Origin of the sequence: Rivularia sp. UHCC 0363 (assembly GCF_034931125.1) — a bacterium.
In the GTDB taxonomy this organism is placed as follows: domain Bacteria; phylum Cyanobacteriota; class Cyanobacteriia; order Cyanobacteriales; family Nostocaceae; genus Rivularia.
Genome location: NZ_JAYGHM010000018.1, coordinates 1 through 114,714, shown reverse-complemented (window position 1 = coordinate 114,714; position 114,714 = coordinate 1). Strand labels below are relative to the sequence as shown.

At 37.7% G+C, this 114,714-nt stretch carries 116 protein-coding genes and 1 pseudogene; 51 read left to right on the top strand and 66 right to left on the bottom strand.

Annotation, left to right across the window (positions count from 1 at the left end):
• Together VB797_RS12830 and VB797_RS12825 are read right to left on the bottom strand one after the other, a co-directional pair.
• On the bottom strand, window positions 1–1,732 hold a 1,732-nt coding region (locus VB797_RS12830), incomplete at its 3' end, for a peroxidase family protein (protein WP_323238075.1).
• A gap of 134 nt (window positions 1,733–1,866) precedes the next feature.
• The gene (locus VB797_RS12825) at window positions 1,867–2,763 is read right to left on the bottom strand and encodes a hypothetical protein (protein WP_323238074.1); all 897 of its coding nucleotides are present in this window, start codon (window positions 2,761–2,763) and stop codon (window positions 1,867–1,869) included.
• 571 nt (window positions 2,764–3,334) lie between these two features.
• Here VB797_RS12825 and VB797_RS12820 point away from each other — a divergent pair.
• Both VB797_RS12820 and VB797_RS12815 read left to right on the top strand, forming a co-directional pair.
• A complete protein-coding gene (locus tag VB797_RS12820) occupies window positions 3,335–4,609 on the top strand; it encodes a murein transglycosylase A (RefSeq protein ID WP_323238073.1) in 1,275 nt (424 codons plus the stop codon).
• A gap of 549 nt (window positions 4,610–5,158) precedes the next feature.
• Window positions 5,159–5,605, top strand: a complete 447-nt coding sequence (locus tag VB797_RS12815) for a PIN domain-containing protein (protein ID WP_323238072.1) — start codon at window positions 5,159–5,161, stop codon at window positions 5,603–5,605.
• On the opposite strand, the gene VB797_RS12810 is transcribed toward VB797_RS12815, so the two are convergent.
• From VB797_RS12810 to VB797_RS12770, 9 genes are all read right to left on the bottom strand, one after another.
• Window positions 5,598–6,131 (bottom strand): hypothetical protein, encoded by a 534-nt coding sequence (locus tag VB797_RS12810; protein WP_323238071.1) that lies wholly within the window; start codon window positions 6,129–6,131, stop codon window positions 5,598–5,600. The two genes, VB797_RS12815 and VB797_RS12810, sit on opposite strands and share 8 nt — an antisense overlap.
• Before the next feature lie 57 nt (window positions 6,132–6,188).
• The gene (locus VB797_RS12805) at window positions 6,189–6,677 is read right to left on the bottom strand and encodes a hypothetical protein (protein ID WP_323238070.1); all 489 of its coding nucleotides are present in this window, start codon (window positions 6,675–6,677) and stop codon (window positions 6,189–6,191) included.
• Window positions 6,678–6,894: 217 nt separating this feature from the next.
• Window positions 6,895–7,335, bottom strand: coding sequence for a hypothetical protein (locus tag VB797_RS12800; RefSeq protein WP_323238069.1), 441 nt, complete (start codon window positions 7,333–7,335; stop codon window positions 6,895–6,897).
• Complete coding sequence (locus VB797_RS12795) at window positions 7,304–7,639, bottom strand: hypothetical protein (RefSeq protein WP_323238068.1); 336 nt, start codon at window positions 7,637–7,639, stop codon at window positions 7,304–7,306. Before VB797_RS12795 ends, VB797_RS12800 begins: the two co-directional genes overlap by 32 nt.
• A 143-nt stretch (window positions 7,640–7,782) precedes the next feature.
• Window positions 7,783–8,124 (bottom strand): hypothetical protein, encoded by a 342-nt coding sequence (locus tag VB797_RS12790; protein WP_323238067.1) that lies wholly within the window; start codon window positions 8,122–8,124, stop codon window positions 7,783–7,785.
• A gap of 225 nt (window positions 8,125–8,349) precedes the next feature.
• Window positions 8,350–8,721, bottom strand: coding sequence for a hypothetical protein (locus VB797_RS12785; protein ID WP_323238066.1), 372 nt, complete (start codon window positions 8,719–8,721; stop codon window positions 8,350–8,352).
• Window positions 8,722–8,802: 81 nt separating this feature from the next.
• Complete coding sequence (locus VB797_RS12780) at window positions 8,803–9,186, bottom strand: hypothetical protein (protein WP_323238065.1); 384 nt, start codon at window positions 9,184–9,186, stop codon at window positions 8,803–8,805.
• A 118-nt stretch (window positions 9,187–9,304) separates the two neighbouring features.
• The gene (locus VB797_RS12775) at window positions 9,305–9,685 is read right to left on the bottom strand and encodes a hypothetical protein (RefSeq protein ID WP_323238064.1); all 381 of its coding nucleotides are present in this window, start codon (window positions 9,683–9,685) and stop codon (window positions 9,305–9,307) included.
• 113 nt (window positions 9,686–9,798) lie between these two features.
• Window positions 9,799–10,182, bottom strand: coding sequence for a hypothetical protein (locus VB797_RS12770; protein WP_323238063.1), 384 nt, complete (start codon window positions 10,180–10,182; stop codon window positions 9,799–9,801).
• Between the two features lie 434 nt (window positions 10,183–10,616).
• Here VB797_RS12770 and VB797_RS12765 point away from each other — a divergent pair, with 434 nt between their 5' ends.
• Window positions 10,617–10,931: a helix-turn-helix transcriptional regulator gene (locus VB797_RS12765; RefSeq protein WP_323238062.1), complete on the top strand. Its 315-nt coding sequence runs from the start codon at window positions 10,617–10,619 to the stop codon at window positions 10,929–10,931.
• 18 nt (window positions 10,932–10,949) lie between these two features.
• Here the strand turns inward: VB797_RS12765 and VB797_RS12760 are convergent, their stop codons facing one another.
• The 5 genes from VB797_RS12760 to VB797_RS12740 all read right to left on the bottom strand — a co-directional run bounded on the left by VB797_RS12760 (window position 10,950) and on the right by VB797_RS12740 (window position 16,107).
• Complete coding sequence (locus tag VB797_RS12760; protein WP_323238061.1) at window positions 10,950–11,627, bottom strand: polysaccharide deacetylase family protein; 678 nt, start codon at window positions 11,625–11,627, stop codon at window positions 10,950–10,952.
• 182 nt (window positions 11,628–11,809) lie between these two features.
• Window positions 11,810–12,691 carry an FHA domain-containing protein gene (locus VB797_RS12755; protein ID WP_323238078.1) on the bottom strand — a complete coding sequence of 294 codons (882 nt, stop codon included), beginning with the start codon at window positions 12,689–12,691 and terminating at the stop codon, window positions 11,810–11,812.
• A 96-nt stretch (window positions 12,692–12,787) separates the two neighbouring features.
• Window positions 12,788–13,510, bottom strand: coding sequence for a 6-phosphogluconolactonase (gene pgl / locus VB797_RS12750; RefSeq protein WP_323238060.1), 723 nt, complete (start codon window positions 13,508–13,510; stop codon window positions 12,788–12,790).
• A 183-nt stretch (window positions 13,511–13,693) separates the two neighbouring features.
• Window positions 13,694–14,431, bottom strand: a complete 738-nt coding sequence (rph, locus tag VB797_RS12745) for a ribonuclease PH (protein WP_323238059.1) — start codon at window positions 14,429–14,431, stop codon at window positions 13,694–13,696.
• Window positions 14,432–14,517: 86 nt separating this feature from the next.
• On the bottom strand, window positions 14,518–16,107 hold the full coding sequence (locus VB797_RS12740; protein WP_323238058.1) for a hypothetical protein: 1,590 nt from the start codon (window positions 16,105–16,107) through the stop codon (window positions 14,518–14,520).
• Between the two features lie 134 nt (window positions 16,108–16,241).
• Between VB797_RS12740 and xseA the strand changes: the two genes are divergently transcribed.
• On the top strand, window positions 16,242–17,474 hold the full coding sequence (xseA, locus tag VB797_RS12735) for an exodeoxyribonuclease VII large subunit (protein ID WP_323238057.1): 1,233 nt from the start codon (window positions 16,242–16,244) through the stop codon (window positions 17,472–17,474).
• Window positions 17,475–17,892: 418 nt separating this feature from the next.
• On the opposite strand, the gene VB797_RS12730 is transcribed toward xseA, so the two are convergent.
• The 4 genes from VB797_RS12730 to VB797_RS12715 all read right to left on the bottom strand — a co-directional run bounded on the left by VB797_RS12730 (window position 17,893) and on the right by VB797_RS12715 (window position 21,023).
• Window positions 17,893–18,306, bottom strand: coding sequence for a KTSC domain-containing protein (locus VB797_RS12730; RefSeq protein WP_323238056.1), 414 nt, complete (start codon window positions 18,304–18,306; stop codon window positions 17,893–17,895).
• 184 nt (window positions 18,307–18,490) lie between these two features.
• Window positions 18,491–19,027 carry a nucleotidyltransferase family protein gene (locus VB797_RS12725; protein ID WP_323238055.1) on the bottom strand — a complete coding sequence of 179 codons (537 nt, stop codon included), beginning with the start codon at window positions 19,025–19,027 and terminating at the stop codon, window positions 18,491–18,493.
• Window positions 19,028–19,138: 111 nt separating this feature from the next.
• Entirely contained in the window at window positions 19,139–19,474 is a 336-nt protein-coding gene (locus VB797_RS12720; RefSeq protein ID WP_323238054.1) for a DUF4870 domain-containing protein, read from the bottom strand.
• A 268-nt stretch (window positions 19,475–19,742) separates the two neighbouring features.
• Window positions 19,743–21,023: a calcium-binding protein gene (locus VB797_RS12715; RefSeq protein WP_323238053.1), complete on the bottom strand. Its 1,281-nt coding sequence runs from the start codon at window positions 21,021–21,023 to the stop codon at window positions 19,743–19,745.
• A gap of 107 nt (window positions 21,024–21,130) precedes the next feature.
• Between VB797_RS12715 and msrA the strand changes: the two genes are divergently transcribed.
• The gene (gene msrA / locus VB797_RS12710) at window positions 21,131–21,625 is read left to right on the top strand and encodes a peptide-methionine (S)-S-oxide reductase MsrA (RefSeq protein ID WP_323238052.1); all 495 of its coding nucleotides are present in this window, start codon (window positions 21,131–21,133) and stop codon (window positions 21,623–21,625) included.
• A 235-nt stretch (window positions 21,626–21,860) separates the two neighbouring features.
• Here the strand turns inward: msrA and VB797_RS12705 are convergent, their stop codons facing one another.
• Window positions 21,861–22,751 (bottom strand): class I SAM-dependent methyltransferase, encoded by an 891-nt coding sequence (locus tag VB797_RS12705; RefSeq protein ID WP_323238051.1) that lies wholly within the window; start codon window positions 22,749–22,751, stop codon window positions 21,861–21,863.
• A 621-nt stretch (window positions 22,752–23,372) separates the two neighbouring features.
• Here VB797_RS12705 and leuC point away from each other — a divergent pair.
• Both leuC and leuD read left to right on the top strand, forming a co-directional pair.
• Entirely contained in the window at window positions 23,373–24,779 is a 1,407-nt protein-coding gene (leuC, locus tag VB797_RS12700) for a 3-isopropylmalate dehydratase large subunit (RefSeq protein ID WP_323238050.1), read from the top strand.
• A 127-nt stretch (window positions 24,780–24,906) separates the two neighbouring features.
• Entirely contained in the window at window positions 24,907–25,503 is a 597-nt protein-coding gene (gene leuD / locus VB797_RS12695) for a 3-isopropylmalate dehydratase small subunit (RefSeq protein WP_323238049.1), read from the top strand.
• Between the two features lie 198 nt (window positions 25,504–25,701).
• On the opposite strand, the gene ruvC is transcribed toward leuD, so the two are convergent.
• Window positions 25,702–26,193: a crossover junction endodeoxyribonuclease RuvC gene (gene ruvC / locus VB797_RS12690; protein WP_323238048.1), complete on the bottom strand. Its 492-nt coding sequence runs from the start codon at window positions 26,191–26,193 to the stop codon at window positions 25,702–25,704.
• Between the two features lie 192 nt (window positions 26,194–26,385).
• Here ruvC and VB797_RS12685 point away from each other — a divergent pair, with 192 nt between their 5' ends.
• Together VB797_RS12685 and tsaE are read left to right on the top strand one after the other, a co-directional pair.
• Window positions 26,386–27,792 (top strand): gluconeogenesis factor YvcK family protein, encoded by a 1,407-nt coding sequence (locus tag VB797_RS12685; RefSeq protein ID WP_323238047.1) that lies wholly within the window; start codon window positions 26,386–26,388, stop codon window positions 27,790–27,792.
• A 317-nt stretch (window positions 27,793–28,109) separates the two neighbouring features.
• Window positions 28,110–28,607, top strand: coding sequence for a tRNA (adenosine(37)-N6)-threonylcarbamoyltransferase complex ATPase subunit type 1 TsaE (gene tsaE / locus VB797_RS12680; RefSeq protein WP_323238046.1), 498 nt, complete (start codon window positions 28,110–28,112; stop codon window positions 28,605–28,607).
• An 822-nt stretch (window positions 28,608–29,429) separates the two neighbouring features.
• On the opposite strand, the gene VB797_RS12675 is transcribed toward tsaE, so the two are convergent.
• Window positions 29,430–30,749 carry a dihydroorotase gene (locus VB797_RS12675; RefSeq protein ID WP_323238045.1) on the bottom strand — a complete coding sequence of 440 codons (1,320 nt, stop codon included), beginning with the start codon at window positions 30,747–30,749 and terminating at the stop codon, window positions 29,430–29,432.
• Window positions 30,750–31,008: 259 nt separating this feature from the next.
• On the opposite strand from VB797_RS12675, the gene lepB reads away from it, so the two are divergent.
• The 4 genes from lepB to VB797_RS12655 all read left to right on the top strand — a co-directional run bounded on the left by lepB (window position 31,009) and on the right by VB797_RS12655 (window position 37,849).
• Window positions 31,009–31,683: a signal peptidase I gene (lepB, locus tag VB797_RS12670; RefSeq protein WP_323238044.1), complete on the top strand. Its 675-nt coding sequence runs from the start codon at window positions 31,009–31,011 to the stop codon at window positions 31,681–31,683.
• Between the two features lie 909 nt (window positions 31,684–32,592).
• Window positions 32,593–34,452 (top strand): EAL domain-containing protein, encoded by a 1,860-nt coding sequence (locus VB797_RS12665; protein ID WP_323238043.1) that lies wholly within the window; start codon window positions 32,593–32,595, stop codon window positions 34,450–34,452.
• Between the two features lie 444 nt (window positions 34,453–34,896).
• On the top strand, window positions 34,897–36,045 hold the full coding sequence (gene ldpA / locus VB797_RS12660; RefSeq protein ID WP_323238042.1) for a circadian clock protein LdpA: 1,149 nt from the start codon (window positions 34,897–34,899) through the stop codon (window positions 36,043–36,045).
• Window positions 36,046–36,103: 58 nt separating this feature from the next.
• On the top strand, window positions 36,104–37,849 hold the full coding sequence (locus VB797_RS12655) for a R3H domain-containing nucleic acid-binding protein (RefSeq protein ID WP_323238041.1): 1,746 nt from the start codon (window positions 36,104–36,106) through the stop codon (window positions 37,847–37,849).
• A 389-nt stretch (window positions 37,850–38,238) separates the two neighbouring features.
• Here the strand turns inward: VB797_RS12655 and tnpA are convergent, their stop codons facing one another.
• Window positions 38,239–38,652, bottom strand: a complete 414-nt coding sequence (gene tnpA / locus VB797_RS12650) for an IS200/IS605 family transposase (RefSeq protein WP_323238040.1) — start codon at window positions 38,650–38,652, stop codon at window positions 38,239–38,241.
• Between the two features lie 508 nt (window positions 38,653–39,160).
• Between tnpA and bioA the strand changes: the two genes are divergently transcribed.
• Together bioA and VB797_RS12640 are read left to right on the top strand one after the other, a co-directional pair.
• Window positions 39,161–40,438, top strand: a complete 1,278-nt coding sequence (gene bioA, locus VB797_RS12645) for an adenosylmethionine--8-amino-7-oxononanoate transaminase (RefSeq protein WP_323238039.1) — start codon at window positions 39,161–39,163, stop codon at window positions 40,436–40,438.
• A 12-nt stretch (window positions 40,439–40,450) separates the two neighbouring features.
• On the top strand, window positions 40,451–41,491 hold the full coding sequence (locus tag VB797_RS12640) for a DNA cytosine methyltransferase (protein WP_323238038.1): 1,041 nt from the start codon (window positions 40,451–40,453) through the stop codon (window positions 41,489–41,491).
• 3 nt (window positions 41,492–41,494) lie between these two features.
• Here the strand turns inward: VB797_RS12640 and VB797_RS12635 are convergent, their stop codons facing one another.
• Entirely contained in the window at window positions 41,495–42,286 is a 792-nt protein-coding gene (locus VB797_RS12635) for a PhzF family phenazine biosynthesis protein (RefSeq protein WP_323238037.1), read from the bottom strand.
• Window positions 42,287–42,869: 583 nt separating this feature from the next.
• Here VB797_RS12635 and VB797_RS12630 point away from each other — a divergent pair.
• From VB797_RS12630 to VB797_RS12615, 4 genes are all read left to right on the top strand, one after another.
• Window positions 42,870–43,040 carry a hypothetical protein gene (locus VB797_RS12630; protein ID WP_323238036.1) on the top strand — a complete coding sequence of 57 codons (171 nt, stop codon included), beginning with the start codon at window positions 42,870–42,872 and terminating at the stop codon, window positions 43,038–43,040.
• Window positions 43,041–43,134: 94 nt separating this feature from the next.
• The gene (locus VB797_RS12625) at window positions 43,135–43,932 is read left to right on the top strand and encodes a peroxiredoxin-like family protein (RefSeq protein WP_323238035.1); all 798 of its coding nucleotides are present in this window, start codon (window positions 43,135–43,137) and stop codon (window positions 43,930–43,932) included.
• A gap of 44 nt (window positions 43,933–43,976) precedes the next feature.
• Window positions 43,977–44,357 carry a nuclear transport factor 2 family protein gene (locus tag VB797_RS12620; RefSeq protein WP_323238034.1) on the top strand — a complete coding sequence of 127 codons (381 nt, stop codon included), beginning with the start codon at window positions 43,977–43,979 and terminating at the stop codon, window positions 44,355–44,357.
• A gap of 374 nt (window positions 44,358–44,731) precedes the next feature.
• Window positions 44,732–44,914, top strand: a complete 183-nt coding sequence (locus tag VB797_RS12615; RefSeq protein ID WP_323238033.1) for a hypothetical protein — start codon at window positions 44,732–44,734, stop codon at window positions 44,912–44,914.
• Window positions 44,915–45,027: 113 nt separating this feature from the next.
• Here the strand turns inward: VB797_RS12615 and VB797_RS12610 are convergent, their stop codons facing one another.
• Window positions 45,028–46,131 (bottom strand): glutamate--cysteine ligase, encoded by a 1,104-nt coding sequence (locus VB797_RS12610; RefSeq protein ID WP_323238032.1) that lies wholly within the window; start codon window positions 46,129–46,131, stop codon window positions 45,028–45,030.
• A gap of 648 nt (window positions 46,132–46,779) precedes the next feature.
• Here VB797_RS12610 and VB797_RS12605 point away from each other — a divergent pair.
• Together VB797_RS12605 and obgE are read left to right on the top strand one after the other, a co-directional pair.
• Window positions 46,780–47,469, top strand: coding sequence for a Mo-dependent nitrogenase C-terminal domain-containing protein (locus VB797_RS12605; RefSeq protein ID WP_323238031.1), 690 nt, complete (start codon window positions 46,780–46,782; stop codon window positions 47,467–47,469).
• 378 nt (window positions 47,470–47,847) lie between these two features.
• Window positions 47,848–48,894, top strand: a complete 1,047-nt coding sequence (obgE, locus tag VB797_RS12600; RefSeq protein ID WP_323238030.1) for a GTPase ObgE — start codon at window positions 47,848–47,850, stop codon at window positions 48,892–48,894.
• Between the two features lie 165 nt (window positions 48,895–49,059).
• Here the strand turns inward: obgE and VB797_RS12595 are convergent, their stop codons facing one another.
• The 4 genes from VB797_RS12595 to hpf all read right to left on the bottom strand — a co-directional run bounded on the left by VB797_RS12595 (window position 49,060) and on the right by hpf (window position 51,967).
• Entirely contained in the window at window positions 49,060–49,290 is a 231-nt protein-coding gene (locus VB797_RS12595; protein WP_323238029.1) for a hypothetical protein, read from the bottom strand.
• A gap of 162 nt (window positions 49,291–49,452) precedes the next feature.
• Window positions 49,453–49,686 (bottom strand): hypothetical protein, encoded by a 234-nt coding sequence (locus VB797_RS12590; protein WP_323238028.1) that lies wholly within the window; start codon window positions 49,684–49,686, stop codon window positions 49,453–49,455.
• 123 nt (window positions 49,687–49,809) lie between these two features.
• Window positions 49,810–50,970 (bottom strand): acyltransferase family protein, encoded by a 1,161-nt coding sequence (locus VB797_RS12585; protein ID WP_323238027.1) that lies wholly within the window; start codon window positions 50,968–50,970, stop codon window positions 49,810–49,812.
• 337 nt (window positions 50,971–51,307) lie between these two features.
• The gene (gene hpf / locus VB797_RS12580) at window positions 51,308–51,967 is read right to left on the bottom strand and encodes a ribosome hibernation-promoting factor, HPF/YfiA family (RefSeq protein ID WP_323238026.1); all 660 of its coding nucleotides are present in this window, start codon (window positions 51,965–51,967) and stop codon (window positions 51,308–51,310) included.
• Between the two features lie 435 nt (window positions 51,968–52,402).
• Here hpf and lipB point away from each other — a divergent pair, with 435 nt between their 5' ends.
• The 3 genes from lipB (at window position 52,403) to VB797_RS12565 (ending at window position 54,161) form a co-directional block, all read left to right on the top strand.
• Entirely contained in the window at window positions 52,403–53,080 is a 678-nt protein-coding gene (lipB, locus tag VB797_RS12575) for a lipoyl(octanoyl) transferase LipB (RefSeq protein WP_323238025.1), read from the top strand.
• Window positions 53,081–53,484: 404 nt separating this feature from the next.
• The gene (locus tag VB797_RS12570) at window positions 53,485–53,727 is read left to right on the top strand and encodes a hypothetical protein (protein WP_323238024.1); all 243 of its coding nucleotides are present in this window, start codon (window positions 53,485–53,487) and stop codon (window positions 53,725–53,727) included.
• A gap of 41 nt (window positions 53,728–53,768) precedes the next feature.
• Complete coding sequence (locus tag VB797_RS12565; protein WP_323238077.1) at window positions 53,769–54,161, top strand: GFA family protein; 393 nt, start codon at window positions 53,769–53,771, stop codon at window positions 54,159–54,161.
• A gap of 147 nt (window positions 54,162–54,308) precedes the next feature.
• Here the strand turns inward: VB797_RS12565 and VB797_RS12560 are convergent, their stop codons facing one another.
• The 3 genes from VB797_RS12560 to VB797_RS12550 form a co-directional block, all read right to left on the bottom strand.
• The gene (locus tag VB797_RS12560; RefSeq protein WP_323238023.1) at window positions 54,309–54,953 is read right to left on the bottom strand and encodes a DUF3386 domain-containing protein; all 645 of its coding nucleotides are present in this window, start codon (window positions 54,951–54,953) and stop codon (window positions 54,309–54,311) included.
• An 87-nt stretch (window positions 54,954–55,040) separates the two neighbouring features.
• The gene (locus tag VB797_RS12555; protein ID WP_323238022.1) at window positions 55,041–55,940 is read right to left on the bottom strand and encodes a metallophosphoesterase; all 900 of its coding nucleotides are present in this window, start codon (window positions 55,938–55,940) and stop codon (window positions 55,041–55,043) included.
• Window positions 55,941–56,284: 344 nt separating this feature from the next.
• On the bottom strand, window positions 56,285–57,082 hold the full coding sequence (locus tag VB797_RS12550; protein ID WP_323238021.1) for an SAM-dependent chlorinase/fluorinase: 798 nt from the start codon (window positions 57,080–57,082) through the stop codon (window positions 56,285–56,287).
• 505 nt (window positions 57,083–57,587) lie between these two features.
• Between VB797_RS12550 and VB797_RS12545 the strand changes: the two genes are divergently transcribed.
• Entirely contained in the window at window positions 57,588–58,667 is a 1,080-nt protein-coding gene (locus tag VB797_RS12545; protein ID WP_323238020.1) for a glycosyltransferase family 4 protein, read from the top strand.
• A 54-nt stretch (window positions 58,668–58,721) separates the two neighbouring features.
• Here the strand turns inward: VB797_RS12545 and VB797_RS12540 are convergent, their stop codons facing one another.
• The 6 genes from VB797_RS12540 to VB797_RS12515 form a co-directional block, all read right to left on the bottom strand.
• Window positions 58,722–59,084 (bottom strand): hypothetical protein, encoded by a 363-nt coding sequence (locus VB797_RS12540; RefSeq protein WP_323238079.1) that lies wholly within the window; start codon window positions 59,082–59,084, stop codon window positions 58,722–58,724.
• A 70-nt stretch (window positions 59,085–59,154) separates the two neighbouring features.
• Complete coding sequence (locus VB797_RS12535) at window positions 59,155–59,487, bottom strand: STAS domain-containing protein (protein WP_323238019.1); 333 nt, start codon at window positions 59,485–59,487, stop codon at window positions 59,155–59,157.
• Window positions 59,488–59,952: 465 nt separating this feature from the next.
• On the bottom strand, window positions 59,953–60,399 hold the full coding sequence (locus VB797_RS12530; RefSeq protein ID WP_323238018.1) for a hypothetical protein: 447 nt from the start codon (window positions 60,397–60,399) through the stop codon (window positions 59,953–59,955).
• A 1,533-nt stretch (window positions 60,400–61,932) separates the two neighbouring features.
• Window positions 61,933–63,720: an aspartate--tRNA ligase gene (gene aspS, locus VB797_RS12525; protein WP_323238017.1), complete on the bottom strand. Its 1,788-nt coding sequence runs from the start codon at window positions 63,718–63,720 to the stop codon at window positions 61,933–61,935.
• Between the two features lie 526 nt (window positions 63,721–64,246).
• Window positions 64,247–64,639, bottom strand: coding sequence for a hypothetical protein (locus tag VB797_RS12520; RefSeq protein ID WP_323238016.1), 393 nt, complete (start codon window positions 64,637–64,639; stop codon window positions 64,247–64,249).
• A gap of 188 nt (window positions 64,640–64,827) precedes the next feature.
• Entirely contained in the window at window positions 64,828–65,694 is an 867-nt protein-coding gene (locus tag VB797_RS12515; RefSeq protein WP_323238015.1) for a zinc metalloprotease HtpX, read from the bottom strand.
• A 613-nt stretch (window positions 65,695–66,307) separates the two neighbouring features.
• Between VB797_RS12515 and VB797_RS12510 the strand changes: the two genes are divergently transcribed.
• Window positions 66,308–67,165 (top strand): hypothetical protein, encoded by an 858-nt coding sequence (locus VB797_RS12510; protein ID WP_323238014.1) that lies wholly within the window; start codon window positions 66,308–66,310, stop codon window positions 67,163–67,165.
• On the opposite strand, the gene VB797_RS12505 is transcribed toward VB797_RS12510, so the two are convergent.
• From VB797_RS12505 to VB797_RS12490, 4 genes are all read right to left on the bottom strand, one after another.
• Complete coding sequence (locus VB797_RS12505) at window positions 67,157–67,378, bottom strand: hypothetical protein (protein ID WP_323238013.1); 222 nt, start codon at window positions 67,376–67,378, stop codon at window positions 67,157–67,159. The genes VB797_RS12510 and VB797_RS12505 overlap by 9 nt on opposite strands.
• 194 nt (window positions 67,379–67,572) lie before the next feature.
• On the bottom strand, window positions 67,573–67,962 hold the full coding sequence (locus VB797_RS12500; protein WP_323238012.1) for a tautomerase family protein: 390 nt from the start codon (window positions 67,960–67,962) through the stop codon (window positions 67,573–67,575).
• Window positions 67,963–67,983: 21 nt separating this feature from the next.
• Window positions 67,984–68,232: a hypothetical protein gene (locus VB797_RS12495; RefSeq protein ID WP_323238011.1), complete on the bottom strand. Its 249-nt coding sequence runs from the start codon at window positions 68,230–68,232 to the stop codon at window positions 67,984–67,986.
• A gap of 55 nt (window positions 68,233–68,287) precedes the next feature.
• Window positions 68,288–68,743, bottom strand: a complete 456-nt coding sequence (locus VB797_RS12490) for a nucleotidyltransferase domain-containing protein (protein ID WP_323238010.1) — start codon at window positions 68,741–68,743, stop codon at window positions 68,288–68,290.
• Between the two features lie 147 nt (window positions 68,744–68,890).
• Here VB797_RS12490 and VB797_RS12485 point away from each other — a divergent pair, with 147 nt between their 5' ends.
• Window positions 68,891–69,103, top strand: coding sequence for a hypothetical protein (locus VB797_RS12485; RefSeq protein WP_323238009.1), 213 nt, complete (start codon window positions 68,891–68,893; stop codon window positions 69,101–69,103).
• The gene (locus VB797_RS12480) at window positions 69,100–69,384 is read left to right on the top strand and encodes a type II toxin-antitoxin system mRNA interferase toxin, RelE/StbE family (protein ID WP_323238008.1); all 285 of its coding nucleotides are present in this window, start codon (window positions 69,100–69,102) and stop codon (window positions 69,382–69,384) included. The genes VB797_RS12485 and VB797_RS12480 overlap by 4 nt, the downstream gene beginning before the upstream one ends.
• Window positions 69,385–69,485: 101 nt before the next feature.
• Here the strand turns inward: VB797_RS12480 and VB797_RS12475 are convergent, their stop codons facing one another.
• The gene (locus tag VB797_RS12475) at window positions 69,486–70,721 is read right to left on the bottom strand and encodes an LL-diaminopimelate aminotransferase (protein ID WP_323238007.1); all 1,236 of its coding nucleotides are present in this window, start codon (window positions 70,719–70,721) and stop codon (window positions 69,486–69,488) included.
• Window positions 70,722–70,883: 162 nt separating this feature from the next.
• Between VB797_RS12475 and VB797_RS12470 the strand changes: the two genes are divergently transcribed.
• The 6 genes from VB797_RS12470 (at window position 70,884) to VB797_RS12445 (ending at window position 77,687) form a co-directional block, all read left to right on the top strand.
• Window positions 70,884–71,195: a carbon dioxide-concentrating mechanism protein CcmK gene (locus VB797_RS12470; protein ID WP_323238006.1), complete on the top strand. Its 312-nt coding sequence runs from the start codon at window positions 70,884–70,886 to the stop codon at window positions 71,193–71,195.
• Between the two features lie 71 nt (window positions 71,196–71,266).
• Window positions 71,267–71,617, top strand: a complete 351-nt coding sequence (locus VB797_RS12465) for a carbon dioxide-concentrating mechanism protein CcmK (RefSeq protein ID WP_323238005.1) — start codon at window positions 71,267–71,269, stop codon at window positions 71,615–71,617.
• 898 nt (window positions 71,618–72,515) lie between these two features.
• Entirely contained in the window at window positions 72,516–73,688 is a 1,173-nt protein-coding gene (locus VB797_RS12460; protein ID WP_323238004.1) for a HetZ-related protein 2, read from the top strand.
• A gap of 166 nt (window positions 73,689–73,854) precedes the next feature.
• A complete protein-coding gene (locus VB797_RS12455; RefSeq protein WP_323238003.1) occupies window positions 73,855–75,075 on the top strand; it encodes a pilus assembly protein PilB in 1,221 nt (406 codons plus the stop codon).
• 109 nt (window positions 75,076–75,184) lie between these two features.
• The gene (locus VB797_RS12450; RefSeq protein WP_323238002.1) at window positions 75,185–75,868 is read left to right on the top strand and encodes a Crp/Fnr family transcriptional regulator; all 684 of its coding nucleotides are present in this window, start codon (window positions 75,185–75,187) and stop codon (window positions 75,866–75,868) included.
• Between the two features lie 61 nt (window positions 75,869–75,929).
• Entirely contained in the window at window positions 75,930–77,687 is a 1,758-nt protein-coding gene (locus VB797_RS12445) for a M61 family metallopeptidase (RefSeq protein WP_323238001.1), read from the top strand.
• 478 nt (window positions 77,688–78,165) lie between these two features.
• Here the strand turns inward: VB797_RS12445 and VB797_RS12440 are convergent, their stop codons facing one another.
• A complete protein-coding gene (locus VB797_RS12440) occupies window positions 78,166–78,903 on the bottom strand; it encodes a 2-phosphosulfolactate phosphatase family protein (protein ID WP_323238000.1) in 738 nt (245 codons plus the stop codon).
• Between the two features lie 224 nt (window positions 78,904–79,127).
• Between VB797_RS12440 and VB797_RS12435 the strand changes: the two genes are divergently transcribed.
• The 4 genes from VB797_RS12435 (at window position 79,128) to VB797_RS12420 (ending at window position 82,006) form a co-directional block, all read left to right on the top strand.
• Complete coding sequence (locus tag VB797_RS12435) at window positions 79,128–79,544, top strand: BlaI/MecI/CopY family transcriptional regulator (protein WP_323237999.1); 417 nt, start codon at window positions 79,128–79,130, stop codon at window positions 79,542–79,544.
• Window positions 79,544–80,383, top strand: coding sequence for a M56 family metallopeptidase (locus VB797_RS12430; protein ID WP_323237998.1), 840 nt, complete (start codon window positions 79,544–79,546; stop codon window positions 80,381–80,383). Before VB797_RS12435 ends, VB797_RS12430 begins: the two co-directional genes overlap by 1 nt.
• A gap of 203 nt (window positions 80,384–80,586) precedes the next feature.
• Window positions 80,587–81,588: a protochlorophyllide reductase gene (locus tag VB797_RS12425; RefSeq protein WP_323237997.1), complete on the top strand. Its 1,002-nt coding sequence runs from the start codon at window positions 80,587–80,589 to the stop codon at window positions 81,586–81,588.
• A 130-nt stretch (window positions 81,589–81,718) separates the two neighbouring features.
• Window positions 81,719–82,006 carry an antibiotic biosynthesis monooxygenase gene (locus VB797_RS12420; protein ID WP_323237996.1) on the top strand — a complete coding sequence of 96 codons (288 nt, stop codon included), beginning with the start codon at window positions 81,719–81,721 and terminating at the stop codon, window positions 82,004–82,006.
• Here the strand turns inward: VB797_RS12420 and VB797_RS12415 are convergent.
• The 5 genes and pseudogenes from VB797_RS12415 to VB797_RS12395 form a co-directional block, all read right to left on the bottom strand.
• Window positions 81,994–82,326: pseudogene (locus tag VB797_RS12415) on the bottom strand (GNAT family N-acetyltransferase); the annotation flags it as partial. The gene VB797_RS12420 and the pseudogene VB797_RS12415 overlap by 13 nt on opposite strands.
• Window positions 82,327–82,410: 84 nt before the next feature.
• Complete coding sequence (locus VB797_RS12410; RefSeq protein WP_323237995.1) at window positions 82,411–82,770, bottom strand: DUF5615 family PIN-like protein; 360 nt, start codon at window positions 82,768–82,770, stop codon at window positions 82,411–82,413.
• Window positions 82,767–83,054: a DUF433 domain-containing protein gene (locus tag VB797_RS12405; RefSeq protein ID WP_323237994.1), complete on the bottom strand. Its 288-nt coding sequence runs from the start codon at window positions 83,052–83,054 to the stop codon at window positions 82,767–82,769. The genes VB797_RS12410 and VB797_RS12405 overlap by 4 nt, the downstream gene beginning before the upstream one ends.
• 279 nt (window positions 83,055–83,333) lie before the next feature.
• The gene (locus VB797_RS12400) at window positions 83,334–83,855 is read right to left on the bottom strand and encodes an Imm43 family immunity protein (protein WP_323237993.1); all 522 of its coding nucleotides are present in this window, start codon (window positions 83,853–83,855) and stop codon (window positions 83,334–83,336) included.
• Between the two features lie 45 nt (window positions 83,856–83,900).
• Window positions 83,901–84,236 carry a hypothetical protein gene (locus VB797_RS12395; RefSeq protein ID WP_323237992.1) on the bottom strand — a complete coding sequence of 112 codons (336 nt, stop codon included), beginning with the start codon at window positions 84,234–84,236 and terminating at the stop codon, window positions 83,901–83,903.
• 245 nt (window positions 84,237–84,481) lie between these two features.
• On the opposite strand from VB797_RS12395, the gene VB797_RS12390 reads away from it, so the two are divergent.
• Window positions 84,482–84,940, top strand: coding sequence for a protein tyrosine phosphatase family protein (locus VB797_RS12390; RefSeq protein WP_323237991.1), 459 nt, complete (start codon window positions 84,482–84,484; stop codon window positions 84,938–84,940).
• A gap of 289 nt (window positions 84,941–85,229) precedes the next feature.
• On the top strand, window positions 85,230–86,150 hold the full coding sequence (gene rnhA, locus VB797_RS12385) for a ribonuclease HI (protein WP_323237990.1): 921 nt from the start codon (window positions 85,230–85,232) through the stop codon (window positions 86,148–86,150).
• 136 nt (window positions 86,151–86,286) lie between these two features.
• Here rnhA and cruG read toward each other — a convergent pair whose 3' ends face one another.
• Window positions 86,287–87,465: a 2'-O-glycosyltransferase CruG gene (cruG, locus tag VB797_RS12380; RefSeq protein ID WP_323237989.1), complete on the bottom strand. Its 1,179-nt coding sequence runs from the start codon at window positions 87,463–87,465 to the stop codon at window positions 86,287–86,289.
• A gap of 22 nt (window positions 87,466–87,487) precedes the next feature.
• Window positions 87,488–88,402, bottom strand: a complete 915-nt coding sequence (gene cruF / locus VB797_RS12375) for a gamma-carotene 1'-hydroxylase CruF (protein ID WP_323237988.1) — start codon at window positions 88,400–88,402, stop codon at window positions 87,488–87,490.
• 356 nt (window positions 88,403–88,758) lie between these two features.
• On the opposite strand from cruF, the gene VB797_RS12370 reads away from it, so the two are divergent.
• On the top strand, window positions 88,759–89,190 hold the full coding sequence (locus VB797_RS12370) for a hypothetical protein (RefSeq protein ID WP_323237987.1): 432 nt from the start codon (window positions 88,759–88,761) through the stop codon (window positions 89,188–89,190).
• Between the two features lie 123 nt (window positions 89,191–89,313).
• Here the strand turns inward: VB797_RS12370 and rpmA are convergent, their stop codons facing one another.
• The 4 genes from rpmA to VB797_RS12350 form a co-directional block, all read right to left on the bottom strand.
• Window positions 89,314–89,598 (bottom strand): 50S ribosomal protein L27, encoded by a 285-nt coding sequence (gene rpmA, locus VB797_RS12365; protein WP_323237986.1) that lies wholly within the window; start codon window positions 89,596–89,598, stop codon window positions 89,314–89,316.
• Window positions 89,599–89,735: 137 nt separating this feature from the next.
• The gene (gene rplU / locus VB797_RS12360) at window positions 89,736–90,164 is read right to left on the bottom strand and encodes a 50S ribosomal protein L21 (RefSeq protein WP_323237985.1); all 429 of its coding nucleotides are present in this window, start codon (window positions 90,162–90,164) and stop codon (window positions 89,736–89,738) included.
• 377 nt (window positions 90,165–90,541) lie between these two features.
• Window positions 90,542–90,739: a hypothetical protein gene (locus VB797_RS12355; RefSeq protein ID WP_323237984.1), complete on the bottom strand. Its 198-nt coding sequence runs from the start codon at window positions 90,737–90,739 to the stop codon at window positions 90,542–90,544.
• Between the two features lie 259 nt (window positions 90,740–90,998).
• The gene (locus VB797_RS12350; protein WP_323237983.1) at window positions 90,999–92,744 is read right to left on the bottom strand and encodes a GmrSD restriction endonuclease domain-containing protein; all 1,746 of its coding nucleotides are present in this window, start codon (window positions 92,742–92,744) and stop codon (window positions 90,999–91,001) included.
• 211 nt (window positions 92,745–92,955) lie between these two features.
• Between VB797_RS12350 and VB797_RS12345 the strand changes: the two genes are divergently transcribed.
• On the top strand, window positions 92,956–94,047 hold the full coding sequence (locus VB797_RS12345; protein ID WP_323237982.1) for a DNA polymerase beta superfamily protein: 1,092 nt from the start codon (window positions 92,956–92,958) through the stop codon (window positions 94,045–94,047).
• Here the strand turns inward: VB797_RS12345 and VB797_RS12340 are convergent, their stop codons facing one another.
• Together VB797_RS12340 and VB797_RS12335 are read right to left on the bottom strand one after the other, a co-directional pair.
• The gene (locus VB797_RS12340) at window positions 94,048–94,656 is read right to left on the bottom strand and encodes a YdcF family protein (protein ID WP_323237981.1); all 609 of its coding nucleotides are present in this window, start codon (window positions 94,654–94,656) and stop codon (window positions 94,048–94,050) included.
• Window positions 94,640–95,065 (bottom strand): hypothetical protein, encoded by a 426-nt coding sequence (locus tag VB797_RS12335; RefSeq protein ID WP_323237980.1) that lies wholly within the window; start codon window positions 95,063–95,065, stop codon window positions 94,640–94,642. The genes VB797_RS12340 and VB797_RS12335 overlap by 17 nt, the downstream gene beginning before the upstream one ends.
• A gap of 176 nt (window positions 95,066–95,241) precedes the next feature.
• Here VB797_RS12335 and VB797_RS12330 point away from each other — a divergent pair, with 176 nt between their 5' ends.
• Both VB797_RS12330 and VB797_RS12325 read left to right on the top strand, forming a co-directional pair.
• Complete coding sequence (locus VB797_RS12330; RefSeq protein ID WP_323237979.1) at window positions 95,242–95,604, top strand: VOC family protein; 363 nt, start codon at window positions 95,242–95,244, stop codon at window positions 95,602–95,604.
• 113 nt (window positions 95,605–95,717) lie between these two features.
• Window positions 95,718–97,010 carry a recombinase family protein gene (locus VB797_RS12325; protein ID WP_323237978.1) on the top strand — a complete coding sequence of 431 codons (1,293 nt, stop codon included), beginning with the start codon at window positions 95,718–95,720 and terminating at the stop codon, window positions 97,008–97,010.
• Between the two features lie 90 nt (window positions 97,011–97,100).
• Here the strand turns inward: VB797_RS12325 and VB797_RS12320 are convergent, their stop codons facing one another.
• Window positions 97,101–98,618, bottom strand: a complete 1,518-nt coding sequence (locus VB797_RS12320; protein ID WP_323237977.1) for a hypothetical protein — start codon at window positions 98,616–98,618, stop codon at window positions 97,101–97,103.
• A gap of 282 nt (window positions 98,619–98,900) precedes the next feature.
• On the opposite strand from VB797_RS12320, the gene VB797_RS12315 reads away from it, so the two are divergent.
• Window positions 98,901–100,526, top strand: coding sequence for a glycosyltransferase family 39 protein (locus VB797_RS12315; RefSeq protein WP_323237976.1), 1,626 nt, complete (start codon window positions 98,901–98,903; stop codon window positions 100,524–100,526).
• 493 nt (window positions 100,527–101,019) lie between these two features.
• On the opposite strand, the gene VB797_RS12310 is transcribed toward VB797_RS12315, so the two are convergent.
• Window positions 101,020–101,403, bottom strand: coding sequence for a hypothetical protein (locus VB797_RS12310; protein ID WP_323237975.1), 384 nt, complete (start codon window positions 101,401–101,403; stop codon window positions 101,020–101,022).
• 1,145 nt (window positions 101,404–102,548) lie between these two features.
• Window positions 102,549–102,950: an AbrB family transcriptional regulator gene (locus VB797_RS12305; RefSeq protein ID WP_323237974.1), complete on the bottom strand. Its 402-nt coding sequence runs from the start codon at window positions 102,948–102,950 to the stop codon at window positions 102,549–102,551.
• 406 nt (window positions 102,951–103,356) lie between these two features.
• Here VB797_RS12305 and VB797_RS12300 point away from each other — a divergent pair, with 406 nt between their 5' ends.
• The 3 genes from VB797_RS12300 to pyrR all read left to right on the top strand — a co-directional run bounded on the left by VB797_RS12300 (window position 103,357) and on the right by pyrR (window position 105,579).
• Window positions 103,357–103,800: an Rrf2 family transcriptional regulator gene (locus VB797_RS12300; protein WP_323237973.1), complete on the top strand. Its 444-nt coding sequence runs from the start codon at window positions 103,357–103,359 to the stop codon at window positions 103,798–103,800.
• Between the two features lie 85 nt (window positions 103,801–103,885).
• A complete protein-coding gene (gene cbiB, locus VB797_RS12295; RefSeq protein WP_323237972.1) occupies window positions 103,886–104,857 on the top strand; it encodes an adenosylcobinamide-phosphate synthase CbiB in 972 nt (323 codons plus the stop codon).
• Between the two features lie 179 nt (window positions 104,858–105,036).
• The gene (gene pyrR, locus VB797_RS12290; protein ID WP_323237971.1) at window positions 105,037–105,579 is read left to right on the top strand and encodes a bifunctional pyr operon transcriptional regulator/uracil phosphoribosyltransferase PyrR; all 543 of its coding nucleotides are present in this window, start codon (window positions 105,037–105,039) and stop codon (window positions 105,577–105,579) included.
• 86 nt (window positions 105,580–105,665) lie between these two features.
• On the opposite strand, the gene VB797_RS12285 is transcribed toward pyrR, so the two are convergent.
• The 4 genes from VB797_RS12285 to VB797_RS12270 form a co-directional block, all read right to left on the bottom strand.
• The gene (locus tag VB797_RS12285; protein ID WP_416350863.1) at window positions 105,666–106,061 is read right to left on the bottom strand and encodes a nuclear transport factor 2 family protein; all 396 of its coding nucleotides are present in this window, start codon (window positions 106,059–106,061) and stop codon (window positions 105,666–105,668) included.
• Window positions 106,062–106,129: 68 nt separating this feature from the next.
• Window positions 106,130–108,022: a response regulator gene (locus tag VB797_RS12280; RefSeq protein ID WP_323237970.1), complete on the bottom strand. Its 1,893-nt coding sequence runs from the start codon at window positions 108,020–108,022 to the stop codon at window positions 106,130–106,132.
• A gap of 17 nt (window positions 108,023–108,039) precedes the next feature.
• On the bottom strand, window positions 108,040–108,483 hold the full coding sequence (locus VB797_RS12275) for a response regulator (RefSeq protein WP_323237969.1): 444 nt from the start codon (window positions 108,481–108,483) through the stop codon (window positions 108,040–108,042).
• Between the two features lie 305 nt (window positions 108,484–108,788).
• Window positions 108,789–111,314 carry a hypothetical protein gene (locus VB797_RS12270; protein ID WP_323237968.1) on the bottom strand — a complete coding sequence of 842 codons (2,526 nt, stop codon included), beginning with the start codon at window positions 111,312–111,314 and terminating at the stop codon, window positions 108,789–108,791.
• A 565-nt stretch (window positions 111,315–111,879) separates the two neighbouring features.
• Here VB797_RS12270 and VB797_RS12265 point away from each other — a divergent pair.
• Together VB797_RS12265 and VB797_RS12260 are read left to right on the top strand one after the other, a co-directional pair.
• On the top strand, window positions 111,880–112,236 hold the full coding sequence (locus VB797_RS12265) for a hypothetical protein (protein WP_323237967.1): 357 nt from the start codon (window positions 111,880–111,882) through the stop codon (window positions 112,234–112,236).
• A 651-nt stretch (window positions 112,237–112,887) separates the two neighbouring features.
• Window positions 112,888–113,091, top strand: a complete 204-nt coding sequence (locus VB797_RS12260) for a hypothetical protein (RefSeq protein WP_323237966.1) — start codon at window positions 112,888–112,890, stop codon at window positions 113,089–113,091.
• Between the two features lie 236 nt (window positions 113,092–113,327).
• Here VB797_RS12260 and VB797_RS12255 read toward each other — a convergent pair whose 3' ends face one another.
• On the bottom strand, window positions 113,328–113,627 hold the full coding sequence (locus tag VB797_RS12255; protein ID WP_193916655.1) for an RNA recognition motif domain-containing protein: 300 nt from the start codon (window positions 113,625–113,627) through the stop codon (window positions 113,328–113,330).
• 375 nt (window positions 113,628–114,002) lie between these two features.
• On the opposite strand from VB797_RS12255, the gene cobO reads away from it, so the two are divergent.
• The gene (gene cobO / locus VB797_RS12250; protein WP_323237965.1) at window positions 114,003–114,668 is read left to right on the top strand and encodes a cob(I)yrinic acid a,c-diamide adenosyltransferase; all 666 of its coding nucleotides are present in this window, start codon (window positions 114,003–114,005) and stop codon (window positions 114,666–114,668) included.
• Window positions 114,669–114,714: the final 46 nt, after the last annotated feature.

Here is a 114,714-nt window from a genome sequence, read left to right as displayed (position 1 = left end):
GAAAGTTAAAACCATTTTCTACATTGGTAAGTTTTGGTATTAAATCGGGATACTGACGGCGAAGAATTGTGACAAAAGAGTTATTTTCAATCCAGTCAAGTCCAAATTGAGTATAAATCTCTGCTCTGTAATCCTTGGTAAAAAATCGATCACTTTTGAGTCTTCTGGAAGCCATCAGAATAAATACACGAAAAGCAGTATCGCTAAATCCAAAACCCTCTGGCAAATCCTCGGCGAATAAACCAACCATCAAATCTACACTATCTATATCGTTGTTATAGACTTCACGTAGTTCTTTCACCCATTGGGGATTACTAGTAATTTCTTCAAAGGAATCAACTTTACCGCGTCCGAGTAATTCCCGAAAACGATTGTAACGAGGAACACCTCTTTCCCTATCTCGTAGAATATCAACAGCCGCTAAATCAAAAATTTGACCGTTGGTGTGTACAAGTTCCCGCAGAAAACTAGGATAATTGTGTAATGTAATCGCACCGGGATGGGTAACTCCAAAAGAATAAAATAAATCTGACATTCCAATATCTTCAACTAAGGAACGAGTCTGTTTACTAAATCCTTCCTTGAAATTCTTTTTCCCTAATGCAGATCCAGTTTTATGGGAATAAAATTCCAATTCGTCGGGGATTAAAGGATGCATCCGATATACAGATACAAATTCTTCTGTTAAGTAGTAAGGAACAGTATGATGGTCGGTTTCCGAACCAATGATTCCGCTTAAAAGATCGCCGTTACCAAAACGTCCGAAAATCTTTTTGATATCCTTACCTAACAATCCGTACCAGTTAGCATTCAAAGCAATATCAGTAGCAGCAAGCGGTAGTATTGCAGGTGTCCATTCAACGGTGTGAATTTTCGCCATTAATGCAGCGTTGATTAATCGAGCGCGATCAAAAAGGTTTTCGTCCTTCCAATCGGGATAAATCTGTTTGAGATGGTCGCAGATGATGTTATGTTCTTTGACAAACAAAGTATGTAACATACTTAAACCAACCCACCAATTACTCGAAACCCCCACATCGTCAATTCCTGATTCTGGGTTAATAGGTAATAAACCGTCTTCACCCATAAGCATTTTGCCGTTTACATGGGAGCGGAGTTTATTAATAGTCTCTTCATCGCTACCGTAAATCTGCGAACCATCCCACCAATGAGTTTCTTTATTAATGAAAGTGGCAGGATTTGTATTGTCATCGACACGAGTCGGATCGCTCGAAGTTTTGTCTACTTCCAACGAACCGTATTTTTCTTTCCAATAATCATTTTCTTCAAGAGGAATATCAATCTTATCTGGTTGATTATCCCCATGAGAAAACCAGTCGTGGGTTTGAAATTGAATCCAAGAAGCAGCATGGAGATTCAAGATAGTTGCAGGACTAAATTTATCCCTTTTCAACAATACTTTGCTAATATTTCGTGGGTTGGGTTCAAGTAAGTTTTTTTGATCGACTTTTGCATCTTTTAATGGTACATTGCGTCCAAATCTAGTACCAGCCATACCCATTTCTGGATGTTCGAGGTCATTAAAACTACCATCAGCCGTTCGTGCTACTAAATGTTTATTTTCTGGACTTGGAATAGGTGATGGTAATTTGTTTTTGTCCGGTATTTGTGATGTGTCGTGAAGATTATTTTTGCGTAATTTATTCCGAACTTGAACCAGATTTAACAGTGCGAAGGGGGTAGGTAATTTATGCCAAGGTATTCCAAACATATTAATCACTAATTAAATACAAAATGACTATTCAATACGAACTCATATTTATCTTTGCACCCAGATAATAGTTAAACAAAATCTGAAAAATTGTTAATTATTTGGCAATTTACAAATCTTATTTTTTTTGCCGGTTATTTTTTTAATTCCTGTTGCAAATCGCCCATAAATTCTAGGAAAAAATCTTTGAAAACGCAAACTCTTTCCGAGCTTCCGGCTGCAAAAGCAAAATTAATATCTTGAGTTTTTTTCGCAGCTTCGCCAATTTTTAATATTACTACTGTCTTTCCTGGAATTGTAGGTGATGACAGCAAACCATCAAAAGTGGAAGCTTTTATTGCTATTCGAGGCACTTGAGGAGTCAGAGGATGTGATGTAAATATTTCTTCTACTGGCCGATCGAGGTTCTCTTTTAATTTTCTTAATCCACCTGCTGTTGCTTGAACAACTTCTCCGATATTATGTCCAACATCTAAAAGATGAACATCTGGGGAGAGGTTTTTTTCGCAATATTCCATAATTTGCTGCTGCGATTTTCTACCACGGCTATATTTCCAGGGGACGAGAGCTTCGCTAAAACTCTGTACAGTATGTTTCGCAGTTTTGGTAATTTCTAATGGTATTTCTTTGTCAAAAAATCTTTGATTGACGATTTGAACCATTTCATGAGCTATAACCTCGTCTTCAGCATTTGTTTGCAAAAGTTCGGCAATTCTTTTAACATCTTCTTTGCTATAACTTGTAGCTACTTTCTCTTCTAGGTAATTACGTCTTGGCTGATAAGTTGGGTTAGAAGTAGATTCAAAAGGATTAAACCATAAGTCCCGTTTATCGTCGTAAAACTTGGTTGCTCGAAAATAAACTTTCACCCACCCAGGTAAAGATTCGGCATCATAAGAGTGTAAACGGTCAATATCACCGGAATTTTCCACTTTTTTGATAAGTTCTGCTTCCGAGATAATAATGATATCCAATAAAAAGGGAATTTTTATCCGTCGAGGTTTGGCAAACTTTTTAACATTGTTTAACATTTTTACTTTTTTACTTTTTTGGTGGAATGTTTTAACGACTTACGCACTCGCTAGGATTTGTTAGCGTTTGAGATTGCTTCCTTACGTCGCAATGACTATAGCTACGTTACCCGTGCGTAAGCCCTAGTTTTATTCTATTTATTATATGGATGAAGCAAATGCTGACTTATGCAGTTGATATGTAAATTTTTTAGCTACCGAGTGGATAATTGACCGGACATGATATCGCATTAATCAGGGCAAAAAATCTAGTTAATGCTGTTACGATTACGCTTCAACAGTTTTGATCTAGTTTATTGATAGTTGGAACTAAATTTTATTAATTCTAACTAGTAGACTAAATAGTAGTCATGACTCTAAGGTTAGACTTTATATAACCGAACGCAAAGATTTACATTCCGTTACACTATTTGATATATTGATTGTTGGTTGAAATGTAAAAAAAAGTAACGAATAAATTTAGCGACAGCATAAAAAGCTGTTCAAAATCGTATTAAATTATGGAACCTTTCAACTGTAGTTTAAAATAACTTTGATTTTGTAATTTTCTACGTTGAGTCAAGAATTGTGAATGAAAAAGTCACGAACTGCGATCGCATCTAGCTATGCTGTCTCTATCGCGTTACCCATTGCTACTTTGTTAATCACCATTACCCCTCTCGGACGTTTATTACTGAGTCCGGTAGAGTGTCAATTAAAACGGTGGCAATTATCGGTATCGGTTCCGAATCAAAAGTCAACACCACCACTAGTTCCCATTAAAAAAGCACCTTTCCCCTGTTGTGAAGGTGATACTTCTTGTTTGGATGAGCAAATATGGGGAGAAAATGGTCAAAATTTAGATAAAAAAGTTCTTTTAAGTTCCGTAGATAATAGTTTAGGATATTTGCAAACCAAAGCATCTGAAAATACTTATAACAAATATCGCATATCTGGAATTACTAGAGAACGAGTAATCAAAAGTTTACAAAGGTTTCGTCAATTAGTATTGAAATCGAAATCCGCAGCAGAATTAAATCAAGCTGTTGTCAAAGAGTTCGATTTTTATCAATCAGTAGGAAAAGATAAAAAAGGAACGGTATTATTTACCGCTTATTTCGAGCCACTTTATGTCGCAAGTCGTTTCCCTACAGCAGAATACCGCTATCCCATCTATGCTTTACCTCCAGATTTAAAAGATTGGCAAAGACCTCATCCTACACGTTTAGATTTGGAAGGTGCTGATGGTTTACAAGGTGGAGAAGGAAAATTAAAAGGCTTAGAATTATTTTGGTTTAAATCCCGTCTCGAACCATACATGATGCAAATTCAAGGTTCCGCTAAACTGCGACTGCTTGATGGTACTCAAACAAGCGTGGGTTTTGCGGGAAATGTCGCTCATAATTACAAAAGCATTGGAAAAATTTTAATCGAAGCTGGTCAATTACCATCAAGCGGTGTCACAATGCCGACAATTTTAGAATACTTTGAAAAAGATCCCCAAAAGTTAGACGTTTACCTTCCTCGCGACCCCAGTTTCGTATTTTTCCAAGAAAACAAAGGTCAGCCAGCACAAGGTTCTATATCAGTAGGGTTAAGTCCAGAACGTTCAATTGCTACGGATAAATCTTTAATGCCTCCCGGAGCTTTAGCCTTGATACGCGGGAACTTTCCTTTCCCCACACCAAGCAACGACATGAAACACCGAACCGTTAGCCGTTACGTTTTAGACCAGGATGCCGGAGGTGCCATTAAAGGTGCAGGTCGAGTCGATTACTTCCTAGGAACCGGCAAAATTGCTGGCGATCGCGCTGGGGTTACAGTTAGCAACGGACAACTTTATTATCTGTTACTTAAAAATAGATAAATATAATTCACTATAAATCATCTACTTAAAGATAGATATTCTTCAATTAATTGAATTAATTGAAGTAATTTATTCAGGAATGGCCGCAATTGTCACAAGACCGAGGGAACGGTGCGTGACACAAAACCATTATATTGCGTTAGAAATCAAGCAAAGTGTCACAGCACCCTACGACCAAAATATGCCAGTTGCGTAAGTCCTATTATTAATGGTTTTATTAATTTAATTACACTGAATATTAAGTAAAGTAAAGTCTTTGATCAGGAGTTTGGGAGGATTATTCTAACAATAAACTATTTAAAACATGGAACCACTCAATTTATTTGTCGTCAAATTTAAAAAGTATTCTTGAGCTAATTCATAAAATAATATTTTTGTCAATAGCCTAATACTAGTATTGATTTGAGACCAGAAAATATTTTTTTGCGAAATAATTTGTAGAAATCAGAAAAACAAGATTGCACGTTTGTATATACAACTATTCATACCGTACTAATAAGAAAAATCTTATTAGCTGCAAGATATAACGCTAACCCTGGGAGATTACAAGTGATTCGGATTTTAGTTGATACTGACTTAATTTTGGAAGCTTTAATGAATCGCAATACCGTAACAGATGTTCGAGAATTATTAGATAGAGTAAATCCTTGGATTCAGATGTATATTACAGATGTTGGATGGCAGAAAATATACACTTATTTAAGTCATTTACAAAATAAAAAAATTGCGGAAATGGTGATTAATTGGTTGCAAGAAAAAATTAAAATTTGCTCTGTAACCCAAAGTATTTTACAGCAAGCACGTTCCTCACCGATTAAAGATTTTGAATCTGCTGTGGAAATTATTTGTGCTAGCTATCAGCAACTAGACGCAATTGTTACTCATAAACACGATGATTTTGCCGAAGCATCAGATAACTTTTGGATTTGGTCTATGGCAGAATTGTGGATACGTGCTAATTTAGAAAGTCAGCTACAAATAGAGCAGCTTATTTAGATTCTTGTTCCCTATTATTAGAAGAATTAGACGATTTCTGCAAGCGTTCTAAACGAATAGAAGCTTCTTCAATTTGCTTTTGTAACAATGTTAAATTTCCCTCCATGATTTTCTTTTGAGTTTCCAAAACTTCCGTTTCCTTTCGTAAACGAGACATTCTCAAATTATGGTCTTCCGTTCGTCCCGGTTGAAAAATAATCCCCAAATAAACCGTGACATTGGAAGCATCTAAAGTATTTATCCCAGCAGAAAGATTAAAACCGAAGTCGTTTTCTGTATTCACATAAGCATTAGGAACGTAGTTGAGCGGGTAATTGGGGTAATTAAAATTATTTGAGTTATTGTTTGTATTGTTAACGGGTAATTGCGGATTAGATTGCAGTATCTGATTGAAACTAGCGTCATTACCCACATTACTTGTTTGATTGCTAGCTGATGTTTGCGAATATCCAGTTTGAATGTTTACAAATTGTAATCCAACTACAATTAAACCAGGATAAATTAACGGTAACAATCCTTTAATCATCTTCTTAAAACTTATTATCCAGTCATTCAGGTTTGCTACACAGTTTACCTTATATAGTTAGCGCACGGTAATATCCAACTGGTAATTTAATATACCGTTACCGCTGGTTTGCTGAGTTACATTACTATTTGGAGCATTCAATTCAACTTTGATGGGAGATGTTGCAGGAGTATAATTTGCAGAGATTTCAACTTTATGTTCCCCAACTGATAAATAGGGGGATAAATCAATTTCAGTCGTTTTGTTATTTAGATTTTTAACAACTTTTCCATTTACAACTATTTTGCCACTTAACTTAGTGGCTGAAGTCTCAATCTTAAGAAGATGTGGTTGAGATAGGTTTGCAGCGCTGAAGCTGACTGTACCGCGTTGATACCCCGAAGAATTGCTGGTAAACGTAGTAGAACTAGTCGTATTTTTCTGCATATTATTAAGATCCGATTGTGCAATAGTACTTTGATTATTATCAGAAAAATTATTTACAAAAGCTATTGTAATAGTAATTACCATAGCCGTGCTACATATCAAAAATAATGAGCTTTTCATCAGGTTTTTTCAACCATTAATTATCAGGGTATAAAAATTTTAGGGTGCCGTTAACGTGACTGGTAACGCACCATTATTAACTAATTGGTGCGTGATGGCAACATCAAATTATTTCGTTATCTCTTAAATTAATTATAGTCGTCACACACCCTACAATCTCAAATACAAAAGTCCCCAGATAGGGGACAATAATTAAACGTTTGATGATGACAAAAAATTACCGTGCAAAAGAAGGAAGATTAGGTTTTTTTGGCTTCTTTACGTGTACCGGAACATCGATTTTAATACCAATGTTATTAGTATTAACACCAGTACGACGATTGGGGTCTCCATCAAGTCGTTGTCGGTTGCTGCGTGCTTGTTCGCACTGCGAAGAATTACAAACTTGAGTTGATGTAGTAACAGCAGTAGTACCGACACTACCTTTGCAATTCTCTCCGAATTCTTGTTTTACATCATTTCTTTGTCGTCCGGTAGGTGAATCATCGATTGACACTTGGACGTTAACATCGATCGCATTACATCCCGCAACTGCTTTATTCTGTAGAGGAGGAATAAATATTGAAGATAAAGTAGTTAGCGAGAATAAACTTATTGAAAGTAATTTTAGCTTCATAGTTGCATCCTTATTGACAGGTTGTTGTTCTAGTTTGAGCATAAGAACGATTGCTACCAGAACCACTTTGACGAGTGCTACGGTAGGTTGTGCAATTACCCCTGTTGGTTGTATCTTGTGTATCTTGACGGTAGATATTATGTGAAGGAACGCGAATTGCAGGACTACGATAAACACGGGAACGATAGAATCTTCTGCGACCGTTTTTTATTTGAATATCACCGTTGCGGTTGATTTTTACGCTACTGTCACCGTTTTGAACTTGAATTCCTGCTGTAGCAACTCCTGCTGATAATGTCATTAGTATGGATAATGCAAGGATGGAAATCGTTTGTTTGTTAGTCATGGGAACCTCTTGTAGTAGAAAAACCGATTAAGAAAATCGGCAACCCAGAATTAACACCAATTTGAAAAAGAAGATTAAAAATGGATTTTTATTCCTATTTTCGATCATCCAAAATGGTATAACCGCATTTCATCCCATGTAATTTAGTAACAGTAACGAGAACCCAAAATCAGTTGACGCTGGATGTTTACTTGGTCGGCATTTTGGTTAACAACACCACCATTAATAGCAACAGCATTTTGGTCAATCCGCTGATTTGATTGCTGTGACTGTGAGTCTACACCACATCTGCGATTACGGGGACCTAAATTGTCCTGACGCTGGATGCTTACTTGTCTACCATTTTGAATAACTCGACTACCAGAACCAATTACAGTAGATTCTTGGTTTGCTTCTTGAGTTGTGGTTTGTCCTGCAAATGCTGCATTTGGTGCGATCATCAAAGCAGCAGCTAATAAACCGAGGGTGGAAATTTTCTTAATCATCTTATATAGACCTAATTAGTGTTGTGTGTTGTGTGTTGTAATTCGACTGAAAAGTAGTGCGACCATCTTGGTCGCTAGTAATCCACCAAAGGAAGTTTGCAGGGTAATTTTATTTCTACTACTCCCTATCCCCTACTCCCTCACCTCAACCGGCATTGGCTTGGTAGACTACTAGTAAGAAGCAAAATGCTCCCACTACTTGTTAATTTGAAGCAACTGTAAATATTAGCGGTAGCAACCAGTGCTAGTTACTAGGACTTGCTTTTGTTCGCTAATATTGCTGTTAGCTTGAGCATTGTCAGAATAATCTATACCAGCACCATTCTGAACCGATGCTTGAGTAGAGATTTGTGATTGAGTGCTGTAGCTACCGGGACAGTAACGACGCAAACGTTTAGAAGCAGCACTTTGGCGTAATCTCACTTGTTCTTGAATGCTTAAAGCTTCCGAACTTTGAGTGTTTACACTACTATTGATCGCTGCACCATTTTGAGTATTAATTATGACGTTATCTTGTCTTTGCTCGGCGAAAGCCGTACTGGGAGCAATCATTACACCAGCAGCTAATAAGCCAAAAGCTAAAGATTTATTCAACATTGTTATAGGCCTCATTGTGTATCAATTAAAACTGACGCTGCCGATTTTGAACCATCGGCAACATCCTTGATTCAATTGGGATTAATTACAAACACGGCTATTATTTGCAACTTGCTTTTGGTCGTTGACAGTGCTGCTCGATTGACCGTTAACCGAACCAGCTACAGCTGCACCGTTTTGAGATGTTCCCATAGAAGAGTTTTGAGATTGTCCATTGTAGCTAGGAGCGCAATAACGACGACCGAAACCGTGACTACGACCACGACCGATACTATCGCGAGTTTTCTGAATTTGCTGTTGAACGTTGAGAGATTCAGAGCTTTGAGCGCTGGTGCTACCATCGATCGCAGTACTGTTTTGAGTCGTATTTTGAGTGTTATTCTGCGATTGAGAACCGGCGAAAGCCGCACCAGGTGCAACCATTACAGCAGCCAATAAACCCAAAGCTAGAGATTTGTTAAACATTATTTCCTCTTGTAATTAGTAGTGTTGTGTGTTGTGTGTTGTGTTTTTGAATTGAGGTGGCTTTGCATAGATACATCAAAGCCACTTTTTCTATCAGCTAATTGATAATTGACAACCGTTACCGACAAACACGGCTATTACTTGCAACTTGTTTTTGGTCGTTGACAGTGCTGCTCGATTGACCGTTAACCGAACCAGCTACAGCCGCACCGCTTTGATCGGTTCCCACAGAAGAATTTTGAGATTGTCCGTTGTAGCTAGGAGCGCAATAACGACCACCGTAACGACCGCTATAACCACCAACGCGATCGCGAGTTTTCTGAATTTGCTGTTGAACGTTGAGAGATTCAGAGCTTTGAGCGCTGGTGCTACCATCGATCGCAGTACTGTTTTGAGTCGTATTTTGAGTGCTATTCTGCGATTGAGAATCAGCCAAAGCCGCACCAGGTGCAACCATTACAGCCGCTAATAAACCCAAAGCTAGAGATTTGTTAAACATGATATTTTCCTCGTGTAATTAATTGTGTTGTGTGTTGTGTTGTTGAATTGAGATGGCTTTGATGTATATATGCAAAGCCCCTGTTCTATTTGTTGACTGTTGACTGTTAGCTTTTACCGGCAAGTAGTGCTATTACTTGCAACTTGTTTCTGGTCGTTGACAGTGCTGCTCGATTGAGCGTTGTCAGAATAACCTACAGCCGCACCACTTTGAGCGGTTCCCACGGAAGAGTTTTGAGATTGTCCATTGTAGCTACCAGGACAATAACGACCACCGTAACCGTGACTACGACCACGACCTATACTATCGCGAGTTTTCTGAATTTGCTGTTGAACGTTGAGAGATTCAGCACTCTGAGCGTTTACACTACCGTCGATTGCGGTACCGGATTGAGTCGTATGTACGTTACTATTCTGCGATTGAGAACCAGCGAAAGCCGCACCAGGTGCAACCATCACAGCAGCCAATAGACCCAAAGCTAGAGACTTGTTAAACATTATATTTTCCTCGTGTAATAGTGTTGTGTGTTGTGATGTATCTTGTGTGTTGTTACCCAGAGGATGAATCTTTAAAGTTTCAACAGGTATTTATTAAGAACCCTTGATGATTTTTTAAAGATTGTATTTTTCTCTTGTGGGATATACGGGGATACAGAATTGAATTTGTTTATTCCGGATTTCCCCGAATTTTTCTTTTGAAAATAAATATTCGTGCTTTTAATCGGCAACCATTTCTGGCAAATTATCATTACTGATAATTCACGCTTTTTATAATGCACTGCGAACAACTAAATATATAAAGTTGAACCTCTACACATAAATATATTAACCAAAGAACTTGGGTGTGTCAAGTCTTTGGTTAAAAAAATTGGGCGGCTCAATTTTTTTGATGTTAGGATGTACCGCTATAGACGTGATTGAGTTCTTTAGCTGTGAAACAGAAACCAAAACCAAAGATAGCTTTTCTACGTGAAAAAGCGGGTTTAACCCAGCTTGAGTTGTCTCGTCTCGTAGGGGTGACGGAAAGTACCATCCAAAATTGGGAGAGTGGTAGAACGGGTACAAACCATATTCAAAGAATAGTGAAGTTCTGTAAAGCTCTCAATTGTAAAGTAGAAGATTTGCTCGAATCCGAAAGCGACTTCCCAGAAGAAGCATCAATAAAGCCTGGTTCTTTGCAAGAAGTACATAATTTATTAGGTACCGAAGCAGAGGAAGCAAAAGAAGCAATTATCAATGAACAATGAACAATTATCAATAAACTGCTAACTGCCCACTGTTTTTTGCCATAAAGTATCTATTGTCACAAAGGAATATCCTTGATTTAATAATTTAGGGATGATAATTTGTGCTATTTCGGCTACGTCCTGTCCGCCACAAACGCCGTCGTGCAATACTATTAAAGAGCCATTTTCTAAGTTATCCATGACTCTATTGACAACTTTGGGTATTCCCGGACGTACCCAATCTTCCGGTACGACGCTCCACATTACCGGACGGTAATTCCACTGATGAAATAGCTGTAAAGTTTGAGGTGTAAATAAACCATTTGGGGGTCGGATATCGCGCACTTTTTCCGGTGTTAGGTTGCAAGCAGTGTGAATAGCAGCTTGGGTTTTTTCTAAACTTTGTTTGAGTTGAGTTGGAGAAAGTAAAGGGAAATTGTGATGAGAATAGCCGTGTAATCCGATCCAATGTCCGCGAGAGTATACCTGTTGGGCTATGTGGGGAAAACGTTCGACGCAAGCACCCAACCAAAAAAAACTTGCTTGAATTTGATAACGGTCTAAAACTTGTAGTAGCTGCTGTGTGTATTGCGGATGGGGACCATCATCAAAAGTGAGAGCAATAGTTTTGGAATTTGGATTACCACTCCACAGACATTTAGGAAAACTTGATTTGAGGATAGGGTATAAAAGCGGGAACAAAGGATAGAGCTGCATTTTGGGATTTTAAAATTTGGATTCCTCGTTTCTTGGTAGAGCCAAAGAATGCTGTAAGTTAAGGCTCCACCTTCAATTAAATAAAAGAGGCAGAGCCTTTGAAATGGTATTCCCAACGGGATGGAAACGAGTAAAAATAGCTATCCAGCCTATAAAATAAGCTTATAAATACTACTTTAAAGTTAAGAAATTTGGAACAAGAAACTTACCAAATCTCCTTTACCCATACTGATGCGATCGCCAGGTCGCAAACGGTGACGATTACCGGGTAGCAGCGACATTCCGTTAACGTAAGTACCGTTGGAACTGCCGACATCTTCTATATAGTAAGCGTCTCCCTCGACTCGAATATCGGCATGAATCCGCGAAACAACTTCCGAGTTTTCTAATCCAGAAACATCAATATCCGGCGGAACTCGGTCGTTTGCTTTACCAATATGAATTACAGAAAGATTTTGCGGTAGTTCTATTGGTGTATCAGTTTTGGCGTGAACCAAACGAGCGCTAACCTGCTGTAATTGAGTCCTAGAAGGAGAAGAACTTGCTACGGGTGCAGGTGCGGGTTCCGGTTCGGGTTCCGGCTCCGGTTCTTCAAGTAAATCTGGGAAAAAAGAAGCGGATTCTTCTTCCTCTACGGGCGCAGGTGCAGCTTCAACAACATTAACTGGAGGTGGTGTAACTGCTGGAGGTGGAGTTGGTATTTCTTGTTCTCCACTTTCATGTCCAGATGGCATTGTAGGTGGGGGACTACCTTCAGTCGCTGGTGGTTCAAATCCTTGGGGAGCAGCTACTGCTGTTGGTGGTAAAGAAGAAGCTTCCATAGGATTCAAGTTAGCAGTTGGCGGGTCATCTAAAGGCGGTACTTCTATTGGAGCAACGGTTGGCTCTACTCCGGAAGGAGCGGAGCGTAAATTGTAACCACACTGTCCGCAAAAAGCCGCATCTGCCTGCACGGTCGCCCCACAGCCCGGACAGCTAGTAGTTGCCGGTAGGGGGGTGTAGCAAGCTTCGCATTGGACAGCGCCATCTGGATTGGGATGATTGCAGTTCGGGCAAACAATCATGGAATTAAACCTTTTCTCAAGTTCATCGTAAAATAGTGCTGGCAAGCAGACGAGCATTGTCGCTTTTGATTTTAACAATTACTTACAATTTCGCCGTTAAACTTTGATTTCCGCACCAGCAGCCTCATCTAAAAGCCACCAAAGTTGTTTTTGAGGTTGAATTAGACGAGAAGGGTAAGTAGTGGACGATGCATTTGGTGCGAAAACCTCAGCTAAAGCCGGTCTTTTATTTTCACCAGCAACCAAAAATATGACACACTCAGCCGCATTAATAAAAGGATAAGTAAAAGTAAGACGTACAGAACTATCTTTATTGCCTACTGTAACGAGCCGATCGGTAACTTTCAATGCTTCGGTGTTAGGAAACAAAGATGCAGTATGAGCATCATCGCCCATTCCCAGCAAAATCACATCAATTGCCGGAAACTCTCCTGGAGCAGAATTAAACAACTTCTGTAAATCTTGTTCGTACAGTTGAGCCGCTTGTGCTGGTTCGGCTACATCAGTCGGCATCGCGTGAATATTTGCTGGGGGAATATCAACTTTATCCAACCATGCATTACGCGCCATTAATTGATTGCTATCAGCGTGATTTGCTGCAACATAGCGCTCATCGCCCCATAGTACATGAATTTTATCCCAAGGCAATTGTTGTTTACCCAATGCTTCATATAGCGGCTTAGGAGTGCTACCACCAGACAACGCAATAGTGAAACGTCCGCGCTGTTGAATAGCATCATCGACTTTAGACAAGATTAAAGAAAGCGCCCGTTCAACCAGCGCATTCTTATCCGGCAATACTTCAACTTTTTGATTCATCAGCCTTCACAACCTAGCTCACTTCTGGGATAACCATACCGCCGATATCGGAATTTTGCTTTTACCTTGTGAAACTTTTAAGAATGGGGATGGGAATAGGTCAAAGGTTAAAGGTTAAAGGTCAAAGGTTAGGAGTTAGAAGTTATGAATTTTGTCCCCTTGTCCCCTTGTCCCCCCATCTCCCTATCCCCATAATTCCCCCCATTGCGGAATGGCTGCTCGTTGTGCGGTTAATAATTGGTCGATGCCTTTTTCGGCACAATCCAATAAATTATTTAATTGAGTACGGGTGAAGCTACCTGCTTCTGCGGTTCCTTGAACTTCGATGATTCCGAGATTTTGATTCATCACGACGTTGAAATCGACTGTTGCAGCTAAGTCTTCGGGATAGTTTAAATCTAAAAATGCTTCTGCTTCTAATAAGCCTACCGAAACTGCCGCAATTTGTCCGATTAAAGGCGATCGCTCTAGAACACCTTCGTTCATCAACTTGGAAATGGCGATCGCGAGTGCCACAAATCCCCCGGTAATTGCTGTTGTCCGGGTACCAGCATCGGCTTGCAGTACGTCTGCATCTACTGTTAAAGTACGTTCTCCCAATGCCTCGAAATCTAACGCTGCTCGCAAACTACGTCCGATCAACCGCTGAATTTCTTGGGTTCTTCCAGATAACTTGATAGTTTCTCGTTCGTATCGTTGTTGGGTTGATCCGGGCAACATTCGATACTCAGCAGTTAACCAACCTTTACCACTATCTACGAGAAATTTCGGTACTCGTTCACTAACGCTGACAGTGCAAAGAACCTGAGTTTCACCGCACTTTGCCAAAACCGAACCAGCAGCATAACGTGTAAAATCTTTTACAAAAATAACTGAACGAAGTTCATCAGCCTTTCTACCATCGGGACGCTGCCACACCATTACGATTGCCTCAATTTTCCCATAATGTTACCAGCGAACAGTTAGGAGTGAAAATTTTTGCTTTTTTATTTTCCTCTGAAGCCGTTTTACTTTGTAGCTCTGTATCTATTATCTATGATTTTGAATACCATAACTTTTACTACGAATAAAATCCTGGGAATAAATTTTAGTATTGTCCATATAAACCAAATACTAGTTCCTACTAAAAGGCTAAACAAAAAACTATAAAAAATTACTGAAGTATATGGATTTTTGTTAATAAATTCGTGATTAATAAATGGTTGATTATAAATAAAGTTATCTTGTTTTATTAAATTAAAATTAGAGCTAGCTAATTCTGCTGCGCCCAATCCACTGGCTGCTGCAAAAATTAATACATTTTGATTGCGATCGGTTTTTTTCTCTTGAGTATCATGTTGCTTTTCAATTTCATGTAATTCAATTCTTAACAAGCCTTCCGTTGCATTTATTAAATCATCTATATTTTCTAGAATATGTTGATAAGAACTAGAATCTGTTGCTATTTGATCTTTAAAAGCACGACAAGTACTTTCTCCAAAAAATATTAAGAATCCAATACTTTCGCGAGGGAAAATACTTTTTATCTCTCGTATTTTATCAATATAGTTTCGCGTATTATTAGATATAGTATTTTGATGTTCATCTATGTCTCTTACTATAGTTGCATATTTTACCGAAATTTGAGTCAATTCGATTAGATCGTGATATATTTCTGTTAAATTCCAATCGCTTAATTTTGACTTATATGATAAATCTACAGCCATCCCTTCTAATCTTTTTTCTATTTTAAAATTTCTAATTTTTACTTGTTTTGAATATAGACGAGTTTCTTGATATGCATTAATAACTTTAGCTCTAAAGAAAAATAGTCCTAATAAATTTTTGTGAATTTTTTCAATAATATTTTTCTCGTCTGTATTATCGATTAGCCAAACTAAAACATGAATATAATTATCTAATTGTCTATAAATTCCATATTCAAAAATTGGCCTCCCAAATAATTTACCGGCTCTGTTAAAGACAGGCTTTCTAAAATTCCTATCTCCAGAGAATAAAGCTTCTAAGTATTTATCAGCAATATTACTTTTTAGCCACTCTAAAGATTGATTTCTTTGTTTGTAAGTTAATTTAGCTGTAATTAATATTGTTTGCCCTAAAAAATACTTATTGTCTTCTTGGGGTAAAACTAAACAGTTATCTGGATTAAATTGTAAATTTTGCTGTTCAAACTCTTCAAAATAAAACTTTTTATTTTTTAGTTGATTCGTTGGATAAAATTTTAAGCATAAGGCATAGCTATCATAAATACTTCGAGAATAAACTTCCGTTTGTATATTATTTATTGCTTTAATATAAAGAGGAAAATAATCATCAAATTTATATTTTATATCTTTCGTAATATGAATAGAATCTTGTTTATTTTCACTTATTATTTCTTGATTAATTAAGTTTTCCGCTGGTACTTTTGCATTTTCATTCCGCAAGAAAAAATTTAAGCTAAAATCGTATGCTAATTTAGTTTTTATAATATAGTTACACTGTTTCCAAAGCCAATCATAATTTATATTTACAGCATCTTCTTGTGAGTCAGAAAACTTTGGATTGCGAGAATAGGCAAATAGGTGAATTGTGGGAAAATATATTTTACAATCCATCTGAATTCCTATTTTATTTAAAATGTTATAAACTACATTAAACTAGAGTCTTCAGGTGTTGTAAAGCTTATAAAATACATTTATACGAATTTTTAAGTAATACCGTATTTTAGCTCTAACAATATTAATAGAACATGAATTCCGAACCAAAAAACTCTCTAATCCCCGATTCCGCGCTATCAATCGCTGGTTTAACCAACTACATCCAATTGTTGTTGGAAGAAGATCCAACATTACGACAAGTTTGGGTAACTGGCGAAGTTTCTAGCGCTAACAACCATCGTGCGGGATTATTTTTTACCTTACAAGATACCGATGGTGATGCTGCGATTAAATGCGTCACCTGGAAGGGGCAAATCCCGAAACTAGCTCAAATGCCCGTTGTTGGCGAGCAATTAATCGTTTTAGGCAGCATTCGACTGTATCCGGCACGGGGAGAATATCAACTTACTGTGTGGCAAGCTATACCTGCGGGAGAAGGTTTACAGGCTTTGCGCTACAAACAATTAAAAACCCGTTTGATGGCTGAAGGCTTATTTGATGACGAACGAAAACAACCGCTTCCCGAACATCCACAAACGATCGCCGTTGTCACTTCACCGACTGCTGCTGCTTGGGGTGATATCCAAAAAACACTGAAATCTCGGTATCCCGGCTTACATATTTTATTTTCACCTGCAACGGTACAGGGAGAACAAGCACCCAATTCTATAGTCAAAGCAATTCAAAGAGTCGAGCATGATGGACGTGCGGAAGTATTGATTTTAGCGCGGGGAGGTGGTGCTGTTGAAGAGTTAGCGTGTTTTAATGATGAGCGGGTAGTAAGAGCGATCGCCGATTGTTCGATTCCCATAATTACAGGTATCGGACATCAACGGGATGAATCTTTAGCCGATTTAGTCGCAGACCAAAGCGTACATACTCCCACAGCAGCAGCGGAAATAGTAGTACCATCATTAAATGATTTATATAGTCAACATTGCGATCGCGCTGCGGCTTTATCGGAAGTAGTTAATTACTCTATCGAAACCGCTCAAAATCAAGTAGAAACACTGAGGAATAGATTACGACGATCGCGATTGGATAAGCAAGTAGAACAGGAAATACAGGCTTTGACTTGGAAGCGGGAAAAACTCTTGCAAGCTATGAACTCAAATTCACTAGAATCAAAGCAGCGATTGGAAGTATTACGACAAAAATTAATAACTTTAAACCCTAGGGCAGTTTTGCAACGCGGCTATGCAGTAGTAAGAAAAGAAAATAAAAGTATTGCTCGTAATGCTTCGGAATTAGAAATAGGAGAAGAATTATTAATATATTTAGGTAAAGGTACAGCCAAGGTCAAAGTTATAGACATTAAAGATTGAAATTCTCGTTACATTCTATCTTGTAATGCAGTAATTTCTAACAAAATATAGGTTTTAATTGTAACTTTAATACATATAGCAATCCGAATTGAAATATGAGAAAATACGTAGACATGAATTTCAAATAGTAAGTAATATTTGATTTACCTCTGGCGATTATAAATCGCGGCTACACAGGCAAAACCCGCCTGCGCGGGTTATTCTGTAAAGTCCACGGAGGTGGACTTCGCCTGTGTAGTAGCGAATTTTATTCGCCGGAATATATCTAAATTTCTCACAAAGTAAAGGCTAACCGCTTTAAAAAAAGCAATTAGCCGTGGCACCAGGAAAATTTAAAATTTCAATTTAATAGATATGCCTCAAACTCTTATAGAGTAGGGATTATATTCGTTCAAATAATACTGTTTAATATGGCAACTCAACACGAATTATCTACACGTTGTGACTCATATCGACCCTTAATATTCTGATTGAAATACCTACCTACAGCCTCAGATGTATATAAATCCTCCCAGGTATCCTCATCTATATTTGAGAATTGATATACCGCACCGCTATTAAACTCTATCTGCAAAACTTCAGTTTCAGAATCGTATCCAATAGCATTAGCCATCGGCGAAGCTACTGGCAACATAGCAAACGTTTCGTCCTCTAACAATGTTGGAGGTTCCGCAATTAGTTCATTTAAATCCTGCAACCCTTCATAAGCCTGTATTGGTGCCGGAATCTCCAAAAACTCCAGTTCATTACCTCTGTCTAGTAACAATTGTAAGCATCCGTCAGAGTGAGCCACACCCAATAAGTTACTCAAATCAAGCTTGCTAAACTTCATTCATGCTCTCCTACCAAATATTTAAGTGAAACTTCTCAATCCCAATTACCAAATCTGTATCCTAAACTTGCTCTTAGTACATTAGTACCATGAGATTGATGTGAAGTCAACAGCGATCGCAAATTAGTTAAAAATTGGGCATTGTCCCCCTATCTCCCCATCCCCCCATCTCTCCCACCTCCCCTCATAGCGATCGCAAGCAAGGACATTTCTGTAAAAAACTATCGGCTTTACGTTGTGCGTCTGGATTATCTATATTTGTTGGAGTTGGACGGATAATACCGTTAAATAGATCGTCTAAACCGTAAGGGGTGAAAAATTCCCATTCTCCCTGACTATCCAAACGTACACCGATGGCTGCTGTAGTGTGCAGCCAATTTTTAATTCCGTCTTCAGTATTAGTGTAAATTTTTCTACCAGAACGCCAACGAGCAAAGCTGGCTTGATTTTTGATATCGAATAAATAGTCTGGAAATAGATGATTTAAAACTGCTTTGGCGGCTAATTCTTGATCGCGATCGCCATTTTCGTCAAAAAAAGCAATATCAAAATCGTTGATAAATAGTTTACAGTTTTCACCAAAAATCGAACGCCAAACTGTGTTTCGCAAAGCACCCCCGGCTAACCACCAATCAGGAAGGTTGAGTTGAGAGATGGCTGGTAGTACATCACCAATGGGAGAATTACTTAGAATATTTTGTAGGCGATCAATACCGTTCATTATAAATATAAATCTGATTCGTATTTAATTGTCAGAGTATATCAGTTATGTGACAGCAAAAGACGTTGCAGTGCAACGTCTCTACATCTAAAATCTATAGAAATCGGCTATTTATACTAAACGGAAGATAAATGGATAGCGGTAAGGTTGGTCTGGTGAGTTAAGAACTTGAATAAGGGCGATAATTGGCATAACAATACTAATTACACCTAAAATCATTAGCAATGGAATACCGATTAGAACTATGGTCAGCACTCCAGCTATTAATCCATAAATGTAAAGATTAATGTGAAAATTCAAAGATTCTCTAGCATTAGCCTTTACAACTGAATCTTCTGTGATATATAAAATTACAATCGGTATTGCAACAGTTACAATCGTAGAGCTAAAAAATATTGCTCCATGACATAAACCTGATAATAATTTGCGTTGTTGTACGCTTTCCATATTACAAATCCTTACTACAATTTATATACATCTCTACAACCATAATTGTACTAATTTCGTAATGTCATTTAAGTTAAAGTCAGCATCTTAAATGTATAAATTTAATTTAAATATTGCATATAAAGTAAGTAATACCTAGGATTATTTTTTATTTTTAATAAGTAAAGAGCGACTAAAATTGTTTGCAACTTAAATCCAACCCTGACTATTTTTGAGAAAGGGAATATTCTCTTTATTTTTCTATAAACCTAATTTCTTTTTTATTTCTTCAAATTACATTAAAGTGACTTGAATTGAAGGAAGTAGTATTAAATCCTTCTAAAGTTGCTAAAACTATATTTCCAAATAAGATATCGCTATTTGAGAAAGATAAATCGCGGAATAAAAGATTATTGAAGGTAGTAATTTTGTCACCTTCTCCTAAATTAAAATCGGTAATTATATCTGTGGTAAAACTATTACCATCAAGAAAGAACATATCCGCACCCGCACCACCAGTTAAGGTATCTGCACCCGCACCACCATTGAGAAAATCATTTCCTTCACCACCGAGAAGAATATCGTTTCCCTTCTCTCCCTGTATACCATCATTACCCATACCCCCGAAGAGTTCGTCTTCACCGTTACCACCTCTGAGAATATCGTTAGCCTCAAATCCCCGAATAATATCTTTATTATCGGTTCCTTCTAAATTATCATCGCTGCTGGTACCGTTAATAATATTAGGAACTATTACGGTAACTAAACCAATATCGGTAACACTTTGATTGTCGGTGACAGTATATTCAAAACTAGCGTTACCGCTAAAATCTTGACTGGGAACAAAAATTACCATGTCGTCGCTCGAATCATCCGGGGTACTATTGTTATTCAGGGTTACATTACCATCGATCGCGTTACTAACGGCAGTAATAGTTAAAGAATCAGTTTTCGAGTCAGTATCGTTGAGCAGTAAATCCGTAACCGGAATAGCGATCGCCGTATTTTGATCGGTTGTAACAGTATCGTCATTCCTTGCAGCTGTTTCTACGATCAAAGTTGGCATACTTACAGTAACTGGATCTACAGCTAATCCTCCAAGTTCCAAAGCCCGTAAACCGATTCCCGCGAAAGATTCGCCATTGTTAATCAAGTTTTGCACAAAATCGGTAACATCAAAAGAAAGCTGCTGTTCCAAAGATGGGGATGAAGTATTTTCCGTGTCTAAAAGTATTCCAGCTTCAAAATCTGATGCATCAGCAACCCCATTCCCCGCATATCCAAATGCACCAATGCGATCGGGATTATCGCCAAAATTAGCTCCTAATCCACCGACTTCTAAACCAGTAATTTTCACATCGAATCTAGCACTGGTAATAGTTTTTTTATTCAAACCCGATAATTCACTGATATCAAATTCTGCAAATTCCGCCGCTTCACCACTCCTACCAAGTATTACAGTGAAAAAATTACCGGGGAACACACTATCCCCGGTTCCATCAAATTCACCGTTCATACCACCGTCTATTACCTCAAAAGTTGTTTCCGGTTCAAATGAAATATTTGCCATAAAGCCCCTGTGAAAAGTCGAAATGTACTCAACTGCATGGTTCCTTAGTAGTATGGGTAAGGGAGGTTTATTTGTAAAGATGATTACCAAGATTTACAATAATTAATATGAAAGCTACATTTGGTGCGGGTTGTTTTTGGGGTGTAGAAGCTGCTTTTCGCCGATTAAAAGGTATTGTTTCTACCTCAGTTGGATACATGGGAGGACATTTTGAAAATCCCTGTTATCTTGATGTGGTTTCTAGAGTTACCGGACACGCTGAAGTTGCACAAGTTGAATATGACCCTTCAATTATCAGTTATGAAGAATTATTAGAAATATTTTGGAAAATTCACGACCCTACAAGTTTAAATCGCCAAGGACCCGATAGAGGAGAACAATATCGTTCTGTTATATTCTTTCATAGCTCCCAACAAGAAGTAATGGCGAGAAATTCTTTGCAGCAACTACAAGATTCTGGGAAATGCGATCGCGATATTGTGACAGAAATTAAACCAGCTGCGGATTATTGGTTAGCAACTGATGAACATCAGCAGTATTTTGAGAAGAAGAATATCGAAGAAAAGAACCGCAGAAATGCTGATTCAAGACACAGTGGTTGAGAATAAAATTTTGAGAAAGAAAAGGTGTGAATTTATCTGTACCAAGTTATTTCCTCAGATACAAATTAGCTTAGCTTACGTATATTTACTTGAAGAGCGACTTATAGGTAAATATAGGCAATGTCGGTTCTAATTTTAAATCTGAGAATGCAAGCTGGTACAAACTTTTCGAGATGATGGTTTCCCTGATTTTACTAAGAAAGATAAATAATCTTAGTAACCATATTCATCCGGATTAATTGGTACGTCTAGCGATGCACATGATCGATTGTGCTGCTTCGGGTGTGTCGGGGTTGATACCTGATAACCGTTGACTTAATCTTAATCTCCAAGAATTCCGACCATTTTTACCCTCAAGTACCTCAGTACCCAAATCGTGACTGTGAGGGTACAATTTCACGTCAAATCCCAACGGTTCCAAAGCTTTGTAGTACATATCAGAAGTAATTCCGTCCCCCGGTCTTTGGTTTTGAACCTCGGTTTTCCAGCGTGCGGATCGCTCCTCATAGGGAATATAGTGCTTGCTCCTCAGCAGACGATACACAGGATACCTGATATCCCGCACAAATAAACCCGCTCCTTTTAGATTCCAAGCAGTAAGCTGGGGGTCTTGGTCCGTAAATAATAATCCACCAGGACGTACCAAACGCGCTGCTTCTTGCAAAATTCTACCCATATCATCGCAGTGATGAACGGTAGCATTTGCCACTACAATATCGGCGAATCCATCTACGAACGGTAAATGATGGGCATCAGTCAAAATTGGTGTGTAGCCTACTTCACGCGCCATCTTTAAAGCGTTTAGAGAAATATCAACCCCAATTAAAAGCTTAGGTGAACCACCCAGCGTTGCATAAACATTACCCGGACCGCAACCGATATCTACGACAATTTTGTCATCCCAACTACCCATTGCAGCCTGCCAGCGTTGTTTAAATGGTTCGCTGCGGTGACTACTTTCAAAGTACTCCTTACCCCATTTCGGATGTCCAAAAAAGTAACTGTTAGCCTGCATACCCTTCGTAAAAACAGGGATTGGACAGACGGGAATATCCCCTTCTTGCCAATCCACAATTGCATCCGAAGCTAGATAAGGTTGCAACTGCAAATACGCAGCATCCTGCATTCTTTCTCCTTAAGTATTGTTTTCAGAAATATGGTTTAATTTGTTACCCCTTAAAAGCAGATTATCAAATATACAGCTATTTCCTTAGTATGATTTAAGTAATATTACAGAGAAAGATAAAAAGAGTTGATGAAGTTATTTTTATTTATAAAAATAACAAGTTAAATAAATAATATTTATACTTTTATCCAAGCAAAGTTAGATAGTTATAAAACATTTATCTTTTAGCTATTAATGCTTTTTTATGAAATATAGAACGCTTTACAGCATTTATAGGTATGTTTACCGCAAAATCTTATTAAATTTTATTAATAAAAATATTTAGCGAAAAATAAATTGATTATTACAAGCTTTTGGTAATAAACAATGATTTTTTCCAACTCGTTTTTTGCAAACCGCAAAACTTTTTTCTGAACAATTTGTGTCAAACAAAAACAATTTTACTCAAAAGCATTACTTTATTTAGCCTCTTTTAATCCAAATCTCCTACGTAAGATAGAAGCCAATTAAATAATTCTCATATCTTATAAAGAAGATTTATCGCCATCTCTTCTCCCTATCGCCTGTCACCTTTTTTTGATAACATTCAGTAAACCCGACTCTTAACAAACGGATTTATGTATGAGCAAAGGCACTTTATTTGATAAAGTTTGGGATTTACACACAGTTGGTATGCTTGCTTCCGGACAAACGCAACTGTTTATAGGACTGCATCTAATTCATGAAGTAACTAGTCCTCAAGCTTTTGCGATGTTAAGGGAACGGGATTTGAAGGTGATGTTTCCTCAGCGCACGGTCGCAACTGTTGACCATATCGTGCCTACCGAGAATCAAGCGCGTCCTTTTGTCGATACTTTGGCAGAAGAGATGATGCAAGCACTGGAAAATAATTGTCAAGAGAATAATATTACTTTTTACAATATTGGTACGGGAAATCAAGGTATTGTTCACGTAATTGCCCCGGAACTGGGACTGACGCAACCGGGAATGACCATTGCTTGTGGAGATAGTCACACTTCAACTCACGGTGCATTTGGTGCGATCGCCTTTGGTATTGGCACCTCTCAAGTCCGAGATGTGTTGGCTTCGCAAACCTTAGCGCTATCTAAATTAAAAGTCCGCAAAATTGAAGTTAATGGGACTTTAAAGTCTGGTGTTTACGCCAAAGATGTCGTACTACATATTATCCGCACTCTCGGTGTTAAAGGTGGTGTGGGATATGCTTACGAATTTGCCGGTACCACCTTTGAGCAAATGAACATGGAAGAACGCATGACCGTGTGTAATATGTCCATCGAAGGTGGTGCGAGGTGCGGTTATGTTAATCCCGATCAAGTTACCTACGAATACCTCAAAGGTAAAGATTTTGCGCCAAAGAAAGATTGGGATAAAGCTGTTAGCTGGTGGGATTCCATCCGTAGTAATGCTGATGCAGAATACGATGATACAGTAGTATTTGATGCTAGTGATATTACACCTACCGTTACTTGGGGAATTACTCCCGGTCAAGGAATAGGAGTCAATCAAGCCGTTCCCTTACCCGAAGAATTGCCCGCTGATGACCGTGTTATTGCCGAAGAAGCTTATCATTACATGGATTTAGTACCCGGTAATCCCATCAAAGGTACGAAAATAGATGTTTGCTTTATTGGTAGCTGCACCAACGGTAGAATCAGCGACCTACGGGAAGCCGCTAAGATTGCCCAAGGGAATCACGTTGCTCCCGGAATAAAAGCCTTTGTAGTTCCCGGTTCCGAAAGAGTCAAAAAACAAGCCGAAGCCGAAGGTTTAGATAAAATCTTTCAAACAGCGGGATTTGAATGGCGCGAACCTGGATGTTCCATGTGTTTAGCTATGAACCCCGATAAATTGCAGGGAAGACAAATCAGTGCTTCTTCCTCCAACCGCAACTTTAAAGGAAGACAAGGTTCCTCCTCCGGACGTACATTATTAATGAGTCCCGCAATGGTTGCAGCCGCCGCAATTAAAGGTACAGTTGCAGATGTTAGAGAGTTGATAAAAAGTTAGGAGTTAAGAGTGAGGAGTTAAGAATTAGGAGCTAGAAGTTAATAGTTTAAATTTGTCTCCTCATCTCTCCCCAATGCCCAATGCCCAATGCTCAATGCTCAATGCCCAATGCCCAAAAAAAATTGTTATGAGTGAAGTTAAAAAAGTTTCCGGAAACGGTATTCCTTTAGTAGGTAACGACATCGATACAGATAGAATCATCCCAGCGCGGTTTTTACGTTGCGTTACCTTTGATGGTTTGGGAGAATACGCCTTTGAAGACGATCGCAAAGCACTTGAAGGTAAACATTCCTTTGACCAACCGCAGTATCAAAATGCAAATATATTAGTCGTCAACCGCAACTTTGGCTGTGGTTCCTCAAGAGAACACGCACCCCAAGCTTTGGCTAAATGGGGAATTCAGGCTTTAATCGGCGAAAGTTTTGCAGAAATATTTTTCGGAAATTGCGTAGCGATGGGTGTACCTTGCGTAACCGCTGATTCCGATACCGTTCAAGAATTGCAAGTGATGTTGACAGATAATCCCCAAGTAAATATAACTGTAGACTTGGAAACAATGAAAGTACAGTGCGGTGATTTTTCAGCATCCGTAAACATGGGTGAAGGTGCGAAAAATATGTTTGTATCTGGAACTTGGGATGCTTGCGGACAGTTGGTAGCAAATGCACCTGATATTCAAGAGACTACAGCGAAATTACCTTATATGAATTGGAGTGTCGCATAATTCTGTTTTATTAAAAGAATATTTGTCAGAGAATGTAGCCCAATTGATTGCGAAAATACTTATACCTTCGCGACCTTTTTATGACTGTGATTTGTGTAGAAAAAACAAAATTATAAAAATTAATAATTTCTTTATATAAACTATCCGTAGGATTACTTTAAGTAATGTAGAAAGTATTTATAAAGCATTTATCATGGCTTAAGATTGAAACCATGCTGTTAAGGCGATCGCCAAAGCATCAGCGGCATCATCAGGACGAGGAATGTAGTCTAGATCGAGTTCTCGTGCCACTGCTTCTTGTACTTCGCATTTTTCAGCCTTACCATAACCAGCCAAAGCGAGTTTAACTTGAGAAGGTGTAAATTCAACAATAGGTAAACGATGTTGTCCCAACACTAACATAACGATTCCTCTAGCTTGAGCAACTAAGATAGTGCTTGACATCCGGTAAAAGAAAAACTTTTCAATCGCTACCAAATCTGGTTGGAATTGTTCGATTACAATATGTAAATCATCGTAAAGCGTACATAGTCTTTGCTCAACTGGAGTTTTGGCAGGCGTACTAATTACTCCAAAGTCTTGTAAAGTTACTGAACCAGAAGAAAAGTTAACTTCATCTTTTTCGCATATAATTACTCCAAAACCTAAAATTGCTAATCCTGGATCTAATCCCAAAATCTTTTTTTGCATTTACTTTACTGTCTTTTTATATAAATAGAGTGATTTTACTGAAATTTCTCGCTAAGTTAATAACATCTGTCCAACCAATGTCCAATCAATTAGATAGAATTAGTAATTGTAATAATTCCATTATTAAATTTGAACGTTCTTAGTGTAAATTCTCAATTAATTATTGTTTAGACCACTGCTTACAATTGCGATATGTCAATTGGTTTTATCAGACAAGCCCTTAACGTCATGCAACAGTCGCGCCGTCGCACTCCCCATCGAGTTAATCAGTGGTTTAAGTGGTTGTCCCCTGGGTTATCGGTAAAACGTTGGTTTTTAATGAGTATGGCTGGCGTAGTGCTGGCAAGTCTAGGCTTCGCTATTTGGAGCGGATTAACACCAATTTATTGGGTGCTGGAATTGGTTCGAGGCGCACTCTTATTAATTACTGAGACTATACCTTACTACATCAGCGGACCCGTAGTCATGATTAGCGGTTTGCTGCTGCTGGTTTGGGGACAAACCCGCACGGTTGGTTCGATTACTCGGGTACTACAACCCGAAGGTAATGAAGAATTAGTAGATGTACTCTTAGCCCATCGTAAATTATATAGAGGACCGAAAATTGTTGTAATTGGTGGTGGTACGGGACTTTCTACTTTATTGAGAGGACTTAAAACTTATAGCGCGAATATTACTGCTATTGTTACCGTAGCTGATGATGGTGGTTCATCCGGTAGATTGCGTGAAGAATTTGGCGTATTACCCCCAGGAGATATTCGTAACTGTTTAGCAGCTTTGGCAGATGAAGAAAGATTATTGACAGAATTGTTTCAATATCGTTTCAGTGCTGGAGACGGTTTAACTGGTCACAGTTTTGGTAACTTGTTCTTAACCGCAATGAGTGAAATTACTGGCGATTTAGAGCAAGCTGTTGCTGCGAGTTCTAAAGTCCTTGCGATTAGAGGACAAGTACTTCCAGCAACTCTTAGCGATGTTCGTCTCTGGGCTGAGTTAGCCGACGGTCGCCGCATTGAGGGTGAATCAAAAATTACCAAAGCTGGAGGTAAAGTTGTTAAAATAGGCTGCACTCCCGCCAATCCACCCGGTTTACCCGCCGCGATCAAAGCTATTCTTGATGCCGATTACATCATCATGGGGCCAGGTAGTCTTTACACCAGCGTCATTCCCAATCTTTTAGTACCTGAAATCGCTGCTGCGATCGCCGCAACATCGGTACCGAAAATATATGTATGTAACATTATGACTCAGCCGGGAGAAACTGAGGGATATACGGTTGCCAATCATATTGAATCTATTGATAAAGCCTGCGGACAAAAGCTATTTGATGCAGTTTTAGTACACAAAACATCTCCTTCTGCCCGTTCGTTGATCCGCTATGCTAAGGAAAATTCCCATCCTGTATTTCTGGATCGCGAAGAAGTAACTATGAGCGGACGCAGAATAGTTTCAGCTAATGTGATGAGTGAAGATGAAATAGGTTGCGTGCGTCACGACCATCAACGATTAGCGCAAGTTCTCCTACGTTGGTACAGTGGAACTCCCAAAGGAATGCGAAAGTTGTACAAGATTTTTAGTAAAGACTCGACAATTGGTTGATAAGAATTGACCGAATTCAATTGTCCGTGCGTAAGTCCGATCAAAAATTTTCAATGCGATCTACGGTAAAAATGGGTAGTTTTCTTCCAGGGAGGCGGAACTTTGATCGGTACTATGAGATTACTCCGCAGAATTTTGTTAGCGGAGCTTGGCCGGAGGGCATAAAAGACTAAGTACATTTTCTGCTCCCTATTCCCTGTTCCCTAACCCCTATGAGTTATATGGCTACGCCACGCTTCGCGTACAGAAATCAAAACGGATTCCTATATTAAAGTGCTGCGCCAAGCAAACACAAAAATTTGCATCGGTAAATCCATATGAAAATCCTTCTTAAAAATGCACTCGCAACTCGACGTTTGGGCATAATTCTGGGCGAAACGCTAAATATGAATAGCGTAATTTTATTAGAAGGTGATTTGGGAACGGGTAAAACTACTTTAGTGCAAGGTATTGGTGAAGGCTTGGGTGTCAACGAAACAATCGTCAGCCCCACTTTCACTATCATTAATGAGTATACTCAAGCACGCTTTCCCCTTTACCATCTAGACTTATACCGTTTAGCAGAGCGTGAAATAGTAGCGTTAAACCTCGAAACTTACTGGGAAGGTCTTGAGGTTGCGCCGGGAATAGTAGCTATTGAATGGGCCCAAAGGATGCCTTATAAGCCCTCTTCTTATCTCACCATACATTTGACTGACGACAACCGAGACATTGAAGCTTCTAACTCTTCTATACGCTTTGCCGAAATCATTCCATTTAACTGCATTGTTAGCGAGAAAATTCTGAGTTTAGCCGAAGAATACCATTGCCAGTAGCAATATGTCTTCTAAAAAATGAACGCTTAGATATACTCCCACAAGTAATCTCGGTTCCTTCTATACTCAGTTCTATCTACCACTGCCTCGTTCATCAAAAAAATTGCAGCACATTGTAGTTATAATCACCTGATTGTCTGAAAATTGGTTTACAAAATAAAAAGATACATTCGATTTTCACGAATTATTTTATACTAACTATGACGATTGATTAAGTATCATGCCAAACTAAGTAAAAGTTAGCAAGGGAGGATGATACCTTAATTGACGATTAATTCGTAAAGTATTATATTTTTACTGTTTTTTGTCAGTATTTACTTGTAAATAGTGGTTGTATGGGAGGATTTTCATCATCTTTAACAATCATGTTTACTTATTTTTTTGTTTAGTTTGACACGTTTACTATTGATATGCCTGAGTAATTGCTCGTAAGGGTAAATGCTAGTATTTTTTGAAAAGAATAAAGTAAATATTAAATTAATCTTTTATTATTAAGTGGTTTTGCATACTCTTAAGAATTGCGATATCTATATTTTTTCGATTTGTCAAATGCCATAAATACTGAAAGATTTTATTTCTAATTACAATTAACTTAATCAAAAGCAGAATATATACCTAAAGAAAAATATTCAGATTTCATGAATATGAGTATAAATAATGACTAATTTATCGGTGAGTCACTTTTGCTGGATCAGAAATAGACTATTTGTACCTGTAGTTGACTAGAGATTTGGGTAATTAGTGCCTTAGTGAAGACAAATAAAGCGCCTATGTGAACACAAGCGCTTAAGAGCTTTCGACTAATTATGAGCAGATTAGGAATTAACAATCAAAAGTTAAAGCTTTTCCTCTGGAAGAGGTATTTAACTCACCTTTGTGATATACAATTTCACCACCGACAATAGTTGTTACCGGCCATCCAGTAAGGTTCCAGCCTTCAAAAGGACTCCAACCGCATTTACTTACGAGTTCTTCGCGCCGGACTTTTTTATACGAATTTAAATCTACTAGCACTAAATCGGCATCATAACCGGGAGAAATTGCCCCTTTATTGGGAATACAATAAGCAGCAGCGACAGCAGTTGACATCCAGTTAACAACTTGAGCAACAGTACAGCGTCCTTCAACTGCGGCAGTTAGCATTAAAGGCAAAGAAGTTTCTACCCCAGGCATTCCCGAAGGACTTTTAGGATAAGTTTGGGCTTTTTCCTCTAAAGTGTGGGGTGCATGATCCGTCGCAATAAAGTCAATTACCCCGTCCAGCAAAGCCTGCCAAAGTACTTCATTATCATGAGATGTTCGCAAAGGGGGATTCATCTGCGCGAAAGTACCTATTTTTTCGTAAGCGGTCGTATTTAACAATAAATGTTGGGGTGTTACTTCTGCTGTGACCCAACTGGGTTTATCTTGACGGAGTAAATTGGCTTCCTCTGCGGTAGACATATGCAGAATATGTAGCCGACGGCGATATTTTTTAGAAAGTTCTAAAGCTCTTTTTGTGGCTATTAATGCTGCTTGATTGTCTTGGATCTGGGAGTGAATAGCGACATCATGAATATTTGCAAATTCTTCTCTGCGCTGTTTTAACCTGGTTTGGTCTTCTGCGTGGACTGCGATTAATTTTTTGCCATTAGCAAATATCGCTTCTAATATTTCTTGAGGGTCTACTAGCAACGGACCGTGCATCGACCCCATAAAAATTTTTATTCCTGGTGTAGGGCTTACGTGTAGCAATTCTGACAAATTATCTGACGTTGCTCCAATAAAAAAGCCATAATTGACAAGACACTTATTAGCAGCACGCTCTAACTTGTCATTTAAAGCTGCTTGACTAATTGTTAAAGGGCGAGTATTAGGCATTTCCAGGAACGAAGTCACTCCTCCCTTGGCACAGGCACAAGAAGCAGTAAACAAATCTTCCTTATGTTCTAGTCCCGGTTCCCGAAAATGTACTTGTGGGTCGATAACTCCTGGCAACAAAGTTAACCCATCAGCGTCAATTGAACGGGTAGCTGTTTCGTGTATCTCAGATGATGAAACTTCAACAATTTGGCGATCGCGCGTCAGCACATCCCCAACGATCAATTCACCATTGGGTAAAATGATGTTCGCACGGCGAATTAGTAAACCTTGAGATGACATGAGAATACACCAAGATCAAACAACATTAAATTCTGACATACAGCTATCCTTAATTGAAGTTAAACTTATGGAATGCAAGACAGAAACTACTATGTGTTATTTACAACGAAGACTGTCTCGCTTTTCAATTACAGATAACCACGTCAACATGACAACATAACTCGTAACAGCATCTTTGTACAGTTAAGATAAAAAATACAGTCTCCCTAGAAATAGGTCTTTTTTTGGAGCATAGTTTAGTTTCTACTTGAGTAATTACATGCAAGATCCAGTGTCTGACCGTCACTCTAACCAACAATCCGATAATTCCTGGCTCTTTGAATTAGGTAAAACAATCGGATTAAGCATCGTGCTTGCTCTTTCGATTCGCACTTTTGTTGCTGAAGCTCGCTGGATTCCTTCCGGCTCGATGGAACCCACTTTGCACGGTACTCCAAATCAGTGGGAGGCAGACAAAATAATTGTTGATAAGTTAAGTTATAATTTTTCCACTCCTCAACGGGGAGACGTTGTAGTTTTTTCTCCTACAGAAGAACTACAAAAAGAACAGTATGAAGATGCCTTTATTAAACGAATAATTGGTTTACCTGGAGACAAGGTAGAGCTAATTGGGGGAAAAGTATATATAAATGGCAAGCCTTTGCAAGAGGGATACCTTGCTTCCGGACAAGCTACGTCTACTGAAGTTTGCGCTTCAGCTCCCATACAGCCATTTTTGTCTACACCTCAAACTATTCCACCCGGTTCCTATTTAGTTTTAGGAGACAACCGTGGGAGTAGTTACGATAGCCGTTGTTGGGGTGTTGTTCCTCGTGGAAATATTATTGGTCGAGCCGTACTTCGTTTTTGGCCTTTAAACAAAGTCGGGGGGATTGATAAAGCTCCACTTTATAACCCAGAGGAGCTACCTCAAGAAAAAACTAAAGCTGAATAAAGAGTTAAAATAAATATTTATTGCTGTCTTTTCAAAAGCAAATTTTGTGAATAAAGACAGCTAATTTTTTTGTGCATAAATAGGGGCTGTTTATTGCAATAGGGAATAGGGAAAAGAATAAACCCCGTAAATAATGTTATTCATGAAGCAAAATAATCATTATTCAAGAACTTAGGACTTAGCAAAAAGGCATATTTTTCTTGTAGGGGAGGCGGTTGAGGGGGCGTAGATAATATCCCCCTTTATTGCCGTTGCTAGTACACAGACTAATTATCAACCTAGTAATAAGACGGTGAGTGTACGGCACCATCCGAGTTTTGTGACACTTGCGGCCATTTCTGGAACTATCTAATTCCTACTAATAGCTCAAAAATTGCACCAGAATAGCGGTTTCACTCCGCAAGGCTCATTTTTGAATTTTTATTACTTTTTATCCTGCAAATATCAGATAAAAGCTCAAAACGCTGATTATATAAGAGAAATTGTACGTTATTGTTGGCAATATCTATAAAAATTGCTTCTTCTAAGTGTTTCCTATTTTTTATTGCATTTTATCCGTTATAAGTTTTATTCGTTCGTTGGCATAATATTAATAAGTAAGTTAAATAGATATTAATTTTACTTACCATCTTTATAGCCTATTGTGTAGTTTAAGATACATGATAGATTACATAAATTCTTGTATCTAATATAGTAAGCAAAAAAAATAAATGTTAAACTTAGTGGGTTTTAAGGCTTAGAAGGCATACTTACCAACCAATATCAAGATTAATTAAATTCAAACACCCTTTGATATAAATCATGCGAGTATCAAATATAACATAAAGTTAGAAGTGTATAGTATAGTTTTATAGAATAAAAATTACAGCCAAAAAGTTGTAATAAGTCAATGATTAGCTTGAATAAATTATGGAATTGACTAGAAAAACTACATTCGGTAATTACCCACCACACCTTAGTAAAAAAGATATTCTAATTATTGACGATACAGCAGATAACTTACGTATTTTATCCTCAATTCTGGCTAAGGTTGGATATAACGTTCGCAAAGCTTTAAACTGGCAAATGGCTTTTACTGCTTGTCAAACTAAGTTACCAGATTTGATTTTACTCGATATCATGATGCCGGAGATAGACGGGTATGAGATTTGTCAGCGTTTTAAAGCTAATCAAACAACTGTCGATATACCAATTATTTTTATCAGTGCATTAGACGATGTTTTTGATAAAGTCAAAGCCTTTAAAGTGGGAGGTGTGGATTATATTACTAAACCCTTTGAATTTGCAGAAGTCATAGTCAGAGTCCAAAATCAACTGGAATTAAGAAACGCTCAATTAGAAATATTAAAATTAAATAATCAACTTGAAGAAAGAGTAAAACAGCGTACTTTAGAACTTGAAAATACCCTCAAAAAGCTTAAAATAGAAAGTAATTCTCGTCAGGAATTGCAAAGTAAATTACTTGAAAGCGCTTTACGTGATGCTTTAACTGGTTTACCTAATAGAGTATTTTTCATTAATCGATTAGAGCAAGCATTAAATCGTGCCAAACTAGAATCCGATTATTGCTTTGCCGTACTTTTTCTCGACTGCGATCGCTTTAAAATTATTAATGATTCCCTAGGACATTTGGTAGGAGATGAATTATTAGTTGCTATAGCCGATCGCTTGAAAACTTCTTTATCACCATTTGACATTTTAGCACGATTGGGTGGTGATGAATTCGGGATTATTTTAGAGAATATTTCAGATAACAATATGGTAATTAACGTTGCCAAAAATATTTTAAATTCTCTTAGTAAACATTTCCAAATATCTCGACATCAGGTATTTATTAATATAAGTATCGGCATAAATTTGGGCAATATGAATTATGAAAAATCGGAGTATCTCCTCAGAGATGCCGATACAGCAATGTATCGCGCTAAAGCACTGGGTAAAGGAAGATTTCACATATTCGACCCAGCAATGCATCGGGAAGCCATTCAAACTTTAGAATTGGAAAATGATTTAAGAAGAGCCGTAGAAAATCAGGAATTAATTGTTCACTATCAGCCCATAATTTCGTTAGATACAGGAATAATTATAGGATTTGAAGCACTTGTACGCTGGCAACATCCGACTAAAGGTCTAATTTTCCCCGCTGAATTTATTTCTGTGGCAGAAGAAACAGGTTTAATTCATCATATAGATACTTGGGTATTGCGATCGGCTTGCAATCAATTGTGTATTTGGCAAAATCATCCATCGACTCCCAAGCCTTTACATATTAGTGTTAACTTGAGTGCAAAATTATTTTTACAGCCAAACTTGATTGCGACCATTGACCAAATAATTTACGAAACTAAAATAAATCCCGCACTTTTAGAATTAGAAATTACAGAAAGTGTAATTATGGAAAATAATGTAGATGTTAAAAAAACGCTTGAAGAACTTAAACAACGTAATATTAAATTAACAATGGATGATTTTGGCACGGGTTATTCATCTTTAAGTTATCTACATAATTTTCCCTTAAACACTCTGAAAATTGATAAATCGTTTTTGAGTTTGATGCAAAAAAATGATGAAGATGTGAGTTTAGTCCCAGCAATTATTGAAATTGCTCATTCATTGGGAATGAACGCAATTGCTGAAGGTGTGGAAACTTTCGAGCAATTATCGCAAATTAGAAATTTGAATTGTGATTTTGCTCAAGGAAACTTGTTTTCTTTCGCAATGGAACCACAGTCTATTTTAGAATTAATGTTGGCAGATCCTCAATGGTAAAAATATAAATATCAAAATATAAAAGGAAACAAGTAAGTACGTCAGCATTAAAAATCTTCATCAATACAAATGTATCTTTTGTTATAATTCCAAGCTTATTTCTGCGGAGTTACTCAATAGTTCGTTTATAGTTAATTTAATAAATATTTTTTTTGCATTGATGTGGGAGGTTCGGACTACATAACTAAACCTTTCCATACAGCAGAAGTTATATCAAGAATAGAGAATCAAATTAATTTGCGTTCTTTAGAGGTAAAACTGCACGAAAAAAACCTCTTATTCTGTTTGTCATCAAATTATAGTACAAAAGCACTGTGGAACCATAGTTTGTAATTCAACTCCTGGGAAAGGAACAGAGTTTACGATCAAAATTCCTGATAAACAATTTCCATCAAATTAAGAATTTACCTCATCGATTTCTCAGTCACGTAGCATAATAGAAGTGTGACTGATTTGTTTAACCCCCTACTATCGCTTAAAGAAGGTCACTGGTTCAAGCTGATTTGCGGAGCCAGCTTCCAACATCTGCCTGCGGTTAGAAGTTTAGCATTAGCTTACACGTTGGCTGGAGCTGACTGCATAGATGTAGCTGCCGATCCAGCGGTAGTTGCCGCAGCTCGAGAAGGGCTAAAGGCTGCTGCCTCTTTGGGTGTTGCTGCACGACGACGAGGCTTTTCCTATCAAGGAACCCCGTTGTTAATGGTTAGCTTAAACGATGGTGAAGACCCCCACTTTCGCAAAGCAGAATTTGACTCTACTAAATGCCCAAGTCAATGTTCTCGACCGTGCGAAAGCATTTGTCCTGCACAAGCGATTACGTTCAACAGTATAAAATATGACTTTAATGGAGTTTTGTCCGACAAATGTTACGGCTGCGGTCGTTGCCTTCCCGTGTGTCCGTATGATAGAATAGCAGCAGTATCTTATGCAACATCTGTTGGAGCGATCGCACCATTGATACTGAAATCTGGAGTTGATGCGGTAGAGATTCATACCACTGTTGGGCGTTTGGTGGAATTCAAGAAATTGTGGCAAACAATTTTGCCATATATTGGGCATTTGAAATTAGTTGCCATTAGTTGCCCGCATGGTGAGGGGATGATTGATTATCTACATGAATTGTATGATGCGATCGCCCCGCTAAATTGCGTGAATATATGGCAAATCGACGGCAGATCGATGAGCGGCGATATTGGTTCGGGTACCACATTAGCTGCGGTGAAATTGGGTGCCAAAGTATTGAGAGCAAAATTACCAGGATATGTGCAGTTGGCAGGTGGTACGAATAGTTACACCGTGCCGAAATTGCGGGCGATGGGATTGTTGAAGGAATTAACCAGGCAAAAAAGTGAAGTTATGGGAGAAAATAATGTTATCTCTCATACATCAGGTTTGGGAACTGAAACATCTGTTGCTGGTGTGGCTTACGGTAGCTACGCCCGAAAACTGCTCTCAAGTGTTCTCGAAGAATTAGAAGAAAAGGAGGTGAATAGTTCCAGTGTCAAAGTAACTGCTCGTCTGGAAGAAGACCCAACGCTGCTTTGGCAAGCTGTATCGCTTGCTGATTCATTAGTTTCACAGCTTAAATCGTAAAGAAACCACGAGTGAGCCTTGGCTCGTCCCTATCTCCAAAAACGTCACCATAAAAAGCATGACGATTACAGACGATCTTCAAAAATTATTAGTCATATTGCCCCAAGACCTACGCTCGATGCTCGAACAGCATCCTCAAAGAGATAGTTTAGTAGAAGTGGTCTTGGATCTGGGTCGTCGCCCAGAAGCACGTTTTCCTTCTGGAGCCGAATATCTTAGTGAAATACCCATTACTCAGCAACAAATAGATGATTGCATTGTGCGAGTGGGAACTTTTGGTGGAGATAATCGCGCAGGAATAGAACAAACTTTACATAGGATCAGCGCCATTCGCAACCGCACCGGCAAGATTATTGGTTTAACTTGTCGCGTTGGACGGGCGATATATGGAACGATTAGCATGATCCGCGATTTAGTCGAAAAAGGTCAATCAATTCTCATGCTGGGTCGCCCAGGTGTAGGAAAAACTACTGTTTTAAGAGAGATTGCCCGCGTTTTAGCGGATGAGCTTGATAAGAGAGTGGTGATAATTGACACTTCAAATGAGATTGCCGGAGATGGTGATGTTCCCCATCCAGCAATTGGTAGAGCCAGACGAATGCAAGTTTCACATCCAAACCAACAGCATCAAGTAATGATTGAGGCAGTGGAAAACCATATGCCGGAGGTAATAATTATTGATGAAATCGGTACGGAATTAGAAGCATTAGCATCTCGTACTATTGCCGAACGTGGCGTACAGTTAATTGGTACGGCACATGGTAATCAAATAGAAAACTTGATCAAAAACCCCACCCTTTCTGATTTAGTCGGGGGTATACAGGCTGTGACGTTGGGAGATGACGAAGCCAGAAGGCGAGGCTCTCAAAAAACGGTTTTGGAACGCAAAGCGCCTCCTACCTTTGAAATTGCTGTGGAAATGCAAGAAAGGCAGCGTTGGGTAATCCATGAAAGCGTTGCTGACACTATAGATAGTCTTCTGCGAGGACGACAGCCCAGCCCGCAAGTGAGAACCGTAGATGATAGCGGTAAAGTGGCGATCGCTCGTCATTTAACTGCTATTAATGGTGGTGCTACCCAAGCTTTAGGGGGAGAAGAAACTTTTCGCGGACGAAATGCTAGAACCAACGGCTGGAGAGAATCCGGGCAAATGCGTCCTTTAGTGCCATTAAATGCAGAATACCAAGTCGCTAATGGTTCCGGACGCAGCGAATTTGATCGTTTATTGGATCAATCTTTCAGCAACTCAAATGGGTTTGAGAGTAACGGTCATAAGGATTCTGGACCAAATGGTGAAGATTTACCGCTACATATTTACCCCTACGGCGTTAGTCGCAGTCAATTAGACCAGGTAGTTGGGGTACTTCATTTACCAGTAGTCTTGACAAAAGATATTGATAGTGCAGATGCAATTTTGGCATTGCGATCGCACGTCAAAAACCATGCGAAGCTACGGCAAATGGCGAAGGCTCGTCAAGTGCCGATTCACATGATTAAATCTAGCACTATTCCTCAAATTACTCGTGGTTTGCGACGGTTGTTAAATATGGACGACCCCGAAGCTACCGACGAGCGAGAATTGGAATTATTTCTTCATAAAGGCAGCGATGATGAAATTGACGCTTTAGAAGAAGCCAGACTTGCGGTAGAACAAATTGTCATACCCAAAGGACAACCTGTAGAACTATTGCCGCGATCGTCGCAAGTGCGTAAAATGCAGCATGAATTAGTCGAGCATTATCGACTCAAATCAAACAGTTTTGGGGAAGAACCAAATCGGAGGTTAAGGATTTATCCTGCCTAATTCCCTATCTGTATTTTTTTCACCAGCGTGCAGCACAACAAACCCCTTCTTCCTTTAGGTCGAGGGGGATTTTAATTATTGTTTATTTTAGACAAGAATAGTATTGTAGCACAAATTTAAGGGAAAGTTAATTGATGGTTAGTAATGGATTGTTTTTTGGTTAATTATTTGATTGGTGGGTGGAAAATTAGGGGATTATTTAGATAATCTGGCGGTTGGATAACCTGGCGGTTGAAACCGCTGCTACACAGGCAAAACCCGCGCAGGCGGGTTTGAATGATTAGTTATGATTTAATTCCCAGGTAGGAATTATTGATTTTTGATATAGAAAACCTGGCGATTGAAATCGCTGCTACACAGGCAAAACCCGCCTACGCGGGTTTGAATGATTAGTTATGATTTAATTCCCAGGTAGGAATTATTGATTTTTGTTGGTGGTGGTAGGGTTGATTTCTAATATAGTTGGCGACTTTATCTATGGCATCATGACTAACGGTAAATGCTCCGTAACTTCCTTGCCATTTAAAGAATTCGCCCGGTTTGATGTCATGGGTTACACAATGCGAGGAACTACCTTTAATATTTTTCATAAAGTTAGATACTGATAAAGTAGGCGGAACACCTGTTAATAAATGTATGTGGTCTTCAACACCACCAACGGCGATGATTGTGCATTCCAATTCTTCGCAGTGTCTAATAATTGCACCATAAATATTTTTTTGTATATCAGGTGTAATTAAAGGTAATCTATCCCAAGTCGCCCAAACGGCGTGTAAATACAATTGGGTGAAATTTGATCTCATTTTATTAATGTTGTTTAAATTGGTAATTAAAAAAACCTGGCGGTTGAAACCGCTGCTACACAAACAAAGTCCGCCTGCGCGGACTAAGATTTATTCAAATTAGATAACATATATTATATTCTTCCCAAACCTACGCAGGTGGGTTTTGCCCGTGTAGGATCTAAATCGCTTATTTAGAATTATTCAAATTAGATAACATATATTATATTCTTCCCAAACCCACCTGCGTGGGTTTTGCCTGTGTAGCCGCGATTTGAATCGCCAGGATCTAAATCGCTAGATTATTCAAATTTGATTGAATTTAATCAAAATAAATTATATTCTTCCCAAACCCACCTGCGTGGGTTTTGCCTGTGTAGCCGTGATTTAAATCGCCAGGTTATTCAAAATTTATTGAATTCTATAACAATAATTGATATTATTTTTTAACCCACGCAGGTGGGTTTCGCCTGTGTAGCCGCGATTTAAATCGCCAGGTTCTGAAATACTCAACCCCCCAAAACAACCAATGCACCCTAACATCTGGTATCCTTTCACCCAAGCAAAAACTTCTCCTCCACCCTTAAAAGTAAAATCCGGTCGTGGAATTTGGCTGGAATTGGAAGATGGACGCAAAATTATGGACTGCATCTCTAGCTGGTGGGTAAATATTCACGGACATTCCCATCCCAAAATTGCTGAAGCGATTTATCGTCAAGCACTAGAATTGGAACAAGTAATTTTTGCTGGATTTACTCACGAACCGGCCGAACAACTCGCAGAAAAATTAGTTAAAAGACTTCCAAGCGGATTAAACCGAGTTTTCTTTTCCGATAATGGCTCAACTGCTGTGGAAGTTGCGCTGAAAATGGCTTATCAATATTGGGTAAATCAAAATCAGCAGCGTCAGAAGTTTATTGCTTTTGAAGGAGCGTATCACGGTGATACATTTGGAGCAATGTCCGTAGGTTCGCGATCGCTATTTTCTCAAGTTTTTTCAAATATGCTGTTTGAGGTGGATTTCTCACCTTTTCCTGAAACTTATATCGGTGACACTTCTGTTGAGAAAAGGGAAGAAGCAGTTTTATCTCAGTTGAAAGAAAAATTACAGCAAAATCCTCAACAATATGCTGGCATTATTATTGAGCCTTTAGTACAGGGTGCTGGGGGAATGCGGATGTGTAGGCCTGAGTTTTTACGGAAATTACAGAAATTAGTTAAACAATTTGATACTTTGTTGATTTTTGATGAAGTGATGACTGGGTTCGGGAGAACTGGGGGATGGTTTCCTAGCATTAAAAGCGGAGTTACACCGGATATTACTTGTTTATCAAAGGGGATTACTGGGGGGTTTTTACCGCTATCTGTTACCGTATGTTCGGAGAAAATTTACGATACTTTTTACAGCGACGACCCGATAAAAACACTGTATCACGGTCATAGTTATACGGCGAATCCTTTGGGATGTGCTGCTGCTTTAGCTTCTTTAGAGTTGATGGTAGAAAATCAACCTGTTTTTAGCAGTATGGAAGCCAAACATTTACAGCATTTAGAAGCTTTACAGGGAAATCCCCAAGTTGAAAAGTTGCGGGTAACGGGTACAATTGCAGCGATGGATATTGTAAGCAAGCAAGAATCTGGATATTTGAATAAAGTCGGTTTGGACATTCGAGCAAAGTCTTTGGAAAAAGGTTTACTTTTACGTCCTTTAGGAAATGTACTTTATATAATGCCGCCTTATTGTATTACGGATGAGGAATTGTCGCAGGTTTATGAGGGAATTTTTGATATTTTGAAGAATCTTTAGATTAGATACCTTATGAATGTTGTATCTCTATTTTCGGGTTGTGGAGGATTAGATTTAGGCTTTCATCAAGCTGGATTTAATATTATTTGGGCCAATGAACATGATAAGTCTATATGGGATACTTACGAATTTAATCATCCGCATACGCAATTAGATAAAAGGGATATCAGAAAAATAGTTCCCGATCAAATTCCTGACTGTATTGGTATTATAGGTGGTCCTCCTTGCCAAAGTTGGAGTGAAGCTGGCTCACAAAGAGGTATTGATGATAGTAGAGGTCAATTATTTTTTGATTATATCAGAATTATTCAAGAGAAAAAACCTCTGTTTTTCTTAGCTGAAAATGTCAGCGGTATTTTAGCTGAAAAACACGATAGAGCTTTTACAAATATATTAGATCATTTTAAAGATGCCGGATATAAAGTAACTTATAAATTATTAAATGCTTCAGATTATCTAGTTCCTCAAGATAGAAAACGAGTAATTATTATTGGTTATCGAGAAGATATAGGTAGAATATTTGAATTTCCCGATGTACTCAATACAAGATTAACTATTGGAGATGCTATTTACAATCTAAAAGATATTGAAGCCTTACCAATAGATTCAAAAATGGATAAAAGCCATTTGGAAATACCAAATCATGAATACAAAGAAGGTAGCTTTTCTAGTATTTATATGTCCAGAAATAGAGTAAGAACTTGGGACGAACCATCATATACAATACAAGCTGGTGCTAGACACGCTCCTATACATCCCCAAGCCAACAAAATGATTTGGGTTGAGAAAGATAAATGGATTTTCGATCCAGAATCAGCAAAACCATATCGCAGATTGTCTGTTAGAGAATGTGCAAGAATTCAAACCTTTCCAGATAATTTTATTTTTAAATACAAGTACATTTCTGATGGTTACAAAATGGTAGGAAATGCCGTCCCCGTGATGTTAGCAAAAACACTAGCAAGCAAAATATTTATGGACATACAAAAATATTTAAATTCGGGATTTTGCAATTTACGTAAGGAGGTTTCAACACAATTAACATTGTTTTAGCTATTAACAAATAATTTCCCCTCGCAAAACTGTAACAGCTTGTCCGCTGAGAAAAACTCGATCTTTTCCCGGATATTTCACCTTCACCACACCACCGCGATTTGATGCTTGATAAGCTAAAAACTCGTCTTTATTTAATTTGTTTCTCCAATAAGGTGCGAGACAGCAATGAGCAGCACCAGTTACGGGGTCTTCGTTAATACCTAATCCCGGACAAAAGAAGCGCGATACAAAGTCAAACTTTGAGCTATTTTCAGCTAAGCTAGTAACAATAACTTCTGGAAATAGCTTTGCTAAAATTGTAAAATTTGGCTCTATTTTTGTCACTAATTCTTCTGATTCAACTTCTATCAAGTAACCTAAAGAATTTTTCATTACTGTTTTAACAGGTACTCCCAAAGCTTCACTCATTTCTGGAGGTGTAGAAATAGCTTCCGAAGAATTCGCGGGAAAATCTAACTCAATCCAATCTTCTTGCTTTTTGGCAATTAATAAACCGCTTTTAGTATGAAAACGGGCTGCTTCGTTGTGTGAAAGATGATTTTCCGACCACAAAACGTGAGAACTAGCAAGGGTAGCATGACCGCACAATGGTACTTCTGTTGTGGGAGTAAACCAGCGTAAACTGTAACCGTCTTCTTGTTTTACTAAAAATGCGGTTTCTGATAAATTCATTTCTTTTGCTACATTTTGCATCCATTCGTCATCTTTGGGAGATGGTAAAACACAGACAGCAGCGGGATTTCCTGCGAAGGGTTTGTTGGTGAATGCATCAACTTGGATAATGGTTTTCATGTTTTAAATTTAGTTTTGATGGAGGAAGAAATGATTTTTAACGCAAAGTTTCGCGGAGGTTAGCGCAAAGGTTAGCAGAGAGATATTTTTTAAGTAGTTTACCTAAAATAGATAGGTCGCTATTTGCAATATATGCGATTTTTTAACCTGATACACGGTACAGTTAATATTTTTTTTGACTAGAACAGTTGTAGAAGTTTGTAACTTTGACCCTACTGTTGTCGGTTTAGGATGAGCGCTTATTGCTGCGGTTTTTACTGTAGTGCTTTTACGAATTACTCGGCAGCTAATACCACATAGGCAATACTGGGGAAGTTTGAGAATAAACGATTTAATTATTTATCTAATTATTGGTACATCTAAGAAAGTTGTGAGCGGTACACCTCTTTCACAACTTATAACATTGTATTTATACGCTACTAAGACTTTCGATTCAAGCAACTATGTCTAAAGGATGAATATAGTATATAAACTTTTATGAACTTTTGATATTTACGATTTTAATTAACCTTGCCATACTTAAAGGAGTTATAAAGTTAACAAGAAAAATAAAGATTTTATCATTATTAAATGGAGTTTGATTGTGGAAAATATTATTGAAAGAATTTTTAGAACTGGTAGAATTACTCGACACGACCAAAATTGGTTATGCAAGAGAATGTTATCTGACAAACCTCTCAACTACGAGCAAAATCAAAGAATTCGTAAATTGCATGATTTTGTACGTATGGGATTTGTACAAGTTATAGATTAAATAAATTTAGTTACCAATCAAATATAAATAATTAGGGGAACATCTGAGGATTTATAGTTTTAGAATAATATCTGAAGACTGTTGCTCGTAACCAATGAATACTCAAACACGCTCCAATTCTGAAAATGTTTACTCTATCTTGAGTCAAACTCAACGTTTGCGAATTAGCGATGGAGAAATCAAACCCGTTTTAGATGGTTGCTCGAATGCTTCGCAATTACTCGTACTGATTTGGTCGCAGTTGGGGGATTTTGATAACTTAGAATACACTTGGTGGCTGCGAAGAGAAAGAGAAAAGCTCCAAGCTAAAGGAATTGTAATTCGCGCTATTGGAATTGGCGATCGCAACTCCGGTATCAAATTCTGTAACTACACTCAATTCCCTCAAGAATGGTTATTCGTAGATTCCCAAGCTGAAATTCACAAAAATTTACAACTTTATCAGGGTTTAAATGTAAACTTCCCCATGCTCTCAACATCACAAAAGGCTTGGCTGAATTTGATGCTAATGTGTGCTGGAATTGGTAGTCCCGGAACTTTAGGGGAAGTTTTTAGGGGTTATAAAGGAGATAAAAAAGCTCCTCAATTGATTGCTGATGAAGAAGTTGTTCGCAATACACCTCTACCACCAATCAAAGGTTCATTTTTCAAAAATGCTGGAGGAAAAGGTTTTCAGCGTCCTTTTGAACTCGCAACTCTACGCTTACGAAATATGACCGAAGTTTTGAGCAACTGGAATACTTATGTACCAGATTCGGCTTATTTAACACAGCGGGGAGCAACTTTTTTGTTTGATTCCAATGGTAAATTAATCTACGAACATCGCGATCGCGGTATTCTTGGTTTTGCTGAAAATATGAGTAATCCTTTATCTTTTTTACTTGATAGCTAAAGCGATGTATTTATAAATTTACAGGGTATTGGGTAAAAATTGCAATGAATAATATTGAAGTAATTCAAGAACTCTATGAGACATTTCGAGACAAAGATTACGAAGCATTTCGGCGGATTTGTGACCCTAGCATAGAATGGATTCAAAATGAAGGATTTCCCAACGGCTCGACTAACTACGGTGCAGATGCAGTCATTGAGAATGTCTTTAAAGCGTTTAATAATGATTGGGAATCTTGGAGATTTGAGATTGAAGAATATTTAGATGCTGCGAATTCTATAGTTGTAATTGGTTTTTATGCAGGGGTTCATCTTAGCAAAAAATCCTTTCGCTCAAATACAGCCCATGTATACGATTTAGCTGATGGTAAAGTTACTAGGTTTCGGCATACAGATACTAAATTAATTTGGGATACCATGTCCTAATCTAGTAAATTAATAACTTCAGATCGTAAATTTAGAGTTGTTAAAAATAAGACTGGGGATGCCGTAGTAAGTTGGTAATTATTTTACAAACACGAAATATTCAACTAGTCATAACAAACAAATTAAAATAGCCAGTATTTTGTATCATCAACTACTAATTACTAAAATTCTCCGCGTAAATATATTTACATACCTTGACTTTTAATACAAAATTAACCAATTTATTTTCAAAAATTGTTTTGAAATTACTTACAATTTCTGAGTACTGTTGTATATCTAAATATAGTTTACTATCATCTTTTGTAAAGCAGCATACAACTTAGTCTAGTTGTTGCTATAAAATTGCAATAGTCCTTGAAGTCGTCAAATTTATCATGATTAAAGTAGCATCCGATATCTCGACCTTACTAGTTACTGACAGTAAATGGAAGGATGAAGAAGATAATTATCAGTCTGAGGAATACTTAGCTAAACTCCAAGATTTAATTAGCGAACGTTGGGAAGATGTTTGGCAAGAAGTTCAAGCAAGAAAGCAGGAAGAAATAAAGCTTAATTAGCTTTTCTCGTATCTTAAAAAGGGCTAGTGGATAAAGGTAAGAATCTGTGTGGTTTTTTGCCTTTATCCTTTAACCTTTAACTATTTCTTAATCTAATCATAGTTAATTAATAATTACGAATTATGATAAGTTTGTTTCAGCACTGCTTCTATGGAACCAGTATGTTTGTACAACCTAACAAGTTCGTGGGCTGGTGTTTCTCGTTTTTGCAAAAGAGTTTTCAATGGTGTTAAGAACTCAATATCGGGGTCATCTGCTAATGCGGTTTCTACTGCTTGTAAAATCTGTTTAGCATGATTAAAAATATCCTCGCGATCAAATCCTTCTTGTGCGGAAATTTTGTGTTTTTCAGCATCTGGTACAATTGCTCTACCAAGTAATGATTCGTCTAAAATAAGACCTTTCAATAAAGCTAATAATCCAGCATAAATAGAAAAATCACTACAGCTATCAAAAGCTTTAAATTCGATTCTGCCAATTTCTGCGGGAATGCGAGCAATTTTTGTTAAAGATGGTACGCTTTTGATTAGTTCTTCTTGTTTTTCTAAAAATACCATCGTGGCAGGTCTGATTCCCGTTCTTACAAAAGTTCGTACAGAAAAGCCTGACCACAAAGTACCTTGATAAAAGGGAGAACTGTAGCTAAAAGGAATAATATAAGGACTGTAAAAAGTCAGTTTTTTACCAATATCAATGATGCGTTCGGTGGTTAATCCTACCATCGAAATATTCAAATCAGGTCCGTAGGTAAGCATGGGAATATTCGCAGTTTGCTTTTCAGGAGAAGCGTTTCTGCGTATGGTTTCATATTCATTTAAAGGTGGATTTGGGACGAACGCATCGTAGTGAGGATTGAAGCTAATTAATGCTGGTGAAAAACCATATTCTGCTGCGGTTTCTTTCAACAAGCGAAAACTTTCGGTTAATTCAGCAATAGCACTATGAATATCGGGATTTATAGTGGTTCTAATTTCGATTCCCTTGGGTACGCATTCAATAACTTTTTCGGAATCAGTAAAGCGCTCAAAACCTTCGATATACCAGCGCTTTTCTTTAATTCCAGCGTCTCCTATTCGTAATTCGGGATAATCGTCTTTGTAAACAGGTAACTTTTCGACTATTTGGTTAAAATCAGCAAATTTTACCCGTGAAAAATCAGCAAATTTGCCAGCATTGTCAATGAAAGCAACCTCATGTTCGATGCCAAAATGAAACATTATTTATTCCTTTGTAAAAAATTATAGTTGTGGGTCAATTGAGTTGAAATAATGACAAGCGATCGCTATTTCTAAGCAGGGAATATACTTAAATAGTAAACGATCGCTCAATGAAAAAAGCCGCATAAATTTAGCTTCAAAATTTGCTAGCTATAACCTCCATGATTAGATAACCAAAATTCTAATTCCGATGGCGGATATCAGAAATGCCCCAGTCAAAGTTTAATGACATAGTTTTCATCGATTGATATTGATTTTTCCTTGTTCAAGTCCTGCTGGTCTTGCCAAAAGGAGAATTAATACTGTTTGTTGGATATCAGCAAGGTTGACTTGAATCACAATACACCTCCTAAAAAAAACAGCAAACTTTTTTGTATAAACTTAAATAGAAATAATTATCAATAATATCATTATAATGAATTAAGCATGAGAAAGCAGGTTTTCGTAGCTACGGAAATAACGCTTGCATATGATGAACAAAGGCTCTAAGACTTATGCCGCGAGCTAAAAAAAGCATCGATCAAAACCTACTTATAACAATGTACATATCAAGCAAAAATCTTTTTTTATATTGATTAGCACTAAGCGATCGGAAAGATAATTAGACGGCGAGTTAGGATGTATTTGGGAAAGTTAGAGACGTGAGTTATGACCAGTTCCGTTCAATCTGCCTACAGCAGCGAGCAAATATCCGCTTGGCTGCGTGGGCTGCTGACTATTGCTTGGGCTGATGGAAACTTTGACGAGCAAGAAAAGCAATTAATAACTGCGATCGCCCAAGAAGAATTAGTTCCTGGGATGAGTGTAGAGTCATTTGAAACGATAACGCCAGAAGAATTAGCAACTATTTTAGGTAAAAATACCCCAGTTGCAGAAAACTTCTTACGAACTGCCGTAATGGTAGCCATTGCCGATGGAATCTATTCTCCCAGCGAAGACGAGTTATTACAGAAACTGTGTGAAGCTTTAGGAGAGCCGAAAAACCTGCTGGAATCTCTGCGCCAGACTTTAGAAAATCCTCAACCAGCAGAAGCCGCTTCAGGTGCTGCTTCACCTCTTACACCTCCAGGAAAGCCGCCAATTGAAGCCTTGAATCCCCTGCGAGACTGGCTGGACGGTTTGGACGTTCAAGACCCCAAGCTTGCCCGCTTTTTATGCAAAATGATTCCGAATCAATGTCCTTTTGAGCGGGATGTCAAGCTATTTGGGCGCAAAGTCATACATATTCCTCCCTTGTGCAAAATAAATCCGCTATACGAACAACTCGTAAGCTTGCGCTTCCGTGCTTTGTCCTATTTAGCAGATGATTGCGAGGAGGATATTTCGGAATATATTTAGTTTGTTTGAAATAGAATAGGGCATTGGGGATCGGAGAAAGGAATTTATCGGACTTACCCACGGACAACGGCAAATATAGTGTTCCAAACATACAGATCCCCCCAACCCCCCGATAAATTGGGGGGCTTTGCGTAAGTTTTGATTTAGACCGCTTTCAAGCTAAAAATCTTAATAATTGCTATGTTGGAACTAGAAGGGAAAAGTGATATTTACTATTTCTTTGTCATCAACATTCTATGTTTAATTATGCTGGTTTGACTTTCAAATAGTGATAATATTATTTCTTCTATATAGTGGGCTATTAGGAATAGTTTAGTGGTCAGTAATTGGTAAAACCAATACCCCATGCCCCATGCCCCATTCCCATTTTTTATAATTATGCAATTTATCGACCAAGCAAAAATTGAAGTAGAAGCAGGTAAAGGTGGCGATGGTATGGTTGCTTTTCGTCGGGAAAAGTACGTACCTGCTGGCGGTCCTTCGGGAGGAAATGGAGGACGCGGTGGTTCGGTGATTTTGGTTGCTTCTCCAAATTTACAGACTCTACTGGACTTTAGATACAAGCGTCGTTTTGTAGCGCAAAACGGTTCTCGCGGTGGGCCGAAAAATTGTACCGGCTCATCTGGAGATGATTTATTAATTGAAGTTCCTTGTGGTACTGCTGTTTATAATGGTGAAACTGACGAATTAATTGGCGATTTAACTAAACCCGAACAAACTTTAATAGTTGCAGAAGGTGGTAAGGGTGGATTAGGAAATAAGTGTTTTTTGAGTAACCGCAATCGCGCTCCCGAATTCGCTTTACCGGGGATGGATGGAGAAATTAAAACCTTACGTCTAGAGTTAAAGCTGTTAGCAGAAGTCGGAATTATTGGATTACCAAATGCTGGTAAATCTACTTTAATTTCAGCTTTATCGGCAGCACGTCCCAAAATTGCCGATTATCCTTTTACTACCTTAATCCCGAACTTAGGAGTAGTTCGGAAACCTACCGGAGACGGAACGGTTTTTGCGGATATTCCCGGATTAATTGAAGGTGCTTCCCTTGGTGCAGGATTGGGACATGATTTCCTGCGTCACATCGAGCGTACCCGTGTATTGCTCCACGTCATTGATGCCACTAGCGAAAACGTAGTTGGCGAATATAAAACGATTATGCAGGAATTACAGTCATATGGGCGGAAATTGCGAGAAAAAACGCAAATTGTTGCATTGAATAAAATTGATGCTGTAGACAAAGAAAGTGTGGATTTAGAAGCATTAGCAATGGAGTTAAATCATCTTTCCTACGCGCCAGTTTTCATTATTTCGGCGGTGACTGGTGAGGGTTTACAGCCGATGTTGCAGCAAATTTGGGATACTCTTGATGCTTTGAATGCTAATGAAGTTGAAATTGAAATACCAGTTTCTATCCAGTCATTTTAATTTCAAAAATATGTTGAGATTAATGGTGATACAAAGAAAGCAACGTCTCCCAGTGTTTTAGTTTGTATCAATATTTTTTTTCGATGCACCAATCTTGCATGGTGCGTTAAACGTATCAAAGCTATCGGTTCAAGTGACAGTCTTGCGTTTAACACACCTTACAATTTATTTGAGGGATGTTTTTGTAGTAGTTGATGGCTGTGGTTTTTGCTGCGGTTTCATCAAATTTATTAAAGTAGCAATTAAAGGTACAAGAAAAGCTAAAACTAGAATAATCGCGGCAATTTGAAATATTACAGGTCGTTTGCGTCCCTTTGTAGGATAACCGCAGCTAAGACAAATTTCTTCTTCACTACTGTTAAGAACACCGCAAACTTTACAAGGTTCTAGAGACATTGTGATGCTTCTATGTTTTTCTCTTTAACTATAAACCTGTTTTAAGATTAAATTTGAGTTGGTAACTTTAGATTAATAGTTTATTTAGTTATTATCCTAAATAACCAAATTTAGGACAAAAATTTTAAATTAAGGCAGTTTAATTAGAATTTAAAATCAAGATTATAACCAAAAACGAAATAACAGCCAAAACTTGTCACCAAAAGCCGCAGATAATAAACCACATACTACTGCTACTATAACTATTATCCCCAATAAACCAGCAAATGTTTGAGCATCAACTACAAATCCTAAACCGATCGCCAAGAAAATGCCAAAGATAAAACCGCAGCCAAAACGAGCGATAAATTGAGTGCGATTATCATTTTTTTGCTTGGGTTGATTGTTCTTATTCATTAATTCACATATTTGGGAAAATTCTCGTATTTTTATAGTTCCCAAATTAATTTAAATATGAACAAGTTTCACAGAATTAGAGAATTTTAATTCCTAATTCTCAACTTTTAACTTTTAACTCATTCAAACTTTAATAAACCAGCGCTGACGGTACATAATATAAGCAACCGCTAACCATAACAGTACGGTAACAAAAGCAAAAAGTAACGAACCGTTGAATTTACCAGCCCATGAAGCAAAGATATTTTCGTAAATCCAGGTGTAAGTCATGGGTGCTTCTGCTCCTACACCAACTTTAGTTTTAACCAAGACTTTGATTAAAATAATCGAAGCCATAAAAATTGCAATCGCGTTCAATCCCATCACTTCAAAAGGTTTAGCCCAACGGCGAATTTTTCGCACTTCAATTAGTTCGTAACAACCCGCAAGCAGCAATAAAGCCCAACCAGCCGTAAAAATTACATAGGAACTCGTCCACAGTTTTTTATTAATCGGGAAAAAGATGTCCCATGTTCCACCGATTACTAAGCAGGTTAAACCAAATAACACTAAATCCATGCTCGTAGAGGAATTTACCTTACTATTTTTGAGCAAATTTCCGGTGAAATAACCAGCCAAAACACTCACAACAGATGGAATAGTACTAAATAATCCTTCTGGATCTCCCATAAAATTGAAACCATCCCCTTTATATAAATGCGCTTTGGGAATAATTAAGCGATCAATATAAGCACCAAAGTTACCAACTGCGGTTAATTCCCCCGCTCCGTAATTGGGAACAGGTACGTACATCATGGTTAACCAGTAAGCAACAAGCAATATTCCCGCAACTATCCATTGTGCTTTACGCGGTAGAAAAAGGACTATCAAAGCAGCGAACAAGTAAGCAAGACTGATACGTTGCAGTACACCCATAATGCGGATAGTACTTAAACCAAAAGTCCAAATACCTTGATTCCAAAAGCCGTTGAGAAATAAACCCAAAGCAAAAAGAATCACAGCGCGGCGAAAAATACGTCCCAAAGCCGCATTTGGCTTATTGCCTTCAGTGTATTTTGATAGCGAGAAAGCCATTGCTACACCGATAATAAACAGGAAGAACGGAAACACAAAATCTGTTACCGTCCAACCATTCCATTCAGCATGAAGTAGCGGGGGATAGACATTATCGGCAATACTCGCCATATTTACAAGTATCATCAGGGCGATCGTTATACCGCGAAAAACGTCCAATGAACTCAAGCGATTAATTGTTTGAGACACATTAGGAGCAATTGTATTCATTTTTATACGTGCTGCATATCAGTGTTATTAGATGAAATTCATTATAGATGCTTTAAATAATTATGTAGCAAAAAGCCCGCAGGCTAGAAGCCTGGGGCTAATACTACAAAGCCCACCTTCGTGGGCTAATAACTCTCGTATCGGAGCAAAGCTAAGGTGGGCTTTGTTTTTGTAGCCGCACCCATAAGCGGGTGTCGGATAAAGTATTTATTCAAAATTGCGATGCTCCTGTACAAAAGTGCCTGCGTAAATTTATGTTTACGCAAGCACAAGAAGCTAAATACTCAACTTAATGCTTTTATTGCTCCAATAAATCAAGCATCTTACTGGTAAATTTTTAGTAATTAGAGTTTGTTTTTACAGGCATCGTGAAGTTACCTTGAGCTTTACCGTTACCATTTCCGTTCCCATTGGAATAACCGTTGTTACGCGGTAAAATTACACCGTAACCGCCGTGGTTGCGTTCGTAAATTACGTTAATCTCGTTTGTTTCGCTGTTGTGGAACATATAAAAATCATGTCCAACCATACGTAATTGTTCCAAAGCTTGGGAAGTTGTCATCGGCGGCATGGCAAAATATTTAGTACGAACTACTTCTTCGGGTAATTCGGGAGTGCGATCGCCAATTAAATCTGTGACTAATGAATCTGGAACTACTTCTTCAATAATGTTTTTGTCGTCAGCGTGAATAGTTAAATCGCGTCGTCGTTCCTTGTATTTTCGTAGTTGACGGGCAATTTTATTTGCAACTAGATCGATGCTCGCATATAAACTCTCGCTGCTTTCCTCGGCGCGAATCACGTTACCGTTAGCATAAATTGTTACTTCGGCTGTCTGATTTGGAGTAACCCTAGGATTTCTAGCCACGCTCAAATGCACATCCACCTCGTTAGTTATATGCTGAAAATGACTTGCGGCTTTTTCTATCTTCTGATGCACGTATTCCCGAATCGCATCCGTGATTTCAATATTTTTGCCGTGGATGACAAGCTTCATAAAACTCTCCCGCTCGAATACTTATTTGGTATGAAGAAAATTTGAACAAAAAGCTACGGTAAGTGTCACAACTACCGTTTTCATTACGTTCTGAAACGTTTACACTATTTTTAGGTTCTTTCTTAATGCGAAAGTTTCTCATATTTAAGCTAAACTCCAATTGAATTAACTCCTAATCAATTAAAAAATTAGCTAGATACCATTCGCATGATAGCACTTTGGCTTTTAAGAAGACGTAATGGCGATCGCCCGTAGAGAACTCCTCCCCACACAACTGAGTTATATATTCAACTTAACACTTCATTTTTCACAAAACTGCTTTATGTGACTTTCCTTTAAAATCCTTTGCATTGCTTGACATTTGTTTATTCAATCGCGGTAACTTGAAACACATTGAGTGTCTTACACTTCTTGCCTTTTACTAGTTTTTATAGTATGTCTGCCACAAATAACCGATGTTCGTTATATAACCAAGTAGTAATGCCATATTTAGATGGATGGATGTGGCAAAAAGAACTTGTTGGTCAGCGGATTAAAGACCCAAGTTTAGATGATGTGTTGATATTGTTAGAACATCTTCCCGTATACACTTTAGGACGAGGAGCAAGTAGCGAATTTCTCAAATTCGATCCTGAGAAAAATACCTATGAAGTGCATCGAATTGAGCGAGGTGGTGAGGTAACGTATCATTGTCCCGGACAACTGGTAGGGTATCCGATTTTAAATTTACAGCGTCATCGTCAAGACCTACATTGGTATTTACGTCAACTAGAAGAAGTATTAATTCGCGTCTTAGCAGTTTACAAATTGTCAGGAGAACGTATACCATCACTCACTGGTGTATGGGTTGAAGGTCGTAAGGTCGCAGCAATTGGTATAAAAGTAAGTCGCTGGATTACCATGCACGGATTTTCATTAAACGTTTGTCCTGACATGAAAGGCTTTGAGCGGATTGTGCCTTGCGGTATAGCCGATAAAGCTGTAGCTAGTTTAACCGAATGGATTCCCGGTATTACCTGCACGGAAGTAAGGATTCACGTTGCAAGGTGTTTTGCTGAAGTGTTTAACGTGGAATTAATTGAGCAATTTCCAGAAAATTTTCATCAACGTTGAGGGTATTGCCTTGAGTAGGATAGGATGAACCATCACCCAATATACTTTTTAGGTAATTTTAATCATGATTTTAGGACTTACGCATTTGTTACGAATTCCCAATGGTTTGGGATTGCTTCCCGACCGTCGCAATGACTGCAATTACGTTGTCCGTGCGTAAGTCCTGGATTTAATTAACAAATATTTATTTTTAAAAATCAAAATTATTAAAATCATGCATTTAAGTTAAAGTTAACCGATGCAGAATATATATTTTGAATATATTTTGAATAAATCTTGCACAAAAATTCTCAAAAAGCTCCCGTCGCAGAAAATGTTTAGCCGTTGTATGAAATATATAAGATATTCATCTATCCAACCTTTGATTAGTGTATACCGATTTAAAATACGTTTACGATGAATTTGTGAAAAGCGATATTTCACCTGAATCAATAAAAAACTTCGGTATAGATTCGCCGAAAAAAGCAGAAGTACACGCTCCACCCTTAGTGGAATTCAACGAGCGTGACTGGAAAATCTTGGCGGAATTATTTGATAGAAAAGACAGCGATGAAATAGAAGAAGATATTAACAAAGCATTAAGCTGGATGGTACCAGAACCCGCTTGGGAAGATGAACCGTTAGACTTCTTGCAGGACTATTTGTAAGAAAAGTTAGGAATTGAGAATCTAAGATTGATAATTAATAAATTATGGCAAATATCGAGGAATCAATAACTTACGAAGGTGGATGTCATTGTGGAGCGGTGCGTTTTCAGGTTGTAGTTCGCGAGCGCAAAGCTGACGACTGCAATTGTTCAATTTGTACCAAGAAAGGTTTTATACATTTAATAGTGCCGCAAGATCGGTTTACCTTATTAAAAGGTGAAGATAATTTAACGACCTACACGTTTAATACTGGTGTAGCAAAACACAAATTTTGTAAAAACTGCGGAATTCATTCTTTTTATATTCCTCGCAGTCATCCCGACTGTATTGATGTCAATCTACGCTGTCTTGATGGTGATGTAATATCTCAGTTTGAAATAGTACCTTTTGACGGTCGAAATTGGGAAGATAATGTTCAGAAATTACAAAAGTAGGGAATTGGAGATGGGGGATGGGTAATTGGTAATTGAAAGAGTTAGGAGTTAAGAGTGAGGAATTAACAATTAATATTGTTAATTAATTTCTCCTTGTCTCCTTGTCTCCCCATCCCTCATCTCCCCATTCCCTATTCCCTTCCGCAATTAACCTAGCATCTGAATATTAGAAAAGATAAACTGCATGGGCTTGGGTTTTCCTTCTACTTCAGTGGTGATTGTGCGTTCGTTAATGATGAAATAATCGCCAACTTTTTCGTATTTGTCGTCAAATTCGCTTTTACCACCTTTTTGTTCGCCTGTTTTCGGATCGTGGTATACCGAATCATAGCGATGAGCTAGGTAGCCTGCGCCGGTGTCGTGGGTGCTGAAGGTGTTGATTGTAACTACTACACCGTGGATGTGACGGTGAACGAGAACTACTTCGCGATCGCGAATTTTGTATTTATCACCAGAAGCCTTACCACCAACTAAAACTTCCACTGCACCGGATTCGTCGGTATCACCTTCACTAAAAGTATTGTCTTTGTGGGAGTCTTCAAATTCGCGTCTAATGCGGTGAATAGCAACTTCCCATAGCTGATTATTAATTGCTTCTTTGGCTTGTTCGTCTTCTATGTCAAAAACTTCCGCTTTCAAATCGGGGTTAACGCGGACTTTTCCTTTAAATTCTTTACCTTCATATTTATAAGTTACATCTGCTGTATAACCGGGGAAATTTTTGTCCCAAGTGTAACGGTTGTCATAAGCAGCTCGTAAAAGTTCGCGAGCAGAAGTTTTAGCTACAGTCATATATAATCTCCTATCGTCTTTGATTATGTTAGCTCGAATTGAGGGAAGCCCTACGTGCGATCGGCAAGTAAAGAGCGGATACTTTAATCAAGTTCGACGAGAACGTAACGTGAATAAAGTAACTTCTGGAGGACAGTTAATTCTTAGAGGAATATCGCTGAATCCGATACCGCGATTAACATAAAGGTGATTACCTTGTTTTCCATAGTTTTTAATCCAACCGTCACCGTATACTTCTTCACCTTTAACTAATGATACCCAAGACCATTGTGGTGCAAAGGGTAGCCGAATTTGACCGCCGTGAGTATGTCCTGCAACAGCAAGAGGTGCGGTTTGCGGTGGAAATGCCTCAAAGGATGCCGGATTATGCATCATCACCATACGAGGACTATTTTCGGGAAGTTGTGTTAAAGCTTTCTTAACGTTGGAATTATTAGCAATATAAGAACCAATTCCGACTAAATAAAGCGGTTGATTATTTGCTTCTACGACAGGTGAATTAATCTTAACTGCTTGATTTTGCAATACCGTTACGCCTATTTTTTCTAATGCAGCTTTAACCTGTTTTCCAAGTTCTGGTTTTGGTGGTTTATGACTGTAGTCATGATTGCCTAATACTGCATAAGTCGGAATGTTTGCTGTTATTAATGGTTGGATTGCGTTAGTAACTTTACTAAGTTCTTCTGATGCATTTGGTAAGGAATGATAAATAAAATCGCCGCTAATTAACACTGCTGCGGGTCGTTTTTCCACAAGCTTTTCAATACTGCGGCGCATAGTACCAGTATTATCAAACCACATTCCTACTTGGAAATCAGCCAGTTGACCGATACGTTTTCCTTCCCAAGCAGGTGGTAAATTAGGAATAACTGCTGTTTCTTCTTCAATATCAAAAAACTTTGGTTCAATTAATCCCCAAATAATTAGAAAACCGAATATTCCGAATAATCCTAAAACTGAGTATTTTAAAAAATTCGTAATTTTCATAGATTTTATGCGAAATTCATCTTCTACAGGACTTACGCAAAAGTGACGAAATTACGTCATTACGAGCGTTCATCGTTAGCGTTCACGAAGTGCGGCTCAGCGTGTCCAAAGGACATAGATGTTCCCGGAGGGTAGCGACGTAATCTTCCTAGATGCTGCGATTGCTTCCCTACACTGCGTTCCGCTCGCAATGACAAATTCTGGTTGCGAAATTCATCTTCTATGTCTACCTAATACACTATAGATAGAATGAATATTTATTGCAGGTTAATGTTTGTTCTTTATAATTACTAATATCAGAAAAACGATGTACATAAATCTTCCATTGGGATGAAAAATCATGATCAACTAATTCGCACTTCATCCCCAAATTTTACACCTAATTCTAACTCGGCATTTCCACCATTCACGGCAATTTCTACCCAACCGTGACTACCAATAAGGGCAATAATTTCTCCTATTTTCACATCGGAGTAAGTTTTTTGTGCTTTGATAGTATTTCCCTGTATTTCCGCACTCCAATTTTTCCCTTTGACAAAATTTTGCGGAATGTTAGTTACTAAATTTCCGAAATGGTCAATATATTGAATGCAGCCTATTAAAATATCATCTTTTCGGCTGCATTCGGGTAAATCTAATTTAACCAAACTTTCGGGATTTATTTCTTGTCCCAGTTTTTGCAAAGATATGCCGTTAGCTAGATGCGCTGCTACGGGTGCAAAGATATCTCTGCCGTGAAAAGTATTACTTGGTTGAGTCAGCCAATAGTCGGGATTTGTGAGTTCGACTGCTGCGATCGCGCTATTTTGACTCAAGACTCCACTAATTAAGCCATTGTCTGGAGCAACTAAAAAGCCTTGGGCTAACTCTACAGCAACTGCTCTACGCTTCCCTCCGACACCGGGGTCTACTACCGCTACGTGGACGGTACCCACGGGGAAATAAGGGAAGGCATTCATCAGACAGAATCTGGCTGCAATGATGTTTTGCGGTGGAATTTGATGCGTGATATCAATTACTCTTAACATTGGATTAATTTGCGCGATCGCACCTTTCATTACGGCAACATACTCGTCGCTAATTCCAAAATCACTCAGCAATGTTAGAAGTCGCTGTTTCGTTGACTTACCAGAATCATACATTTTAAGAAGATTAAATTTTAATTAAGTTATGTGAGATGTGGTTTAGATTACTGTAATTGTAGTATTTATAACTATTTGGATTAAAGTGTGATTCATATTAATTTAAAATAAGATTCATAAAACCTTGGATGACGCTTGGAGCTTGCATTGTGAATCATAATGTAATTAAACTAGCAAAACATTTTATATATTTTCGCGTATAATCAAGGTGAATTGTATGCGGAGACACTTTAGAGGGATCGACAAACCTAGACGAAAACCCGACTCGATTTAAGAAATATCAAGGTATTAAGTCAAGGCAATGTTTGATAAATTCAAGTTCTCGTTTAATGACGCTATGTTCAACAATTAAGTTCAGTTTAACTAAATATACATTCTGGAAAGAGTTTTATTTAGTTATATACCTCTAAGGAAGAATATATAATGAATATATTTCTATCCTCCGGTAGTAGGTATGTCTGCTTCGCTTCGTTAAAGTTGATTACATAAAGTTTAGGAGATTTATATGCGAATAGCTCAAGTTGCTCCGCTGTGGGAGAGAGTACCTCCCCCCGGTTATGGTGGTGTTGAGTTGGTCGTAGGATTATTGACCGATGAATTAGTCCGACGAGGACATGAAGTGACTTTGTTCGCTTCGGGAGACTCGTTAACTTTGGCAAATTTGGAGTCTGTTTATCCCCGCGCTTTTCGTTTAGAACCTTCCATATCAGAGTATTCCGCTTATGAAGCCTTGCAGTTGAGTCGAGTTTATAAGCAGGCTAATAAATTCGATGTAATTCATTCTCACGTTGGTTATAATTCTCTTTTTCACGCTAGTTTTGTCGATACCCCAACGGTACATACTCTGCACGGTGCATTCAACTCAGACACCAAGAAGGTTTATTCAGAAGCAAAAGAACAACCCTATATAAGCATTTCCGATGCTCAACGGGAACCGATTCAAGAGCTAAATTATGCGGCAACAGTGTACAACGGTATCGATACTGAAAGCCATCGTTTTTATGCAAAACCTCAAAACTCTCCATATTTGGCATTTTTAGGTAGACTTTCTCCGGAAAAAGGACCCCACATAGCTATAGAAATAGCTCAAAAGTCCGGTGTACCTTTAAAGATGGCTGGTAAGGTCGATAGAGTTGACGTAGACTATTTTGAAAGTAAGATTAAGCCTCATCTTGATGGCAAAAATATAGAATACTTGGGTGAAGCCAATCATTTTGAAAAAAATGAGCTTTTGGGTGGTGCGATCGCCATGTTATTCCCCATAACGTGGAGAGAACCTTTTGGACTGGTAATGACAGAATCAATGGCTGCGGGAACCCCCGTACTTGCGAAACCATTGGGTTCCGTACCGGAAGTGATTGCACATGGTAAGACTGGCTTTTTATGTCACAGTGTTGATGATTATGTTGATGCAATTCAACGTCTGGGAGAAATAGATAGAAGCGAATGTCGCGCTCATGTCGAGCGTAATTTCAGCATTAAAAGTATGGTAGATGGCTACTTAGAGGTTTATAGCAAAGTTACGCGCAAAAGGTTTGATAAGAACGGTCATTCCCGTTTTTTAGCAAATCTACTTATGAGATAAACCAGCGTTGGATGGCTTGAATTTAGCCATCCATTTTGTTCAAAGGTGCATCTACTAGGAATTTCTTGACTTTTGCGATCGCACCTGTGCAGAAAATGCGGTTTGTTTATCTAAACGGTTTTTAATAATTCTTGCAGGTGTACCAACTGCAACAGAAAAAGCAGGAATATTCTGGTTAACAACGGAACCAGCACCGATATCAGTTTTGATATAAATTAAATCGCGCTTTCTCGGATGAAAGTAAATCCCCGTGACGTAACCTCCACCAGTGATCGCAACATTATTTAAACCCAAAGCATGATATTGGCGATCGCTATTTGCTCTGGATAATCTGTGGAAATATATTGCGATCGGTTTGATTGAGATTAAAGGAAAGTTGTAGGAAAAACGTAATTGACAGAATGAAAACAATGCCAAATATTTTATCCTGACGACAGTTAAGTAAATCGAGAAAGCGCATTGTTTTAATCTAAAAATAAATACAAAATTAAAACATCTCTATATATTTGAGTTGGGATGCAAATATCTCAAATACGTTATCGAGTTGAGTTAATTCAATGATGATTCTTAAAGAAGGGGAAATAGAGCAAAGACTAAAGCGCGTTCCCAAGTTTTGGGCTACTTTACAACTAGATATTAATGCCATTAATCCAGCACTATCTACAAATTCTACTTGTTCTAAATCGACTAGCAATGCAAAATGAGGGTTTTGCTTTAAAGTATTAGTTAATTCCCGTTCAAACGCATATGCATTTGCGGCTGTAATGGAATGCTGTGGTTTGAAAACTGTGAATTTAGGCTTTTCAAGTATGGTTTGCATATAGATTATCGCTAAGTGTCAATAAGTTATGAGTGATAATTAACAGTAAACAATATGTAGAGTTTTCACATATCTACACTAAGAGAGATAAATCGTTGGCTTTTTAAGAAGCTCGCGATCAAGCGATACATCAGCTTCAAAGCAAAAGCTCCTTTATTAATAGTAATTGCCCTCCTTACTACATATATTAAAAGTTAATGGTTGAGCAATACCCGTAAATTTACATTTTGTTTGAATGGCAATTCTTCCCCAAGATTCGATATCTTTAGATAAATGGATTCTTATTCAAATTAATACCTCTAATAAATTACTCTTTATTTAAAATCAATATGAGAATAATTCGGCTTTGACAAAATAAAAAAATGAATGTAGCTAAAATAGCTCAAATTAATTACTAATTAACCCTGATAAAATATCTTTAACAACTATCCGGTCTTCAACTAAATCTAAAATATTTACTTTGTTCTAAAGATTCTTGTAGCCAAGCATTTTTGAATTTCTCCGAGTAAATTCACTGACGCTAGGATTTCCTCTAGTTTCATCTACTCCCGTAGCTTGTTTCCACAGTTGAGGGGGTGCTACCGATATGGAATAAGAGGTACTTCCAGTATTTTGGCTGGAGCTTTTGTTGATTGTTTTGACATGATACCATTCTGTTCGCTGGCATTCATCGCACCAAAACGCTTCCAACCACTCATCTTCTAAAAGCACTGCGGTTTGACTAGCAATTAATATTAATGCATTCTGTCTTCCTATTCCTTTTTGCCGAAGTTGTCCAGCTTCGGAAGCAAATAGTTTATATTTTTGACTGACGCTATCTAAATAACATCCATGTATGGGACAATTGATAGCCCTTCTTTTGGAACGCTTGCGATTGCGATCGCATCTTCTGAGCAATTTAATTTCTTTCATGAATTCATACAATCCCAACAACTACCGGATTGAAAAGAAGCTTAATAAGAGCAATTTAGATGCACGCATATTTTTAAGTCACACTATAAACAAAGTACACAATTCAATTTTTAACGCCCAGTAATTATGGCATTAAGAGGGAAGGCTCAGTTAAGCACACTTTAGCCCATACGTTCAGCACAAAAAACCACAGCTATTTAACCTTAATTAGATATGGTCTGTTTTGTAATTCAACCTTCGATAGACGCAGTTGAATCTGCACTCAATTTATGATATTTTATAAATAGACTTTTAAAATATTCGTTTTCATAGAAACCTCTTATTTACTCATAATTAATAAGTTTGGACTGCTTCTTTTAACTTACTGCGATAATTAGCTAAAGAAATAATACAATAATTTTTTATTTAGTTGCAAGTAAATTATTTGTATTCACCACATTGTAGTTCAGAGATGCTTAACTGTTTTAATTGCTAGCAAATCTAACTTCCTTGCACCTACAAATACTTTATACAGCATTAACGTAATGCCGACTTAGAAAGACTGAGATCTACTAGACCATCAAAGTCCAACTTCCATTAAATACATAACTGAATTGTTATTGAATACGACTAACAGCAAAAAAACTGATTTAACTAGCTGTTCAATAGTCTTTTTAATCATGCAAAATCAACCTGAACGGTTTTTAAAATTAGTTTATACTCCAAGCCTGTTAAATCTGACAGAAATTAGTTGATATAAAGTAAATTACAGCTAAATGTCAAATTTACAAAAAATACAGTTAGAGTCAAAACTTAATTATTTTTAATGCAAAACCTCCACCATCCTTTTTAGAGATAAAATCTTATCAACGTTTTAAAGACACTAATAATAACTCAATCTAGTACTTCACAATATCTTGATATTATCTTTACAATATCTTTATATTGAGTGCCAAAACACTTTTCACAGCCTATATTCATAGCTATTGAGTAAAGCTATGGTAAGTATTTTTTCGAGCTATTGAGAAAAACATTTATTTTCTTATCAGTGATTATACAGTATCTTGATATTTTCTTTCAAATAAATTTTTATGTTTATAGTCCCCAATCATGTACTGCTCTATAGGATGACTCATAAAACTACTTTTGATAGATTTGTTTTGGTGTAGTAGTTGCTAGATTGCTCAAACTAAATATTGGACATTTTCTTACTTGGAGAGAAAAAACCGACCGTTCTATAACCGAAAAATGAGTACCTGGATACAATTCCTAAAAAGCTCAGTATTTATTACAGTAAATATGAAGGCTGCAATAAAAGCCACTCTTATTAATAAGATAGGCATTTATGATAATTTATTAATTAGATATTTAGGATACAGAAAATATGGCTCACACCGTACTCGCCATGCAAAAATAATCGCTTGTAAAACGGAAATTGTAACCCTCAATTTATCGTAGTAAGCTTTCCTAATTCAGGTATTTAAAAGTTATAAACCGAGATGAGGAGATAGGGAAAAGGGCAGAAAACGGACTCATCCCAATTCTCCTCTAAGGTTACTTAGATTTAGGCTTGTAAGTCGAAGTAACGTGCAATTCTTTAAGCTGAGAAGCATCTACAGTTGAAGGTGCATCTGTTAACAGACAACTTGCTTGTTGAGTTTTAGGAAAAGCAATTACATCTCGAATTGACTCTTCACCTGCTAATAACATCACCAAACGATCTAAACCGTAGGCAATACCACCGTGAGGAGGAGTACCGTATTCAAAAGCTTCCAAAAGAAAGCCAAATTTATTGTATGCTTCATCGGCAGATAAACCGATTGTTTCAAATACTTGTTCTTGAATTTCTCTTTGATAAATCCGCAAGCTACCACCACCAATTTCAAAGCCGTTATACACTAAGTCATAAGCTTGAGCGCGAGCGGTTTTTAGGTCTTCTAAATCATCAGGATGGGGTGCGGTGAATGGATGGTGTAGTGCTTCAAAGCGTTTTTGGTCTGTATTCCATTCAAACATCGGGAAATCTGTAATCCAAAGTAAATTAATTTTATCCGGTTCGATTAATTTGAATTCCTTGGCTACAAACTGACGTATTCTATCTAAGGTTTTATTAACGGTGTTAGAATCCGCAGCAGCAAACAGCAATAAATGTCCTGGTTTAGCATTAGTACGCTGTAAAATTTCTTGTTTTTGTTCGTCGCTTAAATTATCTTTGATTGCACCTATGGTATCAATTTCGCCATTTTCCTTAACGCGGATGTAGGCTAAACCTTTAGCACCGGCTTCGCTAGCTTCTCTAAAAATATCACCACCCGGTTTGATACGGACATTAGATATCACATCGCCGCCGGGAATCGGTAAAATTTTGATAATCCCGCCTTTTGCAACAGCTTCGCGGAATACCTTAAAACCGCAGTCTTTGAGTAAATCCGAGACATTAACTAGTTCTAAGCCATAGCGTGTATCAGGTTTATCACTGCCGTAACGTTCCATTGCTTCAGCATAGGTAAGACGCGGAAAGTTGTGCGGTAAATCGATGTTTTTAACAGTTTTGAAGATATGACCGACTAACTTTTCATTGAGTGCGATAATTTCCTCAAGAGACATGAAACTCATTTCCATATCTAACTGAGTAAATTCCGGTTGTCTGTCAGCACGTAAATCTTCATCGCGGAAGCAACGGGCAATTTGATAATATCGATCGGCACCCGATACCATCAGAATTTGCTTGAATAGTTGCGGAGACTGGGGTAGAGCGAACCATTCACCGGCATTAACGCGACTCGGTAAAATAAAATCTCTTGCGCCTTCAGGAGTCGAACGAGTTAATATGGGAGTTTCAATTTCGATAAAGTTTTCTTCATCTTCCAGGTAGCGACGGATAGCTTTCACAACTTGATGGCGTAACTGTAGATTACCTGCCATACGTTCCCGACGCAAATCCAAATAACGATACTTTAATCGTAAATCTTCCCGTACTGGTTCCGTATCCGCAGTAGAAACTTGGAAAGGTAATTGCGATCGCACTGCATTGAGCAGTTCAATATTATCGACGTAGATTTCAACTTCACCAGTAGGTAAACGAGGATTCAAAGACTCTTCGGGTCGTTGCAAGACTCTACCCGTCACCTTGACAACGTACTCCGAACGTAGCGAATTAGCCTGTTCGTAAGAATCAGGAGTCCGTTGTGGGTCGCTAACAATTTGCACAATACCAGTGCGATCGCGCAAATCCAAAAATATCACACCCCCATGATCGCGACGACGGTCTACCCACCCATACAAGGTGACGGTTTCTCCGATATTAGATGAACGCACTTCGCCGCAATAGTAACTTCTCATCAAAACTCCTTGGGTCTCAAACCCCGTCCTTATAGGACGGTTTTATATTTAAATGCTGGTTTTTAAATCGATATAATCCCAGGAACCAGCAAACCCGTAAATTGTCTCCTCGCCCAACTAATTACAGATGTCTCGGCTTTACCCGACAACCTAACAAAAGGTTTTAAAGTATTTCCGAACTGGAGAAGCATTCGGAAGTTTTAACCGCAATTAGTCTCTTCGGGGCTATTCAACACTTACGTTGCTAAATTTGTTTTTAGCAATCCTCGTCCCTTTCAGGGCAAGGTAGTTGAAAGGTATTACTTCTAAAAATTCGAGCAGGGATTTTCAAGTTTTTATGAAAACCTTAATATTATATGAGTCAATGAGTAATTAAGGTCAAAGGTCAAAGGTCAAAGGTTAAAGATGGAAAATATTTATCTACCTCCTCTCCCCATCCCCCCATCCCATCTCCTTGTCCCCATCTTAAAAAAAAAGACGCTACATCACTGCAACGTCCCGACAAAATTATTTTTTGACGCTAAAACTATGGACGCGGTGCTGTTAGGACATCCCAGGCTGCTTGTGCAGCTGCTTGGAGGCGATCGCCAAATTCTTGAACTTCAGCAACAATCGATTCAAAGTTTTTGGTGGCTTCATTTTGCACCATATCAAAAGCGTTTTCAATCCGAGCGCGTTCGATCAACTGGTTTTGTTCGATTGATTCTCGTGCTTGACGTACCGCACTTAAGTAGGTTTCGCGGGTTAGAGTACCGGCAGATTGTGCTTCTGCTTGAGCGCGTCTCTTAAGTGCTTCAATCAATGCAGCGGTTTCGTTTTTAACATCCTGACTTTCTCCAACCATTTGGCTTTCTACCATTTCGGTGGTTTGGGGGCTGACTTCTACTATTACTTTGGGTTGTTCGTTATTATCTGTCATGATTTTAGATACAGGTAAGGATTTATGAATTATTAATTATGAATTATCAGCGCCTGAAATTTGAATAATGGTTTGCAATAGCTGAGAATACATGAATTAGAACGAAAATACAATTTTTATTGGTTCTAACTTTACTGTATTTAAGCTAGCATTTGCTATTTTTTTCAAGCTTTACCGTTGATGGTTAATTAAATTGTTGCGGCTAATTGTTGTTCTATCTGTAACAATGCTTCAACTCTAGCTTCCGTACTCGGATGAGTTCTAAATAAGTTACCCAAAAACTCGCCACTAAGAGGATTGATAATCAATAAAGGCTCAAAAGCTGGATTTGCTTGCATTGGCATTTGTCTTGCTGTCGCTTCCAACCGCTGCAAAGCTCGTGCAAGAGCGCGGGGATTACCCGTTAACTTTGCTGCACCAGCATCAGCCGAGAATTCTCTGGTGCGGGAGATTGCTAACTGAATTACGCTTGCAGCTAAAGGGGCTAAGGTAATTGTGAATAACATTCCTAACGGATTCGCATTTCTATTACCATCCCGCGAATTCCCACCAAACCATAAACTATAACTTACCATCTGCGCCAAAAAGGAAATTGCCCCCGCGATGGTAGCGCTAACTGCTTGGGTAAGTGTATCGCGATTAATAATGTGGGTCAGTTCATGAGCAAGTACACCTTCAACCTCTTCCTCCGAGAGGATATTTAAAATTCCTTGAGTTACCGCAACCGCAGCATTTTCAGGGTCTCTCCCAGTCGCGAAAGCATTAGCGTTGGAACCAGGAACTATATATAACCTTGGGGTAGGAATGTTTGCTTTTGCCGATAGTCTTTCAACTATACGATAGAGTTGCGGCGCTTCGTTTGGCGATACTGGTTGCGCTCGATAGGCTGCTAAAGCAATTTTATCCGATTGATACCAAGATACAAGGTTAGTTACTGCCGCGATCGCGATACCAAAAATTAAACCAGTAATACCGCCGATCGCCCAGTAGCTAATAGCTATCAAAAGACCGCTTAAAGCAGCTAGCAAAACAGCAGTTTTTAATTGATTACCCATATTCCTCCTGAAGTACGCTAAATAATGATTAAATTTCTGATTAATAACAGCATTACTTAAGCCATACTTCGATTGTATCTATCTAAACTACGATTTTTGGGGTAGAAAACGCTAATACTTAAGTACGGGTTTGCCTACCAATATTTTGACAACAATTTTTGATGTATGTTTAATGCTTTTTGATAAATTTACTGTTAATTTTAGAAGATTTTTCTTGGATAACATTAATAGTGACTGGAAGCATCTGTCTCTAGGATTATTTTTTAGAATCAAAATATAAAAAACAAATGTTTTGTAGATAGAGAAATTGTAATTTTATGGTAAAGCATATAGCTAAAATTGCGTATAGCTAAATCCTTAAAAACGTTTACATTGCTAGAATAGATGTGAGAAAGGTAAAGCAATTTTAAGTGAGTAAGCATGATTGCGCTTTTTAATTAGTATCGGTAGAATTTTCTACAACTACAGCATAATCGCGATTGATAATACCATCAAGCAGCGTGTTTTGATTACTACTCTATCGTTGGAACTGGTTGCAGTCACCATATTATGGTCGGGATAAATCAAGTAAATACATTTTATTCATGTGTATAAAATTTCAAGGATAAATTGAATGGCTCAAAAGTTGAATAGTGTGGGAGTTTTAGCAAGGATTGGCAGAACTTTGCATGGATTTGCAGAGTTTATACTCAGTCCTTGGGTGAATACATCTCGACTAAGAGGAATGCAGAAAAGAATAGAAGGTTTAGAAAGAAAACTCTATCAAGCTGAACCACAGGAAAAATTCTCTCAAGAGAAGATGATTTATTCTTTGCAGCAACAGTTGGATTTTTTGGAAGAAAGTACAAATAATCGTTTAGATAAAATCGTCAATTACGAACTACGCAATCAGGTTTTAGAGGTTATTCACGAACAGATAGAGTTTATCGCGAAAATCATCAAACCAACCGTAGAAGTATTATTAAGAGAATTAGAAGATAAAAAGCTGTCTCATGTGGGAATAGTAAGTCTTAAAGAAATTCAAGAAAGACAAGACAAACTTCGTTACTCCTTAGAATCTATCGAAAGAGAGTTGACTACATCGCTTCCAGAATTAGAATCACAAAGGGCTGGATGTATAGAAGGAGGAAGATGGTTACTAGCAAATCGAATCGAAGTAGCACAGACAGTAGCATTCGATTTGTTAGCTCCGGAACATCCCCATATAGAAGAATTTTGTCGTAACATCAGCAAATACCTTAAATTAATTGGTAGCTGCATGGAAAATGAAATCGAACCCCGTTTACTTTATAAAGGAGTAGTGACCCATTACGAACCACCAGTAGAAATATATTTAAAAGCATTCGAGTTGATTAAAAGTAAATATATTAGAGATTGGCAATCTTCCGCTGTTGTTTCAGATAAAGCGATCGATGAATTCATTGGTTACTTTGATTATTTAATAGACTATTTCGTTAACGTTTTAGTCTAACAATAGCGATGTTTTTATATCCTCTTCGATTGCTGCGATCGACTGGGTGTTTTTAGTTTCGATTTCCGATAAAACATCAACCATTGTTTTAAGAAGTTTACTTTGATGCCAGCATTTTTCTGCTTCTAAGAGAGTAGCTAAATTTTGCAATGTTTTCATTAAAGCTACATTATATTCTTGAAAACGCTTGTCTAAAAACTGATACTGATTCATAAATTAACTTAAAGATTTCACAATCATTGTTTCTGCGAATAACTATATACCCAGGATTTAACATATAAAAATTTCATAAAGCTACATTAAATTTTCATGAATCAGGTATAGATAATTGCACATTGAGCATTAAGAATGGGTAGATTTTAATTTAAAATCTAAAATCATATAGCTCCTAACTCCTACGACCTTGTTTACAAATCAACTTTGTAAGCTAAATCTAACTCATCACCGGGAACACCACGCAATCCCCAGTTATGTCTTGGTGTTTCAAAAATAGTAATTTCAATATCATTATTAGAAATACGAAATCTTTCACCAATACGTTTGATAAGCAACAGAATCAAGTTTTTCTTAACTTCAATCGAGCGTCCTTCAAACATACTAATTTCAATAATTATATAGCTTTGACTTTTATCTGAAGGAAAAATAAAATCCGATTTATCCATAGGGAAAAAGCGATGAAAACGTTTTTCCGGGGGATATTGCAGCACATCAACAAAACAACTGTGAATTACCATACTAAGTTGATTTTTTATCGGATTTAGATATTCAGAAACACCATAAATTTTAGTTTGGGGCATAATATAACCAATTATCAATTATCAATTATTATCAGAAGGATGCAAATCATTATCCATTAATTGTTGTTGATAATAACTTTGCAGTAAATTTTCTAGTTGCGTTTCCGGACAACATTCAATCAAAGCTTCAAAAACCTCAAAGATTTTAGCAGCACTATCTCCTAGCAGTGGACTTAATCCCCAAACATCTTGTACCCAATCTTGAGGATGAGTATCTTCAAAAATCATTCTTTCTAGAAGTTGCTTTGCTTCAGCTTTTGAAATAGACATTTTAATCAATTATTAATTAACAATATGAATTGGCTAACTGGTTACTGTTCGCTGTTTAGTGATAATCTATTTTAAACATCAAATTAGTTAAAATTCCTTGTGAATCGTAAAGAATTTTACAGCCGCGACTAACTACACTGAATGTACCCGAATCAATAGGATTAACTGATGCCCATGTTGGTAAACCAAAGCTGATTTCAACTTTTATATGGGTTAAATCCTTAGTTAAACTATCTAAATATATATGTCTTGACCAGACTACACCATATTCAGCATCATTCCACTTTAAAATTTGATAATTAATAGACTCCCAGTTTATTTGATGCATCCACTGATGATTGCTGCGGAAAAAGTCTGTATTTGGAGTAATTACCATCAAATCAATATCGGAATCGGGTTTTGCTTCACCTCGCGCATAAGAACCTACTAAAGCTAATGCTAAAATTTCCGAACGTGTTTCCGCCCAGTTTACGGCTTTTTCTAAAATTGTATTGATTAGATAATTGTTCAATTTTTGAGATTAAGTTTTATTGCTCAACTAGTCACGAATTACAGTTAAAATTTTATCATCAAAATTAGAATCATTAAGAATTGCAAGGAGACTTCCTAGAATTATTGTTAAAATTGCAATGTAAACTGGGGAAAAGAAGCAGAAATAATGGCAGATTCTAGGTTTAATAAGGTTTTAGAAAGTGTAGAAACATTATCTTTAGACGAACAGGAGGCACTTATTCAAGTCGTACAGCGACGAATTGTTGAAAAGCGCCGCGATGAAATTGCTGCAAATATTGTTCAAGCAAATGTAGAATACCGTTCGGGGCAAGTTTTTCGTGGCTCAGTTGCCGAAATCATGAATGAGTTAGATAAGTGAAGACTTTAGTTTTTGCATCTTCCTTTAAAAGAGCATTTAAGCGATTAATTAAGCGACAACCTGAACTCAAAGAGCAGATTGAGGAACGGCTTGCACTTTTGGCTAATGACCCATTTGAGCCTTTATTGCAAACCCATGAATTGAAAGGTAAGTTATCTGGAGCTTGGGCTTGTTCGGTTGAGTATGACTGTCGTATAGTATTTAACTTCGTAGAAAATGAAAATTCTGGGGAAGAAGAAATCTTACTAATTGATATTGGAACTCATGACGAAGTGTATTAAAAACAACACTTAATAAATATTATTTATATCGAAACTAGCCAAAATTTTTGTGATAATTATAGTCAGGCAAAATGCCTGACCAAGATCCCAAACTTTAAACTTTAAACTTTAAATTTCTCAGTAATCCGCTTCATTGCTTCTTCGACATTTTCTCTACTATTAAAAGCTGAAATACGAAAATAACCTTCACCCGCAGCACCAAAACCGGAACCGGGTGTACCTACTACGTTGCAGCTATTTACTAATTTATCGAAAAAGTCCCAACTGCTAAGACCGTTCGGTGTTTTCACCCATACGTAAGGTGCGTTAACTCCTCCGTAAACTTGCATTCCCGCAGCGGTAAGGCGATCGCGAATAATTTTGGCGTTTTCTAAGTAGAAACTTATAAGCTGTTTAATTTGCTCTTGTCCTTCTTGAGAATAAACCGCTTCTGCACCGCGCTGTACTATGTAGGATACGCCGTTAAATTTGGTCGATTGACGACGATTCCACAGTTTCCATAGTTCGACATCGGAACCGTCAGAAGCTTTTGCTGTGAGTGTTTTGGGTACTACTGTTAACGCACAACGGGTTCCGGTAAAACCGGCGTTTTTGGAGAAAGAACGGAATTCGATCGCGCAATCTCTCGCTCCTTCGATTTCATAAATCGAGTGGGGAAGTGAGGAGTCAGTAATGTAGGCTTCGTAAGCTGCATCAAAGAAGATGATTGAATTATTGGCTTTAGCGTAATCTACCCAAGCTTTTAAGTCTTCTTTACTCGCTGTCGCTCCGGTGGGATTATTAGGAAAACAAAGGTAAATTAAATCGACTTTCTCAGAAGGGATTTGAGCGGTAAAATTATTTTCAGCGGTGATTGGTAAATATACTAAACCTTCGTACTCGCCATTCTTTTTCGCATCCCCGGTATTACCTGCCATAACGTTAGTGTCAACGTACACGGGATAAACTGGATCGGTAACGGCAATGGTGTTATTGTGACCAAAAATATCGAGAATATTGCCCGAATCGCACTTAGAACCGTCAGAAATAAAGATTTCGTCCGCATCAATTTCGCATCCTCTGGCTTGGAAATCGTGATGGGCAATCTTTTCGCGCAACCAAGCATAACCTTGTTCGGGGCCGTAACCTTTGAAAGTTTCGCGGTTTCCCATCTCCTCGGTAGCTCTAATCATTGCCGTGCGGCAAGCTTGCGGTAATGGTTCAGTAACGTCACCAATTCCCAACTTGATGATTTTAGCATCAGGGTTAGCTTCAGCAAATGCCTTTACTCTCCGCGCAATTTCAGGAAATAAGTAACCAGCTTTTAGCTTCAAATAATTGTCGTTAATGGTTGCCATAGTTAAGTTAATAAGTGCATAGTTTATCAGCTTACTGCAAAGTGGGGGAGTTGAAAGTTAGGAGCGAGAAGTAAGAAATTAGCAGTTAAATAAAGACTATTCGGGGACAAAACCACCGTATAATTATTTTTACTTATCAGTTGACCTGGGAGTTTGAAAGCCATGCCAATGGCAGTAGGAGTAATCGAAACACTAAGTTTTCCGGCAATACTTATAGCCTCAGACACAATGGTTAAAGCTGCCGCAGTTACAGTAGTTTTTTACGATAAATCGGAAAGCGGACGTTTCTTTGTCGCAGTCAGGGGACACGTTGCAGAAGTCCAACGTGCGGTAGCAGAAGGGCTTGAAGCTGTTGAAAAAGAATCGCATGGAGGTGAAGTGATGAGTCATTATATTGTCCCCAATCCTCCAGAAAATGTGGAAAGCATTTTACCAATCCATTTCACTTCAAAATCAGAACCTTTCCGTATGTAGTACGCAGTTGTTCGATTTCTGAGAAGATAAAGAATATATCGGTAGCTATTAATTAATATAGGAGATAATAAATGTCATCACAGGCAGTTGGTTCTTTAGAAACTAAAGGTTTTCCTGCCGTATTAGCGGCTGCGGATGCAATGGTAAAAGCCGGTAGAGTCACACTTGTGGGCTATATACGAGTTGGTAGCGCTCGCTTTACAGTTAATATTCGCGGCGACGTTTCGGAAGTCAAAGCTTCTATGGCTGCTGGTATAGAAGCCGCAGAAAGCTGTCATGGTGGAACACTCGAATCTTGGGTGATTATTGCTCGTCCCCACGAAAACGTTGAAGCTGTTTTACCAATTGGTTATTCTGAAGATGTTGAAGAATATCGACTTTCTGTAGAAAATCCGATTGTAGGCAGGTCTAATCGTCGTTAATCAATTTTTAATTAGTTTTTTGTCTTAAAGATTACCGGCTTTGAGGGAGTAGTTCTAATTAATCATGTAGTGCGAGCTTCTAGCTCGCTACAGTATATTCGGACGCTTCGGGATATTAAAATTATTTTTTGGAAGTCCCTACAAGGAAGAGTTCTAGATTTATTTTTAAATAATTGCGCGATCAAAAGTACCCCAATGGGTACTTCCGTCTTCTCAAAAATTTTCCATAATAAGAATAAAGTTTATTTAGGATTCTAAATCGGGAAATATTGAAACCTAATTTTGGAAAACATTATGTTGTCTTAACTATTAGTATTTTGTGGTTGATAGACAATATATCCATACTTCCTCTGCTTTTGGCTTTACTTCTTATGATGTTAATGACCTTAAACAATACTCAGAAGCGCAGCTTTAAGAGTTTTAAATTTATGAATAAATATACATAATTAGGTTTCTGACAATAGTAGAGTAAATGTAAAATAAATACTAAATTAAATAACAGTATCAATTTAGATTGGAGAATCGAAACTAATATAAATAAAGCAACGTCCCAATTAAAGTGAATTCTATTTCTTACGTTAAAAATAGTCTGCTGCCATCAGCGAAATCATATGAACTGGTACTTTGTACATCTGTCTTTAGATAGATATCAATAACTTTACTGGACAAATATTTCCTTTACAAAAATTGACATTAGTAAGAATTAAGGAAGACACCTTGAAAACTTGATTGAATTACTGATTAATCGATTAGTTTTTAAGTTGAGAGCCGGAAAATTTTGCATAAGTTGACTAAAAACAAACGTAATAAAAATAGAAGCCATCAACTGTTTTGGATATATAAGTCAAATGTGGCGACTACTAGTTAAATACACCAATTGCGATCGAAGGGAGTTGTGATGCAAACTTTAGAGCAGGGTTTTGAGGAGCGCAATCTCAATATGATATCTGAAGCGGAAAAACTGGCATTATATTGGCGAGATCGATTAGCTGATGAATGTTCGCAACATAGCGAAACGACAAGAGAAAGCATAGCTAAGTGGCTGATAGGAAGCGATCAAGAACGCTTTGAGAATCTTGATGTCAAAGAATTGAAAATCGCCAAGCAAGCGATGGAATATCGCTATCGAATTTTGTGTCAACGCTACCTGGGGATAGGTAGGGAACGTGCTTATCGTAACTTAATTACTCGTTTGGGAAGCTTAACGACATTGCGTTCCAAAATTCAAACTTGGATTTCTTTGAGTCGCGATCGCCAGCGTCAAGTATTGGATGTGTTGCAGGAAATACTTCAAGAATTACTGCAAAGCGACAAGTATATGCTTTCTCAGATGGCTTGTATTTCGGAATTTACCCAAGATAGCAGGTTGAGAAATGCCTTGGTGTTTGCCAGCCTAGAAGAATACTGTATGCGACCGATACGCAATCAGCCATTACTGGTATATCGCTTTGTTAACTATTTAAAGCGAACTCAACGGGGGGGTTTAACTCAAGTACCCGGTAAAGACTTGGTACGGTTAGTTTCCGAAGAAGTATTTGCTGAAGACGGTGAAAGTCGAGTCAGCTTGGTAGACCAAAACGCGATCGAAGATTATCTGGAAGAAGAAAAAGCCCAGGAGCAACAGCTACACCGTCAGTTAGTAAAAAGCGAATTCGAGAAATATCTCCAGGAGAATTTAGGAGTTGATGCGACCAAGTGGCTGCAACTGTATCTTAAAGGCTTTACCCAAGAAGCGATCGCCAAAGAGTTAGGAAAACCAATCAAAGAGATTTATCGGTTGCGAGAAAAAATTGGCTACCATGCAGTCAGGGTTTTCGCACTTAAAGACAAGCCGGAGTTAGTTGGTAACTGGCTAGAAAATTCTTTATGGGAGCATAACTTAGGTTTAACACCAAAGCAATGGGAACAATTGCAAGAGAAAATATCACCCGTACAAAAGCAAGTTTTAGAAATGTTGAAAATGGGTAAAACCATAGAAGAGATTGCCCAAAATCTCAAAAGCAAAACTCATCAGGTAATGGGAGAATGGACAAAAGTATATTTAGCGGCTCAAGCTGTACGCAGTGAATAAAGCTTTTTTTCCTGACTTAGCTGCTCCCCAGAAGAGTCTGGACTGAGGTTATGGATTATTTTGCGTAAATAGTTTAACTTTTATTTACCGAAAAGTCTTCATCAAGATAGTGCCAAATCGCCAATGAAGCGAATACGATGGAGCAAAACATCGAGCGATTAGACCTATGTTGTCTTCCGAAGGCAAACCTACTGATACCAGTGCATCAATTGCCAATCAAAAGCCATCTAAGACTATAGTTGCTTTAAATGCATCATCAGACCTAAACCAACAACAGCACGAGCAGATATTTCAACTGATTGAGAGTATTCTGTGCTTTGAGGCTTGCCTCTATCATCAAGTTTTACCTTTGAAATTAGAAGATAACAGTCTGTTGTTGGGTATCGTTAATCCCACAGACGCGGCGGCATTAAATTATGTAAATGGTATATTATCTCACTTAAAATGTACGGTAGAAACTCAGCCTGTATCTGCTGAAACTCATCGCATCATATTAACAGAGTATCTTAATCATAAGAATAAATTGTCGGCAGCATCTAAATTACCTTCTGATGAAGCTGAGGTTACGAATCCATCATTTATGGAAAATTTAGAAGAGGAATCCCAACCGGGCGATAATACTTTAATCTTGTTTGATTCTGCCAAGGGAGTTGACTTAGAAATATCTCCGACTCAAGAGCGTAAGAAATCCCCTGCGACGACACCTTTAAATCCCCAAGATTTAGATGAAAATACTGGTGTAGGTATTTTTGAAGTAGTATCGGCACAAAATTTACCCGCATTAAGATTACCTCTTCCGGAATCATTCACTGCTGATGCAATACTCTCCACCCTTGGACCGAAAAAATTGCTTAAAGAACTGCTAGCAAGAATTCTGGCAGGAGGGATTGGTCGTTTATATTTAGAAAGACAGCCCTATCAAGGTCGAATCTTGTGGAGTTTAAACGGAGTCGTACAGTCAGTAATAGAAGAACTCCAACTATCGACTTTTCAAGGTGTACTTAATGAATTAAAACGCTTGAATTCTTTACCAATCGCGACATTAGCGCAAGCAAAACAAGTAGAAACAGAATGTTTATATCAGCAACAGCATTTGTTATTGCGTTTGCGAGTCATGCCGGGAATGTACGGAGAAGAAGCAACTTTACAGGTATTGCGTGGAGCTGCATTAAAGTTTTATCAGCAACAGCAGCTAACTCGTCTGAGTCGCGATGCTTTAGGAGCTTCCCAGCAGCTAAGTTACAAAGTACACGAACTACAGCAAAAACTATCGCTGAATACGCGAGACTTGAATCCTGAGCAATTAGAGGCTTTAAAGTCTCTAAACGAATTGGTAGAAAGTTTAGATAGTCATTTAAGAATACTTACAGATATCCCCACTGTGTAAAGAAATAGTCAGTAAAACCGCTGATGAGTATTTGTCCGTAACTGTGTTGTAATAGAAACCTACAAGCTTTTTCCTATCTAGTTTTTTATTTATTTGCGGCAGATATTCCATGCAGACAGAGGTTTTCAGCGAAATCTTCCCCTTATTGAGTACAGCTAATCCCCAAACTTTGGAATTGCTGCTCAACGTTGCAACAATGCACGAGTATCCGGCTGGACGAGCCGTTTTAATGGAAGACTCTTGGGGTAATGCAGTTTACTTTATTGTATCGGGTTGGGTAAAAGTCCGGCGGACTAACAGTGAAGATACTCGCGCTCTGGCGATTTTGGGTAAAGGTGATTTCTTTGGGGAAATGGCGATTTTAGATGAATCTCCCCGTTCTACCGATGTTATAGCTCTTTCTCCAGTCGAATTGATTAGCGTATCGAGGGAGCGGTTTATTCAAATATTGTTTAAAGATTCCCAGTTACACCATCGAATGCTGCAATTAATGGTGCGTCGAATGCGTTACGTAAATTTACGCTTGCAAATGCGAGCCGCACCTCCAGCTGTTAAACTGGCTCATACTTTGGTTTCTTTGGGTGAGAGCTATGGTGAAGAAGCTGAAAAAGGAAAAGACATTTATCAGATTCCATTCCAAGATTTAGCGGATGTTACCGATATCGGAATTGAAGAAACTACCCAAATCATCGAAAAGCTTAACGAAAAAGCTTGGATTAAGATCGATACCGCTCAACAAGTAATTCATCTGCTTAATTTTAAACAATTAACAAATTTAGCTGGCAAAATATGAATTAACTATGAGTTATAAGTTATAAGTTACAGTAAAAACTTCTGACCGATAACTCTTAAAAATGACCGAAGTAACTGCTGCTCCTCTTAAAAGCACAAAACAAACCACCGCGACAATTAGTTACCAAGTTGCAATGTCTCAGCCAGAAAACCATCTGTTTGAGGTAACTTTACACTTGGAGGGCTATTCATCATCCATTTTGGATTTAAAAATGCCCGTTTGGACTCCCGGTTCTTATTTAGTACGGGAATATGCCAAGCATTTACAAGATTTTTCGGCGATAAGTGACGATAAAGCTTTAACTTGGCGTAAAGTTGGCAAGAATTATTGGCAAGTAGATACTAATAATGTTGCAAAGATAACAATTAAATACCGTATTTTTGCGAACGAGCTAACCGTGCGGACAAATCATTTAGATGCAACCCACGCTTATTTTAATGGAGCGGCGCTATTTTTTAGAATACCGGAATTTGATCGGCAAGAAATTCGCGTTACCATTCATACTCCGCATCCTCAATGGCAGATAACCACAACATTAAGTGCAGTTGAAGAAAATACTTTCGTTGCTGCTGACTTTGATACCCTTGTAGACAGTCCTTTTGAAATCGGTTCCCATCAGCTATATGACTTCGAGGTACGCTCCCTACCCCACCAGCTAGCAATTTGGGGAAAAGGTAACGTCCAAGTCGAACCAATGATTGAGGATATCAAGAGAATTATCGAAGTAGAAGCGCAGATGTTCGATGGTTTACCTTACGAACAATATTTATTTTTGCTGCATTTATCAGCACAATCATATGGTGGTTTGGAACATAAAAATTCTTGTTCCTTAATTTATCAGCGGTTTGGATTTAGCGATCGCGAAAAATACGAACGTTTCATGCAGTTGGTCGCTCACGAATTCTTCCACCTGTGGAACGTCAAGCGGATTCGTCCTAAAGAGTTGGAAGTTTTTGACTACGACCAAGAAAACTATACCCCTTCCCTATGGTTTTGCGAGGGAACGACTAGTTATTACGACTTATTGATTCCTTTAAAAGCGGGAATTTATAATGTTAAATCCTACTTAAATAATTTAAGTAAAGAAATAACTCTGTATGAAACCACACCCGGACGTAAAGTACAGCCAGTTTCCGAATCAAGTTTTGATGCTTGGATTAAACTTTACCGTCAAGATGCTAACAGCCGCAATTCTCAAATCTCCTATTATTTGAAAGGGGAAATGATTTCATTATTATTAGATTTACTGATTCGCGATCGCCACAATAATCAACGTTCTCTTGATGATGTGATGCTCAAATTATGGCAGCAATTTGGTAAAAATGAAGTTGGTTATACTGCTGACGAATTGCAGCAAGTTATCGAGTCAGTAGCAGGAATTGATTTAACAGACTTCTTCCAACGTTTCGTTCACGGTACAGAAGATTTACCCTTTAACGAATATCTCCAACCCTTCGGGTTAAAATTAATTGCAGATAAAACCAATGAGCCATTCTTAGGAATAAAAGTAACCAGTGAGAACGCACGGGAATCAATCAAATTTGTAGAAACAGATTCACCCGCACAAATTGCCGGAATTGACGCAGGTGATGAATTATTAGCAATTGATGGAATTAAAATAACAGCAAATAAACTAAGCGAACGTTTAAAGGATTATCAACCAGAAGATACTATTGAAATTACCGTATTTCATCAAGATGAACTGCGTAATTATCGCGTTACCTTAGCAGAGCCTCGTGCGAATAAATACGAAGTAGTACCAGTTAAAAAGCCAAACGCTGCTCAAAAAGAGAAATTTACAAAGTTTTTGGGGGTGTAGTTTCTGAGTTTGGGTTAGTTTGGTTTGTAGGTTGGGTTAGACACGAAAACCAGTTTAATTTGTAAGAGAAATATTTATTTATCGTGTCGTAACCCAACATGATGATTGTAAATGAATATTGTAGAAAAGCAATAACGTTATGTTGGGTTACGGTTCAAATATAGGTGATTCGTTGAAAATTATATCTTTTCGTGAACCTAACCCAACCTACAAAACTTAATTCCTAAAGTGTCATAACCGATCGCGAATGAATATTGTGACGTACCTATACCTAATGTTGGGTTACGGTTCAAATATAGATAATTTGTTTTTAACGATATATCTTCGTGAACCTAACCCAACCTACAAACTACAAACTGATGTTAGGTTACGCTTCAAATAGAAATTATTCTTAAATCAATATATAGCCCGCGCAGGCGGGCTTTGTAAATGTAGCCCCACCCTTCGAGGGTGAGGGAGATTAATATTTTCCGATATATTAAACGTGCCTTTTCAAAACCCCCGGTTCTTGCTGCATTGGTAACACATCGAAAGTATCAATTTGAGAACAATATTTTAAATCCTCATGGCAATCCAAACCTATCAAACGTTGACCGTGGCTTGCGTGTTTAAACATTTGCAATAAATCATCCTTCCATTGAGAATAAAGCGCGATCGCACCAATCACTTCATCGTTACCCGCAACATCATCTATAGATAACTTAGTTTTTTCCAATAGATGATGAGCGATCGCACCCGCGCAAGCTGTATCCTCAAGGGAGTAACTACCTTGCCATCCCGAACCCACTATCCACAAGCTTTCTGGTTGCTTTTGTGCTAAATATTCCACCACAGATGTTAAATTCACAAACGCTCCAGTAATAACCGTTTGAGCCTCCTGAATTCTTTGTAAAGCCCGAGTCCCGTTAGTAGTACTGATAAACAAACGCTTTCCTTCCACCACTTCCCGTTTACAGTCGAGGGGAGAATTACCTAAATCAAAACCAGGAACCTTTGCACCCCCTCTTTCCCCAGCCCGTAAACGCTTGTCAGCAGGAAACTTTTCGCTGACTTCCACCAATTTATCCAAATCACTGAAAAATTGAACAGCTTCCCCACCAGCAGCCAAAACCGTAGCCATTGTAGTAGTTGCACGCAACACATCAACCGCGATCGCGCATTCTGGCATCTGGGTTGTTGGGGTTTCTTCTGGACTATGATAAATAAATAAATTCATCCGCTTGATACACCTGCTTTTATATACTGCCGAGATTTTAATACGCTGAGCGTGTCAACAGGAAGAAGAGATAGGGAGATGGGGGGATGGGGAGATAAGGGGAGAGTTTTGAATTCCCAATTACCAATTACTAACTCCTAACTGTTCACTGTTCGCTGTAATCTGGAAACAAGAACGATATTTTAGCTGAATCCAAAATCTAAAATCTAAAATCCAAAATCAACATGGCTCCTTTACCAGATTACCGTCCGAAACAACTTTCTCTAGGTCCGTTGGAAGCGGAAATTTTAAATATTGTTTGGCAACTGAACAAGGTTACAGTAAAAAATGTCCACGATCGCATTTTGGCTGACCCTAACCGCGAATTAGCTTATACTTCTGTTACTACCGTACTGCGACGGTTGACACAAAAAGGTTGGCTCGAATGTAATAAGCAAGGAAAAGCATTTTATTGGCGACCATTATTAACTAAGCAACAAGCAGAAGTTATTCAAGCGCACGAACAGTTACAGAAATTTCTCAAAATTGGCAATCCTGATGTAATTGCTGCTTTTGCAGATAGTTTAGATGAAGCTGATTCTGCAAAAATACAGGCAATAGCAAAACGAGTTGAAGCTGCGCGATTAGCGAGGGAAGAATAATGCATTTTTTAATAATTTTTTTAGCTTTAATAGTTGCTTACACTATCAGATGTCGATGGACTCAAAGTGTCGAGCAATGGAATGAACGCTGGCAAAAAACACTATTCTTCTTTCTATTTCCTCCCTTATTAATCTTCATGACAACTATCGCTTTGCTGTTCATGGGACCTCAAGGAACGATGGGTGGATTACAAACGGGTTGCTATGGTTATGTAATCGCTTTCGCTGCTCTTGTTTTTTTTGCAATTATGTGCATAAAACAGGGTTGGCAAGGATGGCGATCGATCAAATCTACCCGCGATTGTCCCCAAATTAATGTAGCAGGTAAACAAGTTCGCTTGTTAAATACAGGGGCATTATTTGCCGGACAAATTGGCTTTTTAAAACCTGAATTAGTTCTGAGTTCTGGGTTATTACAAACTCTTTCGGAAACTCATTTAGAAACAGTTTTAGCCCACGAAGAAGGACATTATTATTATCGGGATACATTCTGGTTTTTCTGGCTGGGTTGGATGCGAGAATGTACCATTTGGTTGCCTAATACAGAAGCTTTGTGGCAAGAATTATTAACATTACGTGAGTTGCGAGCCGATGCTCGCGCAGCTTTATACGTAGACCCTTTATTATTAGCTGAATCACTATTAATGGTTGTCAGTAGTCCCCCCGTAGCTTCATCCGTTCTTTGTGCTGCATTGGGTTCCACGAACGCAAATCGTTTAGAAGAAAGAGTCGAAGCCCTTTTATCTCAACCACAACCAACTGCGAAGCTTCATTTTATCTCTTGGAAGTGGCTTGTATGGACTTTTGTTCCTTTAGTTAGCGTTGCGTTTCATAGTTGAATTGGTTAGAAAAATACATGATACCAACGTCTAAATAGTAAAGTCGCTTTATCTGTAGAAACGTTAAATTCTTCTGTTGTATTGGGAACCGCACCTATCGGTTAACGTAAAGCACTCTTAACAAAAGCGATAGTAAGCAAACCAATTATGAGAATATAAATACAACTAACGTTGATGAATAGAGTTTATAGAATTTTAAGATTATGGAACAAGGCAAATCAACGGTTGTGATCACGGGTGCTTCCTCTGGGGTTGGCTTGTATGGTGCGAAAGCCCTTGCTAAAAAAGGATGGCACGTAGTAATGGCTTGTCGCAATTTGGAAAAAACTCAAAAAGTCGCTAACGAGGTGGGAATGTCACCCGACAGCTACACCATCATGCATCTCGATTTGGCTTCTTTGAATAGCGTGCGTCAGTTTGTTAACACTTTTCGGGAAAGCGGTAAATCCTTAGATGCTCTGGTGTGTAACGCTGCGGTGTATTTACCTTTGTTGAAGGAACCACAAAGAAGTGAAGATGGTTACGAATTAAGTGTTGCTACAAATCACCTCGGACATTTCTTGTTATGTAACTTGATGTTGGAAGATTTGCAAAAGTCATCCACCGATCAACCCAGATTAGTAATTTTAGGAACCGTAACCGCGAATCCCAAAGAATTGGGAGGAAAAATTCCTATTCCCGCACCTCCAGATTTAGGAGATTTAAAAGGATTTGCAGAAGGTTTCCAAGCACCGATCGCGATGATTAACGGTAAGAAATTTAAAGCGGGTAAAGCTTATAAAGATAGTAAACTTTGCAACGTTTTGACTATGCGGGAATTACACAGACGCTATCACAATTCGACAAAGATTGTATTTACTTCACTTTATCCCGGATGCGTTGCTGAAACAGCTTTATTCCGCAATCACTATTCCTTATTCCAGAAAATATTCCCTCTATTCCAGAAGAATATTACGGGTGGTTATGTATCAGAAGAACTGGCTGGTGAAAGAGTTGCAGCCGTAGTTGCAGAGCCAGAATATAATAAATCCGGTTCTTACTACAGTTGGGGAAATCGTCAGAAGGAAGGTAGAAAATCTTTTGTGCAGGAAGTTTCTAACGAAGCTTTGGATGATGATAAAGCCCAACGTTTGTGGGAATTAAGCGCAAAGCTGGTAGGAATTGCAGACGAGCAAGCTGTTGGTGCTGCTGCGGGTACCGTGTGAAGTTTGATGCGATCGTTCCCAGGCTTCGGCTTGGGAATGTATTTGATAAAATTATAAGATGACTTTTGCTATTAAACTCTTGATTGTGTTCCCTAGCGGATTATTGATTTAACAAACTATACATCACCAAATGATTCTGGAAGTTGCAATTTTAAACGTTAAAACACAGATGTGCGAAGAGTTTGAAGCCGCATTTAGACGCGCATCAGAAATCATCTCTTCAATACCTGGATACATATCCCACGAATTACAAAAATGTGTGGAAGTTCCAAATCGTTATATTCTGCTTGTACGTTGGGAAACTTTAGAAGCTCATACCGTCGGGTTTCGACAATCGCAAGAATATCAAGAATGGAAACAACTTTTACACCATTTTTATGACCCATTCCCTGTGGTAGAGCATTATTATTCCGTTTGATGATTTGGAATTGTTAAACAATAAAATATATTGTCCGACAACATAATTGGAAAACTTTCTGGTAGCTTAGATTTAGTAACTCGTACAAAACCATTTTTCTCATAAAATTTATGGGCTACTTTGAATTTATCAATAGTTCCCAAATAAATTTCCTTGATATTCTTCTCTTTAGCCCAATTGACCAAAGTAATCAGCAACTTTTTACCTACTCCACAACCGAGATAATTAACATTTACAAACATTTTTCTCAACGCTAAATATTTATTATCAATATCAATCGCAGCAATAGTAGCAACTACATTATCTTCATCCAAAGCTACCCAAAAGTTACCATATCACGCTTCTATATCTTTCTTGTGAAATACCCATTTTTTCATATGGCTTTAAGCCTAACTACTATCTTTTTAAATAAGATTGCTTAAAAATACTAACTGATTCTCCATATCCTGGGATGACTTTGCTGCAATCAATTTCAAAACTCGTCGCATTTGTTCGCCAATCGAATATTCCTGTAATGAGATAATAATTCCAGCGTGAGTTCGACTTTCACTGATATAAATAGTATGTAACTGGCAGAAATCACCAACATTAAATGTGTACAAAACTCGCTGTTGCTTTGTCGCAATAATCAACTGTTCTTCATCACTCAAGCTGATTGTACCAATTTCTCCAACCGTCACGATATCTACTCCTCGCGCTCTCAAAGCCTGAACGAATCGGCGATCCATTGAGTCCTCATCTATGAATAATTGAATTGGACTCATGTAAACGATCCCATTTCTTTAGCAAGTCTTTCATAATCATTTTTTTCAGAAGCAATATAAGCTTCAATCTCTTCTCTATTCGCATGATAATACGTCAGAGCCGCATAAACTTGCGCTAGCCTCACATTGCCCATGCGCTCGACAATTTCCTCTGCATTCATCCCAGTTTTGTACCAAACAGCTATACGCTGAACGGATATCCTAGTTTCAGCGATGCGCGGACGACCACCGCAAATTCCTGGCGTGCGTACAATTAGTGTGCCAATATCAGTAACAACTTGCATAGCTTATTTTTCTATTTTTGCTATTATCATAACCTGAATTAAATAATTTTATCGTTATCAAAACTGAACAATTACTTAATGTCTATCTAAACTAGAATATTTGGTTAATGCGCTTCTATATCTTTCATTAACAATCAATCTTTTTGATGATTATTTAACTAAAACTACCTATAAAATAAATATGATTATCCGTCCTATTTACTACCGAATTATTGAACGTCGCGGTTATGGTTGGGCTTTTAAGTTTTTTACTAATAATCTCTAAGCGATAAAAAATAATTACCAAAGCGTTTGACTGAGTTCTTTAAATTCAATACCTTTGGCACCACTATTTAATATTATTTGACAAAGGTCTTCTCTGACTGCAATTATATTGAAACCAACTTCAGCAACTCTAACTATTTTTTTATCTTTTATATTATCTTCTAATAGAACTAATTTATGTATCGATCTCATCGATTTTTCGCCATTATTAAGAATACTAGTTCTGTAAACTGATTTTTTCCAGTCAAAACAATCTGTTTTTTCTTTGATGTACATGATAAAAAAACTATCTTTTGTAATTTTTTTACCATGATGAAATGCTTGAATTGGAAAAAAATCTACATATTCAGGAACTTCGGCAAGCAACAAATTCTTAACTTTTTCAGAAACTACTGGTATACTATTAGCTTCAAAATAATCACCAACAAAAATATCTGCTTCTATTCTTACTGACAGTTCTTTTAACTGATGTGGCTGTGATTTATCACCCAGTATATATTGGCTCCATTCAAACCAAATTTTTTGTCTATTACCCAAGCATCAGCATAAAGTTCATCGTAAAATAAATCTTCCTTCCATATCTTAACCATGACTAATACTGCTACAAAAATTATTATTTATCGGATTGCTATACAAATTATAATCAAACATGAATAGTTTAATAACATTTACAAACATTTTTCTCAACGCTAAATATTTATTATCAATATCAATCGCAGCAATAGTAGCAACTACATTATCTTCATCCAAAGCTACCCAAAAGTTACCATTTCCCTGTTGATAAAAATCTGGAATATTTAATAAATCCGATTGGTCTTCTAAAGTTATTGAAACACCAAATTCTTGTTGCTGAATTTTTAAGATTAACTCAGCAACTTGATTTTGATATTGGGGATGATAAATAGATATTTTAATCACACTTGTGCTTTAATTGCTTTAAGTAATATTAATTATTTTGTTGAAAATAAACAAATAATACAGTTTACGCAGGTGGACAATGAGCGGTGTAGTTGCTTTTTTTAGTCGTCGTCTATCCAAGCGTATTTTTTCATAAATGCCAATTTGCCACTATAGGTTTTATTACTCTCCCCTAAATTATCAATCGTGTTGCAAACTTGGACTTTATTATAAGATAATCGTCCATCGATTAATCATAAATTAAAATGTCTCATAATTGTCTAGAAAATATTTACAATTACCTAAAAATATCCGAGAAAATTGCTACATCGGGACAACCATCTGTAGAAGAGTTTTTACATATAAAACAAGCAGGATATCAAGTTGTTGTAAACCTTGCGTTGAAGGATTCTTCTAATACTTTACGTCACGAAAAAGAGATTGTGGAAACTCAAGGGATGGAGTACGTTCATATACCCGTAATTTGGGAAAATCCTACTAAAGAAAATTTTCAAGAATTTATTCAGGTAATGAAAACAAACGCCGATCAAAAAGTCTTTGTTCATTGTGCAGCAAATAAGCGCGTATCTGCTTTTATATATCTTTACCGTCGCTATATTGAAAATCTCGATGATGAAACAGCAAAAAAGGATTTACATAAAATTTGGATTCCTAATGAAACTTGGCAACAATTTATGCAAAATGTACAAAATAAATCTCAGTAGTCAATTAGTTGAATGCTTGTGACAGATACCTTACCCGTACTAAGCAATGTCCTGAAGTGTTTCAACTTCGCAATTTTTTCTACAAACAAACTAAAAAATTAAAATTAAAAAATTAATAAAATATTAAAAATTATTTTCTTGTCACAACGTTGTGCGATTACGTGATAACGTTTATTACTCGTTGCGAATAAGGCTTTTTACTCTTTTTGCGACGGATACTTTCTACAACATGATTTCCTGTGTCGTAGTTATGTCCTAGTATTTGCACGAGTTAAAATAAATATTAACTATGTCTTCTCAATCTACAATTCAAAGTATATATACCGATGGCGCTTGCACTGGTAATCCTGGACCAGGTGGTTGGGGTGCTGTTATTTACTTCGATGATGGTTCAGTTCACGAAATCGGCGATGCATCTAGAAAAACCACAAACAATAGAATGGAAATGCAAGCCGCGATCGCAGCGTTGGAATTTCTAGAATCTTCGGGACAAAGCAAACCCATCACTCTTTACACTGACAGCGAATATCTAATTAATTGCGCTACAAAGTGGGTAAAAGGATGGAAACGTAAGGGTTGGAAAAAATCCGACGGAAAACCCGTACTCAACCAAGATTTATTAGAAATTCTTGACAATCTCAACAATCAACAGATTAAATGGCAACACGTTCGCGGTCACGCTGGTAATATAGGTAACGAACGTTGCGATACAATCGCCCGTAGTTTTGCTTCAGGGAAAGTACCATTACTAAAGCAAATGCCGGACATAAATATTAGTGATGTATATTTAAAACAAAAAGCCGAAGTTGAGGTATCATCTACATCTAACTCGCAAATCACACCCACACTAATTAACAAAAAGATACATAATAGTACTCTTGAGTCGGAAACAAACAATACGAATACTATGGAATCATCTAGCGCTTCTGCTACCTTGTCAAACGAAGAATTACCACGCGAAGCAAGAGTTTCGCAACTCCGCAGTTTAGTCGAAACTCTTCGCATTGCTGACGAAATAGCCGAAAAAGGTTACTTAATCACAAGTTCCGAACTCGCTGACTTAATGAACGTCCACGCTAGTGCTGTTACTAGCCGTGGAGACCAGTGGCGCTGGAGAAACTGGATAGTTTCACGAGTACGTCGCGAAGGTAATCAAATTCTGTGGGAACTCGAACGCGCCGATCAACTCGATGAGGAAGAAGGAGAGTAAAGAGAGGTCAAAGGTCAAAGGTTGGGAGTTAAGAGTTAGGAGTTAGGAGTTAGGAGTTAATAATTTATCCCCCCATCTCCCTATCCCCTTGTCCCCTTGTCCCCTTGTCCCCTTGTCCCCTTATCCTCCCCATCCCTCAACCATACTCCCGTCCTCGCCACTGTCGCGGGGTACGGAAGGTCGATAGGAAAATCCGTAAAACTGCTAAGGGGTCTGCTATTGGTGAAAGCCAAAATAACCAGCCCCCTTTGGCTTGCGTAAAATCATAGGAGGGTGCGATCGCAAATAGCATTAAGAAACGAATTAGTACTAAAAATAGGTTCAATGACAGGAGTATGAGAGGGGGAGAGGGGGATGGGGGAAGGGGGGAAAGAAATAAGCACAAAATTACGATTATCAAAGGTAAACCTTGTACTGATACAAGTAACCATAAATCTCCCCAAATTTGAGCGCGGGAGGATGCGTCTTTGAGGTCGAGGCTTCTTCCCCATTCTTTCCAGGTTTCGACCGCACTTTCGTACATTCGTACTTTCAGCACTTTCGCCCCGTCTAAGAAGCCGACTTTAAAGCCAGAAGCTGCAATCTGTCTTGCTAAAGTGACATCATCGCAAAATGAACCTTTGGCGCTGGTATAACCGTTTACGCTTTCTAAAACTGTACGGCGACACAGAAAACACTGTCCGTTAGCCATTACGCGCTCCGGTGCTTGCGTGTTTACACCTGCGGGATCGAATCGATACAGTAGCGTCATTAACAGCGCCGGTTGCAGTAAAGATTCGCCAGGATATTTGAGAATGAATTGGGGAGACAAGGAAATTAAATCGTAATCGAGAGCAGCAGCAGATTTAATTAAACCAGCTACCAAACCGGGATGTGGTTGAGTATCCGCATCCATTCCTAGAAACCATTCACTAGTTGGAGAAGTATGTAAAAAGCCATTGTGTAAAGCCCAGGGACGACCCACCCAGTCTGATGGTAGCGGGTCGTCAGTCATCAAGCGAAAGCGGGGGTCTTTCTCAATAGTCGATTTTACTAAGTCGCGTGTACCATCTTGGGAATTACTATCTACAATGATGATTTCCCGGACTTCATAACTTGCGCGGCTCAACCCAGCTAACAAAGGGCTAATACGTTCGACTTCGTTGAGAGTTGGAACCACTACGCTTACAGTCCCCAAAAGTTCCGGTGTCGGACTTTGAGGTTGAATTGGAGCTTGACGAAAAGGTCCTTTGAGTAGACGTGAGAGCAGAATAAAAACTGCTGGAACCTGAATCAGTAAAATTAAAAGCGAGATGCCGCTTAAAAGCTGCTGCATTATTGATCGATGTATTTTATCGTTACTTTACAGCAACTTTGAGCGAAGCTACTGCAACTTCGGAAGCCGCAGTTTCTACTCCATCAACATAAGACGTTGGTGCAGTCGAACTTCTTAACCATAAAGTTACAGCCGGAACAACACCCAAAATTAAACCTAAAGAAACTGGGACAATAAAACCATCTCCTAAACTCAATCCCGCAGCGAAAGTAAAGTTACTTAAATAAACAATTAGAGGTAAAACTAATTGCGATCGCCATAATTTAATTGGGGTATTTCCCCAGATCAAAGCTGCGACACTCATAAATAATGCGCTGGTACCGAACCAACCAACATAATTTTGATAAGGTGTTCCGAAGAAAGCTCCCGGAGTTTCCCAATACCAAAAAGGAAAAGCAGTTTGACTCATCGCTGGTTCAAGAGCGAAATCCCAACTCGTGAAGAGTAAAGCACCAATAGCGATCGCCGCAATATGACGAACCAAACTTGGTTTTTCCGCGACTTTTAAACCGCTCCGAGCAATTAAGTAAGCTGACAAACCTACATAAAACCAGGATAAAGGAATCGTAAACGGGACTAGCCCCCCAATCTTATAACCCAAACCGCTCAAATAACTGTAATCTCCGAAAGGGAATCCAGTACTAGTTCCTAGTAATTCGCTACCTACCGATATCAAAACAGAAGGCACTAGGAAACCCAGCCAATTGCGCCATCCTAATACCCTACAAGCATAAATAGATACAGCTATTATTCCAAAAATAATATCTACTACACCACCATTAGCCATACTCAACTGCATGGCTGTTTCTCCAACGTTTCCAAAATTCAAAATCATTTTGGCGTTAGGTATGACCAACATAATACCTATAAGTCCAAAAACTTTCGCCGAGACGTGACCTATAAGGCACACGCGCTCCGCAATCACAGATTCTCTCATGATAATCCCTTAACAATATACGATCGACCGCAACTTAGCTGATATCAGTTTACAAATGTTTAAGAACATATTTATCAATTTGTCATAAAATCTTGCTCTATCCATCAATTCAATCGCATCGGGTTCCCGTTCTGGTTTAAATATCGAAGATAGAGTTATAGTTTACGGCATCACAGCCAAAATCTGAAGTAGAATAAATTGTCCTACACTGGTTGATAAGTATTATTGATTACTATCTTGGAGTAAGTGTAATTGCTAACTGATATTGCAGTATCTCAGATATAAATTTAAGATTGTCTTCATGCCCGGATCTATACATATTTTGATATTTAATCGGTAATTAACCGGACATAATTATGATGTCTATTATTAAAAGACTTCCCTGGCTTTCTCTTACACTTGTACTGCTTACCTACAGTGTATTTGGGTGGATATTGTCTCAAGAAAAGCTACCAATATTTGTATGGGGACTAATTATAGTTAGCATTTTCGTTTTAGTTGCAGGTTTAACTACCCCTTGGTCACAAACTATTAAATATATTAAAGTTTTATTTGATACAAAATTTAAATCTTTTATGTTAGCGATCGTCGGGGCTTTCTTGTTTTTTCTTGTTCTTGCCCGCTTCCGAATCTTTCTTGATATCATACTAATTATTAGTGCAACTATTTTAGTAAGATTAGATTTTCAAATAGCTGGACTTAGACAAATACAAAGCTTTTGGCTTACTTCCGCTTTTTCAATAACAGGTTTGATCTTAGGGCTTCTATTGCATCAATTTAATCTGTAAAATAGGCATGGGGCATTGGGAATAGAGCATTAGGATAGTTAGATCTGAATACGATTAAATACAAAAAATTAGACGGGCAAAACACCCGTCCTACATCAGAATATAGTTAAAGCCAAATTGCGTTTAAGAAGCAGCTACTGTCTCAGGCTGAGGAGCATTTGCATAAACGCTGACTTTCTTACGGCTTTTACCTTTTCTTTCAAAAGCTACAACACCATCAATCAAAGCAAATAAAGTATCATCTTTACCGATACCGACGTTGTTTCCGGGATGGTACTTAGTACCGCGTTGACGGACCAAAATATTGCCAGCGCGAACGCTTTCACTACCGAAGCGTTTTACACCAAGACGCTGAGCATTAGAGTCGCGTCCGTTACGAGTACTACCTGTTCCCTTCTTATGAGCCATAATTTTTTCCTGTGATATCTAGTATTAATTAAAGTTGAGAGTTAGAAGTTGTGGGATTTTAGATTTTAGATTTTGGATTTTGGATTAAAAGAGATAGGAGTTAAGAGTCCTTTGACCTTTAACCTTTAACCTATTCCCTATTCGGCAGTTACAGCTTCATCAGTTACAACTTCAGCAGTTACAGCTTCATCAGTTTCAACTTTAACGGGTAGTTCTTCAGCAATAGTTTCAGCTTCTGCGATCGCCGTACCATTCATATTAATGGAATTAATCATCAAACGAGTGATTTCTTGGCGATGTCCCCGTTTTTTACGGGTTTTCTTTTTCGGCTTCATCTTGTATACCAAGACTTTGCGACCTCTAAAGTGACGCATCACCGTTCCTTCTACTGTTGCTCCCGACACGAGAGGCTGTCCTACAGTAGTTTCACCGTCGTGCTGCACGAATAAAACTGCATCTATAGTAACTTTATCGTCCGGTTCAACGTGCAGTAATTCTATATCGTAAAAACGACCTGGCTCAACTTTTAGCTGTTTTCCGCCAGTTTCAATAATTGCGTAACTCATTTATTTATCCTTAAGGTTGCCGTACAGGTAGCTGGAACAAAACTTTTCAAGACACGACACGAGCGCGACTCAAATAAATCCTTATTACCAGCTTTTACAATGTGCCTACCTGATCCGAGCAGGAATTAGATAGCCGACAGACAATAATACTATTATGAAGGGGCTTTTTGCAAGTTTCAGCTTGCCAGTTCTGAAGAGAAGCTGAATTAACAAGATTAATGGGATGAATTATTTTTTGTTAAAACGAATTTGAAAGTAGATCAGCTGATTTACAGGTAAATTATATAACTAATGCGAATACGTGAAAATACTGTAGTTACCGAACTCGCCAGGATTATACAAATTAAATGCGTAACAACTTGGCACCAAATTTTACTTTAGCTGTTTGATAAAGCGTATTTAGGGCTATTTACTCTTTCGGAAGGTTTAAATACCGGCTTAGAAAAAGAACAAGCTTTCCAATGGCTTTTGACTAAAGCATTATTCAATAAACCGCAAGCCCCTCCACGCTGTCCTACAGGTGTGTAGTGTTCGCAGCATTTACAACTTGAAACGGGACTTTTTAAGGTATTCATAACTATGTATAGGCAATAAAGAATACATCATACTCTGTACTTTCTAGCAAATAACTAGGCGATCGCCAAGCCTTTGAGGAAGTGGAGATGATGCTATCAATGATTGCGAAAAAGAATAAGACATTCCACTATCGTTAGATTGAGATTAATTTGTATTTCTCAAGGATGAGAACTATTGAAAATCTATATATATGGGAATAAAAATTGTCTAAATAACCTAACCGTGTCGAATTTAGTAAATTAATATTAGCTCCGGGTCTCAAGTTGATTCCACACTTTCAGCCCTCAAAATAGTTTTACCCATAGCTGTCTCAATTCGATCAAGTAATGCTTCTTGACGTAAATTGAAGAAAGCTTGAAAGTTATCCGAACGTAAATTATCTGGATTTATCGCGTGCGATTGCAAGATATCATCCATCCGTTGCTCTGAAATATTCGCCTTTTCCTGAAGCTTGGATAAGTAAGTACTAGGTGCTTTGGAGCCAATAATTTTGTTTGTTCTAGATGATAAAGGTGCTTTGTTAATAACACTGTCAAAAAGTCTGGCTTCAATTCCATTCTTTTCGCACCATTTTCGCGGAAAGATATGATGGATATCAATCGCATCCCCAAAATTCATTAAAGTATCGATTTCATAACCCGTGAGAAAATCGCATCCTTTATCTCGTAGCAGTAAAGCGGATAAACCTTTGTAAGCGGCACTTCTGCGAGTTTTAAGTCCCAGTAGACGATTGGGTGAAAAATTGGCATCTGTGATTGTATCGGGTTCGGAATCATCATCAGCTTGAATCCACTGCAACACCTGCGGTAAATCTTTAGCCATTCGACTTTCAATTGCACCACTGTAAATTTCGCCAAAAACCCCGCACCAGTACCAGCGCACTAATTTCGCCAGAACTGGATCGGTATCTTCCTCTAAAACCGCGAAAATAGCCGCTAAAACGGTAAGTTGAGGCTGGTAAGGTAAATCGATTGCAGTAAATATCTTTTGCGTATGCAGTAATTTTGCAGCCTTTTTAAATCCTTCTGTAACTTTATCTGCCCAGTCTTTATATTCAGTAAGCGTTAGTTTTAATATATCTTTACGAGTACAGCTAATTGATGGGCGATCGCGTGTAACAAGTAAAGTAACGGCTTGTAAAAAATCGGTGCTGGCAATACCTGATAATACTGGTAATTGCTGCAATTGGTTTTTGCGGGTTTCCCAATCTTCTCGTAATTGGAATTTATCTACAGCAAAGGTAGCGGTAAGTAGTTCAAATACCGTAAGGGATACACCACCCGTATTAACTTTCTCAAAAACCTGACAAACAGCTTCTCTAGGAGTTTCTTGACGCAGTGATATTATTGGTACATGATATTGTTCAAACGGCTTGATTACTTCTTGATTGAATTGATTAAAAAGCTTAATCTTTTCTCTGTCATAATCCCAAAATTCGTTGTAATTACACATCCAGTCAGAACAGTTAAAAATTTGTGCAACTGGAAATAAACCGTTTTGATATTCTTTCTCTACTGTTGAATAATCTGCTAAAACCTCTTTGCCAAAACTATGAATAATTTTATTTTCTGGTAAGCTAATGACTGCTGACTCTCGGTCAAAACTCGGATTTAATGCTTTTTCTATATCAATATAGTACCAGCGTTTAATTTCTTTACCTCGTGCATCTTTAGTTTTTGCTGGCTGATTTAAAAGTAATGATTGAAAAAGAGAAGTAATACGTTGCTGTCCATCTAAAATAAGTCGTTCTGGTTTAATAGAATCTTTTAACGTCACACCTTCAATTAAACGCTCCTGAAAGCGAACGTTATCATTCCCAGTTTGCAGCATCATGACTACACCAACCGGATATGAAAGCGAAATACTAGCTAAAATACTGCATATTTGCTCGTCACTCCAAACCCAAGCACGTTGGAAATCAGGTAGCTGAGTTTTACCTTTTTTAACAGTCTGCAATAAATCTTGTAATGATTCTGTGGTATGGTCAAAGTTTTTAACTGGCATATTTCGGTATCCTTTGATATTAGTAGTATGCAAATAAAAGCAGTTACAATTAAAGGATTCCCAATTTTCGCTTCATTCTAACGTTAAGCTACTAATAATATTGATATCTTGGTGTTTTACAGAATAAACCGTGAATTATCCCTAGCACTTTCAGCAATTTCAGATATATAACTGAAAAATAATTATTAATTAAATATATTCGTAATTAAATATGAAAAGAATCGAAGTAGAAGCGAGAACAATATTTGTCGGATTAGCGGGGAGTCACGGTTACGGATTAAACCGTCCTGATTCCGATTACGATTGGAGGGGTGTATTTATTGCCCCCAAAAATTATTATCTTGGATTTGATAAGGGTATCGAGCAAAAAGATAACGGTTGGAATGAGCCAGGAATGCATTCTTTTTTAGATAACAGCGAAGATACTGTTATTTATGAATTAAGAAAAGTTATTCAGTTATTAGCAGGAGCAAATCCCAATGTTTTAGAATTATTGTGGCTGAGTGAATATCCTGTTTTAACACCAGTTGGACAGCATTTAATTAATCATCGAAAATTATTTTTGAGTAAAAAAGTTAAACATACTTATTCTGGTTATGCTTTTGCTCAAATCAAAAAAATAGAAACCCACCGTAAATGGTTATTAAATCCTCCGCAATCGAAGCCATTACCATCAGATTTTGACATAGAAAACGAAACACCCCTTATAAAAGAAGAATTAAACGCTTTTCTAGAATATCTCTATCTTTTAATTAGAGGTAAGATTGAATTTTTAGAAGAATCAGAACAGCTTTATAAATTATTGACAGCGGATATCGACTTTAAAGGGATGTTAAAACAATATCCGTTACCAGATGAGATTTTGGAAAAAACACAGCAATTTACTAACAGCCGTAAAGATTTTATTCGATTGCTGCAAAGAAGTCAAAAATATCATAATGCATTGAGAGAATGGCAAGCTTATCAATCGTGGCAAAAAAATCGCAATCCTCAAAGAGCAGAAACAGAAAAAGCTTCCGGTTACGACTTAAAACACGGGATGCACTGCGTTAGATTATTGCGTAGTGGTTTAGAAATATTGCGTACTCAAGAATTAATTGTAGATAGAAGGAAAGTCGGTGATGCAGCAGATCTCAAAGCAATTCTTAACGGCGAATATTCCTACGAACAATTAATGAAAATGGCAGAAGATTTAGTAGCCGAAATGGAAACAGTTTATCAAGAGTCAGCTTTACCCAACAAACCAGATTTAGAACAGATTAACGATTTATGTATTGAATTAGTAGAAATGCAAGGATTCTAATTAAATCTTAAATAATGAATATATCAAATAAAAATAAGTTTCTCGCATTAGAAATTCAAATTTACTTTTGAAGCTGCGGTAGCGAGTAGTTGGTGTAGCGGCAGCATATGCATCTATTCCTAAATCTTGTGCCATTAATACAGCCCGTTTAAGGTGTAAAGGGTCGCTAACAATTAAAAACTTACCTTTACTTAATCGATTTTCAATCGCAACTTTTCGCGCATTGAGCAAATTTTGTCTCGTAGTTTTAGATTCAGTTTCAACAAAAATATCTGTTTCTTTTACTCCCTTTTTCACAGCATAACGTTTACCAATAATAGCTTCAGCCGGTTCATTACTTTCACCAACACCACCTGTAAAAATAATATTGCGGATATCACCATTTTGATAAAGATTAACTGCATGATTAATTCGTTCTCGAAAAACAGGAGATGGTTCGTTACCCCAAACAGCGGCTCCTAAAACAATTGCAGTATCAGCTTTAGGATTATTAGTTTCATTAGCGTAAACATAAATACTAAAGGCTGTAGAGATAATACTTATAAATAAGGCAGATACTACAGCAATCAAAATTAAATTAAGCCATTGTTTTTTAAGTCTTTGATTCATTAATTTCCGTATACTCGCAAAAAATATTAAGTCCGATTTTTAAAATATAAAGAACAATCACAGTCGCGATCGCAGGGTCAATTGGTAATCCAGATATTCCCACCAAATAAACAATTAATCCCGTAAGTAAAGGCGTACTAGCTGGATTTCTACTGTATTCTTTAACTTGAGCGCGGAAACCATCATCACCGCAAAGTTCGTTCCGCAAAACTTTCAAACTAGTTTGCCATAAAGATTTTTTCTCTGGTAAAGTTACTGCTCCGTTTCTTTCTACCCATAAATCTTCAAAAGCTGTCGAGATATTTCCCTTGTGTCTTTCTAATTCATCTAATGCGTGTACTCCCGGTGGAAAATCATGCAATACCCCCCGCATAGTATGAATTTCATTAACTGCTAATTGTGCATTCATCACCCACCTCAATTATTCTTTACAAATATCAAAATAATTTTATGTCGGTAGATTTTGATTTTCTGTCAACTATGAGTAAATAAGGTTAAAGGTTATTCTCCCCATCTCCTTATCCTCTTATCTTCCAGATTCATGTACATTAAACTCATAACAGCTTTACAACTACATTATTCAAAATGCAAATTACTCAATGTTTGCACGTAGCGATTCTCGTTACAGACCTAAACCGCGCCGAACAATTTTATGGAGAAGTACTAAAATTATCTAAAAGTGTAGAGCGGTCGCGAAATTTCCCAGGTAGTTGGTATCAAGTCGGTGAATATCAATTACACCTGATAGTTGCATCTTCACTTCCCAACCATCCTCAAAACGAAAAATGGGGACGCAACCCCCATATTGCTTTTTCAGTTTCCGACTTAGATGCCGCTAAAGAGCGGTTATTAAATTATAACTGTCCGATTCAACCAAGTGCTTCCGGTCGTCGAGCTTTATTCACCCAAGATCCAGATGGGAATATTATCGAATTGAGTGAGCAGTAGTAAAGAGAGGGGGAGAGGGGGAGATGGGGAGATGGGGAGATGGGGAGAAGAATAATTAACTTCTTATTCCCTACTCACTGTTAACTGATAACTGTTCACTGATAACTGTTTGAATGAAGTTCGCATATACTTACAGCGACCCATTATTAGAAGAAACTCCCGAACCTGCTTTAGATTGGGAGGTGGATCGAATTTACCAAGATTTGGGTCAAAGGTCAGAACTAGAGCAATTATTCAAAGATTGTCAAGTAAATCCACCCGATCGCATTTTCATCCGACGTTTGGAAGAGTTGGGGGATTCGGTTGAGCAAATAACATCGCATCTTGCCCAATTTGAAACGATGGGAATCACCCTTATTGCAGTAGAACAAAATTATAATTCCGCAATAAAAGCTACTAATACACACGCTAATTTACTTAAACTTTTAAACGAAATTCAGCAGCAAAAACGCAGTCGTCGCATCCGACAAGGATACGCCCGCAATCGTTTGGATGCTGCACCACCACCCGGGAAAGCTCCCTACGGCTACCGTCGCGGTAAAGCAAAATATACCATTGACCGCAGTACTTCGCCGGTAATCAAAGAATTTTTTGATAACTTTTTGCTCTACGGTTCGCTGCGTGGGGCTGTACGACATTTAGCGAAAAAATACAGTAAAAAAATCTCAGCTACCACCGGAAGACGTTGGTTATCTAACCCCGTATATCGGGGTGATACCGCTTACCGAAACGGAGAAATTATCCGCGATACCCACAATGCAATCATTTCTCGTGAAGAAGCAGCCCAAATTGACCGAATTTTGCGCCGTAACAATCGTTTACCGTCTCGTACCGCAAGTGCATCCCGTTCGTTAGCGGGTTTGGTTGTATGTAGCCAATGTCGATCGCATATGAGTGTTACTCGCGTTACTCTTCACCGACAAAAAAAAGAGTATCTTTATTTACGTCCTATCAACTGTTCTCAAAATCCCAAATGTCGTGCTATTTCTTACCAACAAGTATTACAAAATACAATTGAAACAGTTTGTCATGACTTACCTCAAGCAGTAGAAAAAATGAATTTTACTCAATTAGATGAGGTAAAAAATAATTTAACTGAAGCGATCATTCGTCAACAAAAAATACTAGAACAAATACCGGCTTTAGTAGAAACTGGTATCTTGGATGCAGAAACTGGCAAAATCAGAGCTTATAAACTCCGCATCGAGATATCTACTCTCCAAGCACAACTAGCAATTTTGCCCCCGGTAAATTTACGTTCCGTTGCTCAAGCCGTTTCCATCCCGCAATTCTGGTTAGACTTATCAGAAACAGAACGAAGATTTTACTTTCGAGAATTTATTCGTCAAATTGAAATTATTCGTCAAGATAAAAGTTGGAATTTACGAATTATCTTTATCTTTTGAACAGTTATCAGTCAACAGTGAGCAGTAAACACTCAACAATAATTATTAATACAATATAAACTCCTCGTCCCCTTGTCCCCCGATCTCTCCTTACGGTTTTTTCCCAGTATTGCGGACGTTGGTAATTTTACTAATTAAATCGAACCAAAAAGGGGCACCCATTGCGATCGCGATACCGCTGATAATCCAACCGGGAATTGCTCTCGCAAATCTCAGAAAGGACATCAGACCAGCGTTGCGTGATGGAACTATACCAATTTGCTGTCTAACGTTAACTTCAGTCCAGCCAATAGGTAAGGATATATCTGATAAAGCTTCTTCTGTTTGGCTTCTCAGGGTTCCTATATCTACATATTTCAAATTTTCTTGATTTCGGACTACTATCTGTCCGGCATTATTTACAATTGTATCCCGTAAGGCTGAATCTGTAGAAAGTCTACTTATCATATGAAATGCGTCGGCGTTTGCTGCTACAGCTATAGTAATACCAATTAATATCGCGACTCCTTTAGCATTCCGTTTGTAAACTCCACTAGCTCTTTCCATAGAACTATTAAAAGTGTTTTCCATTTCTTGTCTTAATACATTAATCTCCGATTCTGTAGATTTAACTCTTGCTTGGGTTCGATGAGCTAAAACAGTTAAATTCTCGGTTATGGATTGTGGTAAAACTCCAGTTAATTGCTGAAAATTTTGATAAGTTTGACTATCTTTATCTTTAATTGCTGCTTCAAATTCGTTGTAAACCGCACTACCTTTTTTCATTAATTGAACGATTTCACCAACATTCGGTTGCAAACCTCCTAAAGTAATTGCTCGTTCCTCAGAAGCAAACATATCTTGTCTTAAAAATTTTAGCTTTCGTAAAGCTTTAGTAGAATCTTCGCTTTCTGGAACTTCTGTTTGGAAAGTATCTATATATCTATCTATACTTTCTGCCATGCGACTAATGCTGGTATTCAAGCTAGCTTTTTTTTGATTATAGTTCCACAGGATTTGCTCAAAATCAGCTTGCATTTCGGCAAATTCTTGATAAATTTTACTTAAGAAACTAGTAAATTTATCATCACCTTGAACTTGCCCTTCTAAACTAAATAAGATATTTTGTATTTCCGCTAATCTTTCGGTTTTAAATTTTTCTAGCCTTGATTCTGATAGTTTTTGAGAAAAATCAGGAATCTGCAAGGTTTCCATCAAAGTAGTTGCGTAAATATCGGCAGGAATATAAGATGGTCCGCTACGTTTATCATCACCAAAAACAGTTTCGTTTTTATTTGTTTTAATACTTGCTGCTGTTAGCGGACGAGTAAATGTTCCAACAGCCCAAGTCGCTTTTCTAGGTAAAGTCGCTAAAAACCCTTTTGCTTCTTGATTAATATTTCTAACCAAAGGATTGTTATAAATTTGATTTACTAATTGAATTATCTTGGCTTCTTCAGAATTACTAACACCACCCGCGAGCAAAATTTCAATAGATTTTCTGAGATGTACAGCACGCCATTGTAACAATGTGGCAATTAATTCTTGTATCTCGGAGGCCAACAAACTTAAAATCAAATAAGTAAATATTAAACCTAAAGCAATATCTAAGATAAAAGGTAGATTCATCCTATTTTCCTCTCATAGAATTGAGTGATTAATGTTGGTAAGTTTCGGTGTTATTTTTTATCGGTAAATAATAATTAAGTTTATCTAAATATTTTTTAAAAGTTCCCCGATTCTTTTTTTTTGATAAAAAAAACAAAAATCAATTAAAAAAACATGAATAAACTAGATTTAACGAGATAATAAAAAGATGGTAGTTTTTCACTAATGTTATCATTAGACATTCTGTCAAGGTATCCGCTTTTATTAAGCAGTTTTTAAAACGATTGATTTTTTCCGCTTATTATGCAAAAAGGAAGCTTTATTTGGGGTCGTGTTGAAAAACAGTATCGTAGTATTGACAAACGGGTAGATAGAATCTGGATAGTAATACTACTGATAGCCGCAGTCATACTTTTTACTATCAATCTCGGGATTTTACCCCTGCGAGACTGGGACGAAGGCACGATTGCACAGGTTGCACGGGAATTGAGACGAGGCTCGGCTAGCGAAATGCGATGGCTTTTCCCCACACTTGGAGGTCAGCCTTATCACAATAAGCCGCCATTAATGCATTTGATGATTGCTTGGGCTTATTCTATTGGAGGTGTAAACGAGTGGACTACACGTTTACCAGGTGCAATTTTAACAGCTCTTACAGTACCTTTTTTGTATAGTATTGGCAGAGAAATATTTCATCAACGGATTTGTGCTATTTACAGCGCTTTAGTTTATCTCACAATGTTGCCAGTAGTACGTCACGGAAGACTGGCTATGTTAGATGGTGCTGCGGTTTTTTTCTTTATGGTGATGCTGTTATGCGTATTGCGATCGCGCCGCGATTTACGCTATTGCTTGGGGGTAGGTATTGGTTTTGCGCTAATTTGTCTAACTAAAAGCATTTTAGGTGTTTTGTTAGGCGCTGTGGCAATGATATTTCTGTTTTGGGATACACCACGATTGCTTCGCAGTAAGTATATGTGGATCGGAATGTTTATCGGTGTTGCGCCGGTTGCTTTTTGGTACGGTATGCAGTGGTGGAATTACGGTGATGCTTTCACGAATAAGGGAATGGTTAATCAATCTCTTAGCCGTATTTGGACTTCCGTTGAAGGACATAAAGGTCCTCCTTGGTATTATTTATTAGAAATTTGTAAATATACATTTCCCTGGTTGATTTTTTTGCCAGCTTCTCTACGTCTTACTTGGGAAAATCGCAATCTCAGTTGGGCAAAACTTGTATTAGTTTGGTTTTGTGTTTATCTAATCGCTATTTCTGTAATGGGAACTAAGCTTCCCTGGTACGTATTTCCGATTTATCCCAGCATCGCTTTAGCAATTGGAGCAAAACTAGGTGAAGTAGAAAATTTACCTTTATTGACTCCAATACCTAGATTTTGGTTAGTAATGTTAAGCCTTTTAGCTGTAGTTTCCGCAGGTGCTAGCACTTACTACAGTTGGAGTCCCACACCTTCATCGGAATTACAGCTGATTTTCGCTTCTTTGAGCGTGACAATGGCAATAGCAGCTTTGAGAGCGCAAAGAGGTGACAGACAATTTATCAAAGTTCTTTTATGGGGAACTTATGTATCTTTACTATTATTCGTCAAGTCTAATTACTGGGTATGGGAACTCAATGAAGACTACGCAGTCAAACCCGTAGTCCAAATGGTAGCTCAAGCAAATCCAGGAGCCTCCCCAATTTACATTTCTTCAACCAACCATCGTCCATCATTAGATTTTTACAGCGATGGTACTATCAAACCCGCTTCTCCAGATGACTTGAAATATTATTGGCAGCATGACAAAAAACCTTATTTCTTACTTAACGAAAATACTTTAAAGACTTTGCCATTAGATTCGGTAGAAGAAATAGCCAAACAAGGAGATTGGACTTTAGTCACAAAAAAAACTATCCCCGTGAAAAAGTGATAGTTCAGTTAATCGATCCCCCAACTCCTCAACAAGGAGGATAGAGCATATTTGAATGTTGTTTTGATCGGTCTTATTGATTAGGAAGGAGCCGGTTTGTAATAGTGCGAGCGTGCCGCGATTTTATTGACACCAGGAAGCGTCCCGCGATCTTATTGACACCAAGGAGCTTTTAGCTCGCTCGTTACAACCAGCGAGCTAAAAGCAACCAGCGTGTGCGTTCACCGCAAGGTGTTCCCGCAGGGAAGCCCAAGCGTCCCGCTCGCTAATTGTAACGAGCGACCAAGATGGTCGCACTACGAATGTTTTACCCCGCAAAATTAAGGTGGTGGAGTACTAGTAAAGTTCGGGGGAAATAGCACTAGCATTCAAACTTACTCAAAAAACTATAAAATCAGTTTTCTTTATATGCTCTTTACCCGTGTACTAGTTTTAGCTTTGTTTGTTGACCAAATGAACCAGTCTTATATATAAATATCAATAACTTTATTGTTTATTTTTCTTCTATATCAGAAATTTTCTCTACATTAGAAAGCTTTTGAATATCTTTATGGGCAGTATTAGTTTGAGTAACAGTAATTATGCCTAGTATAATAGCGCTACCTAATATAAAAGCAATCAAAGGATGTTTAAAAAATACAAAATCTCGTAAAATTCGTGCTACAGGTCGGCTTTGACGACGTAGTACAGAAGAAAGAGTAATTTGCTTTAAGGGAAACGGGTCTCGCACAAAATTACCACTACGACATACTACCAGCCTTTCCTGACAGTAGGGGCAATTGTATAATCCGGCACAACTTTTTCGACCTTTCGCCGTAGGATTTTTTTGGCAAATGGGGCAAGTAACGTAATGATTATCAAAGGTGTGTGTATTCATCTACCTCGTCCGCTTATTCTATTTACTCGCTGTATAAGAACTGATATAACTGATAAATTTGCGCTTACATTACCGGAGTATGGTTAAACATAAGCAACACGCGATACATAAAAATCCTTTGGTTAAGGATATTTTTCTGGCTGCAACACGAGTATAGCTATATTTGAATAAATCCGACCTTGCCTATTTTAGATTTTGAATCAAGCAATTGTCGATTAATTTTGTTTTAATAAGAGCGAATGTGTAGGATGCTACATTTCCCGACCTGTATATTTTGATATTTTTTAGTGCCTATCGCTTACCAAACCAAATTAGTTTGCACGATAACCGGCAAAGCTTACTGCTATAAGCTTGTAACCCTATTTAGTTACCTACTGTTTACTATTTAAGCATCTCCTCCACAAAAATTCTGAGCAAATACAGGTTTTTTTACCAAAGCTTTGTAAAGCGATCGCATTAGCTATGGAAAATCCCTGCAAATTTTAGATTGAAAGTAACTTAAACGCTGACTTTTTTTCAAATTAGGCTTTTTTCAACACTATAAAGATAATTTAAGCTCAAATCTTTAACTAAATTTCAAGTTTCGTTTCATAAATATGGTTAAAGCCGTACAAATCAATCCTGAATTAACAGTCTGGAATCACAAACAGCAAACAATGAAAAGCAATATTAATTAAAAGACTTAATAACCCCTAAGTAATTCACTTAACAGATTCATCACATTTACCCAACTATTTTCCCGTGCATCTATATTGCTTTTAATATTATTCGCTAATTGATATAGGAATCCGGTTTGATTATTGGAACTATTAGTTTATATAGATAGGAAAAAATGTACTTTTAAACGGGAGCCTAATTTACCACTCCACCGCACTGTATCAACCAGGAGTAAACCGATAATGAGTGCATTCAGATTTACTCTTGGCTGATTTTTAAGTTTATAAGTTTGGTGGTTTAAACTTCCCTACTTGACGATTATCTCTCGATAGAAGCCATCAACAGATATATTCAGCCTTAATCATTTGGATGGAGGGTCAGTCCCCTCAACGGAGGTGACTGGCATTTTTTGTGATCTACTGATGTCAAAATCTCCATCGAATAACCAACTACATGAATGTTGATTATAGAATGACAAAAAAAGGAGCTTATTCTTCTTCAGCTTCTTCTAAATCTTCTGGATCGACTTGTTTGAGACGAATGTGCTTTTTGCCTAAAGTAATGATAAATTCATCTCCTGGTTCAAGACCCATTTGTTTTGTATAAGCCGAACCAATCAATAAATTACCATTAGACTGCACGCTAATTCTATAGCTAGCACTGCGTCCTCCACGTCCGTTAGCACCAGAAGTGCTATCCAACTGAATCCCCTCAGCATCAATTAGGGCATTCAAGAATTTCATCATGTTAACGCGCTCTATACCATTTTTAGTAACGGTATAGTAGCCGCACTGCTTGGCTTTATCTTCCTTGCTTATATTTTCAAGCTCCTTAACTTTCTTAAGTAGATCTTCGCCGACTAGGGGGTCAATTTTTTTCTGTTTAGCCATCAACTTAAATCGAAAATGAACGATGGGTGTGGTGGAATCGATTTCATTTTAACTGAAGTTGAGCTATTAAGAACAGGTTGATCGATGATTTTTATTTTTTTTTATTAGACAACATTAGACAACAATATGTTTTGACCATGTAGATTATTTGCGATTATTGATGCTATTAAAGAAATTAAGCCAGTGATGACATCTATATAATCAATTTTTTGTTAGATAGATAGTGTTAACTCTAGCTCCAAACGGTATATCATACTTTATACTGTTACACTATATTTATCTAAATTTTCTTAAAATCTTCAGGTAAATATTTTTCTCTTACCTTCCTTTGATACTAAAAAGTAGTTTGATAAGCACATAAGCGTGGACATTCAACAAGTAGAACATTAAACGTCGCAAAATTGGCATGAAACTTACCACAAAAGGACACTATAGTGTAAAAGCGTTAGTAGATTTGAGCTTGCAGCAAAATTACGGCCCATTTTCAACTAGGGTTATTGCAGGTCGTCAAAATATTCCCGCTCCTTATCTAGAAAAACTGCTAATAGAAATGCGTCGTGCTGGATTGGTAAAATCAATTCGGGGTAAAGATGGTGGATACCAATTAGCACGAGAACCACTCCTCATATCTTTAGGAGAAATTTTAGAAGCAGTCGGAGAAACAATTGAACCTCTTCCTCACCATAATGCTTCACCTCAAGCTTCTGTTGATTGGGTAACTTTTAGTCTTTGGCATCGACTATCTCAAAAGCTCAAAGAATCGTTATACAGTATTACTTTGGCAGACCTTTATTACGATGCTCGCAGTTGGCAAGCCTCTTTGGGAGAAGAAGCTAGTTTTGTGGTTTAATTGTCAAACATCATTTATTCTATGAAAATTATTTACCGTTTATTACAGCTATATTGACTTAACGGAATATTCATCCATAAAAATTTTGACATCTTCTTGTGCTGTCTTAATCCTTGCTGCTAGTTTAGATTATTTAATCGGCGACCCCTGGAATTGGATTCATCCCGTACAAGTAATGGGCTGGTTCATTTCTCGCTTAACTAAATTAGCTCTTAAATATTGTCATCATTCTTTGACACAACGTTTAGCTGGAATAGCACTGACCGTACTTTTAGTAATAGGTAGCGGTGTAGTTGGTTGGTTAATAATACGATGTGCTGGGTTGGTTCATCCAATACTGGAAATTTTAGTAGAAAGTATTTTACTAGCTAGTTGCTTTGCGCTCAAAAGTTTAAGAACAGCAGCCGAAACAGTAATCAAACCTTTAAAAGCAGGAAACATTAAAGAAGCTCGTTCGATTCTCAGTAATTTTGTTGGTCGAGACACGCAAAATTTAACTTCCTTGGAAATTTTACGCGCAGTATTAGAAACAGTAACAGAAAACGCTACTGATGGAGTAATGGCTCCTCTTTTTTATGCCGTACTTGGTGCTTTTGTACCATTCACTGGACCTGCGACTTTTGCTTTAGCATATAAGGCTAGCAGTACTCTTGATTCTATGATTGGTTATCGTGAAGTTCCATTTATTTATTTAGGATGGTTTAGCGCACGTTTGGAAGATTGTTTAACTTGGTTTCCTTGTCGATTAACAGTTATAACTCTAGCTTTACTATCTGGTAAACCTTTAAAGGTAATTAAAATTTGTCAGCGAGATGCACCCAAAGATTCAAGTCCTAATTCTGGTTGGAGTGAATGCGCTTATGCGGCAATTTTAGATGTACAAATGGGGGGTATTAATTGGTACCGTGGAGTAGCGAAAGTAAAACCTTTACTCGGAAATGCGATTTATCCGATTACAATAAATTCTATTAAAACTGCTTTACAACTAACTCGATATTCCTTTTTGCTGTGGTTGGGGGGAGCTGCATCTCTACTCTTATTCGCAATAAACAGGTAATGATAAGTGTAGAAAATTAGGGTTGGAGTTGCCTCCAATTAAACGGAATGTCACGAAAATTAAGTTTTAAGTATGTTTTAAGTATGGGATATTTACTTTAAGCCTTGGTTCCATGCATTCTGGATTAACTAACTGCTCAAAAAAATTTCGTATAATTAATGACTCAATAATATCGGTTTATGAGTGTGTCCCTCAAAGTAGTTAAAATACTTTCAGCAGAAGAACTTCCTCGTACCTTAAGAAGACTCGCTTCTGAAATAGTCGAAAGAACCCGCGATTTATCCAAATTAGTACTTGTCGGTATTTATACGAGAGGAGTGCCGTTAGCGAATTTATTAGCAAGTCAGATTGAAGGACTTGAAAACGTAAAAGTTGCGGTAGGTGCTTTAGATATTACATTTTATCGCGATGATCTAGATCAAATTGGATTGAGAACACCCTTCAAAACTAATATACCTTTCGATTTGACAGGGAAAACCGTCGTACTTGTAGATGATGTCATATTCAAAGGAAGAACGGCTCGTGCTGCTTTGAATGCTGTCAACGAATATGGTAGACCCGAAGTAATTCGTTTAGCTGTTTTAGTAGATAGAGGTCATCGTCAAGTACCAATTCACCCGGATTTTATTGGTAAGCAGTTACCAACCGCAGCAGAAGAAATTGTCAAGGTTTATTTACAAGAAACTGACGGGAAAGATGGAGTCGAGTTGATTGAGGATTAGTATCTGGGAAATTATCAACGTACTTAACTCCGAACGCGGATTAAATGGATGACACTGATTAATAACTCCGGTGGTACTAACTCTTTTTATCTATTACCCATCACCGGACTTCCATGATGATGAACCAGATACCATTTACCACCAAGTAATTCAAATACATTCGTAGCTAAAGACTCGGCTTCTACTCTTGAACCTTTGATGACTTGCATTACATTTTCAACTAGCACAATGTAAGCAATATCTCCTCGAATTTCCGTAGAAATGATATCAGTATTAATCTCAATATAAGGAGTATTTTTAAAAATATTTACCCAGGAATCGCTGACCTGTTTCCAACCTCGAAGTATACTCCATCCCGGATGAACGCAAAGACTACTAGTTCCTTGAGACCATACTTGACTCATTGCATCAATGTCTTTCTTCTCAAAAGCACGATAGAATGCTTCATTTGCTGCTAAGACTTCTGAACGCCGATCAATCATAATAGGGAATAGGGAATAGGGAATGGGGAATAGGGAATGGGGAATAAAAAACTGATAATTGATAACTGTTAATTCTCAGTTTTAACATCACCAATAGTTTGTAACAATTGCTTCGCAGTGTAAGGTTTGGATAAAAAAGCTTTGATGCCGATATCGCTAATTGCATTCACTTTATCATTAGAAACTAGTCCGCTAACAGCAATAATTTTGACTTGAGGATTAATTTTTTGTAACGTGCGGATAGTTGTTAATCCATCCATTGCTGGCATAACTATATCTGTTAACACAACGGATATTTCATCTCTATATTCTGCATATAAGGCGATCGCCTCAATGCCATCGCTTGCTGTTATTGCTTTGTAATTATAGCTTTCTAATGAAGTTTTTGTAATATCTCGAATAGAATCTTCGTCATCTACAACCAAAATTAATTCTCCTGCACCCAATGGTAAATCTAACTCTACTATTTCTGGAGTTTCTTTTACTTCTTGTGCTGGTAAAAATACTTGAAAATTACTTCCTTTATTAACCTCGCTTTGGACGTTAATAAATCCACCGTGACTTTTAACAATCCCAAGTACTGTCGAAAGACCTAATCCGGTACCTTTTCCAAGTTCTTTGGTTGTAAAAAATGGTTCAAAAACTCTATCTAATATTGTGGGAAAAATACCAATTCCAGTATCGGCTATAGAAATCATTATGTAAGAACCCAGTTTCGCATCAAGATGCATTTGAGCATAATTTTTATCTACAACAAAATTTGTCGCAGAAATCGTTAATTTACCACCATTTGGCATTGCATCGCGAGCATTAACACATAAATTCATCATTACTTGATGCAGTTGAGTTGCATCTCCAGAAATCATCCAGAGATTTTGCGGTATTTCGTCGGAGACTTGAATTATTTTAGGAAATGTTTCTTTAACAACTTGTTTAATCTCATTAATTAAATGCTTTGGTTGTAGTAAAGTGCGATCGCCTTCTACTCCACGGGTAAAAGCTAATACTTGTTTTACTAAGTTTGCTCCGCGCTTGGCATTATTAATTAATATTGGTAAAAGTCGTTTACTTCGCTCATCATGCAGTTGTGTTTCTAATAGTTGTGCTGTCATTAAAATCGGTGCCAGTACGTTGTTAAGGTCGTGAGCGATACCGCTAGCTAATGTGCCGATACTCTCCAATCTCTGAGCGCGAAAAAATTGTGATTCTAATAGTTTTTTCTGGGTAATATCGGTATTAACAACTAAGATAGATTGTGCTTTATTCTCAAACTCTTTTAATCGCGTCCAGCGACTTTCAACAGTGATGTTTTTGCCAATTTTTGTTGTTTGATCGAGTTCCCCTTCCCACGAACCATTTTTTATTAAAGTGTTAAAAGCCGATTGTATTTGCGATATTTTTTTTTCTTGCCAAAGTTCTGCTGTTTTTTTCCCAATAGCTTCACTTTTGTGACAACCATAAAGACGTTCGGCTGCTTTATTCCAATATAATATTTTGTGATCTAAATCTTGTACAAAGATTGCATCTGTGGCAACATCAAGTAGTGCTGCTTGTTCGCGGATTTTTTGTTCGGTTTGCTTCCTTTCTAAAGCGTAACGAATTGAACGTTCTAATAAAGGTGCATTCAACTGACTCTTCTCTAAATAATCTGCTGCACCCGCTTTCATCGCTTCAATATCTATGTCTATATCTCCCTTACCAGTAAGCAAAATCATCGGGGAAGAACATCCACATTCAATAGCAAAGCGTAATAGTCCTAATCCATTTTCTGCCCCCAAGCGATAATCAAATAGATAAATATCATGTCGGTTACAAATTATGACATCTTTTGCTATTTGATAGTTATCTAACCATTCTAATTCGCAGCTACCTAATTGAAATTCACTTAGCCAATCGCGAATTAAAATATAATCATCTTCATCATCATCTACTAGCAAAACTTGAATGGGATTGCTATGCATAATTTACTCTCCACCATTTAGTACGGTAGTTCTACAATATCAAACCAGTACTTTCCTATGGTTTTCATCACTTCAACTAAAGAGGCGAAGGTTACTGGTTTAATAATAAAAGAATTCGCGCCCAAAGAATAGGAAAGTTGAATGTCTTCTTCTGCTTTCGAGGTTGTCAGCACTATAACGGGAATGTGTTTAAAGGTAGGGTTTGCTTTAATTTCCACGAGTGCTTCACGACCATCTTTTTTAGGCATATTTAAATCTAATAGAATCAAAGCTGGAAGTGGTGCATTTTTTGGGTTTGCATATTTTTCACGTTGAAACAAGTAATCCATCAATTCTTCACCATCCTTAACAATATGCAGTTCGTGCTGAAAACTACTTTCTGCTAAGGCTTCGCGAGCTAACATACAGTCATCATCATCATCATCAGCCATCAATATCGTGATGCTTTGCCGACCCTCCACTAGTTATTTTCTCCTTAACGCTGGTTTCGCAATAAATAAATTATTAAATTGCAACAAAAATTCCAGTAATTTTTGTACCCCACATTCCTTATATCGGGTATGATAAACCTTTTTTGAGCAAGATAAAATTAGGTATAGCGCGATCGAGGGAGGAGTCGGCGTTATTTTCCATAATTTAATTCATATTTTGCACCAGTTTGAATAATCGGAAGTAGAGACTGCAAGTCCTAGTTTTCATACTCAGTCTGACAACCAGAAATTTTTACTCCGGCCCTTTCTGATTAAGAATCGTGCGAAATATCAGTTTAATCAATCTGAGACAGCCAAGTTTCATTTTTAATTCTTTCAGCAATCGGATGTGTGGTTTCCACTCCTGGTTGGGATGTATCTTGATGCCATCTTTGCCATATTTCGGCTGCAAGAGTCGAAAATTCATCTCTTACTTGAAACCAAGTCGGATTGTCTTCCCTACTGTATAAATCGCAAAGTAAATCTAAAACCTTTTCTGAAGTATTATTACTGATAGGATTGAGTTTCTTTTTGTTTACTTCAACTAATTTTTCTGCTTCTGGAAATACTCTGTTTAATCCTTCTTTAATACTTAAATGACCGAGTTTTTCTGAGCATCTCGATATGTTAAATAGCGAGTCGCAAATGCGCCGATTTAAACCAAGATATGTGGAGCCTTTAAGGGCTTGGATAAAATCATCTAATGCGGCAACAGCATTATCTTCAATTAATAGTAGATATTCACCTTTAAGCAAGCTTGTTTCCGAGAGGACTGCTTGGCAAAAATTATGGCTGTGACCTGTAGTTAAATCAGTTTTGGCTAGTTTTTCTGATAACTTTAAAGCCTGTAAAGATAATTTACTGTCTCCCAATCTTACCCAAACTCTTCCTGCTAAGGCTATCCATCTCGCTACACGCTGAATCAAGCCAATACGTAATGCGTAATATGCAGCTTTGAGAAAGTTGTCTGCGGCTTGTTCTAAAGTTTTTCTATTCTGGGAAATATAAAAATATATTCTAGCTGCATTACCATGAATCTCTGATAATGATTCATACACATCTAGACCAGCATCTTTATAATAAGAGTTTGTGTTGATCGCACCTCTAATTCGATACTTCCATTCCTTTAACTCTAACCAGTTATTTGTGCAATTATCTTGAAAAAATTCTGGATTTTGACCGCAAGAAAGTTCGTATAAATAAATTTCCGAACGGATTAAGGCTTCGATGGGGGAAATTTCATTTTTATTTACCTGTAGCTGAAAATCAATCTTCTCAATCGCTTCTTTAAGCTCTTCGATCAAATATTTGGCATTAATCACATTACCTTGAAAAATTGATAGTCTTAATTCCAATCGCTTTGCTAAACAGTAAAAACGGTAAAAAGTGAGACGATAGGTAAAGTAAATATCTTTTGGGGGAATATCTGAAAAATGCTTTTTAGCTTCTTCAGCAATTTTCTTGATTTCCGATAGCTGACACCTTTCATCTAAAAATTGAAAGTTGTGAAACGCTTTTCTAACTATAGAAAGTCGCTTTCTCAACTCCGAAAGATTCCGACAAGCTGATATATATATCTCACTATCAATTTCATTATTGCGATTCTTATCCCCAAACCATTGTTTTACAGCACAAACAATTGCTTGCAACATCACAATCATTGAATCTCGACCGACCCAAATACCTTGATACTGTTGTTTATCTCCCAAAATTACCGTTGTTTCCACTAAAGAATGGATGTTGCTATCAAGAGTATTTGTAGATATCGTTAGTAAAGTATCTTCCTTCAAACCCATATTTAAAGTACAAGCACTAATCGCGTTTTCCACCATAGTGTTGCTAGATGTATATATCCATTCCAGAGGTTCGGGGTTATCGCTATCATCACCGAAACTACAGGTCGCGATCGCCATCACCACGGGTTGAAGGGAATCTAAAATTCGGGTTTTTGAGGCTTCTTGGAGCGATAAACCGGGAGTTTGCAGCTTGTACTCAGCATTGAACGCAATTTCTTCCAAGAAAGAATAAACGTCATGGTATTCGTCTGTATAGTCAATCGAGCGAGATAAAGTCTGAAATTCCAGCTTTTTAATTCTGGCATGAAGCGAAGTATCATGTGATGTTCTCTCCTTAATTAAAATACTCAGAAATAGCGCGATCGCTTCTTTACGGCTAAATTTATTTTTACCACCATTATGCAAATTTTTTTGAGCTGCTTCGAGTTTTTTAATCACCCGCATTTTTAACTTTAAACCTAATGTCGGATGAGGTTCCCAAAGTTTTTCGATCAATGCGTTTAAAGCATCTTCATCCAGGGGTGAATCACTAAACAACTTCGTACTAGCAATAGTTAGTTTATTACCAGCAATTGTCAAAAACTCCTGAGTTGTAGACAGCAAGTCTTCAAATTCCAAAAGTTCAAGCAATGCAACTATCTGACCAACGTGAAAAAATCTTTCCGGAGTCACACGGATACTTTGAGTTTCAGCAGGTAAAAAACCAGCAGACTCTAAAAGTTCGTCAGCACCAATTTTTCCCAATTCCTTCCTTAATTGGTTGGGAGTAATAACAGTATCTTCATGAGTATCTTTCTTTAATTTTCTCTTAGAAGCTTTGTCACTCTTTAATTTTTCGCACAGTTTGACCAAACCTTCACTAGTTACAGGTAAAGATTCTTTTTTTTCACTCAGAAAATCTATCACCAACGGACGACTAACACCCATCCCCTTAGATAACTCGAGCTGCGTTGCTCCCATTTCTTCCAAAAAGAACAGTAGCATTTCTCGTAGTTTATCTTGGTCTCCAACTTTATCCCTGCCCATACTTCTCCATTAAACATCATTCAAATGTAAATCAAATTGACTTTTTTTTGGTATATCTCCACACAAATACACAAAATGAGACATTACGATTAATATTAAATCGATTATCTCGGTCTTAGTACAAAGCTAGAATGCTCTTATAGAAAAGATTTAGAACTGCGATCGCCGTTAATTCACTACGGAATAATTTAAATCAGGCTACACTTTAGCTATTTTATCCACGAATTTACAGCTTTTCACTTTTATATGTATTCAGGATTGACAATAAAATAAGTATCATATGGCGTTTTGTATTCATAACTACTCTTTATTTAAAAATTATGTTACCAATGTTTACATTTTAGTTTAATTGACATTTGATATAAGCATAAATAACTAAAAAATCCTAAAAATAGAAATTTTTGTATCTTAAGATACTTTTTAAATAAATGAAGAGTCATTATAATTGACACATAAAGGTAATTTACACTTATAATAGGTATAAATAACGATTCTCTGTAAGTGGAGCGAATACCTGAATCAAGTCTGTAACAAGTGATTGGCTATTGTCGCGGAGAACTAAAACATGACCTTCCCACAGTTACAAGAATTCTTAATAAAAGCGCAACCAATGAAGATGTACTTGGATATTGGAGACCAGCTTTCACAGAAATCACCCATAGCTATTCAACAATCAAATTCAAATACCCTTGTGCTACCTGTGGTTTTTTCTCACATGAGTTTTTTGTTAATTCAAGCATTATGTGAAACAGGACACGGTGAATTTCGCATTAGTAGCGAAAAAAAGAACCACGAACTTGCGGTTTATTTGGGTAGTCACATCAGCTACCGCTACTTATTGAATCCTCAGCAAGTTGAACCAATTAAGAATGCATATCATCAAGTAACTAATACTTGGAGCAAATGGCATTTTTCTAAGTAAAATCAATTTTGGATTTTAAATTGTGGATTTTAGATTCTAATTTGAAATAGTACTAAAATCTTCAAATCTGGGATTCATCCCTAATATTTGGTCAACCCAAAATTACCGGGTAAAGATAGTTAATAGGAAGTAAGGAGTAGAACAAATTTTGGTTTTCCAATTTTCAATCACTCCGTAAAGTTTCCTTATTAGACTACTAGTTTTAATCCAAAATTCAAAATCTAAATTCAATATGGCTGTCGATAAACTAGAAGTTTACGAGCCGGTGAAGTGTTTTTTAATAGCATTTACCGGCTTTTTGATTAGCTAGATGCGATATCTCAATTTTCCCAACCAAAAAACTACGCAACCAGGATAAAACTATGACTATTAAAAAATTCAATCCCTTATTCAGATTAATTTTAAAAGCTCTCAAATACTTTGTATTCATAGTATTTGGTTTGATTTTCGCCGCTTGCTTATCCAGAATTGTCGGCACTTCACACATAACTTTGAATATTTTTTACACAGTCTTTGACATTATGTGGCGTTCCGGAATCATTTTAATTTGTTTAGCTGGAGCGGCAGTACTTATCGAATCTTTTCGGTAATAATGACTCAATCAATCATGCATAATCTGAGTTTTGCACAATATAAAATAAGGAGAAAAAAATGAGTTTCCTCAACAATTTCTACGGTTTCGTGATCTTATGCTGTCTTTCTTCTACGGCTATACTTGCCGTACTAATCGGCTATCCGGGAAGGGTTTCTATTGAAATACAGCCGCTTAGGTCAAAAGTTACGATCGAAAGTGAAACTTCTCGATGTACTATTATCGACCCAACATTAGCGATACGCGATCGCAAAGACGGTTAATTTGATGGTTGTTTTGACAAGATTGTTGCTAACTTGTGTGGAAGATGAGGAGTTTATTTCCATCGCATATAGCGGTTTTTAGTTTTATCTATTAGACTTAACAAAAAACCGCTATATTATACGCTATAAAGCAAGCCCATTAAAAAAACCCAAGCAATCTTGCCTGAGCCGTAAGTTAATTAAGTTAACTTAGCAAATTAAGGAATTAACTGTTTAACATAAATCGTTAGTGAAGTTTAGTAGCGGTTACGGAAATTGTTATTTCTGCGATTTCCACCAAAGGAATTTCTTTCCTCTCTGGGTCTAGCCTTATTTACTTTAAGGTCGCGTCCCATCCATTCAGCGCCATCAAGAGCTTCAATAGCTGCTGCTTCTTCATCTTCTGAACCCATTTCTACAAAGCCAAAACCGCGTACTCTACCAGTTTCGCGGTCAGTAGGAATTTGAACTCGTCTTACAGTGCCATATTCTGCAAAGACGGCGTTCAAATTTTCCTCTGTAACGTCGTATGAAAGATTGCCTACGTAAATCGACATGGATCGTCTCCGAAATCATGAGTGTGTAGAGATTTACATTTCGGAGATAAGTCTGTGAATGCTAAAAACAAACGCTGTCTACCGAATTAATTCTCCTTGGTAAGTATAACATACAGGTCAACTAATAGGGATGAGAATAATTCTTCTTACTTTTATTTGCACAAGCACATATTTTGATAGCCAACCTAATCTGTAATTAATCGATAATAAAAAAGTTCGCGGTCTAAGCTGTATTCTTTAAATTTAAGGATTGTACGCGCTAGTCGTCCTGATTGCAAATGAAGAATTGCAGCATCTTTTTAAAATAAGTTCTTTTGCCTAAACAACTAGGGCTAATTTTAAAAATAGAACTCGTTTTTGGAAACACAGGGTATTATGAAAGATAATCAAATTAATCCAACCACATCAGATGCCAGCGTTGCGGAAAGTAGCTCGCTAACGTCAGAACAGTATCGTAAAAAAATGCAGCGACGTAAAGAAGTGCAAGATCAAAGAATTGCTGACGCTTCACTCGAAAAAGGTTTAGTTATCGTCAACACTGGTAACGGTAAGGGAAAGACAACAGCATCTTTGGGAATGGTGCTGCGTTCCCTAGGACATGGATACAAAGTGGCGATAATTCAGTTTATCAAAGGCGCGTGGGAACCTTCCGAGAAAAAAGCATTTAGTGCTTGGAAGGAAAGCGGACAGCTGATGTTCCATGCAATGGGTGAGGGATTCACTTGGGAAACTCAAGACCGCGATCGCGATATCGAAAAAGCTCAAGCTGCTTGGAATAAAGGATTAGAATACATCAACAATCCAGAATACAGGCTGGTTTTATTGGATGAAATTAATATCGCGATTAAACTCGGTTATTTAAGAGTTGAAGAAGTATTAGATGGACTTTCACAAAAACCCGAAAGAAATCATGTCATACTTACAGGTAGAGGCGCACCTCAATCGTTAATCGAACGAGCCGACTTAGTTACCGAAATGAATTTAGTTAAACATCCTTTCCGCGACCAAGCTGTAAAAGCGCAGCCGGGAATCGAATATTAGAGATTGCTCAAGATCGCTGCTTCACCTAACTAAGGAGAAGCGGTGG

Bases quoted from the DNA above. Each gene is read 5' to 3' on its own strand.
- VB797_RS12725 (WP_323238055.1), bottom strand. From the start codon at position 19,027: ATGAACGGTATTGATCGCCTACAAAATATTCTAAGTAATTCTCCCATT.
- VB797_RS12405 (WP_323237994.1), bottom strand. From the start codon at position 83,054: ATGCAAGTTGTTACTGATATTGGCACACTAATTGTACGCACGCCAGGA.
- VB797_RS12800 (WP_323238069.1), bottom strand. From the start codon at position 7,335: ATGCTCAAACTAGAACAACAACCTGTCAATAAGGATGCAACTATGAAG.
- VB797_RS12545 (WP_323238020.1), top strand. From the start codon at position 57,588: ATGCGAATAGCTCAAGTTGCTCCGCTGTGGGAGAGAGTACCTCCCCCC.
- VB797_RS12345 (WP_323237982.1), top strand. From the start codon at position 92,956: ATGAAAAGAATCGAAGTAGAAGCGAGAACAATATTTGTCGGATTAGCG.
- VB797_RS12475 (WP_323238007.1), bottom strand. From the start codon at position 70,721: ATGGCAACCATTAACGACAATTATTTGAAGCTAAAAGCTGGTTACTTA.
- VB797_RS12255 (WP_193916655.1), bottom strand. From the start codon at position 113,627: ATGTCGATTTACGTAGGCAATCTTTCATACGACGTTACAGAGGAAAAT.
- VB797_RS12550 (WP_323238021.1), bottom strand. From the start codon at position 57,082: ATGTATGATTCTGGTAAGTCAACGAAACAGCGACTTCTAACATTGCTG.
- VB797_RS12505 (WP_323238013.1), bottom strand. From the start codon at position 67,378: ATGAATCAGTATCAGTTTTTAGACAAGCGTTTTCAAGAATATAATGTA.
- VB797_RS12495 (WP_323238011.1), bottom strand. From the start codon at position 68,232: ATGTCTATTTCAAAAGCTGAAGCAAAGCAACTTCTAGAAAGAATGATT.
- VB797_RS12350 (WP_323237983.1), bottom strand. From the start codon at position 92,744: ATGCCAGTTAAAAACTTTGACCATACCACAGAATCATTACAAGATTTA.
- VB797_RS12560 (WP_323238023.1), bottom strand. From the start codon at position 54,953: ATGACTGTAGCTAAAACTTCTGCTCGCGAACTTTTACGAGCTGCTTAT.
- aspS (WP_323238017.1), bottom strand. From the start codon at position 63,720: ATGAGAAGTTACTATTGCGGCGAAGTGCGTTCATCTAATATCGGAGAA.
- VB797_RS12610 (WP_323238032.1), bottom strand. From the start codon at position 46,131: ATGTTTCATTTTGGCATCGAACATGAGGTTGCTTTCATTGACAATGCT.
- rplU (WP_323237985.1), bottom strand. From the start codon at position 90,164: ATGAGTTACGCAATTATTGAAACTGGCGGAAAACAGCTAAAAGTTGAG.
- VB797_RS12420 (WP_323237996.1), top strand. From the start codon at position 81,719: ATGATTCTGGAAGTTGCAATTTTAAACGTTAAAACACAGATGTGCGAA.
- VB797_RS12530 (WP_323238018.1), bottom strand. From the start codon at position 60,399: ATGAAAGAAATTAAATTGCTCAGAAGATGCGATCGCAATCGCAAGCGT.
- VB797_RS12390 (WP_323237991.1), top strand. From the start codon at position 84,482: ATGTCTCATAATTGTCTAGAAAATATTTACAATTACCTAAAAATATCC.
- VB797_RS12615 (WP_323238033.1), top strand. From the start codon at position 44,732: ATGATTAAAGTAGCATCCGATATCTCGACCTTACTAGTTACTGACAGT.
- VB797_RS12585 (WP_323238027.1), bottom strand. From the start codon at position 50,970: ATGAATACAATTGCTCCTAATGTGTCTCAAACAATTAATCGCTTGAGT.
- VB797_RS12510 (WP_323238014.1), top strand. From the start codon at position 66,308: ATGGCTCAAAAGTTGAATAGTGTGGGAGTTTTAGCAAGGATTGGCAGA.
- VB797_RS12320 (WP_323237977.1), bottom strand. From the start codon at position 98,618: ATGAATCTACCTTTTATCTTAGATATTGCTTTAGGTTTAATATTTACT.
- VB797_RS12655 (WP_323238041.1), top strand. From the start codon at position 36,104: ATGACGATTACAGACGATCTTCAAAAATTATTAGTCATATTGCCCCAA.
- VB797_RS12555 (WP_323238022.1), bottom strand. From the start codon at position 55,940: ATGAAAATTACGAATTTTTTAAAATACTCAGTTTTAGGATTATTCGGA.
- VB797_RS12595 (WP_323238029.1), bottom strand. From the start codon at position 49,290: ATGTCTCTAGAACCTTGTAAAGTTTGCGGTGTTCTTAACAGTAGTGAA.
- msrA (WP_323238052.1), top strand. From the start codon at position 21,131: ATGAAAGCTACATTTGGTGCGGGTTGTTTTTGGGGTGTAGAAGCTGCT.
- VB797_RS12805 (WP_323238070.1), bottom strand. From the start codon at position 6,677: ATGAAAAGCTCATTATTTTTGATATGTAGCACGGCTATGGTAATTACT.
- VB797_RS12795 (WP_323238068.1), bottom strand. From the start codon at position 7,639: ATGACTAACAAACAAACGATTTCCATCCTTGCATTATCCATACTAATG.
- VB797_RS12535 (WP_323238019.1), bottom strand. From the start codon at position 59,487: ATGCAAACCATACTTGAAAAGCCTAAATTCACAGTTTTCAAACCACAG.
- VB797_RS12485 (WP_323238009.1), top strand. From the start codon at position 68,891: ATGGCAGATTCTAGGTTTAATAAGGTTTTAGAAAGTGTAGAAACATTA.
- VB797_RS12775 (WP_323238064.1), bottom strand. From the start codon at position 9,685: ATGTTTAACAAATCTCTAGCTTTGGGTTTATTAGCGGCTGTAATGGTT.
- VB797_RS12625 (WP_323238035.1), top strand. From the start codon at position 43,135: ATGAATACTCAAACACGCTCCAATTCTGAAAATGTTTACTCTATCTTG.
- lepB (WP_323238044.1), top strand. From the start codon at position 31,009: ATGCAAGATCCAGTGTCTGACCGTCACTCTAACCAACAATCCGATAAT.
- VB797_RS12310 (WP_323237975.1), bottom strand. From the start codon at position 101,403: ATGAATACACACACCTTTGATAATCATTACGTTACTTGCCCCATTTGC.
- VB797_RS12770 (WP_323238063.1), bottom strand. From the start codon at position 10,182: ATGTTTAACAAGTCTCTAGCTTTGGGTCTATTGGCTGCTGTGATGGTT.
- VB797_RS12760 (WP_323238061.1), bottom strand. From the start codon at position 11,627: ATGCAGCTCTATCCTTTGTTCCCGCTTTTATACCCTATCCTCAAATCA.
- VB797_RS12515 (WP_323238015.1), bottom strand. From the start codon at position 65,694: ATGGGTAATCAATTAAAAACTGCTGTTTTGCTAGCTGCTTTAAGCGGT.
- hpf (WP_323238026.1), bottom strand. From the start codon at position 51,967: ATGAAGCTTGTCATCCACGGCAAAAATATTGAAATCACGGATGCGATT.
- VB797_RS12640 (WP_323238038.1), top strand. From the start codon at position 40,451: ATGAATGTTGTATCTCTATTTTCGGGTTGTGGAGGATTAGATTTAGGC.
- VB797_RS12820 (WP_323238073.1), top strand. From the start codon at position 3,335: ATGAAAAAGTCACGAACTGCGATCGCATCTAGCTATGCTGTCTCTATC.
- rph (WP_323238059.1), bottom strand. From the start codon at position 14,431: ATGGTGTGGCAGCGTCCCGATGGTAGAAAGGCTGATGAACTTCGTTCA.
- rnhA (WP_323237990.1), top strand. From the start codon at position 85,230: ATGTCTTCTCAATCTACAATTCAAAGTATATATACCGATGGCGCTTGC.
- VB797_RS12590 (WP_323238028.1), bottom strand. From the start codon at position 49,686: ATGAATAAGAACAATCAACCCAAGCAAAAAAATGATAATCGCACTCAA.
- VB797_RS12810 (WP_323238071.1), bottom strand. From the start codon at position 6,131: ATGATTAAAGGATTGTTACCGTTAATTTATCCTGGTTTAATTGTAGTT.
- VB797_RS12285 (WP_416350863.1), bottom strand. From the start codon at position 106,061: ATGATTGATCGGCGTTCAGAAGTCTTAGCAGCAAATGAAGCATTCTAT.
- VB797_RS12445 (WP_323238001.1), top strand. From the start codon at position 75,930: ATGACCGAAGTAACTGCTGCTCCTCTTAAAAGCACAAAACAAACCACC.
- VB797_RS12780 (WP_323238065.1), bottom strand. From the start codon at position 9,186: ATGTTTAACAAATCTCTAGCTTTGGGTTTATTGGCTGCTGTAATGGTT.
- VB797_RS12755 (WP_323238078.1), bottom strand. From the start codon at position 12,691: ATGATTGTTTGCCCGAACTGCAATCATCCCAATCCAGATGGCGCTGTC.
- VB797_RS12265 (WP_323237967.1), top strand. From the start codon at position 111,880: ATGACCTTCCCACAGTTACAAGAATTCTTAATAAAAGCGCAACCAATG.
- VB797_RS12825 (WP_323238074.1), bottom strand. From the start codon at position 2,763: ATGTTAAACAATGTTAAAAAGTTTGCCAAACCTCGACGGATAAAAATT.
- tsaE (WP_323238046.1), top strand. From the start codon at position 28,110: ATGAAAATCCTTCTTAAAAATGCACTCGCAACTCGACGTTTGGGCATA.
- obgE (WP_323238030.1), top strand. From the start codon at position 47,848: ATGCAATTTATCGACCAAGCAAAAATTGAAGTAGAAGCAGGTAAAGGT.
- pyrR (WP_323237971.1), top strand. From the start codon at position 105,037: ATGAGTGTGTCCCTCAAAGTAGTTAAAATACTTTCAGCAGAAGAACTT.
- VB797_RS12740 (WP_323238058.1), bottom strand. From the start codon at position 16,107: ATGGATTGTAAAATATATTTTCCCACAATTCACCTATTTGCCTATTCT.
- VB797_RS12465 (WP_323238005.1), top strand. From the start codon at position 71,267: ATGTCATCACAGGCAGTTGGTTCTTTAGAAACTAAAGGTTTTCCTGCC.
- VB797_RS12340 (WP_323237981.1), bottom strand. From the start codon at position 94,656: ATGAATCAAAGACTTAAAAAACAATGGCTTAATTTAATTTTGATTGCT.
- VB797_RS12620 (WP_323238034.1), top strand. From the start codon at position 43,977: ATGAATAATATTGAAGTAATTCAAGAACTCTATGAGACATTTCGAGAC.
- leuD (WP_323238049.1), top strand. From the start codon at position 24,907: ATGAGTGAAGTTAAAAAAGTTTCCGGAAACGGTATTCCTTTAGTAGGT.
- VB797_RS12520 (WP_323238016.1), bottom strand. From the start codon at position 64,639: ATGACAGATAATAACGAACAACCCAAAGTAATAGTAGAAGTCAGCCCC.
- VB797_RS12605 (WP_323238031.1), top strand. From the start codon at position 46,780: ATGACCAGTTCCGTTCAATCTGCCTACAGCAGCGAGCAAATATCCGCT.
- VB797_RS12790 (WP_323238067.1), bottom strand. From the start codon at position 8,124: ATGATTAAGAAAATTTCCACCCTCGGTTTATTAGCTGCTGCTTTGATG.
- cruG (WP_323237989.1), bottom strand. From the start codon at position 87,465: ATGCAGCAGCTTTTAAGCGGCATCTCGCTTTTAATTTTACTGATTCAG.
- xseA (WP_323238057.1), top strand. From the start codon at position 16,242: ATGAATTCCGAACCAAAAAACTCTCTAATCCCCGATTCCGCGCTATCA.
- VB797_RS12730 (WP_323238056.1), bottom strand. From the start codon at position 18,306: ATGAAGTTTAGCAAGCTTGATTTGAGTAACTTATTGGGTGTGGCTCAC.
- bioA (WP_323238039.1), top strand. From the start codon at position 39,161: ATGCACCCTAACATCTGGTATCCTTTCACCCAAGCAAAAACTTCTCCT.
- VB797_RS12785 (WP_323238066.1), bottom strand. From the start codon at position 8,721: ATGTTGAATAAATCTTTAGCTTTTGGCTTATTAGCTGCTGGTGTAATG.
- ruvC (WP_323238048.1), bottom strand. From the start codon at position 26,193: ATGCAAAAAAAGATTTTGGGATTAGATCCAGGATTAGCAATTTTAGGT.
- VB797_RS12430 (WP_323237998.1), top strand. From the start codon at position 79,544: ATGCATTTTTTAATAATTTTTTTAGCTTTAATAGTTGCTTACACTATC.
- VB797_RS12715 (WP_323238053.1), bottom strand. From the start codon at position 21,023: ATGGCAAATATTTCATTTGAACCGGAAACAACTTTTGAGGTAATAGAC.
- cruF (WP_323237988.1), bottom strand. From the start codon at position 88,402: ATGAGAGAATCTGTGATTGCGGAGCGCGTGTGCCTTATAGGTCACGTC.
- lipB (WP_323238025.1), top strand. From the start codon at position 52,403: ATGTCTGCCACAAATAACCGATGTTCGTTATATAACCAAGTAGTAATG.
- VB797_RS12705 (WP_323238051.1), bottom strand. From the start codon at position 22,751: ATGCAGGATGCTGCGTATTTGCAGTTGCAACCTTATCTAGCTTCGGAT.
- VB797_RS12455 (WP_323238003.1), top strand. From the start codon at position 73,855: ATGTTGTCTTCCGAAGGCAAACCTACTGATACCAGTGCATCAATTGCC.
- VB797_RS12355 (WP_323237984.1), bottom strand. From the start codon at position 90,739: ATGAATACCTTAAAAAGTCCCGTTTCAAGTTGTAAATGCTGCGAACAC.
- VB797_RS12410 (WP_323237995.1), bottom strand. From the start codon at position 82,770: ATGAGTCCAATTCAATTATTCATAGATGAGGACTCAATGGATCGCCGA.
- VB797_RS12665 (WP_323238043.1), top strand. From the start codon at position 32,593: ATGGAATTGACTAGAAAAACTACATTCGGTAATTACCCACCACACCTT.
- VB797_RS12635 (WP_323238037.1), bottom strand. From the start codon at position 42,286: ATGAAAACCATTATCCAAGTTGATGCATTCACCAACAAACCCTTCGCA.
- VB797_RS12260 (WP_323237966.1), top strand. From the start codon at position 112,888: ATGAGTTTCCTCAACAATTTCTACGGTTTCGTGATCTTATGCTGTCTT.
- VB797_RS12370 (WP_323237987.1), top strand. From the start codon at position 88,759: ATGATGTCTATTATTAAAAGACTTCCCTGGCTTTCTCTTACACTTGTA.
- VB797_RS12470 (WP_323238006.1), top strand. From the start codon at position 70,884: ATGCCAATGGCAGTAGGAGTAATCGAAACACTAAGTTTTCCGGCAATA.
- VB797_RS12435 (WP_323237999.1), top strand. From the start codon at position 79,128: ATGGCTCCTTTACCAGATTACCGTCCGAAACAACTTTCTCTAGGTCCG.
- VB797_RS12685 (WP_323238047.1), top strand. From the start codon at position 26,386: ATGTCAATTGGTTTTATCAGACAAGCCCTTAACGTCATGCAACAGTCG.
- pgl (WP_323238060.1), bottom strand. From the start codon at position 13,510: ATGAATCAAAAAGTTGAAGTATTGCCGGATAAGAATGCGCTGGTTGAA.
- VB797_RS12330 (WP_323237979.1), top strand. From the start codon at position 95,242: ATGCAAATTACTCAATGTTTGCACGTAGCGATTCTCGTTACAGACCTA.
- VB797_RS12460 (WP_323238004.1), top strand. From the start codon at position 72,516: ATGCAAACTTTAGAGCAGGGTTTTGAGGAGCGCAATCTCAATATGATA.
- VB797_RS12280 (WP_323237970.1), bottom strand. From the start codon at position 108,022: ATGCATAGCAATCCCATTCAAGTTTTGCTAGTAGATGATGATGAAGAT.
- leuC (WP_323238050.1), top strand. From the start codon at position 23,373: ATGAGCAAAGGCACTTTATTTGATAAAGTTTGGGATTTACACACAGTT.
- cobO (WP_323237965.1), top strand. From the start codon at position 114,003: ATGAAAGATAATCAAATTAATCCAACCACATCAGATGCCAGCGTTGCG.
- VB797_RS12440 (WP_323238000.1), bottom strand. From the start codon at position 78,903: ATGAATTTATTTATTTATCATAGTCCAGAAGAAACCCCAACAACCCAG.
- VB797_RS12720 (WP_323238054.1), bottom strand. From the start codon at position 19,474: ATGGAAAGCGTACAACAACGCAAATTATTATCAGGTTTATGTCATGGA.
- VB797_RS12305 (WP_323237974.1), bottom strand. From the start codon at position 102,950: ATGGCTAAACAGAAAAAAATTGACCCCCTAGTCGGCGAAGATCTACTT.
- VB797_RS12335 (WP_323237980.1), bottom strand. From the start codon at position 95,065: ATGAATGCACAATTAGCAGTTAATGAAATTCATACTATGCGGGGGGTA.
- VB797_RS12675 (WP_323238045.1), bottom strand. From the start codon at position 30,749: ATGTCATCTCAAGGTTTACTAATTCGCCGTGCGAACATCATTTTACCC.
- VB797_RS12450 (WP_323238002.1), top strand. From the start codon at position 75,185: ATGCAGACAGAGGTTTTCAGCGAAATCTTCCCCTTATTGAGTACAGCT.
- VB797_RS12315 (WP_323237976.1), top strand. From the start codon at position 98,901: ATGCAAAAAGGAAGCTTTATTTGGGGTCGTGTTGAAAAACAGTATCGT.
- VB797_RS12270 (WP_323237968.1), bottom strand. From the start codon at position 111,314: ATGGGCAGGGATAAAGTTGGAGACCAAGATAAACTACGAGAAATGCTA.
- tnpA (WP_323238040.1), bottom strand. From the start codon at position 38,652: ATGAGATCAAATTTCACCCAATTGTATTTACACGCCGTTTGGGCGACT.
- VB797_RS12300 (WP_323237973.1), top strand. From the start codon at position 103,357: ATGAAACTTACCACAAAAGGACACTATAGTGTAAAAGCGTTAGTAGAT.
- VB797_RS12425 (WP_323237997.1), top strand. From the start codon at position 80,587: ATGGAACAAGGCAAATCAACGGTTGTGATCACGGGTGCTTCCTCTGGG.
- VB797_RS12325 (WP_323237978.1), top strand. From the start codon at position 95,718: ATGAAGTTCGCATATACTTACAGCGACCCATTATTAGAAGAAACTCCC.
- rpmA (WP_323237986.1), bottom strand. From the start codon at position 89,598: ATGGCTCATAAGAAGGGAACAGGTAGTACTCGTAACGGACGCGACTCT.
- VB797_RS12500 (WP_323238012.1), bottom strand. From the start codon at position 67,962: ATGCCCCAAACTAAAATTTATGGTGTTTCTGAATATCTAAATCCGATA.